The 113022-nt window shown below is 70.5% G+C and carries 107 protein-coding genes and 1 pseudogene (2 of these 108 only partly in view); 40 read left to right on the forward strand and 68 right to left on the reverse strand.

Annotation, left to right across the window (positions count from 1 at the left end):
• On the reverse strand, nt 1–239 hold the beginning of the coding sequence (locus FXF51_RS32705) for a hypothetical protein (protein WP_148438550.1). The gene continues 541 nt to the left of window position 1, outside the view; the window shows 239 of its 780 coding nt (coding positions 1–239); its start codon is at nt 237–239; its stop codon lies off the left edge, out of view.
• A 10-nt stretch (nt 240–249) separates the two neighbouring features.
• Entirely contained in the window at nt 250–1359 is a 1110-nt protein-coding gene (locus FXF51_RS32710) for a hypothetical protein (RefSeq protein WP_148438551.1), read from the reverse strand.
• 130 nt (nt 1360–1489) lie between these two features.
• Here FXF51_RS32710 and FXF51_RS32715 point away from each other — a divergent pair, with 130 nt between their 5' ends.
• Nucleotides 1490–2398, forward strand: a complete 909-nt coding sequence (locus tag FXF51_RS32715; protein ID WP_148438552.1) for a M23 family metallopeptidase — start codon at nt 1490–1492, stop codon at nt 2396–2398.
• A 2-nt stretch (nt 2399–2400) separates the two neighbouring features.
• On the opposite strand, the gene FXF51_RS32720 is transcribed toward FXF51_RS32715, so the two are convergent.
• The 9 genes from FXF51_RS32720 to FXF51_RS32770 all read right to left on the reverse strand — a co-directional run bounded on the left by FXF51_RS32720 (nt 2401) and on the right by FXF51_RS32770 (nt 8538).
• A complete protein-coding gene (locus FXF51_RS32720) occupies nt 2401–3708 on the reverse strand; it encodes a hypothetical protein (protein WP_148438553.1) in 1308 nt (435 codons plus the stop codon).
• Between the two features lie 17 nt (nt 3709–3725).
• The gene (locus FXF51_RS32725; RefSeq protein WP_148438554.1) at nt 3726–4190 is read right to left on the reverse strand and encodes a hypothetical protein; all 465 of its coding nucleotides are present in this window, start codon (nt 4188–4190) and stop codon (nt 3726–3728) included.
• A 10-nt stretch (nt 4191–4200) separates the two neighbouring features.
• Nucleotides 4201–5637, reverse strand: coding sequence for a hypothetical protein (locus tag FXF51_RS61090; RefSeq protein WP_187414690.1), 1437 nt, complete (start codon nt 5635–5637; stop codon nt 4201–4203).
• A 12-nt stretch (nt 5638–5649) separates the two neighbouring features.
• Nucleotides 5650–6060 carry a hypothetical protein gene (locus FXF51_RS32745; protein WP_148438557.1) on the reverse strand — a complete coding sequence of 137 codons (411 nt, stop codon included), beginning with the start codon at nt 6058–6060 and terminating at the stop codon, nt 5650–5652.
• A 68-nt stretch (nt 6061–6128) separates the two neighbouring features.
• On the reverse strand, nt 6129–6443 hold the full coding sequence (locus FXF51_RS32750; protein ID WP_148438558.1) for a WXG100 family type VII secretion target: 315 nt from the start codon (nt 6441–6443) through the stop codon (nt 6129–6131).
• Nucleotides 6444–6455: 12 nt separating this feature from the next.
• Nucleotides 6456–6779 (reverse strand): WXG100 family type VII secretion target, encoded by a 324-nt coding sequence (locus tag FXF51_RS32755; protein WP_148438559.1) that lies wholly within the window; start codon nt 6777–6779, stop codon nt 6456–6458.
• 127 nt (nt 6780–6906) lie between these two features.
• Nucleotides 6907–7350 (reverse strand): YbaB/EbfC family nucleoid-associated protein, encoded by a 444-nt coding sequence (locus tag FXF51_RS32760; protein ID WP_148438560.1) that lies wholly within the window; start codon nt 7348–7350, stop codon nt 6907–6909.
• Between the two features lie 28 nt (nt 7351–7378).
• Nucleotides 7379–8227, reverse strand: a complete 849-nt coding sequence (locus tag FXF51_RS32765) for a WXG100 family type VII secretion target (protein WP_148438561.1) — start codon at nt 8225–8227, stop codon at nt 7379–7381.
• A complete protein-coding gene (locus tag FXF51_RS32770; RefSeq protein WP_148438562.1) occupies nt 8224–8538 on the reverse strand; it encodes a hypothetical protein in 315 nt (104 codons plus the stop codon). The genes FXF51_RS32765 and FXF51_RS32770 overlap by 4 nt, the downstream gene beginning before the upstream one ends.
• A gap of 124 nt (nt 8539–8662) precedes the next feature.
• On the opposite strand from FXF51_RS32770, the gene FXF51_RS32775 reads away from it, so the two are divergent.
• Entirely contained in the window at nt 8663–9094 is a 432-nt protein-coding gene (locus FXF51_RS32775) for a YbaB/EbfC family nucleoid-associated protein (protein WP_148438563.1), read from the forward strand.
• Between the two features lie 12 nt (nt 9095–9106).
• Here FXF51_RS32775 and eccD read toward each other — a convergent pair whose 3' ends face one another.
• Entirely contained in the window at nt 9107–10543 is a 1437-nt protein-coding gene (gene eccD, locus FXF51_RS32780) for a type VII secretion integral membrane protein EccD (RefSeq protein WP_262379999.1), read from the reverse strand.
• 102 nt (nt 10544–10645) lie between these two features.
• On the opposite strand from eccD, the gene eccCa reads away from it, so the two are divergent.
• The 3 genes from eccCa to FXF51_RS32795 are packed head-to-tail and all read left to right on the forward strand — an operon-like array spanning nt 10646 to nt 16000.
• Complete coding sequence (gene eccCa / locus FXF51_RS32785; RefSeq protein WP_148438564.1) at nt 10646–14629, forward strand: type VII secretion protein EccCa; 3984 nt, start codon at nt 10646–10648, stop codon at nt 14627–14629.
• 7 nt (nt 14630–14636) lie between these two features.
• Nucleotides 14637–14921 carry a hypothetical protein gene (locus FXF51_RS32790; protein ID WP_148438565.1) on the forward strand — a complete coding sequence of 95 codons (285 nt, stop codon included), beginning with the start codon at nt 14637–14639 and terminating at the stop codon, nt 14919–14921.
• Complete coding sequence (locus FXF51_RS32795) at nt 14918–16000, forward strand: WXG100 family type VII secretion target (RefSeq protein WP_148438566.1); 1083 nt, start codon at nt 14918–14920, stop codon at nt 15998–16000. The genes FXF51_RS32790 and FXF51_RS32795 overlap by 4 nt, the downstream gene beginning before the upstream one ends.
• A gap of 50 nt (nt 16001–16050) precedes the next feature.
• Here FXF51_RS32795 and FXF51_RS32800 read toward each other — a convergent pair whose 3' ends face one another.
• The 3 genes from FXF51_RS32800 to FXF51_RS32810 form a co-directional block, all read right to left on the reverse strand.
• A complete protein-coding gene (locus FXF51_RS32800; RefSeq protein WP_148438567.1) occupies nt 16051–18300 on the reverse strand; it encodes a serine/threonine protein kinase in 2250 nt (749 codons plus the stop codon).
• A 98-nt stretch (nt 18301–18398) separates the two neighbouring features.
• Entirely contained in the window at nt 18399–19541 is a 1143-nt protein-coding gene (locus tag FXF51_RS32805) for a S8 family serine peptidase (protein WP_148438568.1), read from the reverse strand.
• Between the two features lie 95 nt (nt 19542–19636).
• Nucleotides 19637–19909: a WXG100 family type VII secretion target gene (locus tag FXF51_RS32810; RefSeq protein ID WP_187414691.1), complete on the reverse strand. Its 273-nt coding sequence runs from the start codon at nt 19907–19909 to the stop codon at nt 19637–19639.
• Nucleotides 19910–20030: 121 nt separating this feature from the next.
• On the opposite strand from FXF51_RS32810, the gene FXF51_RS32815 reads away from it, so the two are divergent.
• From FXF51_RS32815 to FXF51_RS32825, 3 genes are all read left to right on the forward strand, one after another.
• The gene (locus FXF51_RS32815) at nt 20031–20750 is read left to right on the forward strand and encodes an SDR family NAD(P)-dependent oxidoreductase (RefSeq protein ID WP_148438569.1); all 720 of its coding nucleotides are present in this window, start codon (nt 20031–20033) and stop codon (nt 20748–20750) included.
• A gap of 20 nt (nt 20751–20770) precedes the next feature.
• Entirely contained in the window at nt 20771–22522 is a 1752-nt protein-coding gene (locus FXF51_RS32820; protein ID WP_148438570.1) for an acetyl/propionyl/methylcrotonyl-CoA carboxylase subunit alpha, read from the forward strand.
• A gap of 178 nt (nt 22523–22700) precedes the next feature.
• Nucleotides 22701–24068 (forward strand): hypothetical protein, encoded by a 1368-nt coding sequence (locus tag FXF51_RS32825; RefSeq protein WP_148438571.1) that lies wholly within the window; start codon nt 22701–22703, stop codon nt 24066–24068.
• Between the two features lie 335 nt (nt 24069–24403).
• Here FXF51_RS32825 and FXF51_RS32830 read toward each other — a convergent pair whose 3' ends face one another.
• Nucleotides 24404–24973 carry a hypothetical protein gene (locus tag FXF51_RS32830; protein WP_148438572.1) on the reverse strand — a complete coding sequence of 190 codons (570 nt, stop codon included), beginning with the start codon at nt 24971–24973 and terminating at the stop codon, nt 24404–24406.
• Nucleotides 24974–25136: 163 nt separating this feature from the next.
• Entirely contained in the window at nt 25137–26087 is a 951-nt protein-coding gene (locus FXF51_RS32835) for a DNA-processing protein DprA (RefSeq protein WP_222871567.1), read from the reverse strand.
• Nucleotides 26088–26438: 351 nt separating this feature from the next.
• Between FXF51_RS32835 and FXF51_RS32840 the strand changes: the two genes are divergently transcribed.
• Nucleotides 26439–26747: a hypothetical protein gene (locus tag FXF51_RS32840; RefSeq protein WP_148438573.1), complete on the forward strand. Its 309-nt coding sequence runs from the start codon at nt 26439–26441 to the stop codon at nt 26745–26747.
• Between the two features lie 94 nt (nt 26748–26841).
• The gene (locus tag FXF51_RS32845) at nt 26842–27228 is read left to right on the forward strand and encodes a DoxX family protein (RefSeq protein WP_148438574.1); all 387 of its coding nucleotides are present in this window, start codon (nt 26842–26844) and stop codon (nt 27226–27228) included.
• On the opposite strand, the gene FXF51_RS32850 is transcribed toward FXF51_RS32845, so the two are convergent.
• Nucleotides 27216–27725 (reverse strand): AAA family ATPase, encoded by a 510-nt coding sequence (locus FXF51_RS32850; protein WP_148438575.1) that lies wholly within the window; start codon nt 27723–27725, stop codon nt 27216–27218. The genes FXF51_RS32845 and FXF51_RS32850 overlap by 13 nt on opposite strands.
• Before the next feature lie 90 nt (nt 27726–27815).
• On the opposite strand from FXF51_RS32850, the gene FXF51_RS32855 reads away from it, so the two are divergent.
• The 4 genes and pseudogenes from FXF51_RS32855 (at nt 27816) to FXF51_RS32870 (ending at nt 30769) form a co-directional block, all read left to right on the forward strand.
• Nucleotides 27816–28937, forward strand: coding sequence for a serine hydrolase domain-containing protein (locus tag FXF51_RS32855; protein WP_148438576.1), 1122 nt, complete (start codon nt 27816–27818; stop codon nt 28935–28937).
• A gap of 21 nt (nt 28938–28958) precedes the next feature.
• Entirely contained in the window at nt 28959–29516 is a 558-nt protein-coding gene (locus tag FXF51_RS32860) for a GNAT family N-acetyltransferase (RefSeq protein WP_222871568.1), read from the forward strand.
• Between the two features lie 101 nt (nt 29517–29617).
• A pseudogene (locus FXF51_RS32865) lies at nt 29618–29971 on the forward strand (hypothetical protein); the annotation flags it as partial.
• Nucleotides 29972–30211: 240 nt separating this feature from the next.
• The gene (locus FXF51_RS32870) at nt 30212–30769 is read left to right on the forward strand and encodes a putative glycolipid-binding domain-containing protein (protein ID WP_148438579.1); all 558 of its coding nucleotides are present in this window, start codon (nt 30212–30214) and stop codon (nt 30767–30769) included.
• Nucleotides 30770–31421: 652 nt separating this feature from the next.
• Here the strand turns inward: FXF51_RS32870 and FXF51_RS32875 are convergent.
• On the reverse strand, nt 31422–32177 hold the full coding sequence (locus FXF51_RS32875; RefSeq protein ID WP_148438580.1) for a sigma-70 family RNA polymerase sigma factor: 756 nt from the start codon (nt 32175–32177) through the stop codon (nt 31422–31424).
• A gap of 11 nt (nt 32178–32188) precedes the next feature.
• Nucleotides 32189–32428, reverse strand: a complete 240-nt coding sequence (locus FXF51_RS32880) for a hypothetical protein (protein ID WP_222871569.1) — start codon at nt 32426–32428, stop codon at nt 32189–32191.
• A 615-nt stretch (nt 32429–33043) separates the two neighbouring features.
• Between FXF51_RS32880 and FXF51_RS32885 the strand changes: the two genes are divergently transcribed.
• Nucleotides 33044–33463 carry a hypothetical protein gene (locus tag FXF51_RS32885; RefSeq protein ID WP_148438581.1) on the forward strand — a complete coding sequence of 140 codons (420 nt, stop codon included), beginning with the start codon at nt 33044–33046 and terminating at the stop codon, nt 33461–33463.
• Between the two features lie 26 nt (nt 33464–33489).
• Here FXF51_RS32885 and FXF51_RS32890 read toward each other — a convergent pair whose 3' ends face one another.
• From FXF51_RS32890 to FXF51_RS32940, 11 genes are all read right to left on the reverse strand, one after another.
• On the reverse strand, nt 33490–33801 hold the full coding sequence (locus tag FXF51_RS32890; RefSeq protein WP_262380000.1) for a gas vesicle protein K: 312 nt from the start codon (nt 33799–33801) through the stop codon (nt 33490–33492).
• The gene (locus FXF51_RS32895; RefSeq protein ID WP_222871570.1) at nt 33802–33996 is read right to left on the reverse strand and encodes a gas vesicle protein; all 195 of its coding nucleotides are present in this window, start codon (nt 33994–33996) and stop codon (nt 33802–33804) included. It abuts the gene before it with no gap.
• Nucleotides 33993–34856, reverse strand: coding sequence for a GvpL/GvpF family gas vesicle protein (locus tag FXF51_RS32900; protein WP_148438582.1), 864 nt, complete (start codon nt 34854–34856; stop codon nt 33993–33995). The genes FXF51_RS32895 and FXF51_RS32900 overlap by 4 nt, the downstream gene beginning before the upstream one ends.
• Nucleotides 34849–35193 carry a gas vesicle protein gene (locus FXF51_RS32905; protein ID WP_148438583.1) on the reverse strand — a complete coding sequence of 115 codons (345 nt, stop codon included), beginning with the start codon at nt 35191–35193 and terminating at the stop codon, nt 34849–34851. The genes FXF51_RS32900 and FXF51_RS32905 overlap by 8 nt, the downstream gene beginning before the upstream one ends.
• 1 nt (nt 35194) lies before the next feature.
• Nucleotides 35195–35560 (reverse strand): gas vesicle protein, encoded by a 366-nt coding sequence (gvpO, locus tag FXF51_RS62080; RefSeq protein ID WP_262380001.1) that lies wholly within the window; start codon nt 35558–35560, stop codon nt 35195–35197.
• Nucleotides 35561–35562: 2 nt separating this feature from the next.
• Nucleotides 35563–35787, reverse strand: coding sequence for a gas vesicle protein GvpG (locus FXF51_RS32915; RefSeq protein ID WP_148438584.1), 225 nt, complete (start codon nt 35785–35787; stop codon nt 35563–35565).
• Nucleotides 35788–35801: 14 nt separating this feature from the next.
• Complete coding sequence (locus tag FXF51_RS32920) at nt 35802–36605, reverse strand: GvpL/GvpF family gas vesicle protein (RefSeq protein ID WP_148438585.1); 804 nt, start codon at nt 36603–36605, stop codon at nt 35802–35804.
• A 4-nt stretch (nt 36606–36609) separates the two neighbouring features.
• Nucleotides 36610–37044 (reverse strand): gas vesicle protein GvpJ, encoded by a 435-nt coding sequence (gvpJ, locus tag FXF51_RS32925; protein WP_411268398.1) that lies wholly within the window; start codon nt 37042–37044, stop codon nt 36610–36612.
• A gap of 191 nt (nt 37045–37235) precedes the next feature.
• Entirely contained in the window at nt 37236–38240 is a 1005-nt protein-coding gene (locus FXF51_RS32930) for a LacI family DNA-binding transcriptional regulator (protein WP_148438587.1), read from the reverse strand.
• Nucleotides 38237–41008, reverse strand: coding sequence for a glycoside hydrolase family 3 protein (locus FXF51_RS32935; RefSeq protein WP_148438588.1), 2772 nt, complete (start codon nt 41006–41008; stop codon nt 38237–38239). The genes FXF51_RS32930 and FXF51_RS32935 overlap by 4 nt, the downstream gene beginning before the upstream one ends.
• A 98-nt stretch (nt 41009–41106) precedes the next feature.
• Nucleotides 41107–42318 carry an ROK family transcriptional regulator gene (locus tag FXF51_RS32940; protein ID WP_148438589.1) on the reverse strand — a complete coding sequence of 404 codons (1212 nt, stop codon included), beginning with the start codon at nt 42316–42318 and terminating at the stop codon, nt 41107–41109.
• A 181-nt stretch (nt 42319–42499) separates the two neighbouring features.
• Between FXF51_RS32940 and FXF51_RS32945 the strand changes: the two genes are divergently transcribed.
• From FXF51_RS32945 to FXF51_RS32960, 4 genes are all read left to right on the forward strand, one after another.
• Nucleotides 42500–44134, forward strand: coding sequence for an extracellular solute-binding protein (locus FXF51_RS32945; RefSeq protein WP_262380002.1), 1635 nt, complete (start codon nt 42500–42502; stop codon nt 44132–44134).
• Nucleotides 44135–44166: 32 nt separating this feature from the next.
• A complete protein-coding gene (locus tag FXF51_RS32950; RefSeq protein WP_411268396.1) occupies nt 44167–45153 on the forward strand; it encodes an ABC transporter permease in 987 nt (328 codons plus the stop codon).
• Nucleotides 45150–46061: a carbohydrate ABC transporter permease gene (locus tag FXF51_RS32955; protein ID WP_148438591.1), complete on the forward strand. Its 912-nt coding sequence runs from the start codon at nt 45150–45152 to the stop codon at nt 46059–46061. Before FXF51_RS32950 ends, FXF51_RS32955 begins: the two co-directional genes overlap by 4 nt.
• Nucleotides 46062–46176: 115 nt before the next feature.
• On the forward strand, nt 46177–47718 hold the full coding sequence (locus FXF51_RS32960) for an FG-GAP-like repeat-containing protein (protein WP_187414692.1): 1542 nt from the start codon (nt 46177–46179) through the stop codon (nt 47716–47718).
• Between the two features lie 78 nt (nt 47719–47796).
• Here the strand turns inward: FXF51_RS32960 and FXF51_RS32965 are convergent, their stop codons facing one another.
• The 4 genes from FXF51_RS32965 to FXF51_RS32980 all read right to left on the reverse strand — a co-directional run bounded on the left by FXF51_RS32965 (nt 47797) and on the right by FXF51_RS32980 (nt 53959).
• A complete protein-coding gene (locus FXF51_RS32965) occupies nt 47797–48906 on the reverse strand; it encodes an acetamidase/formamidase family protein (protein WP_148438593.1) in 1110 nt (369 codons plus the stop codon).
• 58 nt (nt 48907–48964) lie between these two features.
• Nucleotides 48965–49414 (reverse strand): hypothetical protein, encoded by a 450-nt coding sequence (locus FXF51_RS32970; RefSeq protein ID WP_148438594.1) that lies wholly within the window; start codon nt 49412–49414, stop codon nt 48965–48967.
• Between the two features lie 82 nt (nt 49415–49496).
• Complete coding sequence (locus tag FXF51_RS32975; protein WP_148438595.1) at nt 49497–51167, reverse strand: HEAT repeat domain-containing protein; 1671 nt, start codon at nt 51165–51167, stop codon at nt 49497–49499.
• Between the two features lie 95 nt (nt 51168–51262).
• Nucleotides 51263–53959, reverse strand: a complete 2697-nt coding sequence (locus FXF51_RS32980) for a cellulose binding domain-containing protein (protein ID WP_187414693.1) — start codon at nt 53957–53959, stop codon at nt 51263–51265.
• Nucleotides 53960–54145: 186 nt separating this feature from the next.
• On the opposite strand from FXF51_RS32980, the gene FXF51_RS32985 reads away from it, so the two are divergent.
• The gene (locus FXF51_RS32985; protein WP_148438596.1) at nt 54146–54916 is read left to right on the forward strand and encodes an SDR family NAD(P)-dependent oxidoreductase; all 771 of its coding nucleotides are present in this window, start codon (nt 54146–54148) and stop codon (nt 54914–54916) included.
• Here FXF51_RS32985 and FXF51_RS32990 read toward each other — a convergent pair.
• From FXF51_RS32990 to FXF51_RS33030, 9 genes are all read right to left on the reverse strand, one after another.
• A complete protein-coding gene (locus FXF51_RS32990) occupies nt 54851–55372 on the reverse strand; it encodes a hypothetical protein (protein ID WP_148438597.1) in 522 nt (173 codons plus the stop codon). The two genes, FXF51_RS32985 and FXF51_RS32990, sit on opposite strands and share 66 nt — an antisense overlap.
• Nucleotides 55373–55433: 61 nt before the next feature.
• Entirely contained in the window at nt 55434–56153 is a 720-nt protein-coding gene (locus tag FXF51_RS32995) for a hypothetical protein (RefSeq protein WP_148438598.1), read from the reverse strand.
• Between the two features lie 47 nt (nt 56154–56200).
• Nucleotides 56201–59083 carry a glycoside hydrolase family 3 protein gene (locus FXF51_RS33000; protein WP_148438599.1) on the reverse strand — a complete coding sequence of 961 codons (2883 nt, stop codon included), beginning with the start codon at nt 59081–59083 and terminating at the stop codon, nt 56201–56203.
• A 10-nt stretch (nt 59084–59093) separates the two neighbouring features.
• On the reverse strand, nt 59094–59915 hold the full coding sequence (locus FXF51_RS33005) for a carbohydrate ABC transporter permease (protein WP_148438600.1): 822 nt from the start codon (nt 59913–59915) through the stop codon (nt 59094–59096).
• Nucleotides 59912–60775 carry a carbohydrate ABC transporter permease gene (locus FXF51_RS33010; RefSeq protein WP_148438601.1) on the reverse strand — a complete coding sequence of 288 codons (864 nt, stop codon included), beginning with the start codon at nt 60773–60775 and terminating at the stop codon, nt 59912–59914. The genes FXF51_RS33005 and FXF51_RS33010 overlap by 4 nt, the downstream gene beginning before the upstream one ends.
• Nucleotides 60776–62083: an ABC transporter substrate-binding protein gene (locus FXF51_RS33015; RefSeq protein WP_148438602.1), complete on the reverse strand. Its 1308-nt coding sequence runs from the start codon at nt 62081–62083 to the stop codon at nt 60776–60778.
• Between the two features lie 18 nt (nt 62084–62101).
• Nucleotides 62102–64387: a TIM-barrel domain-containing protein gene (locus tag FXF51_RS33020; RefSeq protein WP_148438603.1), complete on the reverse strand. Its 2286-nt coding sequence runs from the start codon at nt 64385–64387 to the stop codon at nt 62102–62104.
• A gap of 107 nt (nt 64388–64494) precedes the next feature.
• Nucleotides 64495–65028: a hypothetical protein gene (locus FXF51_RS33025; RefSeq protein ID WP_148438604.1), complete on the reverse strand. Its 534-nt coding sequence runs from the start codon at nt 65026–65028 to the stop codon at nt 64495–64497.
• A 111-nt stretch (nt 65029–65139) separates the two neighbouring features.
• Nucleotides 65140–66528, reverse strand: a complete 1389-nt coding sequence (locus FXF51_RS33030) for an NAD(P)H-quinone dehydrogenase (RefSeq protein WP_148438605.1) — start codon at nt 66526–66528, stop codon at nt 65140–65142.
• Nucleotides 66529–66719: 191 nt separating this feature from the next.
• Here FXF51_RS33030 and FXF51_RS33035 point away from each other — a divergent pair, with 191 nt between their 5' ends.
• Nucleotides 66720–67211: a gamma-glutamylcyclotransferase gene (locus FXF51_RS33035; RefSeq protein WP_262380005.1), complete on the forward strand. Its 492-nt coding sequence runs from the start codon at nt 66720–66722 to the stop codon at nt 67209–67211.
• A 4-nt stretch (nt 67212–67215) separates the two neighbouring features.
• Here FXF51_RS33035 and FXF51_RS33040 read toward each other — a convergent pair whose 3' ends face one another.
• The gene (locus FXF51_RS33040) at nt 67216–68520 is read right to left on the reverse strand and encodes an MFS transporter (protein ID WP_262380006.1); all 1305 of its coding nucleotides are present in this window, start codon (nt 68518–68520) and stop codon (nt 67216–67218) included.
• 94 nt (nt 68521–68614) lie between these two features.
• On the opposite strand from FXF51_RS33040, the gene FXF51_RS33045 reads away from it, so the two are divergent.
• The 6 genes from FXF51_RS33045 (at nt 68615) to FXF51_RS33070 (ending at nt 75559) form a co-directional block, all read left to right on the forward strand.
• Nucleotides 68615–69610, forward strand: coding sequence for an Lrp/AsnC family transcriptional regulator (locus FXF51_RS33045; protein WP_262380007.1), 996 nt, complete (start codon nt 68615–68617; stop codon nt 69608–69610).
• Entirely contained in the window at nt 69607–70923 is a 1317-nt protein-coding gene (locus FXF51_RS33050; RefSeq protein WP_148438607.1) for a M20/M25/M40 family metallo-hydrolase, read from the forward strand. The genes FXF51_RS33045 and FXF51_RS33050 overlap by 4 nt, the downstream gene beginning before the upstream one ends.
• 2 nt (nt 70924–70925) lie before the next feature.
• On the forward strand, nt 70926–71729 hold the full coding sequence (locus tag FXF51_RS33055; protein ID WP_148438608.1) for a purine-nucleoside phosphorylase: 804 nt from the start codon (nt 70926–70928) through the stop codon (nt 71727–71729).
• Nucleotides 71726–73354 carry a phospho-sugar mutase gene (locus FXF51_RS33060; protein ID WP_148438609.1) on the forward strand — a complete coding sequence of 543 codons (1629 nt, stop codon included), beginning with the start codon at nt 71726–71728 and terminating at the stop codon, nt 73352–73354. Before FXF51_RS33055 ends, FXF51_RS33060 begins: the two co-directional genes overlap by 4 nt.
• Nucleotides 73351–74067 carry a hypothetical protein gene (locus tag FXF51_RS33065; RefSeq protein ID WP_148438610.1) on the forward strand — a complete coding sequence of 239 codons (717 nt, stop codon included), beginning with the start codon at nt 73351–73353 and terminating at the stop codon, nt 74065–74067. The genes FXF51_RS33060 and FXF51_RS33065 overlap by 4 nt, the downstream gene beginning before the upstream one ends.
• 88 nt (nt 74068–74155) lie before the next feature.
• Nucleotides 74156–75559, forward strand: coding sequence for an ATP-binding protein (locus FXF51_RS33070; RefSeq protein WP_148438611.1), 1404 nt, complete (start codon nt 74156–74158; stop codon nt 75557–75559).
• Nucleotides 75560–75585: 26 nt separating this feature from the next.
• Here FXF51_RS33070 and FXF51_RS33075 read toward each other — a convergent pair whose 3' ends face one another.
• The 3 genes from FXF51_RS33075 to FXF51_RS33085 all read right to left on the reverse strand — a co-directional run bounded on the left by FXF51_RS33075 (nt 75586) and on the right by FXF51_RS33085 (nt 77952).
• Complete coding sequence (locus FXF51_RS33075) at nt 75586–76071, reverse strand: GyrI-like domain-containing protein (RefSeq protein WP_148438612.1); 486 nt, start codon at nt 76069–76071, stop codon at nt 75586–75588.
• 10 nt (nt 76072–76081) lie between these two features.
• Complete coding sequence (locus FXF51_RS33080) at nt 76082–77020, reverse strand: sigma-70 family RNA polymerase sigma factor (RefSeq protein WP_148438613.1); 939 nt, start codon at nt 77018–77020, stop codon at nt 76082–76084.
• 116 nt (nt 77021–77136) lie between these two features.
• Nucleotides 77137–77952: a MerR family transcriptional regulator gene (locus FXF51_RS33085; protein WP_148438614.1), complete on the reverse strand. Its 816-nt coding sequence runs from the start codon at nt 77950–77952 to the stop codon at nt 77137–77139.
• A 75-nt stretch (nt 77953–78027) separates the two neighbouring features.
• Here FXF51_RS33085 and FXF51_RS33090 point away from each other — a divergent pair, with 75 nt between their 5' ends.
• From FXF51_RS33090 to FXF51_RS33100, 3 genes are read left to right on the forward strand one after another with little or no spacing between them, the layout of a single operon-like run.
• Entirely contained in the window at nt 78028–78732 is a 705-nt protein-coding gene (locus tag FXF51_RS33090; protein ID WP_187414694.1) for a TetR/AcrR family transcriptional regulator, read from the forward strand.
• Nucleotides 78692–80173, forward strand: a complete 1482-nt coding sequence (locus FXF51_RS33095) for an AMP-binding protein (protein ID WP_262380008.1) — start codon at nt 78692–78694, stop codon at nt 80171–80173. The genes FXF51_RS33090 and FXF51_RS33095 overlap by 41 nt, the downstream gene beginning before the upstream one ends.
• Nucleotides 80170–80961: an enoyl-CoA hydratase/isomerase family protein gene (locus tag FXF51_RS33100; protein WP_148438616.1), complete on the forward strand. Its 792-nt coding sequence runs from the start codon at nt 80170–80172 to the stop codon at nt 80959–80961. The genes FXF51_RS33095 and FXF51_RS33100 overlap by 4 nt, the downstream gene beginning before the upstream one ends.
• On the opposite strand, the gene FXF51_RS33105 is transcribed toward FXF51_RS33100, so the two are convergent.
• The 4 genes from FXF51_RS33105 to FXF51_RS33120 all read right to left on the reverse strand — a co-directional run bounded on the left by FXF51_RS33105 (nt 80895) and on the right by FXF51_RS33120 (nt 83590).
• Nucleotides 80895–81506, reverse strand: a complete 612-nt coding sequence (locus tag FXF51_RS33105) for a PH domain-containing protein (protein ID WP_187414695.1) — start codon at nt 81504–81506, stop codon at nt 80895–80897. The two genes, FXF51_RS33100 and FXF51_RS33105, sit on opposite strands and share 67 nt — an antisense overlap.
• Nucleotides 81503–82576, reverse strand: a complete 1074-nt coding sequence (locus tag FXF51_RS33110; RefSeq protein ID WP_148438618.1) for an adenosine deaminase — start codon at nt 82574–82576, stop codon at nt 81503–81505. Before FXF51_RS33110 ends, FXF51_RS33105 begins: the two co-directional genes overlap by 4 nt.
• A 70-nt stretch (nt 82577–82646) precedes the next feature.
• Nucleotides 82647–83000, reverse strand: a complete 354-nt coding sequence (locus FXF51_RS33115) for a cupin domain-containing protein (protein WP_148438619.1) — start codon at nt 82998–83000, stop codon at nt 82647–82649.
• A 5-nt stretch (nt 83001–83005) separates the two neighbouring features.
• The gene (locus FXF51_RS33120) at nt 83006–83590 is read right to left on the reverse strand and encodes a hypothetical protein (protein WP_148438620.1); all 585 of its coding nucleotides are present in this window, start codon (nt 83588–83590) and stop codon (nt 83006–83008) included.
• A 104-nt stretch (nt 83591–83694) separates the two neighbouring features.
• On the opposite strand from FXF51_RS33120, the gene FXF51_RS33125 reads away from it, so the two are divergent.
• On the forward strand, nt 83695–85482 hold the full coding sequence (locus FXF51_RS33125) for a hypothetical protein (protein ID WP_148438621.1): 1788 nt from the start codon (nt 83695–83697) through the stop codon (nt 85480–85482).
• 37 nt (nt 85483–85519) lie between these two features.
• On the opposite strand, the gene FXF51_RS33130 is transcribed toward FXF51_RS33125, so the two are convergent.
• A complete protein-coding gene (locus FXF51_RS33130; protein ID WP_148438622.1) occupies nt 85520–86923 on the reverse strand; it encodes an MFS transporter in 1404 nt (467 codons plus the stop codon).
• Between the two features lie 87 nt (nt 86924–87010).
• Here FXF51_RS33130 and FXF51_RS33135 point away from each other — a divergent pair, with 87 nt between their 5' ends.
• Complete coding sequence (locus FXF51_RS33135) at nt 87011–87409, forward strand: MarR family winged helix-turn-helix transcriptional regulator (RefSeq protein WP_148438623.1); 399 nt, start codon at nt 87011–87013, stop codon at nt 87407–87409.
• Here FXF51_RS33135 and FXF51_RS33140 read toward each other — a convergent pair.
• The 6 genes from FXF51_RS33140 to FXF51_RS33165 all read right to left on the reverse strand — a co-directional run bounded on the left by FXF51_RS33140 (nt 87396) and on the right by FXF51_RS33165 (nt 94207).
• The gene (locus FXF51_RS33140) at nt 87396–88676 is read right to left on the reverse strand and encodes a thymidine phosphorylase (RefSeq protein ID WP_148438624.1); all 1281 of its coding nucleotides are present in this window, start codon (nt 88674–88676) and stop codon (nt 87396–87398) included. The genes FXF51_RS33135 and FXF51_RS33140 overlap by 14 nt on opposite strands.
• Nucleotides 88677–88711: 35 nt before the next feature.
• A complete protein-coding gene (locus FXF51_RS33145) occupies nt 88712–89107 on the reverse strand; it encodes a cytidine deaminase (protein ID WP_148438625.1) in 396 nt (131 codons plus the stop codon).
• Nucleotides 89104–90372 (reverse strand): ABC transporter permease, encoded by a 1269-nt coding sequence (locus FXF51_RS33150; RefSeq protein WP_148438626.1) that lies wholly within the window; start codon nt 90370–90372, stop codon nt 89104–89106. Before FXF51_RS33150 ends, FXF51_RS33145 begins: the two co-directional genes overlap by 4 nt.
• Nucleotides 90369–91511, reverse strand: coding sequence for an ABC transporter permease (locus FXF51_RS33155; RefSeq protein WP_148438627.1), 1143 nt, complete (start codon nt 91509–91511; stop codon nt 90369–90371). Before FXF51_RS33155 ends, FXF51_RS33150 begins: the two co-directional genes overlap by 4 nt.
• Nucleotides 91511–93055, reverse strand: a complete 1545-nt coding sequence (locus FXF51_RS33160; protein WP_148438628.1) for an ABC transporter ATP-binding protein — start codon at nt 93053–93055, stop codon at nt 91511–91513. The genes FXF51_RS33155 and FXF51_RS33160 overlap by 1 nt, the downstream gene beginning before the upstream one ends.
• Nucleotides 93056–93136: 81 nt before the next feature.
• On the reverse strand, nt 93137–94207 hold the full coding sequence (locus FXF51_RS33165) for a BMP family protein (protein WP_148438629.1): 1071 nt from the start codon (nt 94205–94207) through the stop codon (nt 93137–93139).
• A 289-nt stretch (nt 94208–94496) separates the two neighbouring features.
• Here FXF51_RS33165 and FXF51_RS33170 point away from each other — a divergent pair, with 289 nt between their 5' ends.
• Entirely contained in the window at nt 94497–96380 is a 1884-nt protein-coding gene (locus tag FXF51_RS33170; RefSeq protein WP_148438630.1) for a Xaa-Pro dipeptidyl-peptidase, read from the forward strand.
• 241 nt (nt 96381–96621) lie between these two features.
• On the opposite strand, the gene FXF51_RS33175 is transcribed toward FXF51_RS33170, so the two are convergent.
• Nucleotides 96622–97848, reverse strand: a complete 1227-nt coding sequence (locus tag FXF51_RS33175) for a M20 family metallopeptidase (protein WP_148438631.1) — start codon at nt 97846–97848, stop codon at nt 96622–96624.
• Nucleotides 97849–98384: 536 nt separating this feature from the next.
• Here FXF51_RS33175 and FXF51_RS33180 point away from each other — a divergent pair.
• The gene (locus FXF51_RS33180; RefSeq protein WP_148438632.1) at nt 98385–99737 is read left to right on the forward strand and encodes a peptide ligase PGM1-related protein; all 1353 of its coding nucleotides are present in this window, start codon (nt 98385–98387) and stop codon (nt 99735–99737) included.
• Here the strand turns inward: FXF51_RS33180 and FXF51_RS33185 are convergent.
• Nucleotides 99709–99933 carry an SCO4848 family membrane protein gene (locus FXF51_RS33185; RefSeq protein ID WP_262380009.1) on the reverse strand — a complete coding sequence of 75 codons (225 nt, stop codon included), beginning with the start codon at nt 99931–99933 and terminating at the stop codon, nt 99709–99711. The genes FXF51_RS33180 and FXF51_RS33185 overlap by 29 nt on opposite strands.
• 83 nt (nt 99934–100016) lie before the next feature.
• On the opposite strand from FXF51_RS33185, the gene FXF51_RS33190 reads away from it, so the two are divergent.
• Nucleotides 100017–101159 (forward strand): D-alanyl-D-alanine carboxypeptidase family protein, encoded by a 1143-nt coding sequence (locus FXF51_RS33190; RefSeq protein ID WP_148438633.1) that lies wholly within the window; start codon nt 100017–100019, stop codon nt 101157–101159.
• Here the strand turns inward: FXF51_RS33190 and FXF51_RS33195 are convergent.
• Complete coding sequence (locus tag FXF51_RS33195) at nt 101148–102131, reverse strand: YihY/virulence factor BrkB family protein (RefSeq protein ID WP_148438634.1); 984 nt, start codon at nt 102129–102131, stop codon at nt 101148–101150. The genes FXF51_RS33190 and FXF51_RS33195 overlap by 12 nt on opposite strands.
• Nucleotides 102132–102156: 25 nt before the next feature.
• The gene (locus FXF51_RS33200; protein ID WP_148438635.1) at nt 102157–103437 is read right to left on the reverse strand and encodes an amidohydrolase family protein; all 1281 of its coding nucleotides are present in this window, start codon (nt 103435–103437) and stop codon (nt 102157–102159) included.
• A 61-nt stretch (nt 103438–103498) separates the two neighbouring features.
• On the opposite strand from FXF51_RS33200, the gene FXF51_RS33205 reads away from it, so the two are divergent.
• The gene (locus FXF51_RS33205; protein WP_187414696.1) at nt 103499–104002 is read left to right on the forward strand and encodes a MarR family winged helix-turn-helix transcriptional regulator; all 504 of its coding nucleotides are present in this window, start codon (nt 103499–103501) and stop codon (nt 104000–104002) included.
• A gap of 34 nt (nt 104003–104036) precedes the next feature.
• On the opposite strand, the gene FXF51_RS33210 is transcribed toward FXF51_RS33205, so the two are convergent.
• Nucleotides 104037–104894: a haloalkane dehalogenase gene (locus tag FXF51_RS33210; RefSeq protein WP_148438637.1), complete on the reverse strand. Its 858-nt coding sequence runs from the start codon at nt 104892–104894 to the stop codon at nt 104037–104039.
• Nucleotides 104895–104975: 81 nt separating this feature from the next.
• Here FXF51_RS33210 and FXF51_RS33215 point away from each other — a divergent pair, with 81 nt between their 5' ends.
• The 3 genes from FXF51_RS33215 (at nt 104976) to FXF51_RS33225 (ending at nt 107291) form a co-directional block, all read left to right on the forward strand.
• The gene (locus FXF51_RS33215) at nt 104976–105434 is read left to right on the forward strand and encodes a MarR family winged helix-turn-helix transcriptional regulator (protein ID WP_262380010.1); all 459 of its coding nucleotides are present in this window, start codon (nt 104976–104978) and stop codon (nt 105432–105434) included.
• A 104-nt stretch (nt 105435–105538) separates the two neighbouring features.
• Complete coding sequence (locus tag FXF51_RS33220) at nt 105539–106729, forward strand: helix-turn-helix domain-containing protein (RefSeq protein WP_148438638.1); 1191 nt, start codon at nt 105539–105541, stop codon at nt 106727–106729.
• A 289-nt stretch (nt 106730–107018) separates the two neighbouring features.
• Complete coding sequence (locus tag FXF51_RS33225; protein WP_148438639.1) at nt 107019–107291, forward strand: hypothetical protein; 273 nt, start codon at nt 107019–107021, stop codon at nt 107289–107291.
• 100 nt (nt 107292–107391) lie between these two features.
• On the opposite strand, the gene FXF51_RS33230 is transcribed toward FXF51_RS33225, so the two are convergent.
• From FXF51_RS33230 to FXF51_RS33245, 4 genes are all read right to left on the reverse strand, one after another.
• Nucleotides 107392–108213, reverse strand: coding sequence for an alpha/beta fold hydrolase (locus FXF51_RS33230; protein ID WP_148438640.1), 822 nt, complete (start codon nt 108211–108213; stop codon nt 107392–107394).
• Nucleotides 108214–108338: 125 nt separating this feature from the next.
• The gene (locus tag FXF51_RS33235) at nt 108339–109721 is read right to left on the reverse strand and encodes a serine hydrolase domain-containing protein (protein WP_148438641.1); all 1383 of its coding nucleotides are present in this window, start codon (nt 109719–109721) and stop codon (nt 108339–108341) included.
• A 140-nt stretch (nt 109722–109861) separates the two neighbouring features.
• Nucleotides 109862–110866: a tryptophan--tRNA ligase gene (gene trpS / locus FXF51_RS33240; protein WP_148438642.1), complete on the reverse strand. Its 1005-nt coding sequence runs from the start codon at nt 110864–110866 to the stop codon at nt 109862–109864.
• 14 nt (nt 110867–110880) lie between these two features.
• Nucleotides 110881–112194 carry a hemolysin family protein gene (locus FXF51_RS33245; protein ID WP_148438643.1) on the reverse strand — a complete coding sequence of 438 codons (1314 nt, stop codon included), beginning with the start codon at nt 112192–112194 and terminating at the stop codon, nt 110881–110883.
• An 86-nt stretch (nt 112195–112280) separates the two neighbouring features.
• Between FXF51_RS33245 and galE the strand changes: the two genes are divergently transcribed.
• Nucleotides 112281–113022: the 5' portion of a UDP-glucose 4-epimerase GalE gene (galE, locus tag FXF51_RS33250; protein WP_148438644.1), read on the forward strand. The gene runs 206 nt beyond the window's last position; 742 of the gene's 948 nt are visible here — the first part of the coding sequence; it begins with the start codon at nt 112281–112283; the stop codon falls past the right edge of the window.

Consider the following 113022-nt stretch of genomic DNA (forward strand, 5'->3'; position numbering starts at 1 on the left):
CACTCGTCGCGAAGGGTGCGCACCGCCTGCTTGATGCCCTCGAAGTCCATCTCGCCGCCGCCGTCGGGGGTGCTCCACCGTTCGGCGGCCAGCTCCATGCTGTGCGGGTTGGACACCATCGTGCCGATCATCAGCGCGATGTTCCTGGCCATCGGGTACTCGTACAACATGGCGGCCGCGGCGGTCGCCGTGGTGGCCGCGTAGATGAACTGGCCGCGGTCGGCCCCTGTGCCGGGCATGTGGTTCCTCTCAGGCCTCGCCGATCACGGGTGGGGCGATGTCGATGTCGTCCACCCAGTCGGCTTCGTCGCCGCGTACGTAGTCGGGCTTGTCCCGCTCGCTGTTCTGGTCGCCGCCTCCGCCGCCCATGGGCGGCATGAACGGCATGCCCATGCCGTTCATGCCGTTCAGGCCGCGGGCCGAGGCGGCGCCGGCCGTGGCGGCGGGCTGCTGCATGCCGCCGGACGAGACGCCCGTGGGCGAGCCGGAGGACAGGCCGGGGCCGAGCGAGGTGGTGGTGCCGGGGATGGTCGGGGTGGTGGGCGTGGCGCCCAGTTGGGTGGGGTCGTAGCCGGCCAGCCCGGTCTTGGTGGGGTCGGTCGGCAGGGTGGTGCTGGGGTCCGGGACGTTGTGGTTGAGCTGGTCCTCGATGGACGGCGTGGTGGGGAGCGCGGCGTTGGCGTCCGGGATGTTGGCCTCGGGGATGTTCGGGTCCGGGACCTGCGTGTCCGGGACCTCCGGGACCTGGGTGTCCGGGAGGTCCGTGTCGGGGACGTTGGAGTCGGGGAGGTCGGTGTCGGGCAGCTCGGAGTCGGGGAGCTGGGAGTCCGGCAGCTTGGAGTCGGGCAGCTTGGAGTCAGGGAGTTCGGAGGACGGCAGGCCGCCCGCTCCGAGGTCGCCCGCGCCCGGGATGCCGCCGGTGTCCGGGATGCCGCCGGTGTCCGGGATGCCGCCGCCGAGTGAGGACGGGTCGATGCCGCCGCCCCCGCCGCCTCCGTCGAGCCCGTAGGGGTCGGTCTGGATGACGCCGTCGTTGTCGTCGTCGGCCTTCTGGTAGTTCGCCTCGAGCTTCGTCAGCGCCGTCCGGTAGTCCGACAGGACGTCCCTGGCGGTCTTGAGCGTGTTGTGGGCGTTGTCCTTGAGCTGGTCATGGGCGTAGTTGAGACCCATGCCGATGATGCCGAAGGCGGGCGGCTCGACGCGGATGCCGCCGACGTTCTGGGCGATGGCGTTCATGTTGGGCGCCTGCTCGCCCAGCCCCTCGCCGACCTGCTTGATGCGGCCGTCCTTGAACTGGATCGTGGCGCCGGAGAGCGACGACCCGCCAGCGTACTGAGCGCCCCCGGTGTCGGTGGCCATGCACACCCTCCCAGTCCATAAATCACGTTATGTCCGGACCTGGCTACGATATCGACAAAAATCAACTTCTCGCGTGAACAGTTGGCCAATGATCTAGACGCCTGTATGATCCGGATGGCAGCCTTTCCGCATGCGGATCAAGACCCTGATAGCAGGCGCGTGCGGCTTGGCCGTACTGCCTCTCACCGGCGTGGGCACGGCGGATGCCGCAACGGCCGCCTCCACGCTGCAACTGCCGTTCCCGTGTGGCGAGACCTGGGCGGGCAGCAGCAAGAGCTCCGCCCACACCGCGGGCTACGAGATCGACTTCAACGGCAGTGCGAACGACGGCAACGCCGACCTCGGCAGGACGGTCGTGGCAGCGGGCGCAGGCACGGTCGTCATGTCGGAGTACCGGAAGACGGACGGCCTCGGCAACGTCGTCAAGATCCGGCACTCGGACGGCACCGTGACCCTGTACGGCCACCTGAACGCCCGCTCGGTCTCCAACGGCGCCACCGTCCGGCAGGGCCAGAAGATCGGCACCGTCGGCAAGTCGTCCGCCAAGTACAACCTGATCGCCCACCTGCACTACGAGCAGCGCACCTCGTCCGGCAGCATCGTGCCCGCCAAGTTCAACGGCGCCACCTTCGCCTACCCGAACCAGAAGGTGACCTCGCGCAACTGCGGCGGCGGCGCGCAGCCGCAGACCGGCAACAACAACGGCGGCGGCAGCAGCAACCCGTACTCGGCCACGCAGGTCTGCGGCTCCGGCTTCAAGCAGATCGACTCGCAGAACCTCGGCTCCGCGGGCAAGGTGGTGCTGCTCTACTCGGCCGCCACCGGCCAGAACTGCGTCACGACGCTGCGCAACAGCGGCTCCGGCAAGGCGTCCGTGCAGGCCTACCTCCAGGTGGAGGGCAAGGCGCGCAAGAAGGACGCCGGCAGCTACCAGTACTACGCGGGCCCGGTGAAGGACACCGCCCGCAAGACCTGCGTGAAGTGGGGCGGAGCCATCGGCTCCGCCAAGTACGACAGCCCGCTCGAGCACTGCGACTGAGCTCAGACCAGCGTCGATGGGGTGGTGCCTTCTGGCCCACCCCACACGTCGTCGTCCTCGAAGAGGTTCGAGGAGCTCTCCCCGGCCGGGTCGCTCTCCTTGCGGCTGGTGGAGAGCGGCGCGTGCAGCATCGGCATGCCCATGCCGCCCATCCCGGCCCGGCCGGCCGCCGAGGCGGCGTTCGCCGCAGTGCCGCCGCCGCTGACCGTCCCCGCGTTGCCCGTCACGCCGCCGCCGGGGTTGCCGGTGCCGCCCATCCCCGGGCCGTTGCCCGTGTAGGTGGTGCCGTTCGGGCCGCCGGGCCCGCCCGGGACTGTGGGGTCGTAACCCGCCAGGTTCGTGGAGCCGTAGTCGCCGGGCGAGCCCGCCGACGGCGTGGAGGGCGCTGAAGGAACGGACGGCACGCTGGGATTGGCGCCGAGCGTGGTGTCGGTGAGCCCGGACGGGTCTGCGCCGCCGTAGGCGTCGCTGTCACCCACCCCGACGCCTCCCACGCCTCCCACGCCGCCCGTGCCGTCGCCGGGGTTGAGCCCGCCGTTGCCGTAGCCGCCGGGGACCTGGCCGGCGGACGACGGGTAGTCGCCGTTGACGCCAGCGGCGGACGGGCCGCCGGGGATCGAGCCGGTGTTGAACGGGGTGGTCTGGTAGGCGGGCACGTCCCCCGAGCCGAGGCTGCCGACCTGCGGGCCGTTCAGGCCGCTGTTGCCGAAGTCCGGCATCTCGGGGTCGACCACGATTGGCAGCGCCTGCTGCACGTCCACCGGCAGGTCCTCGTAGTGCTGCGCGATCCGCTCGTTGACCTCCCGCAGGTGCTGGCTGGCCCGGTCGCTGCTGCGCTTGATGCCGTAGAACGGGATCTGGTCGGCCCAGTCGATGTCGTTGTCGGAGCGGGAGTCGCGGCCCCTGCCCTCGACCACGTTGGCCTGCGCCCACTGCAGCGTGTCGCCGTACGGCTTGAGCGACCTGCCCATCCGGCCGAGCTTGGCGGCCAGCTCGACCACGCTGGCGTGCAGGCTGCGCAACTGGAGCTGCGTCTGGTACGCCGCCGGCCCCTTGTAGTGCTCGGCCAGCTCGGCGGCCTTCGTCTTCAGGTCCGCGGCAAACTCGTTCAGCAGCGGCTCGGCGGCCTGGTAGTACAGCCCCGCGAGCTGGACCGCGGCCGGGTCCGTCGCGTCGATCATGTCCCGGATCTCACCGATCGTGTCCCGGAACATGCTCTCCATGAACCCGGCTTCCTGCACCGACGTGTCGATCGGCTGGTTGCCGTAGCGGAGAGTGTAGGTCTGTGTCTCGGGCTGCTTGTCAGCCATGGCGCTCTTCTTTCCTCTCAGGCCTGACGCGAGGTGGCTTCCTCGGTCGCCTGCTCGGCGGTCTGGGACGTCCGCGCGATCTCCAGCAGGGCGTCGAACGACTCCTCCGCCTGCTTGTTCAGGCCGGTGTAGAGGCCGCCGGTGCTGCCGGGCTCGCCGATCAGCATGGAGTAGGCGCTGAAGGCGGCCGTCCCGTACTGCATGGCGGCCGGCCACTGGCCCATCTGCTCCTGGTTGAGCGCGCAGTGCTGCTGGAGGTCCGGCAGCGAGCCTGCGCCCGTCGGGAGCTGCGGCCCCGGCACCGGGTCGCCGGGCGCGACGGCGTACTCCGTCACCGGGATGCCGGAGGAGGTGGTGAGCTTCTTGAGCAGCTCGTGCATCTCGCCCGCGATGCGCCGCACCTCGGTGCGGTCGGTGTACGGGTCCTCGCTCTCGTCCTTGTCCGACGCTCCCGGCCAGTTCTGGTCGAGCTGGATGGCCATGCCGCCTCCCTCAGTTGATCACCGGCGAGATGGTGCTCTCCGTCGCCGAGTGCCAGTCGTCGCGTTCGCCCTTCAGGTTCGTCTGGTGCTCCTGACTCTCCTGCTCGCCTGCGGGCGCGCCGCCGCCCATCGGCATGAAGGGGTAGCCCATGCCGCCCGCGCCCGCCCTGGCCGCCGCGGCGGCGCCGGGGGCGCCCGGCTGGCTGTACGAGCCTGATCCGCCGATCACGGCGGGGGCGGCGTTGCCCGTGGGCGTGAGGTAGCTGGTCTGCGGCGTCGTGGCCGGGGTGTACGTCGTCGACGGCATGGTGGTGGTGGGCGTGGGCTGGGTGCCCGCCGTCTCCGTGGCCCTGGGGTCGTGGGTCTCGGCCCCGGTCTGTGTGGTGCGCTCGGGGTCGGTGGTGTTGCTGTCGATCACGGACGGCGTGGTGCCGTCGGTGCCGTCGCCCTGGCCGGCGGGCGTGGTGGCGGAGCCCGAGCCATCGGAGGAGGACCCGGAGCCGTCTGAGCCGTCGGAAGAGCCCGAGCCGTCCGAGGAGCCCGAGCCGTCCGAGGAGCCCGGCGTGTCGGCGCCCGGCTGGTCTCCCGCGCCCGCGCCCGAGCCCGAGCCCGAACCCGAGCCCGAACCCGAGCCCGAACCCGAGCCGGAGGAGGACCCGCCCGGCCCGCTGGAGCCGCTGGAGCCGTTCGAGCCGCTGGAGTCGCCGACGCTGTCCCAGCCCGACGAGCCGCCGGAGGACCCGCCGCTGCCTCCCGAGTCGCCGAAGGTGTAGGGCGTGTCCTGGTCCATCGACGGCAGATCCCGGTCGCCGGGGTCCGTGGCCGGCGTGACCGTCGGCAGGTCGATGGTCACGCTGTCGGGGATCTGGAAGTCGTACAGGTCGACGATGTGCTGGTTGAGCGTCTCCATCGCCCGCCTGGCGGCCTGGTCGTCCAGCTCGGACGCCTGCGGGGTGGGCCCGGGCGTGGGCTGGTCCTGGCCGATCGTCGGGGACGTGGTGGGCTCCGCACTGGCGGAGGCCGTCGGCGACGGGCCGGGCGAGGGCTGGGGCTCGGCGTCGGACCGCTGGTTCTGGTTGGCCGCCGCCCGCACGTCCTCGATGGCCGTCGGCAGGTAGTCGCGCCCGTACAGGGTGAGCGCCTCGGACATCTTGGTCATCGCGGCGGCCAGCTCGGTGCCGCTCGCGTGCAGCATCTGCAGCGCGCGCTGCGTCGTCGCGGCAGCCTCCGACCGCCAGGCGTCGTTGAGCGCGACGCCGATGTCGGGCAGCGAGTCGGCCACCGCCTTCACGGCGTCGGCCACCCGGCCGTACGTCATGCCGCGGTCGTGCACCTCCATCGGGGAGGTGCCGTCCAGCCACTGCTGGATCTGCTCGCGGGAGGCGGTGACCGCACCGGCGCTCGGGCGCCTGGAGGGGTCGCGGATGTCAACGGTCCGCTCAGCCACTGGCTCTCACTTTCAGCTATCGCCCCTGACGGGGTTGGTGCGCTCATAGACCGCGGCGCTGTCCCTGATCGCCTGCACGACCTTCTGGCAGCACTCGACGTACTCCTGGTAGAGGGCCGCCAGGCGCTGCCCGCGGCCCTCCAGGGACACCTGACCACCGGGGTCGGCCCCGGTGGAGCCGACGCTGTGCGCGAACGCGGCGGCGGCGGGCCAGCTCCCGATGTGCTGCTGGCTCAGGTCGAAGTACCTGGTGAGGGCCTCCACCGCGCCCGTGCCGCCGTCCTTGGTGCCGCCCGGGCCCTGCGTGGGCACCAGGGCGATCTCCAGGTCGTCGGCGACGGCACGCATCTTGCCGACGTTGTAGAACAGGTCGGCGTCGGTGTCGTCCAGCCCGCGCCACGGCTCGGGTTCGAGCTCCCCCATGATCCTCTCCTCACGCGTTCGGCCACCGCGGGCGGTGGCCGAAGAAAGAACGACGGCGGAGTGACGGCTCAGCCGTCGTACCACATCGCCTTGTTGCGGGCCTCCGCGGCCTGGTAGTTCTGGTTGGCGATCTGGACGGCGCCGCGCAGCTCGACGAGGTTCGCGCTCATGGTGTTGGCGGCGTTGTCCCACTTGATCTTGTACCGCTCGAACTCGGCCTTGGCGCCCTCGACGTCGCCGTCCCAGTTCTCCTGGAGCTGCTGCAGCAGCTTGGTCACGAGGTCGTCGAGAGCCTGGTCAAAGGCCTTGACGATGTCCTCGTAGTCCTTGGCGGCCAAGTCCATGTTCTTGAAGTTGACCTTTGTGAAATCCATCTCAGGCATGTCGGTCCCCCTCTACTTGACGTCCGCGTTGATGAGCGACTCGACCTTGCCGACACCGGCCATGACGTCCTCGTCGTTCATGCTGTACGTGATGGCGTTCGCGCCCATCTTCTCGGCGATGCCCTCGAGGTCCTGCCGGACGGCGCGCATCTGCGCGTCCCAGCTCTCCATGATGGTGCGGAACCTGTTGGCGGCCGGGCCGAGCCAGTCGGCGTTGAGCAGACCGTTGGAGGTGGTCTCCACGGCGACCCGCAGACCCTCGATGAACTGGGCCGTGTCAGTGACGTTTCCCGCCGCCAGGTTGATCTGGGAGCTCGACGCCCCGTAATAGCTCACTTGCTACCTCCATGGTGTGCAATTTCGGTCGCTTATCCATATAAGCACCATTCGCCTCTTGAGTAACAGGCGTCCCTATGGCGAAGATGTAACAGGATCTCGACAAGGGAGCAAACCCGCTGGTAAATCAGAGGTCGAGGTCGCGGCGGATGCGGTCCAGCTCGCCCATGACGTTCTCGAACGCCCTGTCGTAGTTGGCCTCCGCCTGCTGGATCGGCTTGAGCAGCGCCTGCGGGTCGTTCATGAGGCGTGACGGGGTGGAGGCCGCGCCGAACAGCTCGGCCATGAGATCCTCGGCGGCGCGCTGCAGATCAGCCGTCGCGGCGCTCACGGCTTCCTTGATCTTCTCCGACAGCTCCACCGCCGGCAGGCGCATGGCCTTGGGGTGGATGTCCAGGGTGCGGATGCCCTCCTGGGCGTACTCGACGACGACCATGCCGTCGGCGTCCTCACCTCTGCCGGCCAGCAGCGGCATGCGCCTCTGCAGCTCGTCGGACTTGGCGAGCTGCTCGTCGACGCCGCGCAACAGACGTTCCACGTCGATGTTGGCGAAGTCCCCGAAATCCGTCACGAGTCACATCTTGCACCAAGAGTCACGTTCACGGCGTGGTTGTGCTCACATCCGGTGCGATCCAGTCAAAGTTCTGCGAGCCGGCCGGAAGCTTCCCGGGAGCGGGCGGCTCCTTGAAGGAGGGGTAGTGGCTCAGGTCGAGCCGGGCCCGCTGGAAGTCGATGGCGGCGATGCCCGTCGGCGCCACGTAGCCGAACTGGCGCTCCTTCTTGGCCATGGTCGTCAGCGTGTCACCGCCCTTGGACAGCAGCGCCCCCATCACGCCGGTGCCGATCGTCACGGCAGTGAGGACCTTGGCTCCGGTGAGCTGCTCCAGCAGCATCCCCAGGGCGCGCGTCTGCGGGGCCGGGAACATCTTCAGCCACAGGGCCCTCACGAGCGCCGCGAAGGCCGCCGCGCCCAGCACCGAGATGGCCACCCAGTACGCGCGGAAGGCGGCGGCGATCTCGTCGAGCACCTTGCCGATGTCGTCGAACATCTTGCGCAGGGCGCCGATCTCGCCGTGGAAGCGGGCGTGGACGCGCGCGTACTCCTGTTGGTCGGCCGCGATCCAGCCGGTCTCCGAGGTCTTGAGGATCTGCGGCATGAGGTTCTTGACCCCGTCGTCGAGCCGGGCGCTCATGCCGACGCTCCAGATCGTGCCGGCCCGCGCGATCTCGCCCTCGTCCGCGTTGACGGTGGCGGCGACCATGACGGCGGGGACGACCCAGGAGGAGAGGCGGCCCGCGGCCCGCAGCGTGGCCAGCCCTCTGGAGGCGGAGCTCTCCGCCCCGGCGGCCGACATGGAGCCGATCTTCCCGCTGTCCGGGTTGAGCGGGATCAGCGGCGACGACCCCCTGGACACCGGGGAGAGCGCGTTCAGGTACGGGTCGCTCATGCGCGGTATCCGACCATGTTCGCGTTCTCCGCGGCGGTCCAGTTGCGCTCGCAGTGGGTCATGGCCGTCACCCAGCTCTCCAGGGTCGCCATGGCCTCGCCCATGATGTCGTCACACCGGGCCTGGACGTCCTTGTAGGTGCCGCCGATGATCTGGTCGCCGAACGTCCCGAAGCCGTTGCCCTGGACGTCGGCGGCCGGGATCATGCCGCGGACGAAGCCGACCATGTCGTCCTTCAGCTCACGGTCGATGCGCCCGCGCGTCTTGCGGATGGTGCTCGAGGTGATGTGGATCTCGCGTGTGGTTCCCACGGCTCTGGATTCTTGCGGTGGTTTGCGCCTGTTTCATCACTCATAGCTGGATTTTTCTGATCACTTCAGCAGTTGGTCATCCGGCCATCCCCAACTGTTAACCCGGACCGGGTGGCGTGCTCGCATGAGCTCCCGCGACTTCAACCCCGACGACCTCGACGGCCTCCTGCGTGACAGCGAGCGCTCGCTGCGCGAGCTGACGAGCATGATCGGCGAGCTGCAGAGCATCTCCGGCGCGGGAGAGAGCCGTAGCGGCGCGGTCAGCGCCACCGTCGACGCCAACGGGCGGCTCGACCAGCTCAAGCTGGCGCCCAGGGCGAGCCGGATGGAGCTGGACGAGCTGACCGAGGAGATCGTGCAGGCCGTCCGCGCCGCCCAGGACGACCAGGCCCGCAGGGCCATGGCGCTCATCCCCGTCGCACCCCAGCTCGGGAGCGTCTCCCTGGAGGAGATCCAGCACCGGTTCGACGAGATCCAGGACTCCTTCACCCGGGACATGCACGAGCGGATGGCCGACCTGGAGGCCATCCGCCGCCGCTCGTTGGAGGACGACTGAGGTGAAGGGGGCTCAGCCGCCGAGGCCGCGCACCCAGGCGTAGACGTCCAGGACACCCAGCGCCAGCGGCACCAGCGCCGCGATCAGCAGCCACTCCACGATGTCGGCGGCCCGGCCCCAGAACGGCGAGAGCCGCCCGTCGGGCAGCCAGACCCCCATGCCGACGACGATCATCGCCGTCCACAGCAGCCCGAGCAGCACCGCGACGGCGGCCAGCCCGCCCACCACGACGCCGATCTGCACCCCGACGGCGGCCAGCCCGCCGAACCCGACGAGCATCAGCCACATCCGCTGGCCGACGCCCTGGAACACCCGCGCCCGCATGAGCTGCGCGAGCGCGAGCACCACGGACATGACGGCGGCGATCCACGTGCCCTCGGCCAGCAGCAGGGCGTGCGCCCCGAGCCCGACCAGGCAGATCGCGACGATCATGCCGGTCGCGTAGCGCTGCGCCGCGCCGGTGCGCTGGAGCACGGAGGCACTGTCGAGGTTCTGGTTGTCGCCGCGCAGCTCCTCGGCGTTGGTGGGCATGGTCGGCAGCGGCACCCTGGCCAGGCGGAACGACAGCACGGGCACCAGCGGCCCGAACGCCATCACGACGGCTGCCGCGACGGCCACCACCCCTCCGGCGGACGCGCCCGTCACCATCACCACGGCCGCGCACACCGCGCCCACCATGGAGGCGATGGCCGAGCCGAGGAAGCCCGGCACGCCGTCGGCGATCGCGGTGCCGCCGACGGTGGCCACCAGCGCGGTGCAGGCCAGCGCGCCGAGGAGTTGCGGCGAGCCCATCGCCGCCAGGCCGCCGCCCGCCGCCGGAGCGAGCAGCCCGGCCAGGAACGCGTACGGCAGCGCGGCGTACCCGATCAGCGCGCCCGCGCCCGAGTGGCCGACCGCCCTGGACAGCGCCACGCCGACCCCGATGAGCACCAGCGCCAGCGCGCCCGCCACGATCGCGGTGACCAGCGGCGTCAGCCCGCCGAGCGCCAGCGCCACGACGCCGGCCATCAGCAGCCCGCAGGCGGCCCCGCCGCCCATCGCGCGCGTGTGCCTGGCCTCCCAGCTCCCCCTGCCCTCCCGCACGCCGGTGGCGACCACGTCGGCCACGTCGTCGAACCTGGCGGGCGGCAGCGCCACCTGACGCGGCCGCAGGTAGAGGATCTCGCCGTCGAGCACGCCGATCTGGGCCAGGCTCTGCCCGAGGTCGAACGGCGGCCCGCCGATCCGCTGCAGCGTCCAGCCGGGCGCGGCGGAGGTCTCGCCGCCCAGCTCCCCCATGGCCCTCAGCAGGCCGGGCAGCACGTGCGGCAGCGGGATGTCGGCGGGCAGCGCCAGGTCGGCCTTCCTGCGCGGCCCCACCACCGTGACATGGCAGAGCGGCGGGAGCGGCGCGGGCATCTGGTGCAGTGCGCCGTGCGGCGAAGGCGGGATCTCGGCCAGCGAAGTCACATGGCCAACATAGCGAGGAGAAGTTAACTCATACCCCAACTCGGACGTAAGGCACATCTGGTAAGAAGGTTCTTCCGAGCGTCAGAAGGGGCCTTTCCAAGGGTGAGCATCGTCGTCGTACGGCGTCCCGAGCGCCGTCCCAGCCCGAAGCCGCCGCGTGGCGAGATCCTCCTGGAGTCGCCTCCGGAGATCCCCGAGGTCCAGTCGCAGGGCATGATGGCGGCGCTCACGTACCTGCCGATGGTGGCCGGAGCGGCGGCCATGGGCCTGATGTTCACCGCCAACGGCACCAACGCCAACCCCATCATGTACGTCGCCAGCGGCCTGTTCGCCTTCTCCATGGTCGGCATGACGCTCGGCCAGATCGGCCGCCAGGCGGGCGAGCGCAAGCAGCGGCTCAACGGCGCCCGCCGCGACTACTTCCGCTACCTCGCGCAGATCCGCAAGCGCGTCCGCAAGGCCGCCATCCAGCAGCGCGAGGCGCTGGAGTGGAGCGGCCCGGCCCCCGACACGCTGTGGTGGACCGCGATGGGCCCGCGCCTGTGGGAGCGCCGCCCCCGCGACGAGGACTTCAGCACCGTACGCCTGGGCACCGGCACCCAGAAGCTGGCCATCCAGCTCATCCCGCCGGACTCCAAGCCCGTCGAGGACCTCGACGCCCTGACCGCGGGCGCGCTGCGCAGGTTCATCCGCACCCACTCCACGGTCTCCCAGCTCCCGGTGGCCGTCGCGCTGCACTCCTTCGCCCGGATCAAGCTGGACGGCGACCCGGCCATGGTCCGCGACCTGGTGCGGGCGATGGTGGCGCAGATGGTGACGTTCCACTCGCCGGACGACATGCGGATCATGGTGTGCGCGGGCCGCGAGTGGATGGGCCACTGGGAGTGGGTCAAGTGGCTGCCGCACGCCCTGCACCCCGAGGAGAACGACGGCGCAGGCCAGGTCAGGCTGATGGCCGAGAACCTGGCCCAGCTCGACCGGCTGGTGGGCGGCGAGCTGAAGGAGCGGGCCAGGTTCAAGCCGGGGGCCTCGCCGGACGCGCTGCCGTACCACGTGCTCATCCTCGACCACGGGCACGTGCCGCAGGACTCGCAGCTCGGCGCGGACGCCATCGACGGCGTCACCGTCATCGACCTGTCCGGCTCGTCCGGCACGGTCGAGGAGCGCAGCACGCTGCGGCTGCGCATCAACCAGACCGGCTTCCACATGGTCAAGATCGACCACGCGGGCAAGGAGAGCACGAACCGGCTCGGCGACCCCGACTCGCTCGACTACATCAGGGCCGAGGGGCTGGCCCGCCAGCTCGCGCCGCTGCGCGCGTCCACGGCCAAGGGCGGCGAGTCGCAGGACGTGCTGTCCACCAACACCACGCTGACCGACCTGCTCGGCGTCGGCGACCCCACCAGGCTGGACGTCGCCCAGACCTGGCGGCCCCGCGCGGGCCGCAACCGGCTGCGCGTGCCGATCGGCCTCGGCGGCGACGGCCGGCTGGTCGAGCTGGACATCAAGGAGTCCGCGCAGGGCGGCATGGGCCCGCACGGCCTGGTCATCGGGGCCACCGGCTCCGGCAAGTCGGAGCTGCTGCGCACGCTCGTGCTCGGCCTGGCCGTCACGCACTCCTCCGAGATACTCAACTTCGTGCTCGTCGACTTCAAGGGCGGCGCCACGTTCCTCGGCCTGGACGGCCTCTCGCACGTCTCCGCGGTCATCACCAACCTGGAGGACGAGCTGCCGCTCGTCGACCGCATGCACGACGCGCTGCACGGCGAGATGGTGCGCAGGCAGGAGCTGCTGCGCGCGGCCGGGAACTACGCCTCGCTGCGCGACTACGAGCGGGCCCGCGAGCAGGGCGTGGCCCTTCAGCCGATGCCGACTCTGTTCGTGGTCCTGGACGAGTTCAGCGAGCTGCTGTCGGCCAAGCCGGAGTTCATCGACCTGTTCGTGATGATCGGGCGGCTCGGCCGGTCGCTCGGCGTGCACCTGCTGCTGGCCTCGCAGCGGCTGGAGGAGGGACGGCTGCGCGGGCTCGACACGCACCTGTCGTACCGGATCGGCCTGCGCACGTTCTCGGCCATGGAGAGCCGGGTCGTGCTGGGCGTGGCCGACGCGTACGAGCTGCCGTCCGCGCCGGGCAACGGCTACCTGAAGTTCGACACGACCGGGATGACCCGGTTCAAGGCCGCATACGTGTCCGGCCCGTACACGCCCGTCTCCGGGCACGTGGCCACCCCCGACGGGACGGCGCCGATCAGGGAGGTCGTCCCGTACGGCCCCGACTTCGTGCCCGTGCCGCTCGTCGAGGAGCCGGCCGAGGCCGCTCCCCAGGAGGAGAGCAGGTCGCAGCAGAGCCTGCTCGACGTCGTCGTGGCCCGGCTCGTCGACAAGGGGCCGCCCGCGCACCGCATCTGGCTGCCGCCGCTGGCCGAGCCGCCGACGCTGACGCACCTGCTGCCGCCGCTGTCGATCACGCCCGAGCTGGGGCTGACGACGCCGGGCTGGCCGGGGCGCGGGCGGTTGCAGGCCGTCGTGGGCATCATCGACCGGCCGTTCGAGCAGCGGCGGGACCCGTACTGGCTGGATCTGTCGGGCGCGGCGGGGCACGTCGGCGTGGCAGGCGGGCCGCAGAGCGGCAAGAGCACCGTGCTGCGCACCCTGATCGCCAGCATGGCGCTCACGCACACGCCGGCCGAGGTGCAGTTCTACTGCCTGGACTTCGGCGGCGGCGCCCTGTCGGGGCTGGAGGGCCTGCCGCACGTCGGCGGCGTGGCCAGCAGGCTGGACGCCGACCGGGTCCGCCGCACGGTCGCGGAGATCGCCGGCGTGCTCCAGCAGCGCGAGCGGATGTTCACCGAGCAGGGCGTGGACTCCGTGGCGACCTACCGCAGGCGGATCGCCGACGGGTCGCTCAAGGGCGACGGCTGGGGCGACATCTTCCTCGTGGTGGACGGCTGGCTCACGGTCAGGCAGGAGTTCGACGCGCTGGAGCCGGTCATCACCGACCTGGCCGCGCGCGGCCTGGGCTACGGCATCCACGTGGTGGCGGCCACCAACAAGTGGTCGGAGTTCCGGCCCGGCATCCGGGACCTGTTCGGCACCAGGATCGAGCTGAAGCTCGGTGACGCCTACGAGTCCGAGGTCAACAGGAAGAAGTCGCTGGCCGTGCCGGAAGGCGTGCCGGGGCGCGGCCTGACCAGGGACGGGCTGCACTTCCTCAGCGCGCTGCCGCGCATCGACGGCGTGCAGGACGCCGAGGACCTGACGACAGGCGTGCAGGGGCTCGTCACGGCCGTGCGGGACTCCTGGCAGGGCCAGCCCGCCAAGAGCGTGCGGCTGCTGCCCTCGGTGCTGCCGGCCGCGTCGCTGCCAGGACCCGAGCAGAGCGGCGGCAGGAGCAGGATCGCGATCGGCGTGGACGAGGCCACGCTGTCGCCGGTGTTCCTCGACTTCGACACCGACCCGCACTTCGTGGTGCTGGGCGACAACGAGAGCGGCAAGTCCAACCTGCTCAAGGTGATCACGGAGAACGTCGCGGCCAGGTACGAGCCGCGCGAGGCGATGATGATCTTCATCGACTACCGGCGCTCCCTGCTCGACACCGCCGTGGGCGACAACCGCATCGGCTACGCCGCCTCCGCCAAAGCCGCCCTCGACCTGGTCCAGGACGCCCGCAACGCGCTGCTCAAGCGGCTCCCGCCGGCCGACCTCACCCCCGAGCAGCTCCGCGCCCGCGACTGGTGGAAGGGCTCCGACCTGTACATCGTGGTCGACGACTACGACCTGGTCTCCGGCTCGAACAACCCGCTGATGCCGCTGGCCGACCTGCTGCCCCAGGCCCGCGACATCGGCCTGCACCTGATCCTGTCGCGGGCGATGGGCGGCTCGGGACGGGCCATGTTCGAGCCGCTGATCCAGCGGCTCAAGGACATGGCCACCCCGGCCGTCATCCTGTCCGGCACCAAGGACGAGGGTTTCCTGTTCGGCAACGTCCGCGCCCAGCCGCTGCCCCCCGGCCGCGGCTTCCTCGTGGACAGGAAGTACGGCTCGCGGCTGGCGCAGACGGCGCTGTGGCCGCCGACGGAGGACTGACGAGATCATGGCCGGTCTGGACATCCACTTCGACGCGCTCGACGACTGCCGCACCGCCGCCAGGACACTGGCGGGCCAGTTCGGCGACCTCGCCGACGGCTACCCCGCCGAGCGCCCCGACTCGACGATCTTCGGACGGCTGGGCGGCTCCTCCGGCCTGGCCGACGCCGTACGCACGGTGGAGACCACCTGCGACAGCGAGTTCGGCAAGGCCAAGAGCCTGCTGAAGAGCGTCGAGCGGGCACTCGACGTGGTCCAGGACAACGTACGGAGGGCCAACGACCCCGCATGAGCGCTCACGAGGGCATCCGCGCCCTGCCCAACGGCAACACCCTCGCCGACCTGGCCGACAGCGTCACCGGCAACCCGGGCGCCATCCGCGACATCGCCGCCCGCTGGCGCACCGCCGCGAGCAGCGTGAACACCACCACCGGCACGCTGGGCGGCGCCGTCTCCACCGTGGACATGGCGTGGGAGGGCGAGTCGGCCAACGCCTTCGTGACCTACATGTCCGGCTACGGCAAGGCGGGTCAGGACCTGCACGACGCGCTGACCGCCTGCGCCAAGGCGCTCGACAAGGCGGCCACCACCCTGGAGACGTCCCAGGGGCTGGTGGACGGCATCTGCGACCGGCTGCTGACGCGGGTGAACACGTACAAGCAGAACAACCAGGACGCCGAGCAGGAGGACCTGGACCGCGAGATCGGCCGCATGGTCAACGACGAGATCGCCAACGCGCGCCCGGCGGTGCAGGACGCCATCGACGGGGTCAACGACGCCGCGAACTCCCTCGGCACCCTGATGAGCGAGCGCAAGACCAAGTTCGCCCAGATCAAGGCGGCCGGAGAGCAGCGGTTCACGCCGGGGCCAGGACACCGCTTCGACTGGCGGCGCACGCAGAGCTACACCGCGCAGACCGCCGCGTCGGGCGGCACCGGCGGCAGCCCCATGATCGGCGGCGGGCCCGGCGGGTACGGCTCCAGCGGCCTGCCGCCCGCCGGCGGCGGCCCGGCCCCGACGGGACGGCTCAAGGAGTGGATCGATGAGGCCATCGGCATCCTCCGGGAGCATGGCTACCCGGTCGAGAAGATGAACCCCAACGACATCTACATGATCATCCAGCACGAGTCCGGGGGGAACCCGAACGCGATCAACCTCTGGGACTCCAACGCGAGTGCCGGGCACCCGTCCAAGGGCCTCATGCAGACGATCGACCCGACGTTCGACGCCTACTCCCTCGGCGGGAGCGTCTACGACCCGGTGTCCAACATCGTGGCGGGCGTGCGGTACGCCATCGAGCGGTACGGCAGCGTGTCAGCCGTGCCCGGAGTCGTGGGCATGAAGACGGGCGCCGGCTACAGCGGCTACTGACCGGCCCTCAGGCATCGGGCCCCGCCCACCCAGCGGGGCCCGATCACGCTCTAGCCGCAGTTGCCCCACGCGGCGCTCGTGCTGCCCGAACCGGCGCTGCCCGAGTACCGCACGCACTTGCCCTTGGCGGGCAGCTTCACCGGACCCGCGTAGTACTCGTAGCTGCCCGAGTCGGTCTGGCTGCCGCCGCCCTGCACCTCCAGCGTGGCGCTGACCGGCGTCGACTTGCCGACGTTCGCCCCCGACTTGAGGGTGACCACGCAGTTCTGCCCCGTGCTGTTGTTCCACAGCTGGTACGTGGTGCCGCCGCTGAACGAGCTCGACCGCTGCACGCTGAAGCCGCTGCCGCACACCTGGGTCGCGCTGTACGGGTTGGTCTTCGGCGGCGAGGTGGTCTTGGTCGGGGTGGGCTTGGCCGTGGTCTTGGTCGGGGTCGGCTTGGCGGTGGTCTTGGTCGGAGTGGGCTTGGCCGTGGTCTTCGTCGGGGTCGGCTCAGGCTCCCGCGTCGGCTCCTTGGTCGTCTTGGCCGGGGTGGGAGTGGCCTTCTTGCTGGGCGGGACCGTCTTCGTGACCGTGGCCGTCGGCTTGGCCTTGGCCGTCTTGGACGGCTTGGCCGTGGGCGTCGCCTTGGCCTGGGTGGGCTGCGCGGTGACGGTGGGAACCGGCACCGGCTGCTGGGTGACCGCCGGCGGCGGGGTGGGCACCGTCGTGAGGACGGGGACGTCCGCCGAGTCGGTGGGGCCCTCGGTCGGCAGCACCATGGGGCCGACGCCGTTGTCGTCAGGGCTGGGCGTGGTCGCCGCCCACGGCGCCGTCACCTCGGTCTGCGGCTGCGTGGCCGGGGCCGTGCCCTGTCCCTGGGCGGCGGCGTTGCCCGGGCTGGGGCTTCCGGAGGCGGCGGCGACCGGCTCGAACGTGACCCGGTCCGAGTACTGGCTCGCGCCCCACAGGCCGAGGCCCGACAGCAGCACCACGGCCGTCACCCCGGCCACCAGGCCGATGGGGAAGGGCTTGCGCGGCTGGTTGTCGCCCTGCCTGTGGAGGAGGTGCGGCGGGTGCTGGGGCTGGTGCTGGTCCGCCATGGGCGGCGGGCCCCACATCGGGGCCTCGTGATGGCCGGGGCCCATCGGGGACGGCACGATGGCGCCCTGCTGCGGCGGCACCCCGTCATGGCCCATCGGGACCGGCGGGATCCCATGCGGCGCGGGGCCGTCACCCATCGGCGGTGGGCCCCACGCGGGTCCTGGAGGCATCGGCGCCCCGCCCATCGGCGCCCCGCCCATGGGCGGCTGCGCCATCGGCCCGTGCGGATGCGCCGGCCCGGGACCGTGCGGCTGCATCGGCCCGTCCGGCAGCTGCGGGACCTGGGCTCCCTCGATGGCGAGCTGGATCGGCAGGATCAGCGGCGGCTGCCCGCCGGGCGGCGGCACGGGGCCCGCACCGGGCGGCCCGGCCTGCGGCGGCACGGCCACGCCGTCGAGCAACGTGATCGCCGCGTCACCGGACCCCGGCGGCGGCACGGGCACGCCCTGGACGGCCTGCGCGGGAATGGGCGCGTTCGCGTCGCCGAGGAGCCGCAGCAGCGCCACGTACGCCGTGGGCCGCCCCGTCACGTCCTTGGCCAGCGCGGCCACCACCACCTGCCGCAGCGGCTCGGGCAGCTCCCCGATCGCGGGCTCCCCGTGCAGCACGCTCTGCTCGTCGTGCTCGAACGGCGCGGCGCCGGTGGCGGCGAAGACCACGGTGGCGGCCCAGGAGAAGACGTCGGCGTAGGGGCCGTACTGCAGCCCGCCGAGCTGCTCGGGCGCTCGGTAGCCGAGCTCGCCCGCGGGCTCGCCCAGCTCCATGTCGGTGATGCGCGGGCCGTCGGCGGTGAGGATCACGTTGGACGGCGTGAGCCCCCGGTGCGCGAACCCGGCCACGTGCACGGCGGTGAGCGCCGTCAGCATGCCCACGGCGACCCGGTCCAGCGCGTCGCCGCTCAGCGGCCCGTCGGCCGCGACGGCCTCGGCCAGGGAGCGGCCCTCGACGTGCTCCCTGATCACGTACGGGCGGCCGTCCTCGACGCCGGCGGCGATCGTGCGGGCCACGTAGGAGCTGGACACGCGGGTGACCTCGCGCAGCCGCTCGGCGAAGCCGGGGTCGGCGGCCAGGTCGATGGTCAGCGTCTTGACGACGACCTGCGGCGCGTCCGCGGATTCCCGGCCCAGATGGACGACGCCGCGCGGGCCCTCACCCAGGCGCCCGATGATCTCGTGGCCGCCGATCCGCTCTGGCTGCGGGGAGTCGTTCTCCGCCATGACCGTCCTTCCGGCATTACGTCATGATCGGAGGACATTTAATCAAATATGCCCCATACGCATCAGGGGTTTCGGTTAGGCGCTCTGACTGTTAACCGTCAATTGGCGCTGGAGCCGCCGGACGAGCCCGCCCGCCACCCGCGCCGCCGCCCCATCGGCACGAAGATCCAGGCCACGATCGCCACCCCGGCCAGCGACAGCCCGCCCGCCGCGACCGCCGTCGCCACCTCGATGGAACGCTGGTCGGGCGGCACCACCTTGTCCACCACCGAGGCGGGCAGCGGCTCAGGCATCGGCGGCGCCACCGCGACCTGCTCCGACGGCAGCACCGTGGTGACGGCCAGCAGCGGGTTCACCATGCCCGCGCCCGTGCCCCTGCCGGAGGCGCCGTCGGCGGTCAGCGTGATGCGGCGGCGTACGCGGAGCTGGTCGAGCTGGGGGTGGCGGGAGCGGACGAGCGCCGCCACGCCCGCCACGTACGGCGCCGCGTAGCTCGTGCCCTCCAGGTTGCTCCGGTAGCCCTTGCCCGTCCACGTGGAGCTGAGGCCCTCACCAGGGCCGAGCACGGCGACGGCGTTCGGGTTGGAGAACGTCGAACGCCCGCCGTTCGGCGTGGCCGAGCCCACCGACAGCACACCGTCGTATGCCGCCGGGTAGGCCGGGCCGGTGGAGCCGTCGTCCTTCTCCACGTTGCCCGCCGCGGCCACGATCACGATGTCCATGCCCAGGGCGTACTCGACGGCGGACTTGAGCTCGGGCTGGTCGTGCGCCTGGATGGAGACGTTGATCACGTCGGCGTTCTCGTCGGCGGCCGTCCTGATGGCCTTGGCCAGCAGCGCGACGTCCCCCAGCGAGGTGGTCGTCTGCTTGATCGACAGCAGCTTGACGGCCGGGGCGACGCCGTAGAAGGGCAGGTCGGAGCGGGGCTGGCCGGCGATGATGCCGGCCACCGCGGTGCCGTGGCCGACGCAGTCGCGGAAGCTGGTGTTGGTCAGGTCGGCCTTGCCCGCCAGGCGGATCTGGGGGTGCGTCTCGTCCACGCCGCTGTCGATGACGGCGACCGTCACGCCCTGGCCCATCGTCAGGGGCCAGACGCGCTTGACGTCCAGCCGCCGCTGGGCCCAGCTCTCCGCCACCGAAGGGCTGGCCTTCTCGGGCTCGCACCGCTCGGGGGCGGCGTGGGCGGGCACGGTTGCGAACTGCAGGGCGAACACGCCGGCCAGGAGAACGCGACCAATCATGACGAAAGAGCGTATCCCGGTCGCAGGTGAGCGTTGACGGACCCCTCAACGGGAAGAAGCCCCAGCAGCGTGTTCGCCAGGGCCTCCTCCGTTGCTCATTTCGTGGCGGACTCGATGTTCTGCCGGTAGGTCCCGATGACCCGCGACGCCTCCGACAGCTCCTCGACCATCCGCTGGAAGGCCGTGCGGTAGTTCTGCCACGACTGCTGGAAACGCTGCGCACCCGGGCCCGTCCACGCCGTGCCGACCTTGGCGGCCTCGCGATCGAGCGCGGTCATCGTCGAGCGGACCGCCTCCGACTGCTGCGTGAACTGCACCGACATCTGCTGCATTTCCGCTAGGTCGCCGCCGAACATGCTCTGGCTCATGCATACCTCCTGAGACCTGTGAAAGCGCCATCACCCTAAGGAAGCACTCACGGACATCGCCGCCGTTATGCCGAGCGGCTATGGTCTACCCGAGGAATGTTCGGATCGCGTGGGGGGGCTCATGCGCGAGGTCGTGGTCACCGGGGGCGGCACGGGCATCGGCTACGCCGTCGCCGCGGCGTTCGCCTCACTCGGCGACCAGGTCACCATCACCGGCCGGCGCGAGCACGTGCTCGGCAAGGCCGCCGCCGGCATCGGCGCGCGGTACCTGCCGTTCGACGCCTCCAGCCCGGAAGAGGTGCGGGCCGCGCTCACCGACCTGCCCGAGCGCGTGGACGTGCTGGTCAACAACGCCGGCGGCAACACCAACCTCGACCGCAGACAGCCCCGCGAGCCGATCGACGTGGCCCAGGCGTGGTGGGCCAACCTCAACGCCAACCTCATGTCCGCCGTCCTCGTCACCACCGCGCTCGTGCCGCGCATGAACGACGGCGGCAGGGTCGTCTCCATCGGCTCCATCGCCGCCAGGGGCACCGGCTCCGGCTCCTACGGCGCCGCCAAGGCCGCCCTGGAGTCGTGGACCGCCGACCTGGCCGCCGAGCTGGGCCCGCGCGGCATCACCGCGAACGTCGTCTCCCCCGGCCTCGTCCTCGACACCGAGTTCTTCAAGGGCCGGCTGACCGACGACGGCATCAGGGCGCGGGTGGAGAACACCCGCAACGGCCGCCCTGGCAGCCCCGCCGACGTGGCCGATACCGTGCTCTTCTTGGCCTCCGCGGGTGCCAGGCACCTCACGGGGCAGGTGCTTCACGTGAACGGCGGCGCGTACCTGGGCCGCTGACTCAGGAAAGGACAACGCGGGTGCGGAAGGTTCTGATCGCCAACCGCGGCGAGATCGCCGTACGTGTGGCCCGGGCGTGTGCGGACTCCGGGATCGGCAGCGTGGCGGTCTACGCCGACCAGGACCTCGACGCCCTGCACGTCAAGGTCGCCGACGAGGCGTACGCGCTGGGCGGCCAGTCCCCGGCCGAGACCTACCTCGACATCGGCAAGCTGCTCGACGTCGCCCGACGCTCCGGCGCCGACGCCGTGCACCCCGGCTACGGCTTCCTCGCCGAGAACGCCGCCTTCGCCGAGGCCGTCATCGACGCCGGCCTGACCTGGATCGGCCCGCCACCCGCCGCCATCGCCGCGCTCGGCGACAAGGTGCAGGCCAGGCACATCGCCCAGAAGGTCGGCGCGCCGCTGGTCGCGGGCACCAAGGACCCGGTCGCGGACGCGTCCGAGGTGGTGGCGTTCGCCGAGGAGCACGGGCTGCCCATCGCGATCAAGGCCGCGTACGGCGGCGGCGGGCGCGGCATCAAGGTCGCGCGCCGCATCGAGGAGGTCACCGAGCTGTACGAGTCCGCCGTCCGCGAGGCGGTCGCCTCGTTCGGGCGCGGCGAGTGCTTCGTCGAGCGTTACCTCGACCGGCCCCGCCACGTCGAGACCCAGTGCCTGGCCGACGCGCACGGCGGCGTCGTCGTGGTGTCCACCCGCGACTGCTCGCTCCAGCGCCGCCACCAGAAACTCGTCGAGGAGGCGCCCGCCCCCTTCCTCACGCCGGAGCAGGAGACGTCGCTGCGCGAGTCGTCCAAGGCCATCCTGCGCGAGGCCGGCTACGTCGGCGCCGGCACCTGCGAGTTCCTCGTCGGGCAGGACGGCACCGTCTCGTTCCTGGAGGTCAACACCCGGCTGCAGGTCGAGCACCCGGTCACCGAGGAGGTGTCGGGCATCGACCTCGTCCGCGAGATGTTCAGGATCGCCGACGGCGAGCCGCTCGGCTACGACGACCCCGGCCTGCGCGGGCACTCCATCGAGTTCCGCGTCAACGCCGAGGACGCCGGGCGCGGCTTCCTGCCCGCCCCCGGCACGCTGACCACCATGCGCGCGCCCTCAGGGCCCGGGGTGCGCCTCGACGCCGGGTACGAGGCAGGGATGACCGTGCCGGGCACGTTCGACTCGCTGATCGCCAAGCTGATCGTGACCGGGCGGACCCGCCAGGAGGCGCTGGAGCGGGCGCGGCGCGCGCTGGCGGAGTTCGAGATCACCGGCATGCCGACCGTGCTGCCGTTCCACCAGGCCGTCGTCACCGATCCGGCGTTCACGTCGGCGCCGTTCACCGTCCACACGCGGTGGATCGAGACGGAATGGGACAACACCGTGGCCCCCCACTCGGGCGCCACCGCCTCCTCCGACGGCGGTGCCGCCCCTCGCGAGACGGTCACCGTCGAGGTCGGCGGCAAGCGGCTGGAGGTCGTCCTGCCCGCCGGGCTGGGCGCCTCCGGCGCCCCGGCCGCCGCCGCGGCTCCGCGGCGCACCGGGAGCAAGGTCAGGAAGGCGTCGTCGGCGGGCGGCGACGCGCTGGTCAGCCCCATGCAGGGGACGATCGCCAAGGTCGTGGCCAGTGACGGCGACGTGGTGAGCGAGGGCGACACGGTCGTCGTCCTGGAGGCCATGAAGATGGAGCAGCCGCTGGCGGCCCACAAGTCCGGCACCGTCACAGGTCTGACGGCGGCCATCGGCCAGACCGTCACGGCGGGCGCCACCATCTGTGAGATCAAGAACACCTGAACCGGGAATCGGCCCGTCCTCCGGGTGCTTGACCTTGAATCTCCCTGACCCGCGCACAACCGGTGCCCGGCACTTCGGCCGCGATGTGCGCCCACGCGTCCCAGGACAGGTAGCGTGCCCACTAAGGAACTTTGCCGACCGCCCATTCGTCCATAAGGGCGAAGGAGGCTTGCTGCCAATGACCCATTCGCTGCGCCGAGCAGGGGCCGCGATCGCGGCTCTGATCGCCGGTCTAATCGTCGTTCTTGCGCTGTCCCCTGCCGCCCACGCGGCGGCCCCGCCGGATGCCAACACCGTGGTGTCCAACTGGAAGAATGACCCGCTGTACGCGGTGTCCGGATCCTCCTTGTCGTCGGACCAGCAGAGCGAGATCAATGACGCGCTCAAGGGTGCCGACAGCAAGATCTACGCCGTTGCGCTGCCTGACGGCACGGTGGATGACTCCAGCATTGCGCCCTACATGAGCCAGCTCAGCTCCGCGCTGAACGCCGCGGGCCGTCCGCGGGCGACGATCGCCGTCCTCGACGGCACCACGCTGTTCGCCGGCTCCAGCGCCATCCGCCAGTCGGGCGTGGCCGGTGAGCTCGCCAACCTCGCGGTGACCGCCAACTCGGGCGACATCGTGGCCGGCATGAAGGACTTCACCAACCGCGTGGACATGGCCGTCAAGGGCGACCGTTCGGCCCTCGACACCGGCAGCCAGGCCAACCCGGGCGCAGGCGGCACCGCCGCCCTCATCGCGCTCGGCGCGCTCGTCGTGGTCGGCGGCGGCGGCTACTTCCTCTACTCCAGCAACAAGAAGAAGAAGCGCGCCATCCAGGAGGCCAAGGACCTCGCCGCCGTCAAGCAGACCGTCGAGGAGGACGTCACCAAGCTCGGCGAGGAGATCACCGCCCTCGACACCGACGTCACCCTGACCGGCCAGGGCGGCAAGCACATCGACGAATGGCAGACGGCGCTCGACTCCTACGAGAAGGCCAAGACGCAGCTCGACACCGTCCAGCGCGCCGACCAGGTGCGCGAGGTCACCCAGACCCTTGAGGACGGCCGCTACGCGCTGGCCGTCGTCAAGGCCAGGGTCAACAACGAGCCGGTGCCCGAGCGGCGTGCCCCCTGCTTCTTCAACCCGCAGCACGGCCCGTCCATCCGCGACGTCCGCTGGGCCCCGCCCGGCGGCGCCGTCCGCGACGTGCCCGCCTGCCGCATGGACGCCGAGGCCGTCGAGCGCGGCTTCGACCCGCAGATGCGCGAAGTCATGGTGGACGGCCAGCGCAGGCCCTACTACGACGCGGGCCCGGCCTACCAGCCGTACGCGTACGGCTACTACGGCGGCTTCGGCGACATCATGACCGGCATGTTCATCGGCACCATGATGGGCAGCATGCTCGGCGGCGGCTTCGGCTACGGCGGCTACGGCGCCGGTTACGCCGAGGGCTACGCCGACGGCGGCGGTGGCGACATGGGCGGCGGAGACGGTGGCGGCTGGGGCGACTTCGGCGGCGGCGGCGACTTCGGCGGTGGAGACTTCGGCGGCGGCGACTGGTAAGAGCCCACAAGCCCGGGCCTGGGGACGCTCCTCGGCTCGGGCTGTGCGGGGCTCACTGCTCGGGCCTACGCAGGGAGGTGCTTCTCACTCCTTGGTTGCGGGCTGTGCGGGGCTCACTGCTCGGGCCTACGCGGTGGGGCGCTTCGCGCCACTCGGCTCCGGGCTGTGACTGTGGGGGAGCCAAGCTCCCCCACACCCCCTAGCCGGTGGCCTCCCGGCCCCCGGACCCCCGAGTGTTGACCGGCTTCCGCAGCGGCGATCCAAGAGCCTCAGATCCATCTCAGGATCTGAGGCTCTTGTCGTTCACAAGACCATGACCCGCCCCGCGGGCGGCCTCACACGTGAACCGCGCAGCACTCTTGCCGGTAAGGCTGGTCCTTGATGGATCGCAGGATCGGCTTCCACCCGTCGTATCCGGGATTGGCGTGGCGCCCCAGCACGATCGCCGCCACCCTGGCCGCTCCGCCGCGCTTGAGCGCGTACGAAGCCGACTGCACACGGGCGCCCGTCGTCCACGTGTCGTCCAGCAGGAGCACAGTGGCATCGTCGAGGCCGCCGGGCGGCGCGGCGAAGCGGTCAGGGTGGAATTCGCGCAGCCCGGGCGATATCTCAGGGTTCGCGATCAGTTCCGCCCACGAGAAGCGCATGCGGTCGCCGACCAGAACGCGCAGCGGATGCGTCCCTTGACGCCCTCTCGTGCTCGGGACCACGGCGACGTGGCTCCATCGGGTGACGCGAGCAGCGTCGGCGATGCAACCGTGGTGATCCGTCAGGAACAGGAGGAGCAGGTTCAGCAGTGCGGTCTGGCTTCTTTGCGAAGGGAACTTCGACTTGTAGGCAGCCAGAGCGTGAGCGTGCTGCCAGCCCTTGACCGCGTACGAGATCGGCACCACCGCGTCGGCCACGTACGCCTGCGCCGCTCCCAGATGCTGCTCACACGTGTAGCAGCGGCTCCATTCCGCCCCGGCAGGACCACGGCAGACGTAGCACACGCCTGGGGCGGGCGTGAGCGGGTTGCGCAGGTAGTGGGCTTGCTGAGCGACGCGTTGCCGCGCCGCAGCCCAGGGGTCAGGTGCTCCAGGCAAGGTCGGAGATCTCCGGAAGAGAGTCGGGGCCCGCGTTGAGGTCGGCGATGAGTTCTTCCACGACCGTGAGCAGTTCGCGGAGGCTGGAGACGACGTGAACGCCGGGCTTCTCGGCATAGTCCCGGGCCCAGTCGTGCTCCAGCAGTTGCTCGGGCATGACCACCGGGCGGCCGTGCTCCAGCGCGAGCCGCGCCTGGATCCTGGCCCCGCTCTTCCACGGCGCCTCCACCACTACGGTGGCGGCCGCGTATCCGCTCATCACGGCGTTTCGCATGGGGAAGCTCCGCTGGCTGGGCGGGGTGTCCGGCCAGAACTGGCTGATCACCAGACCGTCGCGGCCGATCCGCTCCTGCAAGCCACGGTTCTCCGCGGGATAGAAGTTGTTGATCCCCGTTCCGATGACCGCCACCGTCCGGCCGCCTGCTTCCAGCGCTGCCCGGTGCGCGGCCGTGTCGATGCCCTTGGCCAGCCCGCTGACCACGGTCACATCGTTCAGCGCCAGATCCCGCGCCACCGCCGAGGCTATGCGGAGCCCCTGTTCGCTGGCCTGACGGGTGCCGACCACGGCGATCGCCCGGTGATCGGTCGTCAGCCGCCCACGGGAGAAGAGGATCGGCGGCATCTGGTGGATGCTGCGAAGCTGGCTCGGATAGCTCTCGTCGAGGCACGTGTGCACGGCGACACCCGCCGCGTCCCACTGCGCCAGGGCCCGCTCGGCCTCCGCGATCGCCTCCTGCACCGGATCAGGCTCCGCGAACAGCGTCTCCTGGAGTCTGAATTCGGCATCGAGCAGAGCCACCGCGCTTCCTCGCTCCAGGACGGACAGGCCTATGTCCGCCCACTTCGCGCCCGGGCGCTGGAGCAGCGCCACGAGCGCGGCGCGTTCGCGCTTCTCCGATGGCATGTCAGCGATGCTACCCATGCGAGCTCCCATATCCCCACGATATCTTGCGGGCCGCTTGATTCGAACTGTTCGAATTGCCCTTCTTCCGGTGCGTAAGACGGGAGCTCGCATCGGTCCGGGAGGTTCGAGTTCCCGTCGGTCAGGTGATGATGGTCCGCTCCCACCCCAGCCAGACGCCCTGCTCACCCCAGTACGACTTGGCGGTGACGGTGAGCGTCGCTGTGACCTGGCGGGCACCCCGTCACCATCCGGAACGGAGTCGAACGGCGGGCTGGCTCCTCATGGCGCGGCGAAGACCTTGGGGGGCTCCGCATACCGCCGCCATACCGCCGACTGATCAAATCTCTCCCCGTAGCAATCATCCTCGGAAACGGAGCACCCATGCGACGGCTCGTGACCGCGTTCACCCTGGCGGTGGCCGGAACGTTCTTCCTCGTCACCCCCAGCGCAGCGAGCGCGCTGCCGGTCTGTACGGCGAAGGTCGACCGCAGCGCGTCCCTCGACTTCGGCCAGGCCACCTGCCGCTCCGGCAAGGACTTCCGGGCCGTGGTCACCTGCAAGCCGAGCGCCACCTCGAAGTACGGCAGCGTGTACCGAGGGCGCTGGGCGAGCGCTGGGCAGCGGTCGACGAAGTACTGCCCCACCCACATGCCCTACGCGGCCCGCGCGTCCTGGGAGCGCAGGAGCTGAGCCGCTGCTGGAGGGGTATCGCGTCACACTCTCCTCCTCTCCACGCTCTCAGGTGGCGTCCGTGGCCCGTCCACCTGTGAGCTGGAGAGACCTCATGTCCACCGCGTACGTCGTCATCGCCCTGCTGACCATCGCCGCCAACACGTTCTCGGCCTTCGCCGCGATGACCCGGCTCAAGCCGATCATGCGCACGCTCGGACCCGCGCTGGCCCGTGCGGGGGTGCCGGAGTCGTGGCTGGTCTTCCCGATCGGTGCGCTCAAGGGGCTGGGCGCGCTGGGGCTGGTGCTGGGGTTGCTCGGCGTGCCGCTGGTCGGGACGGCCGCCGCGGCCGGGCTGATCCTGTACTTCGTCTGCGCGATTTACGCCCATCTGCGGGTGTATGACTTCTCGCTGCAGTTTGCGCTGGCCATGGTGTTCCTCGGGCTGGCGACCGCGACGCTGGCACTGGACCCTGCACTGATTCTGACCTACTCCAAGTGAAGCTTCAGGTGGGCCATCAGTGTCTCGAACGAGGCCTGCGGGGTCTGGCCCGCCGTGTCGACGGTGATGTGGTCGCGGTCCCACGGCTCGTAGTCGCGCTCCACCACCTCCCGCCACTCCGGCAGCCGCAGGTCGGGGATGTCGGTGGAGCGGGTGGTGACGCGGTCGCGGTGCTCGTCCTGGTCGGAGCACGTCACCTCCACCTCCGCGACCGGCACGCCCGCCCGCACGCCCACCTCGCGCCACGCGTCACGGGTGATCGCCATCGGGTTCACCGACTCGGCGATCACGGTGAGCCCCTGGCGGAGGTGGTCCTCGGCGAGGGCGTAGCCGACGACGTAGCCCGCCGGGCCGAGAGGCCGGCGGGCCAGGCCCGAGCGGACGATCGCCTGCTCGATGGTGTCGATGCGGACGTGGACCGCGCCGAGGCGCCGGGCCACCAGGCGGGACAGCGTCGTCTTGCCCGCCCCTGGGAGACCTCCGATGACGATGAGCATGCCTCTCATGGTGCCCGGAAACAGGCAGGAAACGGCCACCGGCCTACTCATGGAGGTCATGGAGGCGAACCTCTCAGGAAGAAGCTCCTCGTGAAGCGTGTGACCGCGGCCGGGCTGGCCTGCGCGGCGCTGATGATGGTCGTGACCGGGGTGACCCGGGCCGAGGCCGGCTCGGCGCCGGTCGGCGACGTGCAGGCGGCGCTCGACGTACTGGCAGGCAGTTCTCAGGTGGTGGCGGCGATCGCCGAGGTGTACGTGGACGGCAAGCGCGTGGGACGCGGCTCGGCCGGGACTCGGCTGATCGACGGCAGGGGCGGGAAGGTGCCGGCCGGCGCGAGGTTCCGTGTCGGGTCGCAGACCAAGCAGATGACCGGTGTCGTCGTCATGCGACTGGTCCAGGAGGGCAGGCTGGCCCTCGACGACAGGCTGAGCGATCTGCTGCCGCAGATGGCCGAGCGGGATCTGGTGGAGCGCGCGGACGAGATCACGCTGCGGCAGCTCATCCAGCACACCTCCGGCATCCCGAACTGGTTCACCGCCGAGCTGGCGCCCACGTTCGACTTCACCACCCGCTACTCCCCGACCGAGCTGGTACGCAGGTCCAGGACGCTGCCACGCGAGCAGGAGCCCGGCGAGAAGTTCTCCTACTCCAACACCAACTACATGCTCCTCGGCCTGATCATCGAGAAGGTCACCGGGCACACGGTGGCGGACGAGTTCGACCGGCGGATCTTCCGGCCGCTCGGGATGACGCGCACGTACCTGCCGACGAGGTTCCCCGGCGGCGTCGAAGGCCCGCACGGGCACGGCTACTTCCCCGACGAGAGCGGCGAGCCGCGCGACGTCGACCGCCTCAACATGAGCTACGGGTACGCCGCCGGCGGCGTCATCTCCACGGCGCACGACATCAGCGCCTTCCAGCGGGCGTTCGCCAGGCACGAGCTGCTGCCGAAGGAGCTCCAGGACGTCCTCATGGGGGTGCCCAGAGAAGGCGGCACGCCGCCGCCACCGCAGGAGCGGCTGTGCGGGGGCGAGCCCGCGCTCACCGCCGTCCTGGGGAGCGCGCCCGGCTTCAACGCCGCCACCTACTTCTCCCCCGACGGCCGGCTGCAACTCGCCGTGTCCGCCACGCTGGCCGTCTCCAACACCGACCCGAGCCTGCGCCCTCTGCTGGACGAGGTCGCCGAGGCCGTCTTCTGCCCGGCTGGGTGATCTGCGAAGAGAATGGCCGGTGTGATCTATCTTGCCGAAGGGCCGCGAGTGGCCATCCGCTACATCAGCATGCGGGACTTCGAGGAGCTCGCCGCCCTGAACGAGGACAGCGCGAAGATGCTCGCCCGGTGGATGCCCGGCGGCCCCATCGTCACGTACGAGGCCTTCGCCCGGTACATGACCAGGTTCGACGGGCCTGCAAACGAAGGGTTCCTGATCTGCCTGCGTGACAGCGGCGCGATCGTGGGCCGGGTGAACGTCAACAACATCATCCGCGGCGGCCACCAGAGCGCGATGATCGGCTACTCCGCCTACGCCTCCACCACCGGCCGCGGGTACATGACGGAGGGGCTCGGGCTGCTGGTCGGGCACGCGTTCTGCGACATGGGGCTGCACCGGCTGGAGGCCAACATCCAGCCCGAGAACGCCTCCTCGCTGAGCCTGATCAAGCGGGTGGGGTTCCAGCGTGAGGGGTACTCGCCGAACTTCCAGTTCATCGACGGGGCCTGGCGGGATCACGAACGCTGGGCCCTCACCGTCGAGATGACCGGCCTGAGATCACAGGTGACGGCCAGGTGAGCGGCGCGACTTCGCGGGGTGACGGTCACGCGGGCGGGGCGGTTGCGGGATGACGGCCACGTGAGCGGGGTGATCTCGCAGGCGACGGCCCGGGCGAGAGCGCCCGCCAGGCCGCCGCCCGTGAGCTGCGCGAGGAGCTCGGGCACGCCGTGTCCGCCGAGGCGCTCGGGCCGGTCGTGGCGATGAGCGAGGGCGGCTGGAGCCTGGACGGGCGGCGCTTCCACTCCCACGACTCCTACTTCATGCTGCGGGTGGGCGCGGGGCTGGAGGTGGACACGTCCGGGATGGACGCGGAGGAGCGGGAGACGACCGACCGGTTCCAGTGGTGGGCGGGGCCGGAGCTGGCGGCCTGTGCGGAGCCGGTCGTGCCGCGCGGGCTCGGCGCGCTCGTGGCGCGGCTCGTGGCCGGTGACGTCCCGGCCGCGCCGGTCGTGCTGCCCTGGCACCTGCCCTGACTGCCCCGCACTGGGGCCGTCGGGCCGTGGGACCGTGGGGCTGGCGCATCAGATTTACGGGGTGTGTTCCGGGGGCGGGCCGCCGGAGCTCGCCCTGGAGGTTGAGGAGCGGCGCGGTGAGCGGTGGCGGGAGGTGCTGCGGCGGCATGCGCGGCCGCTCATCTGACGCGCCACCGCCCGGTACGCCTCCGTCCTGTCACCACCGGAGGTTTCGTCGTACCCGGATGGCAGGATCGGCTCGTGAGCTTCGCCCCCCTGCCGCAGACGGCCGCCTGGCGCCACCACACCGCCCGCGCGGGCTTCGAGGTCGCCTACTTCCGCCCACCGCGCGTGGAGGGCTGCACGACGGCGGTCGAGGACGGCCACACCTGGGTCGTCGACTACGTGATCGACCTCGACGCGGCCTGGGTCACGCGCCGCGCCAGGATCACGAGCCGGTCGGCGGCGGGCGCCCGATCCACGCTGCTGGAGTCGGACGGGGCGGGGTCCTGGCTGGTGGACGGTACGCCCGCACCGCATCTGGACGGGTGCCTCGACGTGGATCTGGAGGCGTCGGCGATGACCAACACGTTTCCCGTGCACCGGCTCGGCTCAGCCGCGGGCGCCGGGTCGGCCGCCCCGGCAGCCTACGTTCGCGCCCTCGACCTGGCCGTCGAGCGGCTGGAGCAGCATTACACCCGGGTCGCCGACGGCGGTTACGACTACGCGGCGCCGGTCTTCGGGGTGGCGTGCAGGCTGACGTACGACGAGCACGGGCTGGTGCTCGACTACCCCGGCCTGGCCACGCGCGAGAGGTGAGCCACAAATGCGGCAGGTGCCCCCGCCGCCCGCCGCAGTTGTGGGACAGCCGGATCAGGACGGATGACCGGGCCTCTTCAGCTCCCGATCTGGGTGGTTCTTCCAGGCCGGACTCTCCGGACCTGGTCTTGACCACGTTGGCCGCCGCGCGGGAGGACGCGGCCGCATCACACCTTCTCCTGCCGCCGAAGGACCGTGCCGCCGACGATCCCGCGAGTAGTCATCGGCGATCCTCACCAGCACGGCCCACCTCCCGCTCCGAAACCACCAGCCGGGCGAGGTGCTCGTGGTGTTCCGTAGCGCGGTTCCCGAAGCCGCGCGTGCGTTCCCCTGCCGGGGGCTTGCGATGTGTTCGGCCCCGCGTTCAGCGTCGTCACTGCCAGGGCCGTCGGGCTCGCCCAGTTGTACGCCGGACGCGCCTCGTCGCTCTCCTCCCGCATGTGGTCGATCAGTCCCCGGGCCCGCGCCTGTTCGCGCAGACGTCCGAGTCCGGCTTCCACAACGGCAGGCGGGCAGTCCATCGAAGCCTCCGCCTCGTAATGCCGAAGGCAACGCACCAGGCGTGCCCATCTCCGGCGGTACGCACGGTATGCCGCGACAGCACCCACAAGCGATTTGAACGCGCCCCATAGTCTTCCTGTTAACTCTGGAATCATGAGCCTCCTTTCTGCAAGGTCTCCTGAACGTGTGTGATCTCAGGCAACCCGGCCAGTCTCTTCAGTGCGTTTCGCCGGTGCACGCGGACCGTGGCCTGGGAGATGTTCAGGTCACAGGCCGCCTCGCGGGTGGACAGGCCGACGAGGTCGTAGACCATGACCTTTTGCTCGTTGCCCGCCAGATGCGTGGCCACGGCATTCCAGACCTCCCGGTAGAGCAATTTCATCTCGACGACGCTGTCCGGCCGTTCGGGAAGCGAGAGCACGGCGGCGAGACGGTCCCAGGTTTCGCCGGGCATTGTTCTCACACGATCGCCGACTTTTTTGCGTCTCTCCTCGAGAACGACCAGGGCAACCGTGGTCGACAGCCATTTGAGCTTCCTCTTGTGGGGCTGGAGAGTGCGGACTGTGGGCCAGCGTTCCATGATCTTGATGTAGACCTTAGTGGTCACGTCGTCGATGTCCTGGGCACCGCCCCCCAGACGCTTGTAGACCATGCTCCGAGTCTTCGCGACGGTGTCGCGATAGAACTCTTCGACCTCACGTACCTGCTCGGCCGAAAGCGGAGCGGACTTTCCACTCGCCATGCGCAGATCCTTAGACCACTCGAGCGAAAGAGCTGTTCGCCAGGGGAAAATCCCATGACGCCCGTTCACACCGAGGACGCGAACCTGCGCATCCAATGGTTGTGGAGAACGGGTGGAAGCGTTTAGTGACACGGCCTGGCCACCGGGGATCCCGAAGGTCGCCATCCCAGCCACCGCTAACGGCCGATGACCCGGTCGAAGAAGAACACGGCGCCACCGAAGGCGCCTCCACCCACCAGGACCGCCTGCGGAAGGGAGAAGGCGGCCAGGAAGGTCAGAACGCCGGCAGCCAGGCCGACGAGCCCGGCGCACATCACCACCACGGCCGATCTCAGATCAACCAGCGGCTTGCCTGATTCGCTCCCCGAAACGGCCGGCGGCGTTTCAGGAGAGGCCTTCTCCTGGTGTGGCATCATGTCCCTTCCTGGCCTGTTTACGACATTGCGCCTGTTTACGACATTGCGTGCGCATTTGCTGTCGCTACGTGTGCGCATAGGGAAATGCGGGACCGCGTCCTGGCAAGGCTTCCTCCGGAGAGCGCTACGTCACGCATGGCATGCGCAACTCTTCACGGAGTCGGGCATCGCTTCAGATCACGGCAGCGACGAGCACTCTCCGTAGCCGGATCGCCATCAGCTTGTAGCCTTCAGGTTCGCCGACCTTTCGTTACCTGTAAGTTGCGTTCGGGGGTCGGGAGCGTTTACAGCCCGACCAGGCACGCATTTACGGGCAGGTCGCCACAGCGTCACTGAGTGTCCCCGTGGACTCAAATGCTGCCGCCCACAGGTGCCGCCGCCAAATCCCCGATCGCGAATCTGTCACCACACACTTACGCTGGGTGATTATTCTGATCAATACGGCCCCGCGATCTGCCGTTTTTGTCAACTCGCTTGCGGACAGAGCCGCGGAATCACAGCGTTGACGCTGTGACGACGTCCCTCGAATCCCGTTCGCCAGCGGCTCTGCTGCACGACGCGTTCGGAGGCTGTGCGAGTGCCATCGGCAGGCGGTGGAGCGTACGCATCACGACCATGTCTCCGTCCTCGGCGCATGAACCCGCGCCCGGCGTCGCGCGCCTGGTGGTCCGCGTCGAGCTCAGCCGCTCCGACGCGCTGGCGCTGGCGATGTTGCTCCGCGCCGCCCACCCCCTCAGCCGGTCCGCCGCCGGTTCGCGGACCGGCCCTCTGGCGGTGCTGCCGGACCTGACGCCTGGCCAAGGCTTCCTGGACACCTACGGCGCCGCCCGCCACATCGGCATCGCCGCCAGCACCATCAGGTCGTGGACGGCACGCGGCGGCCCCAAGCATCACCCGTTCCCCATGCCCTCGCTACGGCACCAGCGGCGCAACTACTGGCAGGTGCCGGTCATCGAACGATGGCGTCTGGAAGAGGAGAACCTGGAGCGCGCCAACCGTCAGGCCCGCCGTCAGAAGCACCCGCGACCTGCCTGACTTCGACTGCGAGCCGGAGATGGGGGTCACTGCGTGGGCAGGAGCGTCCCGAGGGGGCCGAGGTCGAGGTTGAGGTCCTCGGGGGTGAGGTCGAAACGCTCGCGCAGGTCGGCCATCGCGTCCTCCAGGCGCATCAGGGTGACGCCGAGCACCTCGACCTGCTCGTCCGTCAGGTTGCCCTGCTCCATCCGGCGGACGCACTGGCGCTCCACGAGCTGCCGGATCAGCTCGACGAGGGTGAGCACGAGACGGGACAGGTCACGTTCGACCGTGTCGGGGTCGGCCTCGATGCGCCAGCGCGGGCTGTCCACCCGCAGGCCCTCTCCCTGATCGTCCACCTACAGGATCCCTCCGTACTCGTCCACCGACGCGAGCACGGTGCGCAGCGAGATGTGCACGAGGTCGATGTCGGCGATCGACAGCACCAGGTCGCCGGTGATCACGACGCCGCCCGCGAGGAGCCGGTCGAGGAGGTCCACGAGGGCGACGCGTTCGGGCGGGAGGTCCTCGTAGACCGCCGGGTCGCGCATCATGACCGCTCCATGACCGTGAACGAGTACGGCGCCCAGGGTCCGGTGAGCCTGATCTCCACGCCGTCGCCGCCGAGCCGGCCGGCCAGGGTGGTGAACTCCTCGGCTCTGGACTCGTCCACCAGGTAGGCGCCGTTCAGCAGCATCACGTCGGTGCGGCCGGACAGGCGCGGGTCCTGGGGGCGGTGGCGGCGGCCTGCGGCGGCGAGCGCGGTCAGGGCGCGGTGGATGTGGTCGGCGCGCTGGAGTGCCTGCCTGCGTGCCTGTTCCCGGCCACGGAGGGTGGCGCGGCGGCGTTGGAGGTACGCGGTGCCGGGGCGGGAGGTCTGGCCGTCGCCCGCGCACACCCGGCCGCCACCGCCACGCTTCTCCCCCGAAGCCCCCGAAGCCCCCGAAGCCCCCGAAGCCCCCGAAGCCCCGGAGGTCCCGGAGGTCCCGGAGGTCCCGGCGTCCGAATCCGGCTGTCCGGAGGCGCCCGGCGGGCTGGTGTACGCCTTGACGCCCCACTCCCGCCGCCCCGTCACCTGCGTGAGCACGTCGGCGAAGGACGCGGCGCGCCGCTCCAGCAGCTCCGCCACCTGGGCGTCGTCCGCGTACACCGTGACGAGCCTGACCGGCGCGGTCGTGGTGGCCGCCGCCACGGCGTCCACCACGCGGTGGTGCGCGCGGGCCGTCTCGGCGAGCCAGTCCAGGTCCTCCAGGGACCGCCGCAGCGGCTCCTCGCCGAACCGCTCGACGGGCACCGAGCTGACGTAGGCGACCAGCCCGGCACCGGTGACGGTGCGGACCGGAGCGCCAGCCACCCCCGAGGGGCAGGGCAGGCGGTCGCGGGCGACCGCGTACAGGTACGTCAGGTCAGTCATCGACCTCCTCACCCCCTTCGACGGCGGCCAGGCGGCGGCGCAGGCGGCGGTTCTCGGCCATCAGCTCCCTGTCGCGGTCGCGGCCCGACAGGTACGGGTCGTGCTCCCACCAGTCGATCCCCAGCTCCCTGGCCGTGTCGACGGAGGCGATGAGCAGCCGCAGCTTGATCGTGAGCAGTTCGATGTCGAGCAGGTTGACCCGGATGTCCCCGGCGATCACGACGCCCCGGTCGAGCACGCGCTCCAGGATGTCGCCGAGGTTGGCCGGCTCGCGGTTGGCGGGCCCCGCGCCGTACGTGGGGCGGATGGCGGGGCCCGAGGGCGAGATTCTGTCCATGTCAGAACGCCTCGCTCGAGTCAGCGTTCGACCGCCGATATCGCCGTACTCTCCGGTATGACAACAACCTGCCCTCCTGGTCGATCTGGGCCTGATAAACGGCGAGGATGTCGCCGGAGGAGGGAATCCGGCGATCCTCGATGACTTCGACGTTGACCAGCCAGCCGTCGTCGGCCGGTTCGACCGAGGTGATGCCCTCGGCCTCCTTCGTGGTCAGCCCGGCGATGTGCCGCATGCCGACCCCGCCGGCCGTGACGGCGTCCAGCTTCTCGGCGACGGCGCCGCCCGCGCTGGTCTTCTCCGCGGCGGCGCCGTCCTTGCCTGCCACGCTCGTCTGCTCGGCGACGGCGCTGTCCTTGCCGGTCACGCTCACCTCCCGGTCGCCAGCCGCAGGACGCGCTCGACCGCTTGGCGCTCCTCCTCCTCGGTGATCTGGCCGGCCGCTCTCGCCGCCTCGATCTCCTCCAGCCGCCTGCGTACCGCGGCGGGATTGCGCAGCTCCCTGTCGGCTTGGTCCTGGATCATCTCGGCGAGCCGGACGAGCCCTTTTACCGGCAACATCGGCCAGGTGAAAATGCCGCTTACCAGGCCCACGGGCGTCCACCTCCCTAACCCTGGGCGATGACGAAGTCGTAGGGCGCCATCGGCCCGAGCAGCCGCATGTCCACGCGGCCCGCCCAGCGTTCGCCGAACTCCTTCATCGCCTTCTCCAGGTTCTTCTGGCCGTCGCTCTTGGCCAGCAGGGCCACGTGCACCGCGTCCCACTCGTGGGTGGGGTCGCGCAGGGACGCCTGCATGTAGTGGCCGGACAGCCCGTCGATGAGCATCTGGGTGTCCATGGCGCGCTTGGCCTCGACGGAGGCGGTGATGATCTCGCCGAGCCGGATCCGCTCGTTGCGGGTGGCGTCCTCCGGCTTGCCCTTGATGGCCTCGCGCAGGGCCTGGGCCTCGGGGCTCTCGGCGAGGATCTCGGCCAGTACGGCCCGCTCGTCGTAGCGGCCCTTGACGACGAACTCGCTGTGGCCCTTGATCTGGTCGAGCGCGGAGGCGAAGTCGTCGTGGTACGGCGTGAGCAGCTCCTCCACGACGGCGTCGTCGCTGGCCAGCACGCCGCCGAAGCGGAACGGCAGCACCGGCCCCTTGGCGGCGACGGCGTCGAGCAGGCCCTCGTGTGCCAGGAAGTCCCCCGGCCTGCCCAGGGGCTGGTCCACGTTGACGTCGCTGACGAGTGCCGCGATCCCGTCGTGTTCGATGACCTTGACCTTGCCTGCCGGGTCGCCCAGCCCTTGCACGTCGGCGGGCACCTTGGTGCCGGAGGGCACGATGCCGTAGACGTAGCAGCCCAGGTTCTGGCTCTGACGAGTGGCCTGTTTGGGCACGGAGGCGCCGGATACCTTGGTTGAGCGTCCCATGTGCTTAGTCTTCCTCTCGCTTCGGCCGGATCTTTCTGCGCGGCGGGCCGGTGGGCTCCCGTTCCACGGACACCTCGGGCTCGTCCTCCATGGCGGCCTCGGCGGCGGGGTCGCTCGTCTTGCCGGTGAGCTCCTGCAGCGTGTCGCCGGCCGCCTCCACCACGCCCTGGATGACTTCCTTGGTCTTGTCCTGGCTCGGCACGCCCTTGGCCTCGCTGATGACCTCGGGCAGGCCCTTCTCGCTCTTGGCCATGTCCAGCCGGTTGGCGGCCTCGGCGAAACGCAGGTAGGTGTCGACGCTGGCGATGACGACGCGCGTGTCGATGGTCAGGATCTCGATCCCGACGAGTGACACCCGGACGTAGGCGTCGATCACCAGGCCCCTGTCGAGGATGGTGTCGATGACGTCGGCCAAGCCCGTGGGGCCGTGACCGCCCATTTGTCCGGCTGACGCCGGTTGCACAGACGTAGTCATGTGGTTTCCCCCTTGCTCCCCGCGAGCCTGCCCGCGAAAAAGGGACGGGGAACCACATACGACGTAAAAACCGGCAGATTTGACAGACAGTGCGCTTATGGTCGATTACTCGCCGCAAACTTGGTGCCGCCGGGGGTTTGCCGCCGGGGTCTGGATCAGGTGCTGGCGCGGACCGCCAGCAGTGGCGTCAGGAGGGTGGAGTCGGGCACCGTACGCCCCTCCAGTTTCTCCATCACCAGGCGGACCGCCTCCCTGCCCACCTCCTCCGCCGGGATCAGCACGGACGTCAGCGGCGGCCCTGCCCGCTCGGCCACGTCGTCCGGGCAGATCGCCACCACGGCCACGTCGTGCGGCACCCTCCGGCCGAGCTGGCGCAACGCGGCCAGGACGTGGCTCACCGCGGCCTCGTTGTGCACCACCAGGCCGGACAGTCCCGGCCGGTCGAGGAACAGGTCGCGAACCGTCTCGTACACCTCGTCGAACGTCTCCTCGCACGGCAGCGCGACGCCCTTGAGCCCGTGGTCGTCCAGCGCCTCCACGAACCCCTCCCTGGTACGGGTGGCGAAGCCGGTGCCCCGGTCGTACACCACGGAAGGCGCCCCGAGCAGCGCGATCTCCTCGTGCCCCCGTTCGGCCAGGTGCTCCACGCACCGCGCACCCGCGGCGGCGAAGTCGAGGTCCACGCAGGTCAGCCCGGCGGGCTCGGCGGGGAAGCCGATGAGCACGCTCGGCTCTGGCAGCTCGCGCAGCAGCGGCACCCTGCGGTCGTCCAGCTCCACGTCCATCAGCACCAGCGCGTCCACCAGCGCGCTCGCGGCCACCCGGCGGATGCCCTGCGTGCCCTCGTCGGCGGTCAGCAGCAGCACGTCGTGGTCGAAGCGGCGGGCGGCCGTGACGACCGCGCTGGCGAAGCGCATCAGGACGGGCACGTGCATGCCGGCGCGCAGCGGCAGCACCAGCGCGATCACGTTCGAGCGCTTGCTGGCCAGGGCGCGGGCGCCGGCGTTGGGGTGGTAGCCGAGCGCGCTGATGCTGTCGAGCACGCGCCGCCTGGTGTCCGCCGAGATCGTCCGCTTGCCGCTGAGCACGTACGAGACCGTGCTCACGGCCACGCCCGCGTGCTTGGCGACCTGGGCGATCGTGACCGTGCGCCCGCTCAAGCCCCGGCCCCGAACTCGGCGCCCGTCAGGGTCACGCCCTCGTTCTCGAACACCACGTAGAGATCGTGCACCCCGTCCACGCCCGAGAGCGATGCTGTGACGGCGTGATAGTCGTACCGCTCGGTGCGCGGCACCGGGAACGCGGCCACCGGCCGGCCGTAGAGCGGGTCGCCGAGCCGGATCGTGATCATGCCGCCCTCTGTGCTGCCCGCCGTCGCCGCGCAGGTCGTCGCGCCGGTCAGGTCCACCTGACGGAACAGGATCCAGGCGCCCTCCGCCTCGGAGCGCACGGCGTCGCCGTCCTGCCTGGTCTCGTCCACGAACGTGATCGCGTCGTACTCGTCGTGGTCCGCCGCGCGCAGCAGCCCCGACTGGGGCGGGATGACCTCGCCCTCGATCTCGAAGCGGGCGCTCAGTCGCAGGTCGGTGGCGCTGCGGCCGACCATGAGCTGGTGCGGCGCGCGCTCCACGACGAACCTGCCCCTGGTGACGTCCCAGAACGCCAGGTCCGCGACCGGCAGGCGGAGCGCGACCGTGCGGCTCTCGCCCGGCTCCAGGCGCACCTTCTCGAACCCGCGCAGGCGGCGCAGCGGCTGCTTGACCCGCGAGCGCTGCTGGTGGGTGTAGAACTGGACGACCTCGACGCCGGGCCTGGCGCCCGTGTTCGTGACCGTGACTTCGGCCTCCAGCACGTCGCCGGCCGTCCGGACGCGCAGGTCCGCGTAGCCGAACGTGGTGTAGCTGAGGCCGTGGCCGAAGGGGTGCTGGGGGACGCCGCGGAAGTACTGGTAGGTGGCGTCGGAGGCGATGATGTCGTAGTCGAGCAGGTCGGGCAGCTCCTGCTCGGAGCGGTACCAGGTCTGGGTGAGGCGGCCCTCCGGGTCGGCGTCGCCGAAGAGCACCTCGGCCAGGGCGTGGCCGTACTCCTGGCCGCCGTGCGCCGACCAGAGCACCGCGGGCAGCTCGCCCTCGGTCCAGGTGAGCGGGTAGCCGCTGGTGATGACCATGACGGTACGCGGGTTCGCCTTGCGCACGGCGCGGACCACGGCGTCCTGTGCGGAGGCCAGGGCTAGCGTCATGCGGTCCTCGGTCTCGCGGCCGTTGACGAGAGGGTGGTCGCCGACCACCACGACCGCCACGTCGGCCTCGGCGGCCAGGCGGGCGGCCTCGTCGGTGCCGCTCCTGACCACGTCCATGGCCAGCCAGGCGGCCTGGTCGGCGTCGTCCACCAGGCGCAGCACCCCGTCGTCGGCCACGCCGACGTAGCAGCCGGTGGAGATGTGGCGCAGGGCGAGCGTGCCGCGCGGGCGCTCCTCCGTGCGGAACGTCTGGCGCACCTCCCACCCGTTCGGCCCCGGCTGGTCGTTGACCAGGGTCGTGCCGTCCACCGACACGAACCGGCCCGTGGTCACGGCACGCAGCGCGTACGCGCCGCCGCCCCAGTCGAACAGGTCGAACAGCCCCGGCTCCGCGGCCCCCGCGCGCAGCGGCCCGCCCGCGGGGTCGGCGGTGACGTGCCCCGCGTCGGCGGTCAGCGTCACCCGGTCCACGGCCTCGCAGAACGTCGTCTCGCAGCGCTCGGACAGGCCCGCGCGGGCGGTCACCGCGTACGGCAGGGTGCCGCTGTACCAGTCCTCCATCAGCGCGTCGCCGAGCTGCCCGATCACGGCGAGCCTGGTCACGTCGCGCAGCGGCAGCAGCCCGTCGTTCTCCAGCAGCACGAACGAGCGCCGCGCCGCCTCCCTGGCCAGCGCCTGGTGCTCGGGGCAGTTGACCACGTTGTCGTTGATGTCGTCGTACGGCGTCGCCGGGTCGAACTCGCCCAGCCGGAACCGGATCGACAGCGCGTGCCGTACGGCGGCGTCCACGTCCGCCTCGGCCAGCAGCCCCTGCGCGAGCGCGTCGCGCAGGTGGCCGAGGGTGGCCTCGGTGCGGTCGTCGTCCTGGGTGAAGCTGTCGAGCCCCGCCTTGACGGCGTGCGCGTACGCCTCGGGCAGCGTGTCGTGGTAGCCCTGGAGGGCTGTGAGGTTGCCCGGCGCGTACGCGTCGCTGACCACCAGCAGGTCGTCGGGCGCCCAGGCGCGCAGCACCTGCCCGATCAGCGGGCTCAGGTGTGCGGGACGGCCGTTGACCAGGTTGTACGACGGCATCACGGCCACCGCCGCGCCCGACTCGATGGGGCCGCGGAAGGCGGGCAGCTCGTACTCGTGCAGCACCCGGGGCGGCAGGTTGCTGGAGGTCGTGCAGCGGTCGGTCTCGTTGTTGTAGGCCAGGAAGTGCTTGAGCGTCGGGGCGGTCTTCAGGATTTCGGGAGCGCTCCCACGAAGCCCAGCCGCATAGGCGGTGGCCATGACCGAGGTCAGCCACGGGTCCTCGGAGTACCCCTCCTCGTTGCGTCCCCACCGGGGGTCGCGCAGCGGGTTGACCACGGGAGCCCACACGTTGAGCCCGGCCCCGGCGGGATCCTTGTGGTGGAAGGCCAGAACCTCGTCACCCGTCGCCGCGCCGACGCGGCGCACGAGGTCGCGGTCCCAGGTCGAGGCCAGCCCGATGGCCTGCGGGAAGACGGTGGCGGGGCCGAGCCAGGCCAGGCCGTGCAGCGCTTCGGTGCCGGTGCGGAACGCGCCGAGCCCCAGCCGCTCGACCGGCGCCTGGTACTGGTGCAGCAGGCTCACCTTGTCCTCAAGGGTGAGCCTGCTCATCAGGTCGTCGATCCGGTCTCTGAGCGGGGCCGCTGGGTCGCGGAAGGGGGGTTGTTGCATGATCATCCCTCTGAGAGTGTCGAAGCGCTTCGACGACCGGCCTGGGGAAGTTACGCGGACATTTCGATGGATTGACTGAAGGGTGCACGTCCGCGTGACCAAGGTCAAGGGATTCGCGACAATCCTCCGGGCAATCTTCCCGAATCAACGGAGTCGAGGACCCTCGCCGCGCCCCCCAGCGCGGCCGCGTCGTACCCCAGCGTGGAGGCCACGACCTGGCAACCTCCGGCTTCCGAGGCGATCACGCGGGAGCCCACCTCCTCGTGGACGGCGGGCAGCAGCCACGGCGCCAGCGGGACGTAGTAACCGCCGAGGATCACCACCTCGGGGTTGAGCAGGTTCGCCAGGATCGACACCCCCTGGCCCAGGCTCCGGCCCACCTCGCCGAGGGTGGCGAGGGTGCCGGGGTCGCCGGCCCGCGCCAGGCGGACGACCTCCTCGATCTCGACCTGGATCTCCGCCGGTGACGGGTCCCTGCGCAGCACGGCGCCGATGCCCGCCATCGCCTCCAGGCAGCCGCGCCGCCCGCAGTGGCAGGCGGGGCCCTCGGGGTCGAGCTGCACGTGACCGATCTCGCCGCTGTAGCCGCGCCCGCCGCGCCGCAGCCGGCCGTCGAGGATGACGCCAGCGCCGACGCCCAGCTCGCCGGTCAGATAGACCAGATCGGACGCGCCCGCGTGCGCCCCGAAGCGCTGCTCGGCCAGGGCCGCGAGGTTGGCGTCGTTGTCGACCTGGATGGGGAAGCCGGGGTCGCGCAGCGCCTTGGCCAGGTCGCCGCCGATGTCGGCATCGTGCCAGCCGAGGTTCGGCGCGATGCGCACGGTGCCCTGCACGTCGATCAGCCCCGGCACGGCCACGGCCAGGCCGAGCACCTGGCGCTCCTCCTTGGCCATCCGGCTGACCACGCGCCTGATGATCGCGCCGACGCCCGCCACGCCCTGGTTGACCGACTCGCCGCCCGAGAACGAGCGCCGCCAGGTCAGCAGCCGCTCCCCCGCCAGGTCGGTGGCCACGGCCGACACGGTGTCGACGTTGATCTCGACGCCGATGGCGGCGTACGGGGAGCCGTCGAGCACCAGCATCGTGGCCGGCCTGCCGACGCGGTTCTCCGTGAGCCCGGTCTCGCGTACCAGCCGGCGGTCGATGAGGTCGGCTACCAGGCTGGAGACCGTCGCCTTGTTCAGCCCGGTGGAGGCCGCGATGTCGGCGCGCGAGCACGGCGCGTGCTCGCGGACGAACCGCAGCACGACCGCGAGGTTGGTGGCCCGTACGTCGGCGAAGTCGGCCGGCTGAGGGCCGGTCGTAGAAGTGATCAATATCAGCCCCGTTCCCGCCAAGAGATGACCCCAGCATGCCGCATCGCTGGCTCCCTTCACCAACCTGTGACCACCGCGCTCACTTGTGGGTGCCGTCACAGTCTACTAATTTGTTTGGCCGGAATACCAACTAATTTTCAGACGCCCATCCCCCACTCGGAGAAGGGAGCGAGCCATGCCCATGTCCACGTCTCGCCGCGGATTCCTCGGCCTGGTAGGCGCGAGCGTTCTGGTGGCGGGCTGCGCCGAGAAGAAGCAGGTGTCCAAGGGCACAGCCGTGGCGGCCGACAAGCTCGCGAACCTGGTGCCCACCAGGATCCCGTTCGACATCCCCGGCCTCAAGCCCGACCTGCCCGGCAGCGAGTTCGTCCAGCCCGGCTTCCTGACGCGCCCCGCGCAGATGGTGCAGGCCGTCACCACCCCGCCGCTCACCAGCGGCAAGGAGGTGACCGCGATGACGCCGCTGTGGGGCACCGTGCCGCCAGGCCTCGGCGACAACTCCTACTACGAAGAGGTCAACAAGCGCCTCGGGGGCACCGTCCGCTTCAACATCTCCGACGGCAACACCTACGGGCAGAAGCTCAGCACCGTCCTGGCCAGCGGCGACGTGCCCGAGATCGTCATGGTGCCGAACTGGGAGCTCATCAAGATCGGTCACTTCACGGAGGCGGCCAACAAGCTCTTCGCCGACCTGTCCCCCTACCTCGCCGGGGACAAGGCCAAGGAGTTCCCGCTGCTGGCCAACTACGACACCGCCGCCTGGCAGTACGGCGTCTTCGGCGGCATTCTCCAGGGCATCCCGTGGCAGAACGACCCGTACCCGTTCGCCACCTTCGTCCGCCAGGACATCATGAAGCAGCTCGGCCTCGAACACCCCAAGAGCGCCGACGACCTCGTCGCGCTCGGCAAGGCGATCACCGACCCCAAGAAGAAGCGCTGGGCGTTCGGCGGCGGCATGGAGCAGGAGCTCCAGCGCGCGTTCGGCGCGCCCCGCGAATGGCGCAACAAGGGCGACGGCACGCTCGTCTACAAGTACGAGACCGAGGAGTGGGCCGCCCACATCGAGTTCCTCACCAAGCTCTTCGAGGCCGGCTACGTGCACCCCGACATCGTGGCCAACAAGGACGCCGACAACAAAGCCATCTTCGGCAGCGGCGAGATGATCGTCTACCGCGACGGCCTCGGCGCCTGGCACGAGGCCCTCGGCCGCTTCCAGGCCGACAACCCCGACTTCGACATGCAGATCGTCGACCCGTACCCGGCGCACGCCGGCGGCACGCCCATCATGTGGCGCAACGAGCCCGCCAGCATGTTCGTCTTCATCAAGAAGGGCCTCGGCGACGCCCGCACCCGCGAGCTGCTCTCCCTGTCGAACTGGGCGTCCGGGCCGTTCGGCACCCAGGAGTACGAGCTCTGCTACAACGGCGTCGAGGGCAAGCACTACACGGTCGAGGACGGCAAGGTCAAGCAGACCGCGCTCGGGCGCAAGGAGGTCGCGCCCACGTACCTCTTCCTGTCAGGACGGCCCAACGCCAACTCGATGAGCCAGTACGAGGGTCTCGTCCAGTCGTCGTGGGACTGGCAGACCAAGGCGTCCAAACTCCTGGAGAACGACCCGTTCGTCGGCATCCGCGTGGAGACGCCGTCCAAGATGGCCGGGCTGACCACCCCCACCGAGGACAAGATGCAGGAGATCTTCCGCGGCAAGCGGCCCGTCTCCGAATGGCCCAAGATCGTCAAGGAGTGGCAGGAGCAGGGCGGCAACGAGGCGCGCGAGTTCTACCAGAAGGTCGCGCGTGAGAACGGCAGGCTCTGAGGATCTTTCATGAACGCGATGAGAGGCTTCCCGTGGGCGCCGTGACCACCCGGCGGCGCGCCCCCGGACGTACCACACCCCCACCGACCAGCACCAAGCCGCACGACCTGACCTGGCGGGCCAAACTCCGCCGGGACTGGCCGCTGCTGGTGATGAACCTGCCGATGCTGCTGATCGTCGTCGCCTTCTGGTGGGTCCCGGCGCTCGGCAACGTGATCGCCTTCCAGGACTACAACCCCTACACCGACGGCATCCTCGGCAGCCCGATCATCGGCTTCACCAACTTCGCGCTGCTCTTCCAGGACCCGCAGTTCATCCGCGCCATCACCAACACCCTGTCCATCACCGCCTTCCAGCTCGTCTTCTACTTCCCCATCCCGATCCTGCTGGCGCTGCTGCTCAACAGCATCGTCTCCGCCCGGCTGCGGGCGTTCGTGCAGGGCGTCGTCTACATGCCGTTCTTCTTCTCCTGGGTGCTGGTCATCGCCATCTTCCAGCAGATGTTCGGCGGCGCCGGCCTGCTGGCCCAGACCCTGCGGGCCAACGGCTACGAGGGCGTCGACCTGATGACGAACTCCGACACGTTCATCCTGCTGCTCACCTCCCAGACCATCTGGAAGGACGCCGGCTGGGGCGCCATCATCTTCCTCGCCGCCCTCAGCACCATCGACCCCAACCTCTACGAGGCCGCCGCCGTGGACGGCGCCCGCCGATGGCGGCGCATGTGGCACATCACCCTGCCCGGCCTGCGCCCCGTCATCGTCCTGCTGCTCATCCTGCGCCTCGGCGACGCACTGAACGTCGGCTTCGAACAGTTCATGCTGCAACGCAGCGCCGTCGGCAGCGAGGCGTCCGAGGTCTTCGACACGTTCGTGTACTGGTCAGGCATCCGCACCGGGGACCTCGGCTACGGAGCGGCGGCCGGACTCTTCAAGGGCCTCGTCGGGCTGCTGCTCATCATCGCGGCCAACCGGGTGGCACACGCGTTCGGCGAACGAGGGGTGTATTCGCGATCATGACCACTCTGACGCCCAGGAAGCCCGCCAGACTGGCGCCGTGGGAGGAACGGCCCTCACCGGCCGGTCAGCTCGGCAAGGGCGCCCTGATCACGCTCATCCTCGTCGCCGTGCTCGGGCCCCTCTACACGATCGTCCTGACCAGCCTGAGCTCCTCCGGCACCGTCACCCGCGCGGGCGGGCTCGTGCTGGTGCCCGACGGGATCACGTTCGAGGCCTACCGGCAGATCTTCTCCGACACCGTCGTCAGCCGCGCCGTGCTCGTCAGCACCGGCGTCACCGTCATCGGCACGCTGATCAGCGCCGGCGTGAGCATCCTGGGCGCGTACTCGCTGTCGCGCCCCGGCTCCTTCCTGCACCGGCCGCTGCTGTTCAGCGTCCTGCTGATGTTCGTGTTCTTTCCCGGGATCATTCCCGTCTACCTGATGGTGAGCGGGCTCGGGCTGAAGGACAGCTACTGGGCGTTGATCCTGCCCACCGCGGTGTCGGCGTTCAACGTGGTGGTGCTGCGGTCGTTCTTCATGGGCATCCCGCAGGAGATCCTGGACAGTGCGCGGATCGACGGGGCCGGGGAGTTCCGGATCCTGTTCCGCATCGTGTTGCCGATGTCCAAGGCGGTCACGGCCGTGGTGGCGATGTTCTACGCGGTGGGGTACTGGAACGCGTGGTTCAACGCGATGTTGTACATGGATGACACTCGGAAGTGGCCGCTGGCTTTGATCTTGCGGCAGTACGTGGTGGACTCCAACCCGCTGCCCGCGGCCACGGCGGGGGTCACCGGTGACGCGCCGCCCACCCTGGCGATCAAGATGGCCATCGTGGTGATCGCCGTCATTCCCGCCCTGATCATGTACCCCTTGGTGCAACGCCACTTCACCAAGGGTGTGATCGTGGGCGCCATCAAGGGCTGAAGGGGCTGTCCGGGGCTCGCCGCGAACCCCGGACATACCGCCGGCATACCGGCGCTCCCTACTCTGCGGCCTCATGAAATGGGTGAGATCCGGCGTCTGTGCCGCCTTGATAGCCATGTCGACGGCCGTGGCCGTCTCAGAGCCCGCCGCCGCGCAGGCCGGCGGGCTGAGCCCGTACGATCAGCTCGTCCTCTCACACAAGCCCGCTGCCTATTGGCGGCTGTCCCATCCGTCGGACGGCACGGAGGTCGACCGGTCCGGCAACGGGCACAAGGGCACCTTCCGCGGCGTCACCACCTCCGTCCAGCTCCCCAACAGGGACGGCGCCGCCGTCTTCAACGGCACGTCCGGCTACTTCGAGGTGCCCGACGCCAACGCCTTCAGCATCTCCACCACCGGGAAGTTCACCGTGGAGGCGTGGATCAGGCCGCACGCCCTGAACTTCCCCGACGTCGAGCAGGACGGCTACGTCTACTTCATGGGGAAGGGGACGAAGTCCAACGCGGACGGCGACCAGGAGTGGGCCGGCCGCATGTACAACAAGTCCCATCCGGACCGCCCCAACCGCGTCTCCGGGTACGCCTGGAACCCCGAGGGCGGATTCGGGGCCGGTGCCGCCTTCCAGCACGCGCTGACGGTCAATCAGTGGATCCACGTCGCGGTCACGTTCGACACCTCAGAAGGCACCTACGGAAAGGTGCGCATCTACAAGAACGGCTTGCTCTCCGGCTCCGACAACCTGGTCTATCGCCCGGGCCAGGAGGATGAGGTCATCGTCAAGCCCAGGCCCGGCTCCGCTCCCGTCCGGGTGGGCACCCGCAACTTCAACTCCTACTTCAAGGGGGCGATCGGGAAGTTCGCGATGTACAACCGCGCGCTCACAGCGGCCGAACTCCGCTCGCACTACGCGGTGATGACCGGGGCGAACCAGGACTTCGACGCCGACGGGGTCGGCGACCTGTTCTCGGCCGCCACGGGGACACTGACCGTCTGGAACGGCACAGGCCTCAACGGCTTCGCCGCCGCCGACCCCGTCGGGCCCGGCTGGGACGCCTTCAGCCGGCCGATCGCGGGCGACTTCAACCGCGACGGCCTCACCGACCTGGCCGCCGTCCGCGCCGGCACGCTGTACGTCTGGAACGGCAAGGGCGCCAACAGCTTCACCGCCGCCCAGCCGCTCGGGGCGGGCTGGACGCCGTACGAGGACACGCTGACCTCGCTCGGCGACATCAACCAGGACGGGAACGACGACATCGCGGCCACGTACAACGGCACGCTGCACGTCTGGAACGGCGAGGGCGGCAACCAGTTCGGCCCGAGAACCGCCATCGGCCCCAACTGGGGCGTCTACACCCGGCCCATCGGCGGCGACTTCAACGGCGACGGGATCGGTGACCTGGCGGCGGTGCGCAAGGCCGACCACACCCTGTTCATCTGGAACGGCAAAGGCGCCAACGACTTCACCGCCGGTCAGGAGATCGGGCCGGGCTGGGAACCGTACGCGAGCACCTTGATGACGCCCGGCGACATCAACCAGAACGGCATCAACGACCTCGCCGCCGTCCGCGACGGCAAGCTGTACATCTGGAACGGCAAGGGCGGCAACCGGTTCGGCGAGGCGCAGTCGCGTGGGACGGGCTGGGCCGGGCACTTCTGACGCAGGGGATATGGCCTGATCAGCGGCCCGGGCGGCTTCGCCGGGCTCGTTGATCAGGCCGCCGGTTCGGGCACCCTGTCACGCCGTGAAGATGTCCTCCGGCAGGAAGGCCGACACCAGGAAGCTGGGCACGTCCACCAACTGGCTCACCTTGAGATCCACCGCCACGCTGCAGATCGCGTACGCCTGCTGCGCACTCCACCCCCGCTCCCCCAGATGCGAGATCATCTCCAGCAACGCGTTCCGCGCCGCCAGCGTCGCGTCCTCGGCCACCACCTCACCGTCGCGGCTCACCGACATCCCGGTGGTCGCGTAGAACCGGCGCGGCGCCGCGTACGACGGCGCCACCCAGTAGTCCGAACGGGCGAAGCGCGGGCCCCTGATGCCCTTGGCCGCCGCCTCGCCCGGGTGCAGGGCGAAGCGGACGCGCAGCGTGGCACGCATCTCGATGGCCGTGCCGCAGGCTTCCGAGTCGCCCTGGGCGAAGTGCGCGTCGCCGGCCGAGAAGAGGGCGCCCGGCGTGTCCACCGGGATGTACAGGCGGGTGCCGGCGCCCAGTTGCTTGATGTCCACGTTGCCCGCCTGCTCGCGGGGCGGGATGGTGCGCAGACCGGTCGGGCCGAAGGCCGCGGGGACGGCGCCGTCCGGAGACGGGGGCAGGACGAAACCGCCGTGCTCCAGCGCCGCCTGCTCGCGGGCGGTGATCCTGGACAGGGCGGCCTGGCCGGGCGAGAGGCCGATCGTGCCCATGAACGGGGCTGCCGGGATCCGTACTCCCGGAAGGTCGTCCGAGGTCGCCCAGCCGTCCGCGAGGTGCCAGCGCACGATGAACGGCTCGGGGAACACGTCGCGGAGGAAGCCGAAACCGGGCACCTGCACGGTGTAGCCGTAGGTGTCGGGGACGATCTCCAGGATCTCGATCTCCAGGAGGTCGCCCGGCTGCGCGCCGTCCACGTGGACGGGGCCGGTGAGCGGGTGAACGACGTCGAGGTCGGGGGCTTCGACGGTCTTCAGCGTGGCGTCCCGGTTCATCTGGCCGTCGAAGGCGTCCCTCGTCTCCATGATCACCTCGTCGCCGGGAGCGCAGCGGATGACCGGCGGGATGTCGGGGTGCCAGCGGTTGTGGCCGGTGGCGGGCTCGTCGCGGAGAGGGAGGGCTGGGTCGATGCGGATCTCGTGTATGGGCATGGTGGGCCCTTCGGGTGGCGCGTGTGTGCGTCACGCTTCGCCCCGACGGCCGTCCTTGTCAAGAGAGCAGTTCGTACGCCACGTACGCGGTGATCCCGTACGCGAGATGCGGGATGACGTCCGACACCCAGGCCGAGGCCGACCACTCGCGGGGGTCGGTGGTGCCGAGGGCCGTCAGCGGCGCGTTCGAGCCCGTCATGGCGAGCGCCGTCAGCGCGGGCACCCCGACCGGCCACGACGGGCGGCGGCCCGAGGAGAGCAGGCCGTAGCAGAGGGCCGCGCCGGCGCCCGTGGCGTAGCCGAGGAGCGAGCCGAGAGCCTCCTTGCGGTTGTCGGCCTGCTCGCCGTCCCCGAGGCTGACGTCCGTCAGGTCGGTCAGCTTCTCCACGGCCTGCGCCGGGGTGCTGCTGGCGGCACGGGCCCGGATCGCCATGTCGAGATATGTGGCGATATTGAGGGCACTGGTGCCGGCCGCGCCCGCGATCAGGCTCTTGACGAGTGTGTGCATGGCAGGCTGCTACCCGGAGGGCTCCTCCGCAGGCCCCCACGTGCATGGGAACTCGGGCCGGACAGCGGGGCCAGGGCGCCCGTCAGGAGGTGGATGGCGCGGGAGGCCGGGACGGGGCCGCCGAGAGCCGCAGTGAGAGGCGGAGCAGCCGGGCGTTCTCCGTGCTGAGCAGGGAGTCTGCCGCGCGGGTCAGGGACTCCAGCTCTGCGCGCAGCTCTGGCGGGCAGGTGTGCGAGTAGGCGGTGGCCGAGTCCGTACGGCACCAGATGGTCAGGTCGCTGAGGGCGCGCGCCCTCAGCTTCTCGTCCGGGTCACACAGGAGGAGCAGGTCCGCCTTGACGCGGGTCCAGGTGTCGCGGACGACGAGCAGCCGGTGCGCCGCCTGGCGGACGTGGTGGGGGCGGTCAGGGGTGAGCAGCGTCCACAGGCGCTCGACCGGCACGGCCGGGCCGGATTCCAGCAGGGTCGTCACCACGTTTCTGACCACCACCGGCGCCGGGTCCTCCAGGTGGGTGGTGAGGTCTGTCCGGGCGCCGAGGCGGCGCAGGGTACGCACGGCCTCCGCCCGGATGCGGGGCCTGGGGTGGTGGAGGTAGGGCAGGACGAGGGCGGCGTCGTCCTTCGTGCCGCAGTCGCCGAGCCCGGCCAGCCACCCACGCGACATCCGCACCGACTGTGCCCGGGCGGGCTGGTCGGGCTGGTCGGGCTGGTCGGGCTGGTCGGGCTGGTTGGGCTGGTTGGTGGTGAGGCGGTGGCGGTAGAGGGCTGCCGGGTCGCCACCTGATCGCCGTACGGCCCACTGGGCGGTCAGGCGCACCATGCCGGCGGTGTCGTCCAGGTGCCGGGGGCCGTGCTCGTAGTGGCCGAGGCGGACGAGGGCGGTCAGGGCCTGGACGCGACCCTGGGCCGAGGTGCCGTCCAGGATCGCGGCGGCCAGCTCCGGGCGGTCGTGCTCGACGGCCTGGGCCGCGAGGGCGTGGGCGCAGCGCGTGCGGGCGAGCTGGTCGGGCTCGTGCAGGGCGGCGGTGGTGAGCATCGCGTGGTTGAGACGGCCGGCCTGGAGGAGCACGTCGTAGACGAATTGCCTGCCGCGCGGGTCCTGGATCGTGCGGGACCTGTCCGAAGGGTCGCCTGGCCGGAGGAGGGCGTTCAGGGTGTCGTCGTCGGCTCGGAGTAGGGCGTCGCGGACCACGTCCAGGGCCGGGGTGGCGCGGGTGCGGCGGGCCAGCCGCACCGCCACCGGCACGGCGGTCAGCAGCCTCGTCAGGTCCGCGGTCGCGAGGGCCTCGGCGAGGGCTACGAGGGCTCGGCGGCGGATGGCGCCGACCCAGTCGGTGGTCCTGATCAGCAGGACAGGCAGCAGGGCGGCCTCGGTGCGCATGAGCGGATGCCTGGCGGCGCGCTCTCGCTCCCGTCCGTTCCAGACGCAGGCGGTCAGAGCGAGGGCGAGAGGCGGGAGGTGCGGGCCGGCGGAAGGAGGCTGCTCGGCGAGGTCGCGCGGCGTCAGGGGCGGGTGGCGGCGGCGCGCCGCAAGGTCCACGTCCAGCCAGATCGTCGGGCTCGCCGTCAGCACGTCCATCGCCTGCCTGGCGAGGGCGGCGTCCATGGTGACGGCGATCAGGGCCGCGGTGAGCTCGCCGGCGGACGGGCGGCCGCGCAGCGTCTCCGTGACCAGGCGGAGGATCGAGTCCAGGATCGGCTCGGCGGATGGGCTCTCCTGCTCGTCCGGGCGTGGCGAGCGGTCGTCGATCATGCGGACATCGTTTCATCCGCCTGGGGACGGGTTCGAGCGGATATCCACCACCCCCGAGCGGGGCGCCGCCCGCGGCTGCGGGCGGCGCCGGATCGCTACGCCGGAGTGCAGGTGAGGGTGGTGGGTGGGGTGTTGGTGCCGGAGTAGCTGCCGTTGAAGCCGAACGACGTCGAAGCACCGGCCGCCAGGTTGCCGTTGTAGCCGACGTTCACAGCCGTCACGTTCGCCCCCGACTGCGTCTGGGTGGCGCTCCAGATGGTGGTGATCTTCTGGTCACCGGCCCAGGTCCAGGTCACCCGCCAGCCGGTGATGGCGGAGGTGCCGGTGTTCTGGACGGAGACCTCGGCCTGGAAGCCGCCCGGCCACGAGTTGCCCGGCTTGTAGGCGGCCGTGCAACCAGTACCAGTGGTCGGGGTCACGGTGGGCGTGACTGTCGGGGTGACAGTGGGGGTGACAGTGGGGGTGACGGTCGGGGTGACGGTCGGGGTGACGGTCGGGGTGACGGTGACGGGCGGGCCGGTGCGGTCGCCGTAGATGATGCCGCGCCCGTTGGTGCCCAGGTAGACACGCCCGTACACGCGCGGATCCCCCGTCAGCGCCTCGCCCATGTTCCCCCACTGGTGCTTGTCGTCGTTGATGCGCACCCAGGCCGCCCCGCCGTTGTCCGAGCGGTACAGGCCGGTGATGCCGTCAACGGTGGCGACGGTGTAGACCGCCTGGTACGTCGCCCCTGGCGCCGCCTTGCCGAAGCCGACGTTCACGGAGTTCGTCACCCCGGACACCTTGGTGAAGGAGGTGCCGCTGTTCGTGGAGTGCCACAGGCCGCCCTCGCCGGCGAGCCACAGGTCGCCCTCGATCCCGGGCACGGCCTTGAACTTGGTGGCGGTCGCGGGCAGGCCTGTCGCGGCGGTGGCGGTGAAGGTGGCGCCGCCGTTGGTGCTGACGTACAGGCGTCCGCCGCTGAGGCCGTAGAACTTCTGCGGGTTGACCCGGTCGGACTCGACGGTGGCGCCGGTGGGCAGGCCGGAGGCGGTCTGCCAGGAGTTGCCGTAGCCGACCGAGTAGACGGGGGTCACGCCCTTGGGCGCCCAGACGAAGCGGGAGCCGTCGGCCGCGGCGGCGACGGTGCCGCCCTCGTTGACGCCGCCGGGCTCGCTGCCCTGGAACCAGTTGGCGCCGCCGTCGGTGGAGAAGGCGACGTGGCTGTCGTTCGGGCGGTCGGCGTCGGTGAAGTTGCCCGCCCTGACCATGATGGAGGGCGACTTCTCGGCGTAGTCGAGGCTGGTGGTGGAGGTGAAGTTCGGCTGGGTGAACATCATGGACGGTACGGCGTCCAGGTTCGTGTGGCGGAAGCCGGCGATGTCGCCGAGGCCGCTGACCAGGGGCGCGCCGCTGGGTGGGCTGATCAGGTCGAGCACGGCGGTCTCTTCGAGGCCCTTGGCCATGGGTCTGATGGTGAACTGGCCGCCGGAGTCCCACAGGCCGAGGTCCTCGGTGCCGTAGATGGTGGCGCCGGTGCCGTACATCATCCGGTTGGAGTCGAACGGGTCGATCTCCAGGGATTCGGTCATCCAGCCGAGCTTGGGGGTGACCTCGGGGGGCTGCGGGTTGGTGCCGAAGGTCAGCCACGGGTTCGCGGCGACGTCCATCTTGTAGCGGAAGGAGCGGTTGGGGTAGGAGGTCCAGTCCCACACGCGGGTCCACGTGGCGCCGGAGTCGGTGGAGCGGAAGAAGATGACGTCGGGCCACCAGGAGATCTGCGTGGCCACCATGATGGTGGCCGGGTCCTGCCGGTCGATGGTCAGGCCGCTGTAGCCGAAGTAGTCGTCGGCACTGGAGGACGGGATGGGGCTGATCTGCGTCCAGGCGCCGGTGGCGGTGGCGTAGCGCCACACGTCGCCCTTGGCCCCGTCGTACGGGCCGCCGGTGTCGCTGGTGGCGAGGTAGAGGTAGCCGTTGACGGTGTCCAGCACGCCCTTGTGCGCGATGTAGCCGGTGGGCTGGCCGGCCAGGCGGGACCAGGTGGCGCCGCCGTCGGTGGTGCGGTAGACCGTGTTGTCCTTGTCGGCGACGCCGACGTAGATGGTCCTGGTGGCGGTGCCTGCGGTGGACGAGCGCTTGTCGTAGGTCACCCAGACGACGCCGGGCCGGTGGCTGAGGTAGCCGTTCGGGTCGCTGGGGTCCTGGGCGTAGTTGCCCGCGTTGGGGAAGCTGGTCACCTTGGCCCAGGTGGCGCCGTAGTCGGTGCTGCGCCACAGGCCGTTGCCGTTGGGCGCGCCGAAGTAGAGGACGCGGTTGTCGTTCGGGTCCACGGACAGGGCCTCGCCCATGCCGCGGCCCGGCATGTTGCCGCCCAGCTTGAACGGCAGCGCCGTGACCTGCCAGGTGTCACCCTTGTCGGTGGAGCGCAGGATGGCGCCGTTGTTCGGGTCCCAGGTGTTGGTGTACATGCCGACGGCGGCGTACACGCGGTTGGTCTGGACGGGGTCGGTGGCCATGCTGATCACACCGTTGTAGCCCCATTTGTCCCAGCCGACCCAGTCGAGGAGCGGCGTCCAGGACTTGGTGGACTGGTTCCATCGGTACGCGCCGCCGATGTCGGTGCGGGCGTAGATGAGGTTGCGTTCCGTCGGGTTGAAGATGATCCCCGGCACGAAGCCGCCGCCGTCGATGCGCACGTTCTTGTACGCGTACGGGTCGGAGGCGACCGCAGCCACGGGCGACATCCGCACCACGGCCGCCACCAGCAGGACGGCGGCGGTCGTGAGCATGACGAATAATCTTCTTCGCATGCGCGGCTCTTCCTTTCCAGGCACGCCGGCAGGCGCACCAAAGGCGTCAGATGACCGCCATGCACGAGCAGAATGCACCGACCCTGACCGTCGCCGCGCCTTCGCGCATGAGCTTTCACACAGCAGGCTCACACACGCGCGCGACAGAGGTCAATAGTTTGGACAGGCAACCAATTAAGGGGTGTCATGACAGGCTTTCCCGACTACCGGGTGGATGGCAAGATCGCGCTGGTCACGGGCGCGGCGCGAGGTCTCGGCCGGGCCATCTCGCTGGCCCTGGCCAACGCCGGAGCGGACCTGGCGCTGGGTCTGCGGGACGTCACGGCGGACGGCGGGCTGCCAGAGGAGATCGAGCGGACGGGGCGCGCCGCGCTGCCGCTGCAGATGGACATGACCGTCCCCGGCCAGATCCAGGCGGCCGTGCGGAGCACGCTGGAGCGGTTCGGCCGGATCGACATCCTGGTCAACAACGCGGGCATCGCGCCCGGCAACCCGGCGGAGTACGTCACGGAGGAGGACTTCGACCGGACCTTGCAGGTGAACCTGAAGGGCACCTTCCTGGCCAGCCAGGCGGCGGGGCGGGCGATGATCGAGCAGGGTCACGGCACGATCGTGAACGTCGGCTCGCAGGCCGGCGAGGTGGCCCTGCCCGGCGAGTCCGTCTACTGCATGACCAAGGCGGCCATCGCGCACCTCACCCGCTGCCTGGCCGTCGAGTGGGGGCCGCACGGCGTCACCGTGAACAACGTCGCGCCGACCTTCATCCGCACGCCCGGCACCGCGCCCGCCCTGTCGGACCCGGTGTTCGAGGCCGACGTGATCGAGCGGATCGCGGCGCTGCACCGCATCGGGGAGCCGATGGACGTCGCGGGGGCCGTGCTCTTCCTCGCCTCACCGGCCGCTTCGCTGGTCACTGGGCACACGCTGGTGATCGACGGCGGCTGGACGGTCCGCTGAGCGTACGAAGAGGCCCGCGCCCCAGAGCGCGATCCCGATGTAGAGCACCTGCTCGGGGATGCGCTGCCACAGCGGCGACCCGACGTCCTCCAGCCCGAGCTGGGCCGCGTTCACGTTCGCCGGCAGCAGCGCCACGAACAGCAGCGCGAGGCAGATTCCGGCGGCCTTGCGGGTCGGCTCCAGCACCAGCCCCACGGCCCCGGCCAGCTCCAGCACCCCGCTCGCGTACACCATGAAGCCCGGGAACGGCACGAACGACGGCACCATGGCCACCATGTCGTCGTAGTTGGGCATGAACGTCACGTCGCCGGGGACGAAGTGGGCGCTCGCGGTCATGACGAGCATGACCGCGAGGCCGTGGGCGGCACTCACGCGCCACGTGCCGAACCGGCGCACGCCCAGCAGGCCGAGCAGCCGGAACGCCACGGTGGCGATCAGCAGGACGATCACAGTCACGGGAACCTCCGTTGGATAGCAGAACTACCTAGTTATTAGATAACACTGCTATCCAACGGAGTCAAGGCGTCGAGATCCTCACTTTCGAGCCCCAGCCCGTGTACGTCGTCTTGGTGCTGAACCGGCCGTCGCCGACCTCGATCCCCGCTCCCACATGGCCGGCGGCCGGATGGGAGGTGACGAGCTCGCGCGGCAGGTGGTCGGGGCCGAGCGTGAGCCGGTACCGCACCACGACCCTGGCGCCCCGGGAGAACGTGGACGACGCCCGGAACCACGGCGACACCTTCCACAGCGCGGCCTGGGTGAGCCTGCCCGAGTAGGTGCGGACCTTCTTCGCGCCCTTGAGCAGGAGCTTCAGCGTGGCGGGCTCGGCCGGGTTCACCAGCTGGGAGTAGGCGCCGACGTGACCGCCGGTCAGGCCCAGGAAGTCCTCCTCGTATCGCCCACCGGGTACGCGGGTCCAGCTTCTGCCGTTGACCCAGATCGTCCGCCCGCCCTTGAGCCCCCGCATGAGGTCGAACATCGCGCCGCCGTACTGCTTGTAGTCGGCGGTGATGTCGGAGGCGACGACGCCCTTCCCGCCGAACTGCCACTTCCCGGTACGCCACAGGAACGTGATCTTGTCCTTGTTCTGCAGCAGCGACGTGACGTCGCGGAACTGCACCCCCTTTCCCGCCTTCAGCTTGACCTGCAACGCCCTGACCGGGTCCGCCTGGGCGGGGGTGGCGGCCATGACCACGGTCATGGCCGCCACGACGGCGCCTGCGATCATCCGCTTCATGAGTTCCCTTCAGAACGGAGTGGATCGCAGATTCTGCCGCCCGTTGATCACGACCTGGTGAACGCGAAGTCCTTGATCCGCAGGTCGCCCTTGAACACCAGGAACACGCTTCCGGTGCCCGCCTTCACCGAGGCGTTCACCGTCCCGTACTGGTAGATCCCGCCCGTGGCGGGCACCTGCACGGTGGCGAGCAGCGTGCCGGTCGGCGAGCCGCGCCGCACCTCGAACGAGCCGCCGCCCACCGAGGCGACCGAGGCGGTCAGCCGCGAGCCCCAGGCAGCGCCGGTGAAGGAGACCCAGTCGCCCGCCGAGCCCTCCACGACCTCGCCGCGCACCTTGCTCTCGTCGGCGAAGGCGACGCCCGAGTAGTCGTCGAAGTCCATCGCCCGCGTCGTCCTGGTCAGGTCGCGCACGGGGACGGTCTCGCCGGACACGCGCAGCGTGGTGGACTGGCGGATCCGGTCGGAGGAGGAGCCGACGAGCACGTCGTGGGTGGCGTTCTCGACGGTCCACTTGCCGCGGGTGTGGTCCCAGACGGCCAGGTCCGACTTCTTCAGCGCGAAGGTGACCGTGCGGGTCTCGCCCGGGTTCAGCGTCACCCGCTGGAAGCCGCGCAACTGCTTGACGGGCTGCTCGAAGCGGGAGGACTGCTGGTGGGTGTAGAGCTGGACGACCTCGTCGCCCTTCGCCCTGCCGGTGTTGGTGACCTTGACGCTCACCCGCTCGCCCTGCACCCGCAGGCCCTGGTAGGCGAAGGAGGTGTAGCTCAGGCCGTGCCCGAAGGCGTAGAGCGGCTTGTCCTGGCCGTACAGGTAGGTCATGCCGGTCTTGGTCAGGTCGTAGTCGAGGATGCTGGGCAGGTCGTCGGTGGCGGGCCAGGTCTGGGTGAGCCGGCCGCCCGGGTTGACGTCGCCGAAGAGCACGTCGGCGATGGCGTGCCCGGTCTCGGCGCCCGCGTGCGTGGTCCACAGCAGCGTCGGCGCGTCCACGATGACGGGGTAGCTGGTCTCCAGGACCACCACGGTGCGCGGGTTGGCCTTGCGCACGGCCTCGATCAGCCGCCGCTGCCCCTCGCCCAGCTGCAGGTTGTCGCGGTCGTGGAACTCGCGCCCGGCCACGAACGGGTGGCTGCCCACCACGACGACCGCGACCTCGGCCTTGGCGGCCTGCGCGGCGGCCGCGGCGACGCCGTCGGAGACGACCTCCTTGGCGAACCTGGCGGCCTGAGCCTTGGGCACCAGGCCGAGCGCGCCCTCGGCGGTGATGCCGACGTAGGCGTCGGGCAGGGCGAACCAGCCCTCGACGGTCTCGTAGCCGGCGTACCTGATCAGGTGACTGCCGTCGGACTGCTTCTCCAGCGCGAACTGCTGGGAGACGTACCAGCCGTCGGGCTCGGCGTCGTCGGTGTCGAGCGAGCGCCAGTCGCCGCCGAGCAGCTTGCCGTTGCCGGCGTTGCGCAGCGTGGACACGCCGCCGGTCCAGTCGGTGAGGTCCCACTGGGAGGCGGCGATGGGCGCGGTGTCGCTCAGCGTCGCGTTGTCGTCCGGGCCGGTGCCGGTGGCGGTGATGTACTTGCCGGAGTCGAGATGCTTGAGCGCGATGCGCTCCAGCCCCTCGCCGGCGGTGACGTCGGAGACGCGCTCCTTGACCCCGTCCAGCGGCGTCACCTGGTACGGGAGCTGCCCCGAGTACCAGTCACGGTAGAGCTTGGCCGACAGCGGGCCCACCACGGCCGCGGACTTCGGCTTGGCCAGCGGCAGCACGCCGGAGTTCTTCAGCAGCACCGCCGCCTTGCCGGCGGTCTCGCGGTTGAGCCGCTTGTTGGCGTCGCTGTTGATCACGTCGGCGGTGATCTTCTTGTACGGCCCGCCGTCCGGGTCGAAGTGCCCGAGCCGCGTCCGGATGGACAGCACGCTGCGCACCGACTTGTCCACGTTCGCCTCGGTGATGAAGCCCTGGGCGAGCGCGGCCTTGAGATTGGCGACCATGATGCTGATGTCGCTGCCGTCGATGGTGAAGCTGTCGAGCCCGGCCTTGAGCACGGCGGCGAACGCCTCGGGCTTGTTGTCGTAGTAGTGCTCCAGGTCGGTGAGCGCGTGCGGCCCCCACGCGTCGCTGGGGTTGTAGAGCGTCTTGTCGGTCCACGACCGCACGGCGTCGTTCAGGTCGGGATTGACGTGGTTGGGCCGCCCGTTGACCAGGTTGTAGGAGGCCATCACGCCGGTGGCGGCGTCGGCCGAGATGGCCGCCTTGAACGCCGGCTCGTAGTACTCGTGCTTGAGCTTGGGCGTCAGGTTGGAGGAGGTGAGGCTGCGGTTGTTCTCGTTGTTGTAGGCCAGGTAGTGCTTCAGGACGGGCGCGGTCTTCAGGTACTTGGGGTCGTCGCCCTGCAGTCCCTTGCCGTACGCGGTCGAGATGGCGCCGGTCAGCAGCGGATCCTCGGAGTAGCCCTCCTCGTTGCGGCCGGCCCGGGGGTCGCGCAGCAGGTCGACCACGGGCGCCCACACCTGGAGGCCCCACAGCACCGGGTCCACGGCGTTGTAGCCGCGGGCCTCGTCGCCGACGGCCGAGCCGACCTTCTTGATCAGGTCGGTGTCCCAGGTGCTGGCCAGCCCGATGGCCTGCGGGAAGACGGTGCCGGTGGCGAACTTCTGGTTCCAGTTGTCGTTGAGGTGGTTGGACCAGCCGACGCCGTGCAGGGCCTCGGTGCCGTTCTTGTGGTAGGCGATGCCCAGGCGCGGGATGGCGGGCTGCGACTGGTGCAGCAGGCCCAGCTTCTCGTCCAGGGTGAGCCGGCCGAGCAGGTCCTCGACCCGCTGCTCCAGCGGCAGGGCCGGGTTCTGGAAGGGGTAGGTCTCGGCGGCCTGAGCGGGCGCGGAGAGCAGGGAGGCAGCGAGGGTTAAAGCCGCTAATAATGGGATTTTTCGCATTGAGACTCCATCACTTGATGGCGCCGACCGTCACACCTCGGGTCAGCGTGCGCTGGAAGATCAGGAAGAAGGCGACGGCCGGCACGATGCCGAGCAGGGCCGAGGCGCTGGACATGGTGGCGTCCATGTACCGCTGGCCCTGCAGCACGCCGAGCGCGACGGGCACCGTCTGGGTGTCGTTCGAGATCAGGAAGATCAGCGGAAGGAAGAACTCGTTCCAGGTCCAGATGAAGAAGAAGATCAGCAGCACGTTGATCGTGGGCCGGCTGATCGGCACCACGATCCGCCACAACGAGCGCAGCCGCCCCGCCCCGTCGATCTCCGCCGCCTCCAGGATCTCCTTCGGGAACTGGCTCAGCACCGCGCTCAGCAGGTACGTGCCGAACGCCGCCTGGATCGCGGTCATCACGATGATCACCGAGAGTTGGGTGTCGTACAGCCCCACGGCCTTGGCCAGGTAGTACAGCGGATAGGCCAGCGACTCCTGCGGCAGCGTGTTGGCCACCAGGAACAGCACCAGGATCCACAGCCGACCCTTCACCCTGCCGATGCCCAGCGCGTACGCGTTGAGCACCGACAGCACGACCGCCAGCACCGCCACGGACGCGCTGATGACGAAGCTGTTCCAGAGCTTCGTGCCGAATTCCACCCGGTTCCAGAAGTCGACGATCCCTTGCAGGTAGAGCCCGTCGGGCAGGCTGAGCGGCCCCTGCGAGCTGTACTCGGCGGGCGACTTGACCGCGTTCATCGCCACGATCAGGAACGGGAAGATCATCACGACGGCCAGCACGGCCAGCGCGAACAGCACGGCCCACCGCCCCGGGCCCCTCATGACTCACGCTCCTGGACGCGCAGGAACAGGAACGTCACCACGATGATGATCAGCGCCAGCACCGTGGCGATCGCGGAGCCGTACCCGACGTTGCTCTTCTGGAAGAAGTTCAGGTACGAGAAGTACGACGGCACCATCGTCGCGTTCCCGGGCCCTCCGCGGGTCAGCACGAAGATCGGCCCGAACACCTTCAGCGCGGCGATCGTGCACGTCAGCAGCACCACGAAGATCTCCGGCCGGATCTGCGGGATCGTGATGTGCCAGAACCTGCGCCACCACGAGGCCCCGTCGATCTCGGCGGCCTCGTAGTAGGTGGGGTCCACCCGCTGCAGCCCGGCCATGAAGATGACGACCGGGTAGCCGAGCTGGAACCAGACCATGACCCCCATGACCGTGGCCAGCGCCAGGTCGGGGTCGCCGAGCCAGTCGAGGTCCAGCCCGAGGATCTGGTTGACGGCGCCGTACGACGGGTGCAGCATCCAGCCCCACACCACGCCGGCCACGGCCACCGGCAGCACCTGCGGCAGGTAGTACATCGCGCGCAGCGACGAGGCCGTGCGGGCCCCGAAACGCTTGCCGATGTAGTCGAACAAGGCCGCCGCCAGCACGAGGCCGATCATGGTGGGCACGACGGCCATCGCCACGATCAGCCCCACGTTGTGCTGGAACGACTCCCAGAACCGCTCGTCCTCCAGCAGCCTGGTGTAGTTGTCGAGCCCGATCCACCTCGGCGTGCCCACCCCCGACCAGCGGGTGAAGCTCGCGCCCAGGTTCATCAGGAACGGCACGACGATGACGGCCAGGAACAGCAACAGGCTGGGGATCAGGTAGAGCCAGTATCCCCTCGTGCGAACCCTCATCTAGTTGCCAATGTCGGCGAGGTTGTCCTCGTACGGCTTGGCGAGGTCGTCCAGCACCTGGGCGGAGGTCTTGCTGCCGTTGATGAGCTCCTGGACCCCGGCGACCATCACGTCGTAGTAGCCCGGCGCGGGCCAGTCGGGGTAGAAGGCCAGGCCGTCGGCGGTGGTCAGCTTGTTGAAGGTCTCGATCAGCTCCTTGCTCTTCGCGTCGGTGATCGCGGCCGCGTCGCCGGCCACGGGGATGCCGCCGGAGTTGCCGAGCAGGTTCTGGATCTCCTTGCTCATCGTGATGTCGATGAAGTCGTAGGCCAGGTCCTTGTTCTCCGACTTCTCGGGCACGACCCAGATGTTGCCGCTGGAGCCGGGCGACATCGTGGCGCCGGGGAACAGGAAGTGGCCCCACTCGAAGTTCTTGATCTCGGAGGCGAAGCGGCCGTACCACCAGCTTCCGCTGATCACGATGGGGAACTTGCCGTTCATGAACGCCACGCCCATGTCTTCGGCCTTGATCCCGGACGAGTTCTTGGCGATGTAGCCCTTCTTCACCCAGTCGGCGAACGTGTCGGCGCCGTAGGTGAACTCGGGGCCGTGGAAGTCGACCTTGCCCTTGTAGGACTGGAAGGCGTCCAGCCACGGCTTCTGCGCCTTGGTCAGCGCGAGCTGGTAGAAGATCTGCTGCGCCGGGTACTCGGCGCCGGCGTTGGCGATGGGCGTCACGCCGGCCTTGACGAACGTGTCCAGCGCCGCCGTGAACTCCTCGAACGTGGCCGGCACCGCGACCTTGTGCTTCTCGAAGAGGTCCTTGTTGTAGTAGACCATCACGAACTCGCCGTAGTTCGGGATGCCGTACCACTTGCCGGAGCCCATCACGCCCCGGTCGTCGTACTTGGCGGTGGTCTGCAGGCCGCCGGGCAGCAGCTTGTCCCAGCCCCGCTTGGCGGCCTCCTCGCTCAGGTCGGCGAGCAGGCCCTGCTTGGACAGCAGCCCGGCCGTGGCGTTGCCCTTGTTGTACTCCATGATGTCGGGCGCCTCGTCGGAGTTCAGCACCATGCTGGCCGTCTTCTGGATCTGTTCGAAGCCCTTCTCCTCGAACTTGACGGTCACGTTCGGGTGCGACGCCTCGAACTTCTTGATCGCTTCGGCCCACGCCTTGCCCATGGCGCTGTCGGCCGTCTCGTAGTGCCACAGCTTCAGCACGCGCGGCTCGGAGCCGGTCGGGCTGGGAGTGCCCGCGTCTCCTCCCGAGCCGCAGGCCGACAGGGCGAGCGCGGCGGCGGCCAGCACCGCCGCACCTCTCAATCTGACCATGATCCCTCCAGGGGGGTGTTACGAGATGACGGCCCGCGCGGGAGCTCCGGCCACCGGGGCGATCTCCACCCCGGTGACGCGCTTCGGGCCGGTGACGGCGACACGCAGCTCCTCGCCGTCCCTGGTGGCGGCGGCGACCGTCACGCCGTCCGCGTCGTGGATTTCTACCGTGCCGTCGCCGCCCCCGAAGGCGACGAGGGCGATCTCGGCCGGCACGTCCACCGTGTCCCGCTGCTCCTGGACAGGGATGAGCGCGCCATGCCGGACGAACAGGGGGATCTGGTCGAGCGGCTTGCTGACCGTGACGTAACGGGCGCCCTCCAGCACCTCGTTCGTCCAGTAGTCCACCCACAGGCCGCGCGGCAGGTACACCTGACGGGTGCCCTCCGGCGCGGTCATGGGGGCGACGAGCAGGTCGCGGCCGAGCAGGTACTGCAGGTCGGCCTGCCAGGCCACCGGGTCGTCGGGGAAGTCCACGCACAGCGCCCGCATCATCGGCGCACCCGTGCGCGCGGCCTCGACGGCCGCCGAGTAGAGGTAGGGCATCAGCCGGTAGCGCAGCCTGAGCGCGGCCACGGCCTCCGCCTCGACCTCGGGGAACTCCCACGGCTCCCTGGTCGTGGTGCCGTGCAGCCGCAGCAGCGGGGACAGCGCGCCGAACTGGCTCCAGCGCACGTACAGGTCGTCCGTCGGGCGCCCGGTGAAGCCGCCCGCGTCGTGGCTCCAGAACGGCACGCCGGACAGGCCGTGCGCGAGCCCGCCCCTGATCGTGCTGCCCATGGCGGCGTAGCTGGTGTAGGTGTCGCCGCCCCACTGGGCGCTGTGGCGCTGCCCGCCCAGGTACGACGAGCGCGCCCAGACCAGGTCGTGCCCGTTGACCTCGCGGGTGACCTCGGCGACCAGATCGTTGAACAGCAGCGTGTAGACGTTGTGCAGGTCGGCGCCGGTCATGCCGTTGTGCGCCACGGCGTCGCCCGGCACGCCCTCGGCGAAGTCGGTCTTGAAGACGGCCACGCCCTGGCGCAGCAGCGGGCGCAGCAGGCCCTGGAACCACTCGGCGGCGGCCGGGTTGGTGAAGTCGATGATGCCGCAGGCCGGGAACGAGCCGTGCCAGCAGTCAGCGACGTACACCTGCCCCGCCTGGTTCAACAGGAAGTACCCGGCCTCGGCGGCCTCGCGGAACGCCGGGCTGAGGTGCGAGATGTAGGGGTTCATCCACAGGCAGACCTTGAACCCCATGCCGTCCAGCTCGGCGAGCATGCCGTCCGGGTCGGGGAAGTTCACCGCGTCCCACTTCAGCTCCGACCAGTGCCCGTCGGCCTGCCAGTAGGTGTCCAGGTGCAGCACGTCGCACGGGATGCCGCGTTCTCTGATCGTGCGCGCCCTGGCCAGCACCCGCTCCTGGCTGTCCACGCAGAACCCGGAGGAGATCCACGTGCCGAACGCCCACTTCGGCGGCAGTGACGGCCGGCAGGTCAGCAGGTCGTAACGGTCCAGGATCCCGGCCGGGGAAGGCCCGGCGATCACGTAGTAGTCGAGCACGTCGTCGGGCACCACGATCTGCACCGCGCTGTGCGTCGACTGGCACACGTCGAACTCCGTGGGCGCGCCGCTGTCCACCAGCACGCCGTAGCCCCTGCTCGACAGGTAGAGCGGCACGTTCTTGTAGGCCCGCTGCGACTCGGCCCCGAAGGCGTCGAAGTTCCACATGACCGGGCGCTGGCCGCGCTTGTCCAGCCGGGTGAACGACTCGCCGAACCCGGAGAACGCCTCGTCGGGGGCGGCGACGAAGCTCTCGTGATAGGCCACGGCCGTACCGGCGGAGCTGGAGCGTCCGAACGGCAGCGTGCGCAGCCTGCCGCTGATGTCGATGTGCCCCCTGTCCTGCTCGACCAGCGTCCGCCCCGCCGCGTCGGTGAAGCGCAGGTGCCAGGGGTGCAGGCTGATCTCGGCCCGCAGCGAGCCGGCGTCGATCACGATCGGCGCGCCGGTGGCCGCCTCGACACGTGCCCCTGAGTACATGCCGGGCGACACCAGCGCGATGGCCCGCTCGGAACGCGGCCTGGCGGTCGCGTCCTCCGACAGCCGGACCCTGATGACCCCCTCGCCCGCCACGCCCACCTGGACGACCAGCGTCTCCTCCGCCGAGGTGACCGCCTTCAGCATCACCTCGGCGCCGTCGGCCGCGACCAGTTCGGCGGAGGTGAGCGCGGACAGGCCGCCCTCGCCCCGCTCACGGACCGGCAACTCGGGCGGGTCGGCGACGAAGTACTCGTGCGCGACCAGCGGCGGGCGATAGGGCATGGAAGCTCCTTCAGAACGGCTGCGCCAACTCGTGACTTAGTTTGGTGTCCATACCAACAAAGGTCAACCGTTGACGTGGCCGGGCCCGGAGCTTCCTGACCGCGCTCCTACAGGCCGATGCGCGCGGACAGCGTGAAGTCCGTGCGCGAGCCGCTGAAGAGCGTCGTGTCGGTGACGGCGGCCTGGCGGAACACGGCGGCCCCGCTCGTGGGCAGCGTGACGTTCGTCAGAGCACTGGCGGGCACGACGGTGTCGCCCACCGTCTTGTTGCCGGGCGAGTCGAACAGCAGCGTGAAGAAGCTGTCGTCGCGGTAGCGCACCCTCGCGTTGCCGACGGCGTCCATCGACACCTCCCAGCTGACGATGCCCTTCATGCCGCCCTTGGGCGCCGACGGGTTGCTCAGCCCCTCGACCACGAAGGTCTTGGACTGCCCTGGGCTCAGTAAGACGCTGCGCTGGAACGGGGTGCACGTGTTGAAGTTCCTGATCGTGTCCTTGGTGCAGACCGTCATGAGCGTGCTGATGTTCTGGGCCCCCATGGCGCTGGTGGCGGAGGCGGTGCCGGCGGGACCGCCGGCGAGGATGGCACCCGCCGCGGCCACGGTGGCGGTCGCCGCGAGTACTCGGTTTCTGAAAGCCACGGGACTACTCCTTCTGTGTTGAATGTCCCTGGTGCGCTCTCACCGTAGAAACCGATGGCCCTTGCCGGTGCGTGCAAATACGCACTGACGGCATGAGGCATCTCACATGTGCTAGATGGACACTCCCGGCTGCATCAGCCGCCTGGCGGCCTCGGTGATCGAGCCCGACAACGACGGGTAGACCGCGAACGTGTGCGCGAGCTGGTCGACGGTCAGCCGCTGCTGCACCGCCACCGACACGGCCAGGATCAGCTCGGACGCCCGGGGCGCCACGACCACGCCACCCAGCACGATGCCGGTGTGCGGGCGGCAGAACAGCTTCACGAACCCGTCGTTGAAGCCCTGCATCTTGGCCCGCGCGTTGGTGGCCAGCGGCAGCTTGACCACGTTCGCCTCGATCTCGCCGGCCTCGATGGCCCGCTGGGCGACGCCCACGGCCGCGATCTCGGGGTCGGTGAAGATGTTGGAGGACACCGTGGCCAGCCGCAGCGGCTGCACGGCCTCGCCCATCGCGTGCCACACCGCGATCCGGCCCTGCATGGCGGCGACGGAGGCCAGCATCAGCACGCCCGTGCAGTCGCCGGCGGCGTACACGCCGGGCGCGGAGGTGCGCGAGACCTTGTCGACCTTGACGAAGCCGCCCCTGTCGAGCTGCACCCCGGCCTCCTCCAGGCCGATGCCGGAGGTGTTGGGGATCATGCCGACGGTCATCAGCGCGTGCGAGCCCTCGGCGGTGCGCCCGTCCTCCAGCGTCACGACCACCCCGTCGGCGGTGCGCTTGACGGACGAGGCCCGCGAGCGCCCCATGACGTTCATCCCGCGCCGCCGGTAGACCTCCTCCAGCACCTCGGCGCCGTCGGCGTCCTCGTTGGGCATCATCCGGTCGCGGCTGGACACCAGCGTGACCTCGGCCCCCAGCGAGCGGTAGGCGCCCGCGAACTCCGCCCCCGTCACCCCGGAGCCGACCACGATCAGGTGCTCGGGCAGCTCCTCCAGGTCGTAGAGCTGCCGCCAGGTGAGGATGCGCTCGCCGTCGGGCTCGGCGCCCGGCAGCACGCGGGGCGTCGCCCCGGTCGCCACCAGCACCACATCGGCCCTGATCGTACGGTCGCCGGCCTTGACCACCTGCGGGTCGACCAGCCGGCCGCGCGCCTTGATGATCTCCACGCCCTCGGCCTCGACCCGCGTCGCGATGTCAGCCGACTGCGCCTGCGCCAGCTCCTTGACCCGCTTGTTGACCAGCGGCAGATCGACCCCGACCACTCCGGCGTCGCCGTCGGACCCGCCGGAGAACGACACGCCCAGGGACGCGGCGTCGAGCAGCGCCTGCTTGCGCACCGAGGTCGCGATCAGAGTCTTGGACGGCACGCAGTCGGTCAGCACGCACGCGCCGCCCGGGCCGTCCTGCTCGACCATCGTGACTTGCGCGCCTAGCTGAGCGGCCACCAACGCCGACTCGTAGCCGCCTGGTCCGCCACCGATGATCACGATCCTCGTCACGTGTCCCATTCTCCCGCACCGCCCAGCCGAAGCGACAACGGGGCCGTGATCACCGCCGCGGGCCGTCGTCCGAGCGCCGGCGGACACGACTCTCCCCGCCGCCCGATTCGGTGGACCGGCGCGGCGCCCAGGCGTGGCAGGATGGCGCGGGTAGCTGGATGACGAGTGGCACCCGGCGGGAGGGGTGGATCGTGGCATGGCCTTCAGACCGTTCGGGCAAGCCGAGTGATCTCAAACTGTACGGCGCGTACGGCACCAACATGGATCCCGAGCAGATGGCGATGCGCGCCCCCCACTCACCGATCTGGGGTGTGGGCTGGCTGCCCGGCTGGCGCCTGACGTTCGGCGGCATGGACCTCGCCTGGGAGGGCGCGATCGCCACCATCGTCGAGGCCCCCGACGAGCACGTGTTCGTGGTGCTCTACGACGTGCCCGACTGGGAGGAGACCTCGCTCGACCAGTGGGAGGGCGCGGTGCGCGGCGCCTACCACAAGGTGCGGCTGCGGGTGCAGACGCTCGACGGCGAGGTCGTGGCCTGGTTCTACGTGCTCGACGGCTACGAGGGCGGCCTGCCCTCGGCCCGTTACCTGGGCAGCCTGGCCGAGGCGGCCGAGCGCGCGGGCGCCCCCGACGAGTACGTCAAGGAGTTGCGGGAGCGCCCCTGCACCTCGTTCGGCGGCTGAGGGGTCAGCGCAGCGGCTGGTCCTTGGTCTCCTTCAGCACGAAGAGATAGACCAGCGTCGAGACGAGCGCCAGCGCCGACATGTACCAGGGGAAGAGCCCGGGGTTCTTCGCCTCCTGCAGCGCGGTGCCGATCAGCGGGGCGGTGCCGCCGAAGAGGGCCACTGTCAGCGAGTACGGGAACCCGGCCCCCGCCGCCCGCACCCGGGTCGGGAAGAGCTCGGAGTTCACCGCGGCCGAGATCGAGGTGAAGCAGCCGAGGAACACCATGCCGACGAGCTGCACGACCAGCAGGCTCGCGTAGGAGTCGGTGAGCAGGCCGAGCAGCGGCACGGGCAGGATGAGGAACCCGAGCCCGAACGTGATCAGCATCGGCTTGCGCCCGACCCGGTCCGACAGCATGCCGAGCAGCGGCTGCAGGATCATGAAGAAGACCAGCGAGATCGTGCCGATCTGCAGCGAGTCCGCCTTGTCGAAGCCGACGGTGATCTGCGCGTAGGTGGGCAGGAAGCTGGTCCACGTGTAGTAGGCGACGGTGCCGGCGACCGTGATGCCCACGATCGTGGCCGCCGACCTCGGGTAGTGCTTGAGGAAGTCGAACAGCTTGGGCCGCTCGGCCTCGCCCCGCCTGATCTCCTCCGCCACGGCCGAGGTCTCGTCGGCGCCCTTGCGGATCCACAGGCCGACGAGGCTGAGCACGGCGCCCACGAAAAACGGGATGCGCCAGCCGTAGGAGTCCATGTCGGCGTCGATGAGGCTGGTGGCCAGCACCGCGGCCAGGCCCGAGGCGAGGAGCTGGCCGATGGTGGTGCTGACGTACTGGAAGCTCGAGAACAGGCCGCGGCGGCCGTGCGGGGCCGACTCCACCAGGAACGTGGTGGCGGCGGCGAACTCGCCACCGACCGACAGGCCCTGGATGAGCCTGGCCAGGGTGAGGATGATCGGCGCGAGCAGGCCGACGGCCGCGTACGTCGGGGTCAGGCCGACGAGCAGCGAACCGGCGCCCATCAGGACGATGGTGAACGTCATGGCGTTCTTGCGGCCGTACCTGTCGGCGAAGGCGCCGACGAGCAGGCCGCCGAGCGGGCGCATGAAGAAGCCCACGGCGAAGACGGCGAACGAGCTCAGCAGCGGCACGAGGCTGTTGGCGGAGCCCTTCGGGAAGACCTGCTCGGAGAAGTAGACCGCTAGGAACGTGTACGCATACCAGTCGTACCACTCCACGACGTTGCCGATGCTGGCGGCCATGAGCTGGCGGACGCGGCTCTTGGGGATGCCGAGTGGTGATGGCGCGAGGGGGGAGGTCGCCACGTGGGCTCCTTTGCTGACAAGTGCGTGATGGCCTACTGTGCATTCGGGCGACCGAAACAGTCAAATATTCCCCGAAATATTTAACTTCCCGACAATGAAACGGGTGCAGGTGGACGTTCTCGACCAGCGGCTCGTGGCCGCGCTGCAAGTCAGCCCCCGCGCGTCGTGGGGTGAGATCGGCCGGGCAGTGGGCGAGCACGAGCGCACGGTCGCCCGTCGGCTGCAGCGGCTGATCACCGACGGCGTGGTCCGCGTCACGGCCATCTACGACGACCTGCGCACCGGGCACGGGCGGCCGGTGCACCTGCACGTCCAGGTGCGGCCCGGCACGGCGGCGCAGGTGGCCAAGGCGCTGGCCGACCGGGCCGACACGCGCTCGGTCTACTCGCTGACCGGGGCCGCCGACCTCGGCTGCGAGCTGGTCTCGCCGTCCAGGGAGGACCTGCACCGCATCCTGTCCTCGCAGGTCTCCGACATCGACGGCGTGGTGCAGACGCAGACCCAGGTCGTGCTGCACACGTTCAGGACCGTCGCCGAGTGGCACGCCCCCTACCTGACCGAGCGGGAGGTGGCCGAGCTGCGGCCCGGCCCGCCCGCCGACCACCTGCCCGACGAGGAGGGGCTGTCACCCCTGGAGCAGGAGATCGCCGAGCTGCTCACCGCCGACGGCCGGATCGCGTTCACCGCCGTCGCCGAGCGGCTCGACATCTCCGTGCCGACCGCGCGCAGGCGCGTCACGTCCCTGATCGAGCGGCGGCTGCTGCTGCCCCGCGCCGAGGTGGAGCCCGCGCTGCTCGGCCTGGAGGTCGAGGCCATGCTGTGGCTGAAGGTCCGCCCGCACGGCCTCGATCTGGTCGGCCAGGAACTGGCCGCGCACCCCAGCGTCCGTTACTGCGCCGCCACGACGGGCACGCATTCACTCATCGTGCAGGTCGTGGCGGCGCACGAGGCGGCGCTCTACCGTTTCATGACCGGCGTCGTCGGCCGGTACGACGAGATCACCGACGTCGACCTCACGCTGATCACCCGCGCCTACAAGCGCGGTCACCTCCACAAGTCCGGACTGCTCACACTGGAGAGAACACCATGACCCCTGCTTCGACCCCTGCTGAGAAGGAAGTCGCCGACCTGTGCGTGGAGCTGATCCGCGTCGACAGCAGCAACTACGGCGACGGCAGCGGCCCCGGCGAGCGCGCCGCGGCCGAGGTCGTCATGTCGAGGCTGGCCGAGGTCGGGATCGAGGCCACCTACGTCGAGAGCGAGCCGGGCCGCGGCAACGTGATCACCCGCATCGAGGGCACCGACCCGTCGCTGCCCGCCCTGCTCGTCCACGGCCACCTGGACGTCGTGCCGGCCAACGCCGCCGATTGGACGGTCGACCCGTTCGCGGGCGAGGTGCGCGACGGCTACATCTGGGGCCGCGGCGCCGTGGACATGAAGGACATGGACGCGATGATGCTGGCCGTCCTGCGCCAGATCAAGCGCGAGGGCCGCAGGCCGCGCCGCGACCTCGTCTTCGCCTGGGTGGCCGACGAGGAGGCCGGCGGCGTGTACGGCGCCAAGTACCTCACGGCGCACCACCCCGAGCTGTTCGAAGGCGTCACCGAGGCGATCAGCGAGGTCGGCGGCTACTCGCTGGAGGTCGACCCGTCGCTGCGGCTCTACCTCATCGAGACGGCCCAGAAGGGGCTGGCCTGGATGAAGCTGATCGCCGACGGCACGGCCGGCCACGGCTCGATGCTGAACGACGACAACGCCGTCACCGAGGTCGCCAAGGCCGTCGCCAGGATCGGCGGCCACGACTGGCCGCTCACCTACACCCCGACGGTGCGCCGCTTCCTCACCGAGGTCGCCGACGCGTTCGGCATCCCGTTCGACGAGAACGACCCTCAGCCGATCCTGGACAAGATCGGGCCGCTGGTGCGCTTCGTCGGCGCGACCCTGCGCAACACCACCAACCCGACCCAGCTCGGCGCCGGCTACAAGTCGAACGTCATCCCCGGCCAGGCCACGGCCGTGGTGGACGGGCGGTTCCTGCCCGGGTTCGAGGAGGACTTCTTCAAGACCATCGACGGGCTGCTCGGGCCGAAGGTGCGCCGCGAGTTCATCCACCATGACATCGCGCTGGAGACCTCGTTCGACGGCGCGCTGGTCGAGTCGATGATCGCGGCGCTGAAGGAGGAGGACCCGGCCGCGCGGGCGATCCCGTACTGCATGTCGGGCGGCACCGACAACAAGACGTTCTTCGCCGACCTGGGGGTGCGCGGGTTCGGGTTCGTGCCGCTGCGGCTGCCCGCCGACATGGACTTCGCCGCGATGTTCCACGGTGTGGACGAGCGGGTGCCGGTGGACGCGCTGCAGTTCGGGGTGCGGGTCCTGGACAGGCTGCTCCTAAACTACTGAAGGTGACCAAAGACGCGTACAGCCTGGCCGATGAGGCCGCCGCGGCGCTCCGCAGCGCCGCGGGCCTCGACACCTTCGATGTGGCCCTCGTCATGGGGTCGGGGTGGGTGCCCGCCGCCGACGCGATCGGTGAGACGGTGCGGGAGATCCCGTTCACCGACCTGCCCAGCTTCCGGGCGCCCGCCGTCGCGGGCCACGGCGGCAAGATCCGCGTCGTGCGCACCTCCTCCGGCCGGCACGCGCTGATCTTCCTCGGGCGCACCCATCTGTACGAGGGGCTCGGGGTGGACGCGGTCGTGCACGGTGTGCGCACGGCGGCGGCGGCCGGCGTACGCACGCTCGTGCTCACCAACGCGGCCGGCGGGCTGCGGCCCGAGACGCAGAACGTCGGCGACCCCGTCCTGATCAGCGACCACATCAACCTGACCGGCGACAATCCGATCACCGGCACCACGTTCATCGACCTCACCGAGGTCTACTCGCGCCGCCTGCGCGCGCTGGTCCGCGAGATCGAGCCGGCCCTGGCCGAGGGCGTCTACGTGGCCTTCCGCGGCCCCACCTACGAGACGCCCGCCGAGATCCGCATGCTGCGCACGCTGGGCGGCGACATGGTCGGCATGTCCACCGTGCTGGAAGGCATCGCGGCCCGCGAGGCCGGCCTGGAGGTGCTCGGCATCTCGCTGGTGACCAACCCTGGAGCGGGCCTGTCGGGCGAGCCGCTCAACCACGAGGAGGTCCTGGAGGTGGGCCGCGCCACGGCCGCCCGCATGGGCGTGCTGCTGGCCAAGGTGGTCGATCGCCTGTGAGCCTCCTGGCGGCGGCCCGCGCCTGGCTGGCGCAGGACCCCGACCCCGACACCCGCGCCGAGCTGTCCGCGCTGATCGAGAACGAGGACCTGCCCGCCCTGGCGGACCGCTTCGCGGCCAAGCTGGAGTTCGGCACGGCGGGCCTGCGCGGCGAACTGGGCGCGGGGCCCAACCGGATGAACCGCGTGACCGTCATGCGCGCCGCCGCCGGCCTGGCCGCGGTGCTCGGGCCGGGCAAGCACGTGGTCATCGGCTACGACGCCCGGCACAAGTCCGACGTGTTCGCCCGCGACACGGCGGCCGTGCTGACGGGGGCGGGCCTGCACGCCTCGCTCCTGCCGCACCCGCTGCCCACGCCCGTGCTGGCCTTCGCCGTCCGCCACCTCGACGCCGACGCCGGCGTGACGGTCACCGCCAGCCACAACCCGCCGCGCGACAACGGCTACAAGGTCTACTGGGGCGACGGCTCGCAGATCACGCCGCCGATCGACGGCGACATCTCGGCCGCCATCGACGCCGTGGGCCGCGTGGACGAATTGCCGCTGAACGGCCCCGGCACGCTGACCGAGCTGGGCGAGAGCATCGTCGACGACTACCTCGCCGCCGTGACCGCGCTGCCTCTCGGCGACGCCCGCGACCTGCGCGTGGCCTACACCCCGCTGCACGGCGTCGGCTCGGCCACCCTCACCGACGCCTTCCTCCAGGCCGGCTTCGAGTGCCCGATGGCGGTCGAGGAGCAGCGCAACCCCGACCCCGACTTCCCCACGGTGGCCTTCCCCAACCCGGAGGAGCCGGGCGCGATGGACCTGGCCGCCGCCCTGGCCGCCAAGCTCGGCTCCGACCTGGTGCTGGCCAACGACCCCGACGCCGACCGGTGCGCGGTGGGCGTGCCGCTGCCCGGCGGCGGCGTGCGCATGCTCACCGGCGACGAGGTGGGCGGCCTGCTGGCCGAGCACGTCATCACGCACACCACCGGCGACCGCATGGTGGCCACCACCATCGTCTCCTCCTCCCTGCTCGGCAAGCTCGCCCGGCGGCACGGCGTCCGCTACGGCGAGACGCTCACCGGCTTCAAGTGGATCATCAAGGCGGGCCCTGGGCTGGTCTTCGGCTACGAGGAGGCGCTCGGCTACAGCATCGGGTCGGACGAGGGCCTGCCGGTCCGCGACAAGGACGGCATCGGCGCGGCCCTCACGGTGGCGGCCATCGCGGCGGCGGCCAAGCGCGACGGCCGCACGCTGCTGGACCTGCTCGACGACCAGGCCCGCCGCTACGGCCTGCACGCCACGTCACAGCTCTCCTTCCGCGTCGCCGACCTCTCGCTGATCGCCGCCGCCATGACCCGCCTGCGCACCGGCAGCACGCCGGAGCTGGGCGGCCTGGCGGTGGAGCGGGTGGACGACCTGGCGCGCGGCGACGGCGGCCTGCCGCCCACCGACGGCCTGCGCTACCGCCTGTCGGACGACGCCCGCGTGGTCGTCCGGCCCTCCGGCACCGAGCCCAAGCTCAAGTGCTACCTGGAGGTCGTCGTCTCGGTCACCGGCACGCCGCGGGAGGCCAGGGCGCTCGCCGAGCAGCGGCTCGACGCGCTCAAGTCCGACCTGACCGCCAGACTGGGCCTGTGACCTTCGAAGCCTTCCTGGCGCGGGCCTTACGTGATCCGCAGGTGCTCGGGGTGGTGCTGAGCGGCTCCCAAGCCCGCGAGGGCGCAGCCACCGCCCACTCCGACCACGACGTCTACCTGATCGTCACCGACGCCTCGGCGGCCACGCCGAGCCGGGGCGCGGTGCTGGACGTGGCGGTGATGACGCTCGACGAGTTCCGCGACCACGCGCTGCCCGGCTCGGGCACCGAGTGGAACCGGTACTCGTTCGCGTACGCCAAGGTGCTGAAGGACGCGGGCGGGATCGGCGAGCTGGTCGCCGCGAAGGGCGCGCTGTCACCCGGGGAGGCGCGCGTGCTGGCGCCGCAGGCGCTGGGCGGCTTCCTCAACGGCGTGTACCGGTGCCTGAAGAACGACCGCGCCGGCGACGCGCTCGGCGCGCGGCTCGACGGCGCCGAGTCCCTGCCGTACTACCTGGAGTACGTGTTCGCGCTGCACGGGCGGGTGCGGCCGTACAACAAGTACCTGGCGTGGGAGCTGCGGCGGCATCCGCTGAGCCTGCCCATGTGGGCGGCGGACGAGCTGCTGCCGCGGCTGGCGGCGGCGCTGTCGCCGGAGGTCGCGCGGGCGGTGCGGGGGCTGCTGAACGAGCTGGAGCCGCATGCGCGGGCCGCCGGGCACGGGGACGTGTTCGACGGGTGGGGGGACGACCTGGCGTTCATGCGCGGCGAATGACCGGCGGAGGTAGGCTGGAGAAGCAACCAAATCTGGTTGTTCCAGATTTGGTTATACCGGATCTGGTTGCTTCTTAGGAGGTCGCCTGATGGACGGCTTCATCGGACGCACGCGAGACCTCGCAAAGCTCGACCGATACCTCGCGCGAGTGCGCAGGAGCGATCGGCCGGGCCGCGCCATCCTCATGCGCGGAAGGCGTCGCGTAGGCAAGTCCCGGCTGGCGGAGGAGTTCATCCGCCGCAGCGGTCTTCCCAGCCTCTTCTACACGGCGGATCCGCAGCCGCAGAGCGATCAGATCGCACAGTTCGCCGCCGAGGTGGCCGCCTCGAATCTGCAAGGCGCATCGCTCTTCGACGGCGTGGCACCCACCTCGTGGGACAGCGCGTTGCGGCTCTTGGCCCAGGCCGTCCCACAGGACTCACCGAGCATCGTGGTCATCGACGAGCTTCCCTACCTGATGAAACAAGACCCCCATCTCGAAGGGAAACTGCAGGGCCTCTTCGACCGCGAGTTCTCCCGCCGTCCCATGTTGCTCATTCTGATCGGCTCCGACCTGTCCATCATGGAGGCGATCAATCAATACGACCGCCCGTTCTACATGCGAGCATCGGAGATGGTGATCAATCCGCTCACTGTCGCCGATGTAGCGGACAAGCTCGGCTTGCCTGCCGCCGAATCCATCGATGCCTACCTGATCACCGGCGGGCTTCCCATGATCTTGGACGAATGGCCTGCCGGTGCCACGGTGACGGAGTTCCTGCACAACGCCATCCCGGATTCGACCTCGGCGCTGACCGTGAGCGGCGAGAGGGTCGTCGCGGCCGAGTTCCCCCCCGAGGCGCAGGCCAGAAGCTTGCTGAAAGCCATCGGGGCCGGGCAACGCACCTTCTCGTCGATCTCCAGGACCGCCGCCGGCATACCGGGCACGTCGCTGCAACGCAGCCTTGCGATCCTGCAGGACAAGCGCATGGTCACGGCGGAGGTTCCGCTGTCCGTCCGCCCCTCCAAGGAACGCCGCTACCACATCGCGGACACCCACCTGCGCTTCTGGCTCTCCTTCATCGAACCAGGCATGGCCGCGATCGATCGAGACCGTGGCGACCTCGTGCTCCAGCGGATCGAACGTTCGTGGACGGCTTGGCGCGGCGCCGCCGTCGAGCCCCTGATCCGCGAGTCCCTTCGCCGCGTGGACGGCCTGCCCGAGAACACCGGCGCGATCGGCGGCTTCTGGACCCGCACCAACAACCCCGAGATCGACCTGATAGGCGCCGACCGGGAGCCCGTCGCCAAGAAGATCACCTTCGCCGGATCCGTGAAGTGGCTGGAGAACCGTCCCTTCGACCACCACGACCTGAGCGAGCTCATCGTCCACCGCTCCCGGATGCCGGGCGCGGACACCTCCACCCCCCTCTACGCCGTCGCCCGCAGCGGCTGCGAGGTGGACGGTGTCACGCACATCACCCCGGAACACCTGCTGGACGCGTGGCGCTGAGCCGGACGCCCAGCGCCTGCGTCCGGTCAGGCCAGGCGGAACTGCAGTTCGGTGTCCCACTCGTGCGGGTCAGGCTGCACCCGGGGATCCGTCTGGAACAGCTCCAGGCGGCACCCCCAGTGCTCCGCCCCGTCCTTCTCCGTCATGTCCCACGCCGGCCCCTGCTCCTCGCCCCACTTCAGGAGCGCCTCGATGGCGCCGGAGAGCTGGTCGGGATGGCCGTGGTGGGTGACGGCGGCGTACCGCCCCGCGGGCAGGACGGCGGCGAAGAGATCGCCCTCGCCCTCCAACGGCGCCGCGACCGGCACGCCCGCCTGCACCACCAGCCGGTCGGCCGCCAGGTCGATGCTCTCGTAACGCAGGAACGGCGCCCCCGCCGGGTACGCGCCCCGTTCGGCCAGCCAGCCGATGATCTCCCCGATGCGGTCCGCGACCAGCCCGAAGGTGGTCATGGTGATGGTGCGGCGCACCCCGATGTACGGGCGCTCGGGAAACTCGATGATGTGTGGCATATTTCCTCCTTCACCCTCCAGTACGGTGCGCGGCCCCGAAACTCATCGGCAGCTCGAAGAGCGGGAACAAACCGGGGTCCAGGTAGGTGGTCTCCCCCGCGATCAGCCCGCCCGAGACCTCCAGCACGACCAGGGCGAACGGCTTGCCGTCCCGGTCGTACTGGCCGAAGGCCGGGCAGCCGTTGGCACGCGTCGGGACCAGGCGGGAGCCCTCGCACGGCGCGCCGGAGGCCAGCAGGATCGCGCGGACGGCCTCGCGGCCCCGCAGCCACCAGGTGAACGGCGGCATGGACGTCGTCGCGTCCTCGTGCAGGAGGGAGACGAGCGTGTCCACGTCGTAGCGTTCGAACGCCGTCACGTACCGGCGCAGCAGCTCCTCGTCCACCTCGGCGTCGAGCGGCGCCACCGCCGGGAGCCTGGACCTGGCGCGCTGGAGCGCGCTGTTGACGGAGGCGACCGTGGTGGCCAGCAGGCCGGCCGTCTCGGCCGCGCTCCACTTGAGCACGTCGCGCAGGATGAGCACGGCCCGCTGGCGAGGCGGCAGGTGCTGCAGGGCCGCCACGAACGCCAGCCGCACCGTCTCGCGCGTCACCGCGACGTCGGCCGGGTCGGCGGGGCCCAGGACGCGGGCGTCCGGGACGGGCTGGACCCAGCGGCCCTCGGGGAGCGGCTCGCCCAGGGCGGCGCCCGGGGTCGCGGCGGGGCCCAGGTCCATGGCGCGGGCGCGGCGCTGCGGGCCTCTGAGCATGTCCAGGCAGACGTTCGTGGCCAGGTGGAACAGCCAGGAGCGCAGCGGGCCGCGCCCGGCGTCGTAGGTGCGCCAGGCGCGGACGAACGCCTCCTGCACGGCGTCCTCCGCCTCGAAGCCCGAGCCGAGCATGCGGTAGCAGTAGCCGGTCAGCTCGGCGCGGTGCCGTTCCAGGTCCTCCGCCAGGTCCGCGCTCAGCACGCGATCGCCTCCATCCGCAGCTCCGTGTCCGCGCTCAGCACGCGATCGCCTCCATCCGCAGCTCCGTGTCCGCGCTCAGCACGCGATCGCCTCCATCCGCAGCTCCATGTCGGCGCTCAGCACGCCGTCACCGCGATCTGCAGCTCCGTGACCCAGGCGTCCCTGTCGGGGGGCACGTGCAGGCTGATCTCCCTGGCCAGGGCGGTGGAGCGGTAGTCGTTCTCCTCGATCCAGTGCGCCAGCGCCTGGAACGTCGACCACGCCGCGTCCATCGCCCCGTGGTGGATGATCGCGCCGGCCGTCTCCATGGCTGGCAGGTCCACCACGTCGAAGCCGTGCGGGCCCGGCTCGGCGTTCACCGGCAGGCAGGCGTGCACCATGACGGAGCCGTCGTCCTCATGGAGGTAGTGGGCGATCCCCGGGCCGGCGATCCGGATGCCGGCGCTCTCCAGCCGCCCGCACAGCTCGTCGAACAGCGGGCTGATGACGGGCGCGATGTGCTCGGGCGCGTAACCGGCGGCCCTGGCGGCGAGCTGGGCGACGCGGGTGCGGGGCACGCTCTTCAGCACGACCTCCGCCGTACGCATCCGCCCCTCCGTCTCGATCGTCCGCAGCCGCGCCTCGACGCTGCGCAGCCTGGCCAGGTCGGCGCTGATCCTGGCCTCCAGCTCGGCCCGGCGCAGCCGCACCATGCCGTGCAGCTCCGCCACGCTGATCTTCTCGTCGAGGAGCGCCCCGACCTGCTCCAGGGTGAAGCCGAGGTCCTTGACCGCGATGATGCGGTTGAGCCTGGCGAGCTGGTCGGCCTGGTACGAACGGTAGCCGGAGACCGGGTCCACGTGCGCGGGGCGCAGCAGGCCGATGGCGTCGTAGTGGCGCAGCATGCGTACGGACACCAGCCCCAGCCGAGCGAACTCTCCGATGCTGAACATAGTCAACTATGGCAATTTTTCATGCCTTGGAGTACCGTCCGGGATGAAGCGGGCGACCGAACGTTCGGTAGGCACATGATCATCAGCAATCTCACCGACCGCGACCACGACGCCGGCGAGCGGATCAGGACGGCGGCCGTGCTGCTGTTCGCGCGGCAGGGCTACGCGGCCACCGGCATCAGAGACCTCGGCAGGGCGGTCAACATGACCAACGCCGGCATCTACCACCACGTCACCAGCAAACAGGCCCTCCTGGCCGACCTCATGCGGGCCGGACAGCGCGGCCTCATCGACTCCACCGAACGCATGCTCGCCCCCCACAGCCGTCCCGCCGACCGCCTCGCCCTGCTCATCGGCTCGCTCACCGCCGTCCACGCCCGCAACCCCATGACGACCCGCGTCATGGACGGCGAGCTGCGCTCGCTCACGCCCGGCTCGGCCGCCCACGACGAGATCATCGGCCTGCGCGACGCGTACGAGGCCCACTGGAAGGACGCGCTGGCCGACGGGGTGGCCGAGGGCGTCTTCCGCGTCGCCGACGAGCGACTCACCCGGCTCGCCCTGATGTCCATGTGCACCGGCACCAGCGAGTGGTACCGCCCCGACGGGCGCTCCACGCTGGAGCAGGTGTGCGCCGAGTTCGTCGCGATCGGCCTGGCCGCCGTCCGCGCATCCGCCGTTCAGCCCGTCGCGACCGCCGACTTCTCCCTGCTGCCCGAGTACCCGTGGGAGCCGCTGGATGACCGAGACGATCCCCGACCTGATGAGGCACGCCGCTAGCACGTACGGCGCGCGCGAGTTCCTCCGCTTCCCCACCACCTCTCTCACCTTCGAAGAAGCCGACGAACGGTCCGACCGGATGGCGGGCACACTGCTCGACAAGGGCGTCCGCGCCGGCGACCGGGTGGCGATCATGATGGACAACGTCCCCGGCTGGCCGCTGAGCTGGCTGGCCGTGCTCAAGGCGGGCGCGATCACCGTCCCGGTGAACGTCCGCTACCGGGCCGCCGACCTGGAGCACGTCCTGCGCGACTCGGGCGCCGTGGCCACGATCACCACCGGCGAGCACGCCCCGCACGTCCCCGGCACCGTGCACCTCCTCGAAGTCTTGCGGGAGGGCACACCCCGCCCCCTTCCCCGCATCACCTCCGACGATGTCGCGAATTTTCAGTACACGTCGGGGACGACGGGCTTCCCCAAGGCCTGCATGCTCACCCACGACTACTGGCTCAGGACCGCCCGCATCGCCGCCGGCCAGGTCGCGCTCCGCGACGACGACGTCTTCATGATCGCGCAGGCGTACTCGTACATGGACCCCCAGTGGGTCACCCTCCTGTGCCTGATGGGCGGCGTCCCCCTGGTGGTGCTGCCCCGCTTCTCCGCCTCCGGCTTCTGGGCCTCGGCCAGGCGGGAGGGGGCGACGCTCACGTACGTGCTGGGCACCATGCCCCTCCTGCTGCACAAGCAGCCACCGAGCCCGCACGACCGCGACAACCGCATGCGCGCGGTGCTCTGCTCGGGCATCCAGCCCGACCTGCACGCCACGTTCGAGGAGCGCTGGGGCGCGCCATGGCGCGAGCTGTACGGCTCCACCGAGAGCGGCCCCGACCTGGTGTCACCCCTCGACGCGACCGACACGGTCGGCACCGGCTCGCTGGGGGTCGCGCCGCCGGGCAAAAAGGTCGTGCTCGACGACGAGACCGGCGAGATCCTGGTCAGAGGCGTCCCGATGATGAAGGGTTACTGGAACCACCCGGAGGCCACCGCCGAGGCGTTCAGGGGCGGCTGGTACCACACGGGCGACCGGGGCGAACGCGACGAGCACGGCCGCCTGCGCCACGTCGGGCGGATCAAGGACATGGTCCGCAGAGGCGGCGAGAACATCTCCTGCGCCGAGGTGGAGCGCGTGCTCGCCGAGCATCCGGCGGTGCTGTCGGCGGCCCTGGTCCCCGTGCCCGACGAGCTGTGGGGCGAGGTGCCGAAGGCGTTCATCCAGCTCCGTCCCGGCCACGCGGCCACCGAGGAGACCGCCATGAGCGTGGTCGGGCACGCCCGGAGCCGCCTGGCCCGCTTCAAGATCCCGGCGTACGTGGAGTTCGTCGAGGAGTTCGCGCTGACCCCGTCGGCCCGCGTCGAGAAGCGCCACCTTCTGGCGCCCGGGCGCGACCAGCGGGCCGCCCCCGCCATCCAGATCCCGCAGACCGGCAAGGAGCAGCGATGATCGACGTGACCGTACGCGACGAGGTGGCCCTGATCACCCTGGCCCGCCCGGACAAGCTCAACGCCCTCACCGCCGCCATGCGCGCGGACCTGGCGGCGGCCGTGCGCGAGCACGGCACGAGCGCCAGAGGCATCGTGGTCACCGGCACCGGCCGGGCGTTCTCGGCCGGAGAGGACATCCATCAGGCCGTCGGCCGGTCGCTGGTCGAGGAGGTGGCGCTGTTCCACGACATGACCAGGGCCGTGCTGGAGACGCGCGTCCCGGTGGTGGCGGCGGTCAACGGGCTGGCCGTGGGCGGGGCCGCCGAGTGGACGCTCTGCTTCGACCTGCGCATCGGCACCGAGACGGCCGAGTACTTCTTCCCGGAGAACCACATCGGCCTGTCGATCTCCAACGCCGCCAGCCTCCTGCTCCTCCGGCTCGTCGGCGGCAGGGCGCTGCGGATGGTGCTCGACTCGACCAGGATGAGCGCCCGCGACGCCCTGGCAGCGGGCCTGCTGGACGAGATCGTGCCCGCCGAGGAGCTGGTGGCGGCGGCGATCGCGCGCGTGCACCGCTGGACCGCCCCCGGCACCGCCACCGCCACGCACCTCGCCCTGCTGCGGCCGTCGCCGGCGGACGTGGAGCGGGCCTTTCAGGTGGAGACGGAGGCGGCCGAGCAGGTGGAGGCCTCGGGCCTCGCCCAGGCGGGCATGGCCGCGTTCGTGAACAGAAGCAGACCTCAGGGGATGACGACGGCGACGATCACCAGCGCGAGAGCGGCCACCAGCACCCCGATCGAGTCGTAGGCCCAGCTCACCCGGACGGGCGCCGCGTCCTGGCCGCGGCGCCTGGCCGACTCGGACCGCTCGCGGATCTGGTCGCCCACCCAGTCGGCGTGCGTCTTGCCGGCGAACGCCTCCATCGCCGCCTGCTCGCCCCTGGACAGCGTCGGCTCGGCCTGGAACCGGCCGCGCCGCTGCGTGGGAGTCCCGCGGCGCTGCGCCTTGGCCCGCTCGCGGGCGCTGCTCATCGGCGTCCACAGCCGCAGCGCCCGCTCCTCGCCGTGCCGCACGGTGATGGCGTGCGACACCGTGACGTCCTCGACGGACGCCCACGGCAGCACGGTGGTGCGGAACGGGTTGCGCCCCACCAGCGCCTCCTCCGTGAAGACGGTGGCGGGGCGCAGCGCGACGGCGTAGACGAGCGCCGTCAGCGCCCCGAGCACGGCCAGCGCGATGAGCGACGGCTTGCCGTTGAAGCGCACGATCAGGTCCCAGACGTTGAACGCGACGAACGCCAGCCACACCCACGCCAGCACGAACGCGGTCTTGGACCGGTAGGTGTGCTTCACGGCTGCCACTTGATCTGCTGGAACCCCGGCTTGATCACGCCGTTGATCAGCGCCAGCCGCTCGTCGAACGGGATGAACGCCGACTTCATCGCGTTCACCGCGAACCACTGCAGGTCGTCCCAGCCGTAGCCGAACGCCTCCACCAGCTTGTGGAACTCCAGCGACACGCTCGTCGAGCTCATCAGCCGGTTGTCGGTGTTGACCGTGACGCGGAAGTGCAGCCGCCGCAGCAGCCCGATCGGGTGGTCGGCGATCGACACGGCGGCGCCGGTCTGCAGGTTGGAGGTGGGGCACATCTCCAGCGGGATGCGCTTGTCGCGCACGTACGCGGCCAGGCGGCCCAGCTTGGCGGTGCCGTCACCGGCGACGGAGATGTCGTCGATGATGCGCACGCCGTGACCGAGCCGGTCGGCGCCGCACCACTGGATGGCCTGCCAGATCGACGGCAGCCCGAATGCCTCGCCGGCGTGGATGGTGAAGTGGGCGTTCTCCCGCTGGAGGTACTCGAACGCGTCCAGGTGCCTGGTGGGCGGGTAACCGGCCTCGGCGCCCGCGATGTCGAACCCCACCACGCCGCCGTCGCGGTAACGCACGGCCAGCTCGGCGATCTCCCTGGAGCGCGCCTGGTGCCGCATGGCGGTCAGCAGCGTGCCCACCCGGATGCGACGGCCGCGCGAGCCCTGCTCGAACCCCTCCAGCACCGCCTCCACCACCTGGTCCAGGCTCAGCCCCTTGGTGGTGTGCTGCTCGGGCGCGAACCGCACCTCGGCGTAGACGACGCCGTCGTCGGCCAGGTCCTGCGCGCACTCGGTGGCCACGCGGACGAGCGACTCGCGGCTCTGCATGACGGCGACCGTGTGGTCGAACGTCTCCAGGTAGCGTTCGAGCGACCCCGAGTCCGAGGCCTCCTCGAACCACTGGCGCAGGTTGTCGGGATCGGTGGTGGGCAGCCGGTCGTAGTCGCTCTCCCTGGCCAGGTCGACGATCGTCTCGGCGCGGAGACCGCCGTCGAGGTGATCGTGCAGCAGGACCTTGGGAGCCCGCCGGATCTCGTCTAGCGTGGGGCTCATCTGGCCATGATATGAGCATGACCCGCCCGCGCCGCCAGCCGTCAGTCCTCGCGCCGTCAGTCCTGTGCCGTCAGTCCTCGCGGCCCGCCGTCTCCGGTGAGAACGCGGGCAGGCACACCGCGATGTACTCCGCCCCCTCGGGCCCGACGCTGTAACGCACCTTCTCCCCCGCCGACGTCACCACGGACTGCCCCGCCTCGACCCGGGTCGTCCCCTCGGCGTGCTCGACGAGCACCGTCCCGCGCAGCACCACGGTGTACTCGGTGAACGACGGCCGCTGCGCCGGCTCCTCCCACCCCGGCGGGGCGGTCATGTGGGCGATGGAGACGGCCTCGTCGCCGCTGCTGACGCGGCCGATGTGCTCGTCGATGAGTTTTCCGCCAGGTACGGGGATGCGGGCCGGGCCCTCGATCTTTCTCACCACGGACGTCAGTGTGCCACGTCGAGGACCAGCCGGCTCGGTGAGCCCTTCTCGGTGAGCTGGAACGGCGCCCGCTTGCCCAGCACCAGCCCGATGCCGACGCGTCCCTCGAAGTCGCCGGTCCTGACGACGCCGGTGAGGTTGTCGAGCCCGGCCTGGTAGACGGGCCCGCCTGCCCAGGTCGGCCGCCCCTGGTCGTCGTGGGCGTTCGCGGGGAAGAGGGTGAGCTGGAGGTAGGCGCCGCCGTGCACGCCGAGGGGCTTGCCGGAGCCGTCCTGGACGAATTCGTCCACCCATCTCACGCTATATCCCGGGATATCTCCCTTGAGGTCCACGACCAACCGGTCATAGGTTGCGTGGGCGGCGTACCGCACGGCCGTCACGACGGCGGGCTCCATCCCTGGCCGCTCGACGTCCACCTCGGTGGTGCTGGTCGGCGTGCCGGGGGTGGCGGTGGCGCTGGAGGTCTGCCGGGGCAGGGTGCCGGCGGTCTGCTGGGCGGTGCCGCATCCGGCGAGCAGGACGGAGAGGCAGGCGAGCGGGGCGACCGCGCGAGCCAGCGGCCGGCCACGGGGCGGGGATGACGAGCGCATGCCCGGTAGATGCCCCAGCCTGCGGGGCTGCAAGCGGCGTTTCCGCAGTTCATCGCGGGGTTCGGTGAGCCTCTACCTCGATCGACCCACAAGGAGTCATATACGTGAGCAAGTCCAATGATTTATCCATCTTCCTGGGTGATTACGGGCCTTCGTTCGTCCGCACCGCGTACCTGCTGACCGGCGACCAGGACCGCGCCAGGAGCCTGGCGATCGACTCGCTGGTGAAGGTGTGCCGCCGCTGGACCGCCGTCCGCGCCAACGGGCCCGCCCTCGTCGTGCTGAGCGAGTTGTACAGGCGGTTCCTGGCCGCCGACGTGCCGCCGCCCGCGACGTACCCGCTGGGCGTGCTGCCGCCCAGGACCCGCGCCGCCTTCGTCGCCCGCCACCACGACGCGCTGCACCCGCAGCAGGTGGCGACGATGACCGGCGTGTGGACGGGCGACCTGGACAGGGAACTGCACCAGGCGCACGCGCACCTCCAGGCCACCCACCCCGAGCTCTTCCCCGCCACCCCGCAGCCCCCGCCCGAGGAGCACGATCCCGGACAGGCCACCTCATCCGGGGAACACCACCCCGAGCGGGCCGCGCCGCCGTTCGAGGAACAGCACCCCGAGTGGGCCGCGCCGTTCGAGGAACAGCGCCCCGAGTGGGCCGCGCCGCCGTTCGGGGAACAGCGCCCCGAGTGGGCCGCGCCGTCCCAGGAGCACGCGGCGGGGCCGCAGGTGCGCGACGGCGCGGAGCCGCGCGGTGGGCTGGTCGCCCTCGTCACCGGCCTGCCCGCCACGCACACCGACGTGGCCGGCGCGGTCCTGGCCCGCATCACCAGGAGCCGCAGGATCCGCGTGGCCACCTGGACGACCGTGTCGGTGGGCACGATGAGCGCGTTCGTGGCCCTGGTCGTGGCGGGCGTGAACTCGATGGCCACCACGTTCGAGCGGGCGATGACCTCGCCGACCAGCTCGTACACGCCGCCCTCCGTGGAAGAGGAGGAGGCGGAGCTGCCCGGCCTGCTGCCGGCCAAGCTGGACGACCCGATCCAGTACGCGTGGCGGGGCTACTGCCGCAGCGAGGGCGAGAACAACGCGAACGACCCCCGGCCCTGCGCCCAGTGGCGGCTGCAGACCACGTCCGGCAACGAATGGCGGCTGGGCGGCGCGCGGGCCGGCTACGACGAGGACAGCGGCGTCACCATGCCCCTGGCCATCAGCCAGGACGGCCGCCGCATCGCCTACCGGCAGCTCAGCGGCCGGTACGCGGTCCGCGACCTGCCCACGGGCGTCGTCAAGCTCATCGACGTCAAGGACGCGCAGGCCACCCCGCACCTCACCGCCTCGCCCAACGGCCGCTTCTTCTCCGTGGACTTCGGCCTGTCCGATGGGGCCACGCTCGACTTCGAGACCGGCGTCACCCACTACGAGCACGGCCAGGAGGTGCACATCCTCGGGGTGACCGACGACGGGACGCGGGCGGTCGCCCAGCAGCGCGACGTCTCCGACGTGCCCGGCCACGCCTCGCTCACCACGTTCCACCTGAACGGCATGCGCGCCCTCGAAGGCGGCTACCGCATCGACCCCGGCCTCATCGGCTTCGGCGGCGCCCTGTCCCCCGACGGCCGCACGCTGGCCCTGATCACGGCGGAGTCCGAGCTCGTCACGATGGACGGCCGCACCGGCCGCATGGGCGGGCCGCGCACGGACCTCTCCGACTACGACGTGATCACCGTCGAGCGCTGGGTCCGCGAGGACGAGGTGCTGGTGCGGTCCTGGGACGACGACGACTACGTGGCGCTGACCAAGGTGAACGTGAAGTCGGGCGACATCACGGAGGTGACCGGCGACTGGGTCGAGTGGCTCGACTACGAGTCCCCGCTGGGCGCGGTCAGGCCGTGATGGAGGGCCCCACCGGGGTTCCGGCGGGGCCCCTGGTTCAGACGGTCTCGTAGACCTGCGCGTTCTCGGCGGGGACGGCCTTGCGGGCGCGCAGTCCCGTCGCCGAGATGGCCAGCCCGACCAGGGCCAGCACCAGCGACACCACGATCGCCGCGCGCAGCGAGCCGATGGACAGCGTCTCGCCGCCGCCCGAGGTGAGCACGGCGGTCACCACCGCCAGCACGATCGCGCCGCCGACCTGGCCGGAGGTGTTCAGCAGGCCGGAGGCCAGGCCCTGCTCGTCGTCGTCCACGCCGTTGGTGGCCTGGATGTTGAGCGAGGGGAACGACAGCGCGAACGCGATGCCCAGCAGGATCATGCCGGGGATCACCATGCCGCCGAGGCTGGGGGTGCGGTCGATGCCGAGGAAGATCGCGTACCCGCTGGCCAGCGCGGCGGCGCCGATCACGATCAGCTTGCCGGTGCCGAACCGGTCGGCGAAGTCGCCCATCTTGGTGGAGGTGACGGCGACGAGCAGGCCGGCGGGCAGGAACGCCATGGCGGTGCCGAGTGCCGACCAGCCGAGCAGGTTCTGGAAGTACTGCATGGCCACGAACTGGAAGGCCACGTACGAGCCCATGAGGATGAGCAGCCCCAGGTTGGCCCGCACGATGTGGCCGGAGCGCAGGATGCCCAGCCGCACCAGCGGGTGGCGGACGCGCAGTTCGGCGAGGACGAACAGGCCGAGCAGGACGGCGACGCCCACCAGCGAGCCGATCGTCTGGAGCGAGGCCCAGCCGGCCTCGGGCGCCTGCACGACGGTGAAGACGAGCAGCAGCATCGACGCGGTGATCGTCACGGCGCCGACCAGGTCGTGACCGCCCTCGGCCCGCTCCTCCCGGCCCTTCGGCAGCACCGTCAACGCGGCCACCAGCGCGATCACGGCGACGGGCACCGGCATGAGCAGCGTCCACCGCCAGCCGATCTCGGTCAGCAAGCCGGACAGCACGAGGCCGAGTGAGTAGCCGCTGGCGCCGCAGGCGGTGAAGATGCTCAACGCCCTGTTGCGCTCCGGGCCCTCGGGAAAGGTCGTCGTGATGATCGACAAAGCGGCGGGCGCGGTGAACGCGGCGGCCACGCCCTTGATGAACCTGGCCGCGATCAGCAATCCGCCGTCGTCCACGACACCACCGAGCAACGACGCCACGGCGAAGACGCCGAGTGCGGCCAGGAACACCCTGCGCCGCCCCAGCAGGTCGGCGGTCCTGCCCCCGAGCAACAGAAGACCGCCATAGCCGAGCACGTAACCGCTGACAACCCATTGCAAGGACGACGTGGTCAGGCCCAGGTCGTGCTGGATGGCGGGGAGGGCGACTCCGACCATCGAGACGTCCAGGGCGTCAAGAAAGATCACTGCGCAGAGCACGGCGAGCGCGCCCCAGCGGGATGAGGAAGAGGACATGAGTCAGAACAATACATGCACGCACATCTAATGCAAGTGCATTTAATGCCGTTGCATGAGTTTTCCCGAAGTGGTAACCTCCGCGACATGGACGAGCGGTTCGTGGTCGACACCTGGCACTACGTCCTGGCCAAACACGCCCAGGCCATGTGCAGGCTGGAGCGCGAGCTGGGCGACCGGCACGGCCTGGGGCCCAGCGAGTTCGAGGTGCTGGATCGGATCGTGCACCACGACAGGAAGCTCCGTATCCAGGAGCTGTGCGAGGAAGTCCACCTCAGTCAGAGCGCGCTCTCGCGCGTGGTGGCCCGCCTGGAGAAGGCCGCGCTCGTCACGCGCGGCGTGTGCGACAGCGACAGACGGGGCGTGTTCGTCTGCATCACCGACGACGGGCGCGCCCGCCACGCCGAAGCCCTGCCGACGCAGCGGGCGGTGCTGGCCGAGGTGTTCGCCGACACCCCGGCCCCCACGGCCACTACTGTGCGGTGATCCGGTCGATGACGAGGGGCAACCGCTCCTCGACCGCCTCCCCCACCGAGTAACCGCCCTCCAACGCCTCCAGCGCCCGCTCGAAGCGGGACGTCTCGTCGGCGTGCAGCGTCATCAGCGGCTGCCCGGCCCGCACCAGATCCCCCGGCTTGGCGTGCAGCTCGATCCCGGCCCCGAACGAGACCGGATCCTCCTTGCGCGCCCGCCCGGCGCCGAGCCGCCAGGCGGCCAGCCCCACGGCGTACGCGTCCAGCCGGGTCAGCACCCCGGAGGCGGGCACCTCCACCGTCATCGTCTCGGCGGCCCTGGGCAGCAGCGCGTCCGGGTCACCGCCCTGCGCGGAGATCATGCGCCGCCACGCGTCCATGGCCGAGCCGTCCTCCAGCGCCTTCTCCGGGTCCTTGCCCGAGGAGATCCCGGCGGCCTCCAGCATCTCCCGCGCCAGCCGTACGGTCAGCTCCACCACGTCGGCGGGCCCGCCACCGGCCAGCACCTCCACCGACTCGGCGACCTCCAGCGCGTTGCCCACGGCCCGCCCCAGGGGCCGGTCCATGGCGGTCATCAGCGCGACGGTACGCACGCCCGCGTCCGTGCCGAGCGCGACCATGGTCTCGGCCAGCTCGCGAGCGGCCGGGACGGTCTTCATGAACGCCCCCGAGCCCACCTTCACGTCCAGGACCAGCGAACCCGTCCCTTCGGCGATCTTCTTCGACATGATCGACGAGGCGATCAGCGGGATCGACTCGACGGTGCCGGTGACGTCCCGCAGCGCGTAGAGCTTCTTGTCGGCGGGCGCCAGCCCCGACCCCGCCGCGCACACCACGGCCCCGGCGGAGCGCAGCACGCCGAGCATCTCGTCGTTGGAGAGCGAGGCCCGCCAGCCGGGGATGGACTCCAGCTTGTCCAGAGTGCCGCCCGTGTGCCCCAGCCCCCGCCCGGAGAGCTGCGGCACGTACGCGCCGCACGCGGCCACCAGCGGAGCCAGCGGCAGCGTGATCTTGTCGCCGACGCCGCCCGTCGAGTGCTTGTCGGCCGTCGGCCGGTCGAGCGCCGACCAGTCCATGCGCTCGCCGGAGCGGATCATGGCCTGCGTCCAGTCGGCGATCTCGCGCCGGTCCATGCCGTTCAGCAGGATCGCCATGGCCAGCGCCGACATCTGCTCGTCGGCCACGTCGCCCCGCGTGTACGCGTCGATCACCCAGTCGATCTGGGCCGTGGCCAGCTCGCTCCGGTCGCGCTTGGCGCGGATGACCTCGATGGCGTCCATGTCACGCGCTCCCGCTGATCTCGACGGCGTCCATGTCACGCGCTCCTGCTGAGGTCCTGCGGCCCGAACGCGTACGGCAGGATCTCGGCCATGCGCTTCGGCCCGTCCTCCGTCTCGACCAGCAGCTCCTCGCCGCCGAACTCGTACAGGAGCTGACGGCAGCGCCCGCACGGCATCAGCAGCTCACCGTGACCGTCCACGCAGGTGAACGCCACCAGCCTGCCGCCGCCCGAGCGCTGCAACGCCGAGACCAGGCCGCACTCGGCGCACAGGCCCAGGCCGTAGGAGGCGTTCTCGACGTTGCAACCCGTGACGATGCGGCCGTCGTCCACCAGCGCGGCCGCGCCGACGGGGAACTTGGAGTACGGCGCGTACGCGTGCCGCATGGCCTCGGCCGCCTCGTCCCTGAGGCCGTTCCAGTCGATGTTCAATGTTGTTCCCCCCGGCGGTAGACGACGCCGTCGGCCTTGGGCATCCGCAGGCGCTGGGAGGCGACCAGGAGCACGAGCAGCGTGAGCACGTGTGGCGTGATGAAGACGAACTCGTTCGGCAACTGGTCGACGGTCAGCCAGAGCCAGAACAGGATGACCGCGCCCAGGGCGGCCACGGCCATCAGGGTGTACCGCTTGGTCTCCCGCCCCGCCAGATCTGTCGTCATGAGCCTGCGCACCTGGAGGCCCACATAGATCAGCAGCAGCACCGCGCCGAACAGGAAGAACGTGGTGACGGCGGTGGAGCTGCGCAGTTGCAGGCCGTCGGCGTAGCCGAACAGCGAGGCTCCGGCGGCGAGCCCGCCGGGCCGCCAGTTGCCGAAGATCATCGCGGCCAGGCCGATGAAGCCGCGCCCCGCCGTCTGCCCCTCGACGTACTTGGTGGAGACGAAGACCAGGAACACGCCGCCGAGCCCGGCCAGCGCGCCGGAGACGACCACCGCGATGTACTTGATCAGGTAGACGTTGACGCCCAGCGACTCGGCCGCCCACGGGTTCTCGCCCGCCGAGCGCAGCCGCAGGCCGAACGAGGTGCGCCAGAGCACGAAGTACGTCAGCGGCAGCAGCAGCACCGCCAGGAGCACCAGGATGTTGATCTCGTGCGTGAGCCCGCGCACGATTCCGGCCACGTCGGACAGCAGGAACCAGTGCGTGCTCTCCAGCTTGCCGAGCAGGTCGGGGCCGTCGGAGAACACCGGCAGGCTGGGCGTCCACGTCTCCCCCGTGATGGCGGGCGAGGTGGTGATGCCCGCGCCCGCCTCCGCCGCCGGGGTGCCCTCCTTGTAGAGGACCTCCGACAGGAAGCGGGTGATGCCGGGGCCGAGCAGGTTGATGGCGACGCCGCTGATGATGTGGTCGACGCCGAAGGTGACGGTCGCGATCGCGTGCAGCAGCCCGCCGAGCGCGCCGCCGATCAGCCCGGCGGCCAGCGCGGCCACGGGACCCCACTGGTAGCCGGCCCAGCCAGCGAACCAGGTGCCGAGCACCATCATGCCTTCGAGGCCGATGTTGACCACGCCGGCCCGCTCGGCCCACAGGCCGCCGAGCCCGGCCAGGCCGATCGGCACCGCGAGCAGCAGGGCGGCGGCGAACGTGCCGGAGGAGGTGATGTCGGTCTCGCCGGACACGACCCGCACCAGCGACATCACCAGGATGAGCGCGGCGACGCCGATGAGCGTCAGATGGTACTTGCCGACCCGGGTCATGCGTTCACCTCAACCGGTGTGTTCCTGCCGAGCTGCTGGGCGGCGCGCCGCTCTTCGAGCCTGAGCGCGATCCGGTTCGTCACCTCGTTGGCCACCACGACCAGCAGGACGATCGTGCCCTGGATGATCGTGATGACGGACGGCGGGATGTCGGCGAACTGCAGCGCGCCCTGCGCCCGGTCCAGGAACGCGAACAGCAGCGCGGCGATCGCGATGCCGACGGGCTTGTTCCGGCCGAGCAGCGCCACCGCGATGCCGAGGAAGCCCAGGCCCGCAGTGAAGTTGGAGTTGTAGGCGCCCCTGTCGCCGAGGATCTCGGGCAGCCCGATGAGCCCGGCGATCGCCCCGGACAGCACCATCGCGGAGATCACCATCTTCTTCGGGTTGACGCCTGAGGCGAGGGCGGCGGGGCCGTTGAGCCCGCTGGCCTTGATGTTGAAGCCGAAGCGGGTGCGTTCCAGCACCACCCAGATCGCCACGCCGAGCACGATGGCCACGATGAGGAAGCCCCACAGGCCGCCGCCCCTGGTCGGCGGGAGCAGCCCGAACCCGTCGAACAGGAAGTTCAGGTCGGGAAACATGGCCGAGTCGGGCAGTTCCGGCGTGGACACGGTGAGCTCGCCCTCCGCGCGCTGTCCCGCGAAGGGCCCGCGGACCAGGAAGGCCGCCAGGTTGATCGCGATGTAGTTCAGCATGATCGTGGAGATGACCTCGTTCACGCCCCTGGTCACCTTCATGATGGCAGGGATGAGCGCGTACAGGCCGCCGACCAGCGCCGCGACCACAATGATCACCGTGATCTGGAGAGGCGCGGGCGCCGTGAACGTGGAGCCCACGTAGGCGGCGCAGATGGCCGCGATCCGGTACTGGCCCTCGACGCCGATGTTGAAGAGGTTCATGCGGAAGCCGACGGCCACCGCCAGACCGGCGATGAACAGCGGCACCGCGCGGTTGAGGAAGGTCGCGATCGAGTTCGACTGCGCCCGCGCGGCCTCGCCGAAGTCGAAGAGCGCGGTGAGCGCGGTGAGAGGTTCGCCACCGGCGATGATGATCGCCACGCTGCAGATCGCGATCGCCAGGATGACGGCGACGACGGCGCCGGCGACGGTGAGCAGCGCCCGGTTGAGCCCGGCGGGCATCACGTCTCCTCAGTGCCGGCGATGGCGCCGGTCATGTAACCGCCCAGCCGTTCGGGCGTGATGTCGGAAGGGTCGAGCGCGGCCACCAGCCGCCCCCGGTAGATCACCTGGATGGTGTCGGACAGCCCGATCAGCTCGTCCAGGTCCGCCGAGATGAGCAGCACCGCGAGCCCGGCGGCGCGGGCGTTGCGCAGGTGGTCCCAGATGGCCGCCTGGGCGCCGACGTCCACGCCGCGGGTGGGGTGGGCGGCGATGAGGAAGGCGGGCTCGCCGCTCATCTCGCGGCCCACGATCAGCTTCTGCTGGTTGCCGCCGGACAGGGCCAGGGCGAGAGTGTCCACGCCGGGCGTGCGCACGTCGTAGTCGCGGACGATGCGCTCGGTGTCGGCCTTGGACGCGCGCCGGTTGACCCAGATGCCGCTGCGGGCGGGCTTCCTGGTCTGGTGGCCGAGCACCCGGTTCTCCCACAGCGACGCCTCCAGGAGCAGGCCCTGGCGGTGGCGGTCCTCGGGGATGTAGCCGATGCCGGACTCGCGGCGCCTGAGCGTGGACCAGGTGCTGATGTCCTGGCCGGCGAGCTCGATGCGGCCCTGCGCGGGCCGGATGCCCATGATGGCCTCGATCAGCTCGGACTGGCCGTTGCCCTCGACGCCGGCGATGCCGAGGATCTCACCCTGGTGAATGTCGAACGAGACGTCGTCGAGGAGCAGGCGTTCGCCCTCGCCCGGCATGGTGAGCTCGGCGACCTTCAGGGTGACGACGTCGGTCACGGTGGACTCGCGGGTCTCGGGCGTGGGCAGCTCGCTGCCCACCATCAGCTCGGCGAGCTGCCGCGCGGTGACCTCGGACGGGTTCACGCTGGCGACGGTGGTGCCGCGCCGGATCACGGTGATCGCGTCGGCGATGTCGAGCACCTCGTCGAGCTTGTGCGAGATGAAGATGACCGTCAGGCCTTCGGCCTTCAGCTCGCGCAGGTTCTGGAAGAGCTCCTCGACCTCCTGCGGCACCAGAACGGCCGTCGGCTCGTCGAGGATGAGGATGCGGGCGCCGCGGTAGAGGACCTTGAGGATCTCCACGCGCTGGCGGTCGCCGACGCCGAGGCCCTCGACGAGCTTGTCGGGGTCGACGCGCAGGCCGTGGGTCTCGGCCAGCTCGACGATGCGCCGGCGGGCGGCGGCCGTGTCGAGGGTGCCGATCCGGGTCGGCTCGGCCCCGAGGACGATGTTCTCCAGGACGGTGAAGTTGTCGGCGAGCATGAAGTGCTGGTGCACCATGCCGATCCCGACCGCGATGGCGTCGCTCGGCGTGCGGAAGCTGACCTCCGTGCCGTTGACCTTGATCGTTCCCTCGTCCGGCTTCTGCATGCCGTAGAGGATCTTCATCAGGGTGGATTTGCCCGCGCCGTTCTCCCCGACGATGGCGTGCACCGTGCCGGGCTGGACGGTGATGCGGATGTCGTGGTTCGCGACGACACCGGGGAAACGCTTGGTGATGCCCTCCAGCTCTACGGCGGGTTTCACCGTGGCCAGGGTGTCAGCACTCATTTCGCCTCTCCTACAGGGGGCGGGATAGACAGAAGGCCCGAAGTCGGGACTCCGGGCCCTCCGCTGTCTCTCTTACCCCGATTACGGCTTGGCAGGAACCGTGATTTTGCCGTCGACGATGTCCTTCTTGGCAGCGTCGAGCTTGTCCTTGATGTCGTCGATCTCGCCGCCCGTGGTGGACAGGCCCACGCCGTCGACCTTCAGGTCGTACGTGGTGTCCGTGCCGCCCTTGGCGCCGCCCTGGAAGGCCTTGATGAACTCGAACACGCCGACGTCGACGCGCTTGAGCATCGAGGTCATGATCACCGACTGCAGGTCGGTCTCCTTGACCGTCTGGCGCTGGTCGGAGTCGACGCCGATGGCCTTCTTCTTGGCCGCGGCCGCCGCCTGGAACACGCCGAGGCCGGAGTCGCCGGAGGCGTGGTAGACGATGTCCGCGCCGTCCTGGTACATCTTCTCGGCCGCGACCTTGCCCTTGTCGGGGGCCTTGAAGCCGGAGAAGTCACCGTTGGGGGTGAGGTACTTGACGTCGATCTTGGCGTCCGCCTTGACCGACTTCACGCCCGCCACGAAGCCCGCCTCGAACTTCTTGATCAGGTCGCTCTCGACGCCGCCGACGAAGCCGACGTGGCCGGACTCCGCCTTGGTCGCCGCGGCGACGCCCGCCAGGTAGGAGCCCTGCTCCTCGGCGAACAGCAGGCCGGTCACGTTGGGCGCGTTGGAGGCCGAGTCGACGATCGCGAACTGGATGTCGGGGTACTCCTCCGCCGCCTTCTTGACGTCCTCGGCGTAGGCGAAGCCGACCCCGATGATCGGGTTGTAGCCGGCGTCCGCGAGCTGGCGGAGCAGGTCGCCGCGGTTGGAGCCGTCAGCGGACGGGCTGAGCTCCTTGATCTCCGCGCCGAGGTCCGTCTTGGCCTTCTCCAGGCCGGCGTAGGCCGAGTCGTTGAAGGACTTGTCACCACGCCCGCCGACGTCGAACGCGAGACCCACCTTGAGGTCGCTCTTCGGCGCCTCGCTGCTCGCCGCGCCGGTCGGCTCCTGGCTGGCTGCCGTGGTCCCCCCACCGCCGCCACCGCAGGCGGCCGCCGCCATGAGCAGTACGCCGGCGACCGAGCCGAGCGCCACCTTGTTGAATCGCTTGCCGAGCAAGGCGACTCCCTTCCGTTTCCCCGCCGCCGATTTGGTCGCAGGCGCGACAGAACGTACGGCACCTGCACGGAAGATAGTTGCTTGACCAGGGACAACCAAACCGGGACACAGGGTCGCAACCGCTCCGTTACCGACATCACTCGCGTCCGTGACCTGAATCGCGATTCAGGCACATCGGACGCACCAGCAAAGATTTACTCAACTTTGGTGGTCGATCAGCTCTTGCCCTGAGGGCCCGTCGTGACGGAGATTCCGACCGACGGTGGAAATCTTCGTATCGGAGCCCCGCATGCACCCGTGGAGAGCCCTCTCCGTGCCGCTGGCCGCCTTACTCGTGGCGACCCTCACCGGCACCCAACCCGCCACGGCCGGCACCCCGGCCATCAAGATCGAGAACAACGCGACCCAGCCGATCTTCTCCAGGGCGGACGCCATCCAGCAGACGGTGTTCGTCGAGGTCGAGGGAACCGACAGCGACCACGACGGCGTCAACGACAGGGTCGCCGTGGACATCCTGCGCCCCAAGGAAACCGACCAGGGCCTCAAGGTCCCGGTGATCATGGAGGCGAGCCCCTACTACGCCCCCGGCAACGACGTCGCCAACCACCCCGTGGACGTGGACGAGAACGGCGTCCCCCTGCCCGCCATGACCGCCCTGTCGGCCAAGCTGGACGCCGCCGGCCCGTTCGACAGCTACTACGACAACTACTTCGTGCCCCGCGGCTACGCCATCGCGCTGGTCGAGAACCTCGGCAGCGCCCGCGCCACCGGCTGCCCCACCTCGGGCGGCCGCAACGAGACCGCCGGCCCGAAGGCCGCCATCGACTGGCTGAACGGCCGCGCCAAGGGCTTCGACGCCGCGGGCAACCCCGTCGAGGCCACCTGGTCCACCGGCAAGGTCGGCATGATCGGCGTCTCGTACAACGGCACCCTGCCCAACGCCGTCGCCGCCACCGGCGTGCGCGGCCTGGAGACGATCGTGCCGATCGCCGCCATCTCCAGTTGGTACGACTACTACCGCGCCAACGGCGGCGTCCTGGCCCCCGGCGGCTTCCAGGGCGAGGACCTCGACGTGCTCGCCAAGTACGTCCTGACCAGGCAGAACGGCCAGGAGGCGTGCGGCGACGTGGTGGACGGGCTGACCGCCACCCAGGACCGGATCACCGGCGACTACAGCCCGCTCTGGGACGAGCGCAACTACCTCAACGACGTGCGCAAGGTGAAGGCCAGCGTCTTCCTCGTGCACGGCCTCAACGACTGGAACGTCAAGACCAAGCAGTTCGCGCAATGGTGGTACGCCCTGTCCAAGCGGGACGTGCCGCGCAAGATCTGGCTGCACCAGGGCACCCACATGAGCCCCTTCAACCTGCGCACCGCCGAGTGGCTGCGCCAGCTCCACGGCTGGTTCGACCACTGGCTGTACGGGATCGACTCGGGCATCATGCGCGAGCCGCAGGCCGACGTGGAGGGCACGGTCGGCCAGTGGGCCCAGTACCCGTCCTGGCCGCTGCCGGGCTCGGTCACCGTCCCGCTCCACCCGGGCTCCGGCTCCTCACTCGGCCTGGTCCCGCGCCCGCGCTCGGCCCCTGAGACGTTCACCGACCAGAACGTCAGAACGGCCGAGGACCTGGTCGAAGCGGTGGGAGCCGATCCGAACCGGCTGGCCTACACGACCGGGGCGCTCCCTGCCGACGTGCGGATCTCGGGGACGCCGACCGTGTCGGTGCGGGCCTCGTTCAAGGCCGGGGCCTCGCCGTACCTGACGGCGCTGCTGGTGGACTACGGCACCGACGTCCGCCCGAACGGGACGCTCGTCTCCACCGGGCAGACCTACTGCTACGGGCAGGGGGTGCCGGGCGACACCGGCTGCACCCTGCTCCGGACGCTCGGGACCTCGACCACCGCGTACAAGATCGTCACGCGGGGATGGCTGGACGTGCGCAACCGGCATCGGGCGGATCGCAGCGAGCCGGTGCGGGCCGGTAAGGAGTACAGCTTCTCGTGGGACTTCCAGCCCACGGACTACCTGTTCAAGAAGGGGCACCGGCTGGGGCTGGTGATCATCTCCACCGACTACGACTACACGTTGCGGTATCCGGCCGGCACCCAGGTCACCGTGTCGCCGGGCAAGTCGGCGCTGCGGCTTCCCGTGGTGCTCGGCCGACTGCCGTAACGAGCTTCCCGTAGCCCCGTGCGGTGGGGTGCACCGCTCTCCCACCGCACGGGCTGGGGTCCTCTTGGGGAAGGGACAGCGCTCGCGATGCGGGCGGCACGAGCGTCGCGGGACGGCATCCGCCCTCGCCGAGCCATCGCCGCCGAGCGGTCGCGCCCAGCAGCGCAGCCCGCCCACCCCGCGCCGTGCTGGTCCCAAGAAGAAACCCCCGCCGAAGTACGGCGGGGGTCCGGAAGGGCGGTCAGGCCAGGGCGGAGGTGATCGAGTCGAGCGGCCCGACCTCCCACAGCGCCGTGAGCGCCGTGGCGGCCATCACCCGCACGCCCATCCCGATGGCCTTCTCATCGACGTCGAACGTCCCCTGATGGATGTCGTACGTCACCCCGTCGGGCGACCGGGTGCCCAGCCGCGCGAACGCGCCCGGGATCGACTCCAGGTACCAGGCGAAGTCCTCGCCGCCCAGCGACTGCTGGGTGGGCACGACGGCCCCGGCGCCGAGGGCCCGCTCGGCGGCCTCGGCCAGCATCTCGACGCTGACCTCGTCGTTGACCACCGGCGGCACCCCGCGCGTGTAGTCCATCGTGGCCTCGATGCCGTACGCGCTGGCGACCGACTCCAGCAGCGACTTGATCAGGTCGGGAGCGGCGTGCCAGGCGTTCTCGTCGAGGCAGCGCACCGTGCCGGCGGCGACCCCGTCGTCGGGGATGGCGTTGGCGGCGGAGCCGGCCTCGACGCGGCCCCAGACGAGGCTGAGGGACGAGCGCGGGTCGACGCGGCGCGACAGCGCGGCGGGCAGCTCGGTGAGGATCTTGGCGAGGGCGAAGACGAGGTCGGCGGTGAGGTGGGGGCGGGCGGTGTGGCCGCCGGGCCCGGAGACCCGCACGACGATCTTGTCGCAGGCCGAGGTGATGGGCCCGCTCCTGAGGCCGACCTGGCCGACGTCCACGCGTGGGTCGCAGTGGAGGCCGAAGATGCGGTCGACGCCGCTGATGCCGCCCTGCGCCATGACCTCCAGGGCGCCGCCGGGGAGCTCCTCGGCGGGCTGGAAGATCAGCCGCACCCGGCCGGGCAGGAGCCCCGCGGCGGCCTGCTGGGCCAGGAAGAGCGAGGTGCCGAGCAGGATCGTGGTGTGCACGTCGTGCCCGCACGCGTGGCATGATCCGGCCACGGTCGAGCGGTAGGACACGTGATCCTTCTCGTCCTGCAGCGGCAGGGCGTCGATGTCGGCGCGCAACGCGACGGTCGGCCCGTCGCCGCTGCCCACGTCGCAGATGAGCCCCGTCCCCCTGGGGAGCACCGAAGGCGTCAGCCCCGCGGCGGTGAGCCGCTCGGCGATCCGCTGTGTGGTGCGATATTCGGCGAAGGCCAGCTCGGGGTGCATGTGCAGGTCGCGGCGGAATGCCACCAGCTCCTGCTCGGTCTCCGCCAGGAACGCGTCGAGTTCCCCCCGCAGCTCACGTCCCCGCATATGTCACCGTCCCGTCCCATGCCGCGCGCCCCGCACCTTGCTGGCCATCGCGGCTCTGCGCTCCAAGAAAAACTCTCCATCCCGCGGTGGCCACCCGGTTGAGCGGCCGCTCGGCGAATCAAAAGACACACCCACTGGTTTGGTGCGCGAGATCGTCAGCACGGGCTTCGCAGTCATCTGTCGCGATTGCCGCTGCAGCCGGGGAGCACAGCGGTCGGCCGTGAGCCCGATGGCGATGCTTCGACTTTATCGCTACCGTGCCGCTTCGCGGCGGCAGATACCCCAAAAGTTGCCTGACCGCAGGCCCGTAACCGCAGGTAAGTCACGTTCCGTACGCATACGGCTGATCCGGAAATAGTCACAAGGGATCAGTAGATCGTGACCCGATGCTGTCAGTTCAAACGTGGTCAGCGATTCCGAATCCTGTCACCTTCTGTCATGGTCATCACACTTCAGCGCTGGCTGCATTTGAGAAGAATGCGTGTTTCACTCGCTATATGATCACTAATATCCCGTTCGGGGAGAAGAGTGCTGGGTTGAGCATCTTCGAGCCGAGTGAGGGGACCCTGGTGGTCGTACCCTCGCTCTCCCTTCCGCAGGATGAGCTTCGCCGGATCACGGGGGCCAGGTCGTACGAGGAGCGCCTGCTGTTCCTCTTACTCACGCTCCGCGAGCCCGGGGTCAAGGTGGTCTACCTCTCCTCCGCGCCCGTCGATCCCGACATCATCGACTACTACTTCGCCTTCCTGCCGGATCCGGATGACGCGGCCAAGCGTCTGACGCTGATCAGCCTCGACGACCCCTGGTCTCAGCCGTTGACCAGGACCCTGCTCGACCGGCCCGACGCCGTCGAGCAGCTGCGCGCGGCGATCGACGGCGACGCTTGGCTCGTCCCGTTCGTGCTGAGCGAGCTCGAGGAGGAGCTCGCGTCGCTACTCAACGTTCCCCTCTACGGACCCGCGACGTCCCTTTCCTATTACGGCTCCAAGAGCGGGGCCCGGGAAGTGGGACATGAGGCGGGCGTGCCGATGGCGCGTGGCTTCGGCGACGTGCGGTCCGAGCTCCAGATCGAGGAGGCCCTGGAGGCGCTGCCGGGCGAGCGGGTGATCGTCAAGCTGAACGACGCCTACTCCGGGCTCGGCAACGCGATCGTCACGAAGGCCGACAGATCGTCTACCAGCTTCTCCGCGGCCGGGGAGACCTGGGACCACTATCTGCGCAAGGTCCGGGATCGGGGGGCGGTGGTGGAGGAGTTCATCGAACATAGGCCGCTCTACTACCCGAGCGCGCTGGCTCAAATCACGCCGGGCGGAGAAGCTCAGGTGCTCGCCACGCACGACCAGGTGCTGGGCGGCCCCAACGGGCACGTCTACCAGGGCTGCACGTTCCCCGCGGCGCCCGAGTACCGCGCCGAGGTGGGCGAGTCGGCCGCGCGGATCGCCCGGATCCTGGCGGATCGCGGCGTGGTCGGGCTGTTCGGGATGGACTTCTTCGCGCTGAAGGCCGACGCCGGCTACGCGGCGCTGCTGTGCGAGATCAACCTGCGGATCGGCGGCACCACGCATCCGTTCGGCGCCGCCGTGCTGACGACCGGGGCCACCTACGATCCGGCCACCGGTCACCTCATGTCCGGAGATCAACCTAAGTTCTACACGGCGACCGACAACTGCGCCTCCGGCTGCCTCCGGGGGCGTACGCCCGGTGAGGTGATGCGGACTGCCGACCGGCTCGGGATCGGCTTCGACGCCCAGCGGCGCACCGGCAATGTCTTCCACCTGCTCGGCGCCATCCCCGAGCACGGCAAGCTGGGCTTCACCTCGATCGGCGACTCCCGCGAGGAGGCCGACGAGCTGCACGCGCTCACCCGGCGGCTGCTCTGCGGTCCGTGACGCGGGAGCCGCGCAGCGCGCGCCAGCCGATCACCGCCAGCACGGCGCCAAGGATCACGTTCACCACGATCAGCACCCCGTGCACCACATAGAAGCTCGTCGGGTGGCCATCGGCCAAGTTAAACCCCAGGTTCACCCACTCAAAGATCATGAACGCGCCGAGGACGATGAGGAATACGGCGATCTTTCGTGACACATGTACCTCTCTAGCATCGAACGTGGATCTTCGGGGGATGTGTCGCCACATGCGCAATAACACGGAGCTACGCTGAGACCGCCATGTGGACGAAACTCGTGCCGGTCACGGCACTCATCGCCTCGGTCGCGCTCACCGGCGGGACCGCATACGCCGCGCCGACGACACCTGTCGGTGGCGAGGCGCTGGGCAGCCGCGGCCTCGTCGCCCCAGCGGGCGTCAAGAAGCCGCCCAAGAGCAAGGCTACTTCGTACGTCATCGCGGACGCCGACACGGGTGAGGTGCTGGCAGCCAAGGACCCCCACGGGCGTTACCTGCCGGCCAGCACCCTGAAGACGCTGACCGCGCTCACCCTGATCCAGAAGCTCGACAAGAACCGCAAGGTCCGGCCCAGCCACAACGCCTGCAACCAGGAGGGCAGCGCGGTCGGCCTGACGCCGAAGGTCACCTACAAGATCGACGACCTGTTCAAGGCGCTGATGATGTCGTCGGGCAACGACGCCGCCATGGCGCTGGCCGAGGCGAACGGCAGCCTGGCCCAGACCATGAGCGACATGAACGCCGAGGCCAAGCGGCTGCAGGCGAACGACACCGTGGCCAAGACGCCCAGCGGCCTGGACAAGCCGGGCCAGAGCAGCTCGGCCTACGACCTGGCGCTGATCGCCCGCGCGGGGCTGGCGAACCCGGACTTCCGGCGTTACATCAGTACGAAGACCGCCAAGTTCCCGGCGCCCAAGGGCTACTACGAGATCAGCAACCACAACAAGCTGCTGTGGCGCTACAACGGCATGGTCGGCGTGAAGAACGGCTGGACGTCCAAGGCGCAGGCCAGCTTCGTCGGCGCGGCCACCCGCGGCGGCCACACCGTCGTGGTGAGCATCATGCGGCACGAGGGCGGCTTCTGGGACGAGGTGACCCAGCTCCTCGACTGGGGCTTCTCGGTGCGTGGCAAGGTCACCCCGGTCGGGCGGCTCGTGGACCCGCTCCCCGCCTCGGCGCTCGCCGCGCCGCAGCCGTCGGCCACGCCGGGAGCTCCGAGTGCGTCGGCCTCGCCCGCCGGCTCGGTCACGCCGGCCGTCCAGCCGCCGCTGCTCGACACGGCCGCCTCCAAGCAGACCGACTCCACCAAGACGGTCGGCTCGCTGGTGATCGGCGGCGGGCTGCTGTTCGGGCTGATCTGGCTGGGCTACGGGATCCGCCGCAAGCGCGGCCGGTCACGCACCTGACCGTTCGGGCATGGGCGCGGGGCCGTCCCCGGGCGGGCTGTCCACCTCCGTGGACGGGATCGGCGACGGGGACGGCGGCGGGCAGAGCCCCGTGGTGGCGGTCCAGGCCGCGACGAAGAGGATCAGCCTGGCCGAGAAGTTCATCCAGACCAGCAGCCCGACGATGGCTGCGAAGGCGCCGTACACCACGTTGCCCATCGTGGTCGCCAGCAGCAGCGTCGCGATCTGCTTGAGCAGGCCGAAGGAGATCGCGCCCAGCAGCGCCCCCTTGGCGATCACCCGGAACGGCTGGGTGGGCCTGGCCACCCAGCCGAGCACGATCACGAACAGCAGCCAGTCGGCCCCCACGCTCGCCGCGATCCCGGCGATCCTGAACAGCAGCGTGCCCACCAGCGTGTCCCCGCCGAACACGAACTTCATCACGTGGTCGGTGGCGGTCGTGGCGAACCCGGCGACCAGGACGGACGCGATCGCGGTGGCGCCCAGCAGGATCAGCGACGCGAGGTCGCGCAGCTTGCCGACGAAGAAGTCGAGCGGCGGCGTGGTAGTCATCGACATCTCGCGCAGCGCCCCGCGCAGCGCGTCGAGCGCGCCGAGCCCGGCGTAGAGCAGGCCCAGCAGGCCGATGATCCCCGCCGCCGTCTTCGCCTCGGCGATGTTGTCGAGGTCGAAGTTGAGCTTGTCCATGATGCCGGGCAGCCGCTCGGAGATGGCTTCCTGCATCGCGTCCCGGGTGGTCTCGCTAGTGGCCACCACGAACCCGAGCAGCGAGTACCCCAGCACCAGCAGTGGGAAGAAGGACAGGAACGTGAAGTAGGTGACGGCGCCGGCCAGCCGGTCGCCGGACTGGAGCTGGTAGCGCTGCGCCGCCCTGATGAGATGGTCGAGCGACAGCCTGCGCACCCGCCAGTGGTCGAGCTTGCCGCGGCCCCACGCCTTCACCGATTCGACGCGCTCGGTAAGCCCCGCCATCACACCCCTCTTCCTACAGAGGCGATCACATCACGACCACCGCCTCGGCGGTCTCCGCCAGGGCCGCCAGAACCGCGGGCAGATCGTGATGGAGCAACTGCCCACCACGCTTCACCACACGCCCCCCGACCATGACGGTGTCCACGCAGCCAGTATCGGCGTTCAGCACGACGGCGGCGATGGGGTCGTGCGCGCTCGCCATGCCGAGCCGGTCGGTGCGCAGGAGCTGCAGGTCTGCCTGCTTGCCCGGCCGCAGCGAGCCGACCACCTCGCCGAGCCCGACCACCTGGGCGCCTTCGAAGGTGGCCATGCGCAGCGCGTCGCGGGTGGTGAAGCCGAGGCCCGCACCGTCGGGCCGGCCACGTTCGAGCAGGTGGGCGGTGCGCATCTGGCTGAACATGTCGCCGGGCGAGCACACCACCGTGTCGGCGCTGAGCCCGGTGGGGATGCCCGCCGCCCTGAGCCTGCCGGTGGTGGGGTAGCCGATGCCGAGGTTCATCTCGTCCACGGGCGAGACCGAGGCGGTGGCGCCCGCCGCCGCGATGCGCTTGAGCTCCTCGTCGGTGTAGTGCAGCGCGTGCACGAACGTGGTGGGGGTGGCCAGCAGCCCGTGCTCCTCCAGGAACGCCAGCCCCCTCGCGGCGCTCTGCCTGCCGTGCCCGCCCAGGTGCGCGGTGACGGGCAGGCCCAGCTCGGCGGCCAGCCGCCACTCCTCCAGTGCGCGCTCCTCGCCGGCGATCTCCGGCCCGAGCGCCGCGAGCGCCATCGTGACCAGGCCGGGCGCGCCGAAGTGCGTCTCGCGCACGCGCCTGGTCTCCGCCGCCAGCCCGCCGGGCTCGCCGCCGTAGCAGTAGCCGAAGACCGTTCTGATGCCGGACGCGCTCAGCGCCCGCACGGCGTCGTCAGTGTGCTCGGGGCTGAACTGGGCGTGCGACCAGTCGAGCAGCGTGGTGACGCCGGAGTCGAGGCACTCCAGCGCGCCGGCCAGGTTGCCCGCGTACAGGTCGCGGGGGCGGTGGCGGGGGGCGAGCTCGGTGATGATCCGCCGCATGTAGCCGCGGAAGTCGATGTCGGGCGCGACCGCCCTGATGCCGGCCTGCCAGGTGTGGCGGTGCGTGTCGACGAAGCCGGGCAGCACGAGGGCGCCGGTCGCGTCGATGACCTCCGCGCCCGGCTCCACGGGCAGGCCGGGGCCGACCTCGGTGATGGTGCCGCCGTCGACGCGTACGTCCACCCGGCCCAGCACCACGGGCTCGGGCTCGGTGTCGATGACGACACCGTTCTTGATCAGGATGGTGGATGTCATAGCCGAAAGCTTAAGAAAAAGCTTTTCAGAAAGCAATCCCCTGATGGGTATCCTCGATCACGTGAAACCGGACGAGATCGACGCGATGGTGCCCCGCTGGCAGGAAGCGGGCCTGTCGTCGTCGCTCATCGCCACCCTTGAGCTGGGCAAGCGCGTCTCGCGGCTCAACATGCTGTTCGAGCAGGCCATCAAGGGCGACCTGGCGGAGCTGGGGCTGACGTACGCCGAGTTCGACGTGCTGGCGGCGCTGCTGCGGGCGCCGTCGTACCGGATGAGACCCAGCGAGCTGGCCAAGTCGCTCTTCCTCACCTCGGGCGGCATCAGCAACGTGCTGCAGCGGCTGAGCGCGGCCGGGCACGTGGAGCGCGAGGCCGACGAGGGGGACGCACGCAGCCGCTGGGTCCGGCTCACCGGCGAGGGGCGGCGCGTGGCGGTGGCCGCGCTGGAGACCACCGCCGGCGCCTATCAGGACGTCGTCGCCGGCGTCCCCGAGGAGAACGTCCGGCAGGCGGCGGACGCCCTGCGCGAGGTCCTGACCCACCTGGGCCGCCGCCGCCCCCGCTGACCCCGCCGCGCCCCGAGGGCCTCGCGAGCAGCCCTCAGAGGCCCCGACGCGCGGCCCAGGCCCCGATGGCGGCGGCGATGGCGTGCGGGCTGTCCTCGGGCGCGTGGTGACCGGCCGGGCCGCAGTGCTCGGTCTCCAGACCGGCGATGTTGCCCGCACACCAGGCGGCCATCGCCTCGGTGATGAGCAGCGTCGGCGAGGAGTCGAAGGTGAGCAGCAGCTTGGGCACCTCGTCGCTGGCGGCGAGCCACTTGCCGTAGCCCTCGATCCGCTCGACCACGTCGGCGGGGTCGCCGTCGATCGGCTGCGAGCGCGCCCACTGCAGCAGCGGCCGGCGGCTCTCCCGCGTCGGGTACGGCTCCAGGTACGGCCGCCGCTCCTCCTCGCTCAGCGGGTGCAGCACGCCGCCGGTGAACGCGGTCTCCAGCAGCATGTTCTTGTCCAGCACCAGCGTCTCGCCCTCGGGGCTCCTGATGAGCTCGCTCCTGGCGCGCGGCCCGTCGCCCAACTCGGCCGAGCGGAGCGGCCGCACGAAGGTCTCCAGGAAGGCCACGCCGCGCGTACGGCCAGGATGGCGGGCCGCCCAGTCGAACGCCAGCGCCCCGCCCCAGTCGTGACCGACCAGCACGACCTCGTCCAGCCCCAGCGCGTCGAACCAGGCGTCGAGGTAGCGGGCGTGGTCGTCGAACCGGTACGGCACGTCGGGCCTGCCCGAGCGGCCCATGCCGATCAGGTCGGGGGCGAGCAGGCGGCGGCCGGGCCCGGCGACACCCGGGAGCACCTGGCGCCAGATGCGGGAGGAGGCGGGGTTGCCGTGCAGGAAGACGAAGGGGACGCCCTCTCCCTGATCCTCGTGGTAGAAGGTGGAGTCGAGCACCTTGATCTCAGGCATGTCCGATCCTTTCCAAACCGTTAGTGGCACTAACGAACGTACATCGTTAGTGTCACTAACGCAACGGGTAAGCTCCTGTGTGTGACTCACGAGATGGACGAGCAGGCCACCCCCGAGGCGCTCCGCGCCCTGCCCAGCCGGACGTTGTCCCTGGTCGCGATGTACTCCGACCGGCTCTTCAACGAGGCGCTCGGCGCGGCGGACGCCCGCAAGTGGCACTACGCCGCGCTCGCCGCGCTGCGCGAGGCCGGCCCCGTGAGCCAGGCCGAGCTGAGCAGGCGCACCAGCATCTACCGCAGCGACATGGTCGCCGTGATCAACGAGCTGGAGGAGCGCGGCCACGTCGAGCGCACCCCGGACCCCGCCGACCGCCGCCGCAACGTCGTCACCATGACCACCTCGGGCCGCCGCCACCTGGAGCGGCTCGACGAGCTGATCTCGAGCCTCCAGGACGAACTGCTCGCCCCGCTGAGCGGACCGGAACGTGAGCAGTTCTCCGCTCTTCTCGCCCGCCTGCTGGCCCATCATTCGCGGCGTTGAAGGGCGGCGAACAGGGCGGGTGAGCAGGGCGGAAACCATGGCAGCGGGACATCGGGAGCCCTAGCCTGAGTGCTGTTGGGACCGATCCAGGAGGCGTCACGCCCATGGCCGAAATCAGCACCGGGCAGATGGTCAGGCTCCAGCGCGAGCGCAGGGGGATGAGCACCACCGCGCTGGCCACCCAGTCCGGCTGCACCCCCAGGCACATCGAGCTGATCGAGCACGGCAAACGAACACCCTCGCTCCCCCTGCTGCGGGAGATCGCCAAGGTGCTCGGGGTGCGCACCGCCGTGCTCTTAGGGGAGACGCCGCGCGACTCGCACGAGCCCAGCAGGCCGCAGATCAGCGACATCGAGCGTGCGCTGTTCACCTGCCGGTCGCTGGGGCCCGACATCGAGCCGCCCGACGCCGAACAGCTCTCCGAGCGGGTGGCTGCGGCACGCAACGCCTGGTTCACCTCCACGCGCCGCTACTCGATCCTCATGGCCGCGCTGCCGTCCCTGGTCAGCGACGCCGAGAGTCTCGCGCTGGATCGCACCCAGCGGTCGTACAGCGTGGCGACGGACGCGTACCTGCTGGCCAGAGGGGTGCTCAAGCACCTGCGGCGGGTGGACCTCGCGCATCTGGCCGCCGACCGGGCCATGCGCTTCGCCGAGGAGTCCGGCGACCCGCTGATGATCGCGTGGTCGTACTGGAACCTCGGGCAGTCGATGTTGTCCGACGACATGCACCAGATCGCCTACGACGTGGCGCGGCGCGGCATCGAGCAGCTCGAACCGCACGTCGGCGACGGCGACGAGCGCCACATCAAGGCACTCGGGGCGCTGCACCTGCTCGCCGCCATCGGCGAGGCCCGCATGGGGGCCGACGACGAGGCCAGGGAGCGGGTACGCGGCGAGGCGGCGCGGCTGGCCGAACGCGTCGACGACTCCTCCAGCGCCTACGACCTGGCCTTCTTCGGCCCCACCAACGTCGCCATCCACATGGCCAGCATCGAGAACGACACCGGCCGCCCCGAGGCGGTGCTGCACCTGGCCGACGACATCGACCTGCGCCGCACGCCGTCCATCGAGCGCCGCACCACCCACCTCGGCCACGTCGCCCGTGCCTGCGAGGACCTCGGCGACGACGCCGCCAGCCTGCTCCACCTCCTGCGAATCGAGCGCGAATGCCCCGAGGAACTCGACCACAAGCTGCTGCTGCGCGAGATGGTCCGGTCGCTGGCGCGGCGGGCCAGGCCGTCGTGGGCGCCGGAGGTGCGCTATCTCGCCGAGCGCCACGACATCCCCATCTGAATCCCCATCTGGCCGAACTCTGTGTTCGGTCGATCCGAACGGGGAGATCTTTCGCCTGAGTTCGTCACGCAACGGCGCCTGAATGCGACTCTGCGTCCATGACCAGTGCGCCGAGTGCCGATTTCGTCATGGAACGACTGCTCCAGGAGGCTGCGCGAGAGTTCCCCGGGTGGTCGTTCGAACGAGATCACTCCGGGTGGACCGCCATCCATGACGAGACCCGCCTCACCAGGCCCAGCCTGGCCGCCCTGCGTGCCCTCCTCCGCGTGCACCGGGCGGCGCGGAGGAGATGACGGGGACGCCGTTCGAGACCGAGTGGCCGCTGGCGGGGCGGCAGCTCGACGCCCTGCGCAGCACCTACCCGGCCTGGGAGATCCACTTCCGCGTCGACGCGCCAGGCGCGGCCCGCTGGACGGCCGTCCTGCTGCGGCCCATGACGGCGCAACTGTCGGCGCAGGGGGTGCTGGAGAGCATCGGCTGCTCCGACGCGATCACCCTCGCCTCCACGCTGGCCCGCCAGGCCAGCCTCCTGCACAGCCCCCACAACCCCCGCTTCACCTGACTTCCCACCCCCGAACCTCTCGGCCTCCGCCCGGCTTCCCGGCCCCCGGGACGCCGGGCCCGTCCGGTTTCCCGGCCCCGGGACGCCGGGCCCGTCCGGCTCAGCTTTCCCCCGCCGCCTCCGCCGCGAGACCGGCGACGACCTCGGCGACCCGGTCCGGCGCCTTGGCGTGCGCCGCGTGGCCCTGGCCGGTCAGCAGCACCCGCCGCGCGCCGGGCAGCACGCGCTCCAGCGCGTCCAGCCGCTCCCCCAGGTGCGCCGGGCTGCGGTCACCCCCCAGCAGGACCACCGGCACCGCAATCCGCGCGTACGCGTCCAGGCGCACCCCCAGCGCGTCCATCGCGGCGTTGTCCTCGATCTGGCGCGGCGCCAGCGCCCGCATCCTCGGCGCCACGGCCACGAACAGCCCCGACAGCAACGCCACCCAGCCGGACATGCGCACCGTGTCGCGCACGAAGATCCGCATGGCGCGGCCGGGCCGCCCGGCGGCGATCGCGGCGCGGGCCCGGCGGTGCACCTCGCCGTCGGGGCCGCCCAGCGGCGGGCCGATGACGACCGGCGGCTCGTACAGCACCGCGCCCGCGAAGGCCGACGGCGCGGCCACCATGGCCTCCAGCGCGATCACGGCGCCCGAGGAGTGCGCGGCGAGCACCACGGGCCCGCCTCCCATCGCCTCCGCCACCGCGAGGGTGTGCTCGACCTCCTGCGCGACTGTGCACGGGGTCTGCCGGTCGAGGTCCAGCCGGTAGCGGCGGCGGTGGAGCCGCACCACGCGGTGGTGCGCGGCCAGCCGCGCGGCCACCGCCGCCCAGGAGGCCCCGTCGTCCAGGCCCGGGTGCAGGACGAGGACGGCGGGGGTGCCGCCGCCCCCGTCGGTGGCGCGCGCCTGCGTGCCGTCGGCGGCCTTCGCTGTCAAGATCATGAGAACGCTCCTTAGCGCTGCTAAGCCCGAATTTAGCGACGCTAAGGAAGCCTGGCAAGAGGTTCGCGCCGCAGGGGCCCTTGCGGCGCGGCAGACTCCGGCGGTCACCAGGCTCGCGGCCCCGGCTAAACGGCGACTCTGGGCGTGGCGCGCATGCCGACGTAGACGCACCGCGTCCCATCGGTGAGCGTGGCGAAGACGACGGGCATGTAGTCCTCGCTGAAGGACGGCCCCGCGCCGGAGGCGGCGAACACCGTGCCCGTGACGGGCTCCAGCTCCATGTCCAGCGCGGGCGACAGGTCCTTCATGCCGTCCACGAACTCGTACCGCATCCGCCCCTCGGTCACGGTGATCACCACGCCCTCGCGCCGGTAGGTGCCGCTCAGCTCCGCCCAGTCGATCGCGGGCGGCTCGGCGGCCGGGGCGAAGGGCTCGGGCATCCTGACCCCGGCCAGCTCGCGCAGCAGCTCCGCGAACAGGTCGGCGTACAGGCGGCGGGCGGCGCCGCCGTTGGTGAGCAGGGCGACGGCCACGCCGGCCTCGGGGACGACGCGCAGGTAGCCGTACTGGCCGATGGCGGCGCCGTCGTGGCCGTAGCCGGCGATGCCGTCCCAGTCGTACAGGGTCCAGCCGAGGCCCCAGCCGTCGGCGCTGACGGTCCACTTGTCGGGGACGTCCGTCTCCCTTCGCTGCATGGCCGCGACGGACGCGGCGGACAGGACCCGGCCGCCGTCGGGGGCGGCGCCGCCCGCCAGGTGCATGCCGGCGAAGCGCACCATGTCGCCGGCGGAGGTGATGATGCGGGCGGCCGGGCCGACGGAGCGCGGCATCATGTCCCAGACGGGCGCGGGGTCGGGGTAGGCGCCCGGCTCGCCCAGGTGGCTCATGGCGACGCGGAGGCGCAGTGCCTCCTCCGGCAGCGTCATCGAGTGGCCGAGGCCGAGCGGGGCGAAGAGGCGCTCCCTGAGCGCCTCGTCCCAGGTCCGGCCGGTCAGCACCTCGACGAGCCGGCCGAGGACGACGTAGCCGAGGCCGCCGTAGGAGAGCGTGCCGGGCGGGCAGTCGAGGGCCACGTCCCTGGCGGCCTTGACGTATTCGGCGAGGCAGTCGTCGCCGCGGCCGGTGTCATGGTTGAAGTCGTTGGTCACGCCGCCGGTGTGCGACAGGAGCTGCCTGACGGTGATCGTCGCGGTGGCCTCGGGGTCGGGGGTGCCGAACTCGGGCAGCACGTCCACGACCCGCGCGTCCAGGGTCAGCAGGCCCTCGTCCACCAGGGTCATGACCAGGGCGGCGGTGTAGACCTTGGCGATCGAGCCGCTCAGGAACACCGAGTCGGTCGTCACCTCGTGGCCCGTGCCCCGGTGCAGCACCCCGCTGGCCAGCTCGTGCACCGTGCCGCCGGTCAGGATGGCGAGCTGGGCGCCGGGCACGTGGTGCTTGTCGCGCAGCTCGTCCAGGCGGGCCTGCCAGCGGGGAAGGTCGAGCCCTTCGTGGTTGGCGTTCAGCATGATGATCTCCAATCGCGCACAACGTTTCCGTATGCGAACACTGTACGCAGAAGTGGCGCTCGTACGCAACTCTGCGCACGCCGTACTTCTCAGGGCGCGAAAAAGGGCCGGACCATCAAGGCCCGGCCCTTCCGGAAGATCTACAGTTTGGGCAGGAAGCCCACCCTCTCGCGGACCTGCTCCATGGTCTGCCTGGCCACCGCCGACGCCCGCTCGGCGCCGATGGCCAGCATGCGGTCGAGCTCCTTCTCGTCGGCCAGCAGCTTCTCCGTGCGCTCCCTGATCGGCGCGAACGTCTCCAGCACCGCCTCCGCCACGTCCTTCTTGAACGTGCCGTACCCCTGCCCCTCGTAGCGGGCGACCAGCTCGGGGATGGGCGTGCCGGTCAGCGCCGACTGGATGCGCAGCAGGTTGGAGATGCCCGGCTTGTTCTCCTCGTCGAACAGCACCTCGGAGCCCGTGTCGGTGACCGCCCGCATGACCTTCTTGCGCAGCGGCCCCGGCTGCTCCAGCACGTCGAGGATGCCCGCGGGGCTGGAGGACGACTTCGACATCTTCGCCGTCGGGTCCTGGAGGTCGGTGATCTTCTCGACCTCCTTGAGGATGTACGGGTCGGGCAGCGTGAAGGTGTCGCCGAAGCGGTGGTTGAAGCGCTGGCCCAGGTCGCGGGTGAGCTCCAGGTGCTGCTTCTGGTCGGCGCCGACCGGCACCAGGTTGGCCTGGTAGAGCAGGATGTCGGCGGCCTGAAGGATCGGGTAGGTGAACAGGCCCACGCTGGCCGCGCTCTCCCCGAACTTGGCCGACTTGTCCTTGAACTGCGTCATCCGGCCCGCCTCGCCCATGCCGGTGAGGCAGATCAGCACCCAGGCCAGCTCGGTGTGCTCACGCACGTGCGACTGGACGAAGACGGTGGAACGCTCCGGATCGAGCCCGGCGGCGAAGAGCTGGGCGGCGGCCACGCGGCTGCGCCGGCGCAGCGCGTCGGCCTCCGTCGGCACGGTGATCGCGTGCAAATCCACCACGCAGTAGAACGCGTCGTGGGTCTCCTGCATGGTGACCCACTGGCGGACCGCACCCAGGTAATTGCCCAGGTGGAAGGAGTCCGCGGTGGGCTGGATGCCGGAGAGTACACGAGGTCTGGCCATAGCAGGCCATTGTGTCAGGAATCCTGCTCAGGGGGCGACTCGACGACCTGTCGGCGTTTCACTCTCACCCGGGCGATACGCCGCCCGTCGAGCTCGGTGACCGTCAGCTCGAAGCCGGAGAACTCCACCCGCTCCCCGGCCGCCGGCACGTGACCCAGCATCGCCATGACGAAGCCGGCCAGCGTCTCGTACGGGCCGTCCGGCAGGCGGATGCCGGTCTCGGTGGCGAAGTCGTTGAGATTCGTCAGGCCGTCGATCTCGATCTCGCCGGCGGGCAGGATCACGACGTCCTCCTCGACGTCGTACTCGTCCCTGATGTCGCCGATCAGCTCCTCGACCAGGTCCTCCATGGTCACGATGCCGGCCGTGCCGCCGTACTCGTCCACCACGATGGCCAGGTGCTGGCCCTCGTCGCGCATCTCGTTCAGCGTGGTGAGCAGGCGCTTGGAGGCGGGCACGAACTTGGCGGCCCTGATCGGCACCAGCGCGCTGATCGGCTCGGTGCGCCCGGTCAGCTCGGGGTCCAGCAGGTCGCGGACGTGCACGAACCCGATGACCTCGTCGTAGGTGTCGCGGTAGACGGGGAAACGCGAGTGCGGCAGCGTGGCGGCCAGCCTGGCCGCGTCGCTCAGCGGCGTGTCGGCCTCCATGAACTCGACCTCGGTGCGCGGCAGCATCACCTCCCTGAGCTGCCGCTTGCCCGCCGCGAACACCTCGGCGATGAGCTTGCGCTCGTCGGCGGTCAGGTCGGTGTGGCCCACCACCATGTCGCGCAGCTCCTCGGTGGTGACCTCCTCCCTGTCGGCGCCCGGGTTGCCGCCGAGCAGCTTCACCACGCCGTCGGTGGACTTGGACAGCATCCAGATGATCGGGCGCGACAGGGCTGCGATGCGGTCCAGGAACGGCGCCACGTACAGCGACAGGCCCTCGGCCCGCTGGAGCGCCAGCCGCTTGGGCGCCAGCTCCCCGAGCACCAGCGACACGTACGAGATGGCCAGCGTGACCAGCACCAGGGCGAGCACGGGGGCCACGGCCACCGGCACGCCCCAGCCCTCCAGCACGGGCACGAGCTGCGCCGCGAGCCGGTCGGCGCCGAACGCGGCCGACAGCATGGTGGCCACGGTCACGCCGATCTGGACGGCGGACAGGAATCTGTTGGGATCACGGGCCAGCTTGGCCACCCGCTCACCGCGACGTCCGCGCTGCGAGAGTTTGCGGACCTGGCTTTCGCGCAGGGAGACCATGGCGATTTCTGCGGCGGCGAAGAAGCCCCCGATCAGGATGAACAGCAGGACCAGGGCGATGTTGGCCGCGACGGTGTCAAACATGGTGGTTGGCAGCGTACTCGTCGGCTTTCCCGCGTATGCTGAACGGCAAGCCTTACAAAATCAAACATATATGAACAGGAGTACACATGCGGCTACTGGTCACCGGAGGAGCCGGGTACGTCGGCAGTGTGGTCGCCGCGCAGCTCATCGAGGCCGGACACGAGGTGACCGTACTCGACGACCTGTCAACGGGGCATGAGGACGCCGTGCCGGAGGGCGCCCGTTTCGTCCGTGCCGACATCACCGAGGCCGGGCAGGCGCTCGACGGCGTGGAGGCGGTGCTGCACTTCGCGGCCAAGTCGCTGGTGGGCGAGTCGGTCGAGAAGCCCGGCCTCTACTGGGCCAACAACCTGGGCGGGACGCTGGGGCTGCTCGACGCCATGCGCGACAAGGGCGTGGGACGGATCGTGTTCTCCTCGACGGCGGCCACGTACGGGGAGCCTGAGCGCTCGCCGATCGAGGAGGGCGACCCGACGCGGCCGACCAACCCCTACGGCGCCACGAAGCTGGCCGTGGACACCGCGCTGAGCGCCTACGCCCGGCAGCGCGGGCTGGGCGCGGTGAGCCTGCGCTACTTCAACGTGGCCGGCGCCTACGGGCGTTTCCGCGAGCGGCACGCGGTCGAGACCCACCTCATCCCGAACGTGCTGAAGGTGGCGACCGGCGAGCGCGAGTCGGTCAGCGTGTTCGGCACCGACTACCCCACGGCCGACGGCACCTGCGTGCGCGACTACATCCACGTCTCCGACCTGGCCAAGGCCCACCTGCTGGCGCTGGACGCGGTCACGCCCGGCGAGCACCGGGTCTACAACCTGGGCAGCGGCACCG

The sequence above is a fragment of the Nonomuraea sp. PA05 genome, assembly GCF_008086045.1.
GTDB classification, from domain to species: Bacteria; Actinomycetota; Actinomycetes; order Streptosporangiales; family Streptosporangiaceae; genus Nonomuraea; species Nonomuraea monospora.

What these genes read in the sequence shown, in the direction of transcription:
- FXF51_RS32710 (WP_148438551.1), bottom strand. Translation starts at nt 1,359, where the DNA reads ATGGCCACCGACACCGGGGGCGCTCAGTACGCTGGCGGGTCGTCGCTC.
- FXF51_RS32715 (WP_148438552.1), top strand. Translation starts at nt 1,490, where the DNA reads ATGCGGATCAAGACCCTGATAGCAGGCGCGTGCGGCTTGGCCGTACTG.
- FXF51_RS32720 (WP_148438553.1), bottom strand. Translation starts at nt 3,708, where the DNA reads ATGGCTGACAAGCAGCCCGAGACACAGACCTACACTCTCCGCTACGGC.
- FXF51_RS32725 (WP_148438554.1), bottom strand. Translation starts at nt 4,190, where the DNA reads ATGGCCATCCAGCTCGACCAGAACTGGCCGGGAGCGTCGGACAAGGAC.
- FXF51_RS32745 (WP_148438557.1), bottom strand. Translation starts at nt 6,060, where the DNA reads ATGGGGGAGCTCGAACCCGAGCCGTGGCGCGGGCTGGACGACACCGAC.
- FXF51_RS32750 (WP_148438558.1), bottom strand. Translation starts at nt 6,443, where the DNA reads ATGCCTGAGATGGATTTCACAAAGGTCAACTTCAAGAACATGGACTTG.
- FXF51_RS32765 (WP_148438561.1), bottom strand. Translation starts at nt 8,227, where the DNA reads ATGAGCGACCCGTACCTGAACGCGCTCTCCCCGGTGTCCAGGGGGTCG.
- FXF51_RS32775 (WP_148438563.1), top strand. Translation starts at nt 8,663, where the DNA reads ATGAGCTCCCGCGACTTCAACCCCGACGACCTCGACGGCCTCCTGCGT.
- FXF51_RS32790 (WP_148438565.1), top strand. Translation starts at nt 14,637, where the DNA reads ATGGCCGGTCTGGACATCCACTTCGACGCGCTCGACGACTGCCGCACC.
- FXF51_RS32795 (WP_148438566.1), top strand. Translation starts at nt 14,918, where the DNA reads ATGAGCGCTCACGAGGGCATCCGCGCCCTGCCCAACGGCAACACCCTC.
- FXF51_RS32800 (WP_148438567.1), bottom strand. Translation starts at nt 18,300, where the DNA reads ATGGCGGAGAACGACTCCCCGCAGCCAGAGCGGATCGGCGGCCACGAG.
- FXF51_RS32805 (WP_148438568.1), bottom strand. Translation starts at nt 19,541, where the DNA reads ATGATTGGTCGCGTTCTCCTGGCCGGCGTGTTCGCCCTGCAGTTCGCA.
- FXF51_RS32810 (WP_187414691.1), bottom strand. Translation starts at nt 19,909, where the DNA reads ATGAGCCAGAGCATGTTCGGCGGCGACCTAGCGGAAATGCAGCAGATG.
- FXF51_RS32815 (WP_148438569.1), top strand. Translation starts at nt 20,031, where the DNA reads ATGCGCGAGGTCGTGGTCACCGGGGGCGGCACGGGCATCGGCTACGCC.
- FXF51_RS32825 (WP_148438571.1), top strand. Translation starts at nt 22,701, where the DNA reads ATGACCCATTCGCTGCGCCGAGCAGGGGCCGCGATCGCGGCTCTGATC.
- FXF51_RS32835 (WP_222871567.1), bottom strand. Translation starts at nt 26,087, where the DNA reads ATGGGAGCTCGCATGGGTAGCATCGCTGACATGCCATCGGAGAAGCGC.
- FXF51_RS32840 (WP_148438573.1), top strand. Translation starts at nt 26,439, where the DNA reads ATGCGACGGCTCGTGACCGCGTTCACCCTGGCGGTGGCCGGAACGTTC.
- FXF51_RS32845 (WP_148438574.1), top strand. Translation starts at nt 26,842, where the DNA reads ATGTCCACCGCGTACGTCGTCATCGCCCTGCTGACCATCGCCGCCAAC.
- FXF51_RS32850 (WP_148438575.1), bottom strand. Translation starts at nt 27,725, where the DNA reads ATGCTCATCGTCATCGGAGGTCTCCCAGGGGCGGGCAAGACGACGCTG.
- FXF51_RS32875 (WP_148438580.1), bottom strand. Translation starts at nt 32,177, where the DNA reads ATGGCGACCTTCGGGATCCCCGGTGGCCAGGCCGTGTCACTAAACGCT.
- FXF51_RS32880 (WP_222871569.1), bottom strand. Translation starts at nt 32,428, where the DNA reads ATGATGCCACACCAGGAGAAGGCCTCTCCTGAAACGCCGCCGGCCGTT.
- FXF51_RS32885 (WP_148438581.1), top strand. Translation starts at nt 33,044, where the DNA reads ATGTCTCCGTCCTCGGCGCATGAACCCGCGCCCGGCGTCGCGCGCCTG.
- FXF51_RS32895 (WP_222871570.1), bottom strand. Translation starts at nt 33,996, where the DNA reads ATGATGCGCGACCCGGCGGTCTACGAGGACCTCCCGCCCGAACGCGTC.
- FXF51_RS32900 (WP_148438582.1), bottom strand. Translation starts at nt 34,856, where the DNA reads ATGACTGACCTGACGTACCTGTACGCGGTCGCCCGCGACCGCCTGCCC.
- FXF51_RS32905 (WP_148438583.1), bottom strand. Translation starts at nt 35,193, where the DNA reads ATGGACAGAATCTCGCCCTCGGGCCCCGCCATCCGCCCCACGTACGGC.
- FXF51_RS32920 (WP_148438585.1), bottom strand. Translation starts at nt 36,605, where the DNA reads ATGGGACGCTCAACCAAGGTATCCGGCGCCTCCGTGCCCAAACAGGCC.
- gvpJ (WP_411268398.1), bottom strand. Translation starts at nt 37,044, where the DNA reads ATGGGCGGTCACGGCCCCACGGGCTTGGCCGACGTCATCGACACCATC.
- FXF51_RS32935 (WP_148438588.1), bottom strand. Translation starts at nt 41,008, where the DNA reads ATGATCATGCAACAACCCCCCTTCCGCGACCCAGCGGCCCCGCTCAGA.
- FXF51_RS32945 (WP_262380002.1), top strand. Translation starts at nt 42,500, where the DNA reads ATGTCCACGTCTCGCCGCGGATTCCTCGGCCTGGTAGGCGCGAGCGTT.
- FXF51_RS32955 (WP_148438591.1), top strand. Translation starts at nt 45,150, where the DNA reads ATGACCACTCTGACGCCCAGGAAGCCCGCCAGACTGGCGCCGTGGGAG.
- FXF51_RS32960 (WP_187414692.1), top strand. Translation starts at nt 46,177, where the DNA reads ATGTCGACGGCCGTGGCCGTCTCAGAGCCCGCCGCCGCGCAGGCCGGC.
- FXF51_RS32965 (WP_148438593.1), bottom strand. Translation starts at nt 48,906, where the DNA reads ATGCCCATACACGAGATCCGCATCGACCCAGCCCTCCCTCTCCGCGAC.
- FXF51_RS32970 (WP_148438594.1), bottom strand. Translation starts at nt 49,414, where the DNA reads ATGCACACACTCGTCAAGAGCCTGATCGCGGGCGCGGCCGGCACCAGT.
- FXF51_RS32975 (WP_148438595.1), bottom strand. Translation starts at nt 51,167, where the DNA reads ATGATCGACGACCGCTCGCCACGCCCGGACGAGCAGGAGAGCCCATCC.
- FXF51_RS32980 (WP_187414693.1), bottom strand. Translation starts at nt 53,959, where the DNA reads ATGCGAAGAAGATTATTCGTCATGCTCACGACCGCCGCCGTCCTGCTG.
- FXF51_RS32985 (WP_148438596.1), top strand. Translation starts at nt 54,146, where the DNA reads ATGACAGGCTTTCCCGACTACCGGGTGGATGGCAAGATCGCGCTGGTC.
- FXF51_RS32995 (WP_148438598.1), bottom strand. Translation starts at nt 56,153, where the DNA reads ATGAAGCGGATGATCGCAGGCGCCGTCGTGGCGGCCATGACCGTGGTC.
- FXF51_RS33000 (WP_148438599.1), bottom strand. Translation starts at nt 59,083, where the DNA reads ATGCGAAAAATCCCATTATTAGCGGCTTTAACCCTCGCTGCCTCCCTG.
- FXF51_RS33005 (WP_148438600.1), bottom strand. Translation starts at nt 59,915, where the DNA reads ATGAGGGGCCCGGGGCGGTGGGCCGTGCTGTTCGCGCTGGCCGTGCTG.
- FXF51_RS33010 (WP_148438601.1), bottom strand. Translation starts at nt 60,775, where the DNA reads ATGAGGGTTCGCACGAGGGGATACTGGCTCTACCTGATCCCCAGCCTG.
- FXF51_RS33015 (WP_148438602.1), bottom strand. Translation starts at nt 62,083, where the DNA reads ATGGTCAGATTGAGAGGTGCGGCGGTGCTGGCCGCCGCCGCGCTCGCC.
- FXF51_RS33020 (WP_148438603.1), bottom strand. Translation starts at nt 64,387, where the DNA reads ATGCCCTATCGCCCGCCGCTGGTCGCGCACGAGTACTTCGTCGCCGAC.
- FXF51_RS33045 (WP_262380007.1), top strand. Translation starts at nt 68,615, where the DNA reads ATGAAACGGGTGCAGGTGGACGTTCTCGACCAGCGGCTCGTGGCCGCG.
- FXF51_RS33050 (WP_148438607.1), top strand. Translation starts at nt 69,607, where the DNA reads ATGACCCCTGCTTCGACCCCTGCTGAGAAGGAAGTCGCCGACCTGTGC.
- FXF51_RS33070 (WP_148438611.1), top strand. Translation starts at nt 74,156, where the DNA reads ATGGACGGCTTCATCGGACGCACGCGAGACCTCGCAAAGCTCGACCGA.
- FXF51_RS33075 (WP_148438612.1), bottom strand. Translation starts at nt 76,071, where the DNA reads ATGCCACACATCATCGAGTTTCCCGAGCGCCCGTACATCGGGGTGCGC.
- FXF51_RS33085 (WP_148438614.1), bottom strand. Translation starts at nt 77,952, where the DNA reads ATGTTCAGCATCGGAGAGTTCGCTCGGCTGGGGCTGGTGTCCGTACGC.
- FXF51_RS33090 (WP_187414694.1), top strand. Translation starts at nt 78,028, where the DNA reads ATGATCATCAGCAATCTCACCGACCGCGACCACGACGCCGGCGAGCGG.
- FXF51_RS33095 (WP_262380008.1), top strand. Translation starts at nt 78,692, where the DNA reads ATGACCGAGACGATCCCCGACCTGATGAGGCACGCCGCTAGCACGTAC.
- FXF51_RS33100 (WP_148438616.1), top strand. Translation starts at nt 80,170, where the DNA reads ATGATCGACGTGACCGTACGCGACGAGGTGGCCCTGATCACCCTGGCC.
- FXF51_RS33110 (WP_148438618.1), bottom strand. Translation starts at nt 82,576, where the DNA reads ATGAGCCCCACGCTAGACGAGATCCGGCGGGCTCCCAAGGTCCTGCTG.
- FXF51_RS33120 (WP_148438620.1), bottom strand. Translation starts at nt 83,590, where the DNA reads ATGCGCTCGTCATCCCCGCCCCGTGGCCGGCCGCTGGCTCGCGCGGTC.
- FXF51_RS33130 (WP_148438622.1), bottom strand. Translation starts at nt 86,923, where the DNA reads ATGTCCTCTTCCTCATCCCGCTGGGGCGCGCTCGCCGTGCTCTGCGCA.
- FXF51_RS33135 (WP_148438623.1), top strand. Translation starts at nt 87,011, where the DNA reads ATGGACGAGCGGTTCGTGGTCGACACCTGGCACTACGTCCTGGCCAAA.
- FXF51_RS33140 (WP_148438624.1), bottom strand. Translation starts at nt 88,676, where the DNA reads ATGGACGCCATCGAGGTCATCCGCGCCAAGCGCGACCGGAGCGAGCTG.
- FXF51_RS33150 (WP_148438626.1), bottom strand. Translation starts at nt 90,372, where the DNA reads ATGACCCGGGTCGGCAAGTACCATCTGACGCTCATCGGCGTCGCCGCG.
- FXF51_RS33155 (WP_148438627.1), bottom strand. Translation starts at nt 91,511, where the DNA reads ATGCCCGCCGGGCTCAACCGGGCGCTGCTCACCGTCGCCGGCGCCGTC.
- FXF51_RS33160 (WP_148438628.1), bottom strand. Translation starts at nt 93,055, where the DNA reads ATGAGTGCTGACACCCTGGCCACGGTGAAACCCGCCGTAGAGCTGGAG.
- FXF51_RS33170 (WP_148438630.1), top strand. Translation starts at nt 94,497, where the DNA reads ATGCACCCGTGGAGAGCCCTCTCCGTGCCGCTGGCCGCCTTACTCGTG.
- FXF51_RS33175 (WP_148438631.1), bottom strand. Translation starts at nt 97,848, where the DNA reads ATGCGGGGACGTGAGCTGCGGGGGGAACTCGACGCGTTCCTGGCGGAG.
- FXF51_RS33190 (WP_148438633.1), top strand. Translation starts at nt 100,017, where the DNA reads ATGTGGACGAAACTCGTGCCGGTCACGGCACTCATCGCCTCGGTCGCG.
- FXF51_RS33195 (WP_148438634.1), bottom strand. Translation starts at nt 102,131, where the DNA reads ATGGCGGGGCTTACCGAGCGCGTCGAATCGGTGAAGGCGTGGGGCCGC.
- FXF51_RS33200 (WP_148438635.1), bottom strand. Translation starts at nt 103,437, where the DNA reads ATGACATCCACCATCCTGATCAAGAACGGTGTCGTCATCGACACCGAG.
- FXF51_RS33210 (WP_148438637.1), bottom strand. Translation starts at nt 104,894, where the DNA reads ATGCCTGAGATCAAGGTGCTCGACTCCACCTTCTACCACGAGGATCAG.
- FXF51_RS33220 (WP_148438638.1), top strand. Translation starts at nt 105,539, where the DNA reads ATGGCCGAAATCAGCACCGGGCAGATGGTCAGGCTCCAGCGCGAGCGC.
- FXF51_RS33225 (WP_148438639.1), top strand. Translation starts at nt 107,019, where the DNA reads ATGACGGGGACGCCGTTCGAGACCGAGTGGCCGCTGGCGGGGCGGCAG.
- FXF51_RS33230 (WP_148438640.1), bottom strand. Translation starts at nt 108,213, where the DNA reads ATGATCTTGACAGCGAAGGCCGCCGACGGCACGCAGGCGCGCGCCACC.
- FXF51_RS33235 (WP_148438641.1), bottom strand. Translation starts at nt 109,721, where the DNA reads ATGCTGAACGCCAACCACGAAGGGCTCGACCTTCCCCGCTGGCAGGCC.
- trpS (WP_148438642.1), bottom strand. Translation starts at nt 110,866, where the DNA reads ATGGCCAGACCTCGTGTACTCTCCGGCATCCAGCCCACCGCGGACTCC.
- FXF51_RS33245 (WP_148438643.1), bottom strand. Translation starts at nt 112,194, where the DNA reads ATGTTTGACACCGTCGCGGCCAACATCGCCCTGGTCCTGCTGTTCATC.